We start from the raw sequence: 114,673 nt of genomic DNA, 5'->3' as shown, positions 1-114,673 counted from the left end.
CTCAGCCGCCGCACCGAAATTGAAACCCTCACTCAAGAAGTGAGCGCCCTGACTGCCAAGATCGGGGAATTGGAGAAGAAGCTTCTCGCCGCCCAGGGGGAGATCGGCCGGGACCAGGCGGAATTGACCGCTCTGGAATCCCGGAAAAAGACCCTTTCCGAGGATGCCATCCGGCTGGAAAGCCGGTTGCAGCGCCTCACCCAGCGGCGGCAGGAACTGCGGGAGGCGAGGGACTTCGCCCAAGGGGAAACCCAGCGCCTCAGCGCCCGGGCCAAGGAGTTGGAGGGCCAGAACCAAGCTGCCCACCGGCTGTTGGAAGAGCTGACCGCCCGCCTTTCTGAGGTGGAAATCCAGTTGGAAACCGCCCTCCTGCGCAAGGAGAAGCACCAGGGCCTTCTGGGGGAACTCCAGGATCGCCTCTCCCAAAACAGCCTCTCCGCCCTGGCGGCAGAGAAGGATGTGGAGCGGCTTTCTGGCCGGCGGGACCAGTTGCGGCAGCAGCGGGAAAACCAGGCGAACCGGGGCCAGGAACTGATTGCCCGGGCCGAAGCCCTCGTCGGGGAAAACGCGGCCATAGGGAAGAAGATCGAGGATCTGCAAGCTCAGCGGGCCCAAAGCCAGCGACAAGCCGAGGAGCTTCGGGGGAAAATCCTGGAGCTCATGGCCCAGCGGGAGACTTGGGAAGGGGAGACCACCCAGCTGAGAGGGCGGGAAAAAGAGCTCTCCGCCAAGCGGGAAGACAGCGCCCGCAGCCTAGCCCGTTTGGAGGAGCGCAGGCTGAACCTCCAGGGGAGCTATGACGGCGTCATCCAGCGGCTGTGGGATGAGTATGAGATGACCCGCACCGAAGCGGAGGCCCTGGCCCAGCCGGTGAAGGACCTGCCCGCCGCCCAGCGCCGTTTGCAGGAGCTGAAAGGGAAGATCAAGGCCCTCGGCAATGTCAATTTGGGGGCTCTGGAGGAGTATGAAGAGGTCTCTGGCCGGTATGAGGCGCTGAAGGGGCAGGTGGAGGATGTCACCCAATCGGAGGAGGAGCTCTCTCGCCAGATCGGCGGCCTCACCCGGGAGATGCGGGAAATCTTCGCGGAAAGTTTCCAAAAAATTGCCCGCCAGTTTTCTAAAATCTTCGCCGAGCTGTTTGGCGGCGGACGCGCTAGCCTCTCCCTCACTGGGGAGGATGTGCTGGAATGCGGCATTGAAATCGCCGTTCAGCCCCCCGGCAAGGTGATTAAAAACCTTTCTGCCCTTTCCGGCGGGGAACAGGCCTTTGTGGCCATCGCCATATACTTCGCCATTTTGACCGTCAACCCCGCGCCTTTCTGCCTCCTAGACGAGATCGAAGCGGCGCTGGATGACGTGAATGTGGATAAATTTGCCCGGTACTTGCGCCGCCTGTGCGGAAAAACCCAGTTTATCGCCATCACCCACCGCCGCGGCACCATGGAGGAAGCCGACGTCCTGTATGGGGTCACCATGCAGGAAGAAGGGGTCTCCAAACTGTTGGAATTGAAGGTGAGCGAGCTGGAAAGCAAGCTGGGCATGAAATAACTATCGTGAGGTGATCCTGTGGGATTTTTTAGCAAAATCAGCGAGGGGCTCAAAAAAACAAGGGACTCCTTCGCAAAAAAGGTGGAGGCCATCACCAATTCCTTCACCACCATCGACGACGACCTGATGGATGAGCTGGAGGAGACTCTCATCCTCTCTGACGTGGGTGTGACCACTTCCCAGCACATTGTGGAGGCGCTGCGCCGCCGCATCAAGGAGCGGGGGGTCACCGATGCCCGGGAGGTCAAGGGGCTGCTCAAGGAGATCATCGCCGAGATGCTGGAGGGCGGCCAGGAGCTGAACCTCTCCACCAAGCCGGCGGTTATCCTGGTCATTGGGGTCAACGGGGTGGGCAAGACCACCACCATCGGCAAGCTGGCCCACCAGCTCAAAGAGGAGGGCAAGACCGTCCTGTTGGCGGCGGCAGATACCTTCCGGGCCGCGGCCATCGACCAGCTGGAGATCTGGGCTGACCGGGCCGGGGTGGACCTCATCAAGCACCAGGAGGGGTCAGACCCCGCCGCGGTGGTGTTTGACGCGGTAAATGCCGGCCGGGCCCGGGGGGTGGACGTCATCATCTGCGACACCGCCGGGCGGCTCCACAACAAGAAAAACCTGATGGATGAACTGGCCAAAATCAGCCGGGTCATTGCCCGGGAACTGCCGGACAGCGCGCTGGAGACCCTGCTGGTGCTGGATGGCACCACCGGCCAGAACGCCCTCAACCAGGCAAAGCTGTTTGGGGAGGCCGCCGGCCTCACCGGCATCGTGCTGACCAAGCTGGATGGCACCGCCCGGGGCGGCGTGGTCATCGGTATCAAGGAAGAATTGAAAATCCCGGTGAAATACATCGGCGTGGGCGAGGGCATCGACGACCTGCGGCCCTTTGACCCGGTGGACTTTGCCGACGCGCTGTTCGGGGAGGAGTCCTCTAAGGAGATTCCACAAGAGGAAGCCCCCATCCCCCAGGAGGAGGAATAATCATGGAAATCATTGTAGCAACCCGCAACCAAGGCAAGATGCGGGAATTCGCCCGCATCTTGGAAGAATTCGGCTGCACCGTCATCGGCATGGAAGAGGCCGGGGTGGACATGGAGATTGAGGAGGACGGCTCCACCTTTGGGGAGAATGCCACCATCAAGGCCATGACCATCCACAAGGTGACCGGCAAGCCGGCCATCTCCGACGACTCCGGCTTGTGTGTCGATTACCTGGACGGCCGCCCCGGGGTATACTCCGCCCGGTACCAAGGGGAGGACACCCCCTATCCCGAAAAGATCGCCGCCTTGCTGGCGGAGCTGAAGGACGCCGCCCCCGAGGAGCGCACTGCCCGGTTCACCAGCGCCATCTGCTTTGTGGGAGAGGATTCCACTCCTCATCTCTTTGAGGCCAGCTGCGAAGGGACCATCGGCTATGAGTGCCGTGGGGAGAATGGCTTCGGATACGACCCCATCTTCTACGTGGGGGAGAGGAGCTTTGCCCAACTCTCCGGCGAGGAAAAGGACGCCATGAGCCACCGGGGCAAAGCCCTGCGACTCTTTGCAGAAGAGCTGCCTCAATTATTAAAATAAACAACTAGGAGAATGCAAGTGATCACATCAAAACAACGCGCAAAACTCAAATCCCTGGCCAACCCGATGGAGACCATCTTCCAAATTGGGAAATCCGGCATTTCGGAAGCTACGGTGAAGCAGGTGAACGACGCCCTCACTGCCCGGGAGCTGATCAAGCTGCGGGTGCTGGAAACCGCCCCCGCCTTCGCCCAGGAGACGGCACAGGAGCTGGCCGCCCTGACCGGCTCTGAGGTGGTGCAGGTCATCGGCACCCGGATCGTCCTGTACCGCCGCAATGACAAAGACCCCAAAATCGAGCTGTAACTAAGGGAGGCGCAGCCTATGAAAATCGGCGTTTTCGGCGGCACCTTTAACCCCATCCATCAAGGACATCTGTCGCTGGCCACCCAATTTGCAGACCGGCTGGGGTTGGACAGGGTATTGCTCATCCCCACGGCCATCCCGCCCCACAAGTCGGCACAGGACCTTGCCCCAGCGGAGCACCGGCTGAACCTCTGCCGTCTGGCCGCCAAAACCGATCCCCGGTTTGTCCCCTGCGATTTGGAGCTGCGGAGGGAGGGCCCCAGCTATACGGTGATGACCCTGCGGGAACTGCGGAACGCTTATCCCAAGGAGGATGAATTCTTCCTCCTGATGGGGTCGGATATGTTTTTGACCTTTGAAAGCTGGTATATGGCCGGGGAGATCGCCCTTCTATGCACCCTTTGCGGCGGCGCCCGGGACGGGGGAGAGCTGGAAGCCCTCCAGGCTAAGGAGAAAGAGTACCGCGCCCGCGGCTGGAGCTGCCGGGTACTGGACATCCAGGTAAAGCCCCTCTCTTCCACCCAGGTGCGGAAGAAGATCCGTCAAGGGGAGCCGGTGGAAGGGTTTCTGCCGCCCCAGGGGGAGGAATACATCCGCCAAAACGGCCTCTATGGATTGGACCCGGGCAAGTATGTGTACGACATCGGGGGGTATGTGGCGCAGATGAAAACCCTGTTAAAGGACAGCCGCCGCATCCACTCCCTGTATGTGGCAAAGCAGGCGGTCCGCCTGGCCAAGCGCTGGGGGGAGAATGAAACCTATGCCTTAGTGGCGGGCCTTCTCCACGATATTCAGAAGAACGTCCCCGGCGACGAGCAGTTGCAAAGGATTGTAAATTCTGATATAATTTTTGAGAAAACTTTGCCGCAGCAGCCCAAACTTTGGCACGCGGCGGCGGGGGCCATCTACCTGCGGGATGCATTAAACATCCACAACCTTCAAATACTAAATGCAGTGCGGTATCACACCACTGGCCGGGCAAATATGACCCGGCTGGAGCAGATTGTCTACCTGGCCGATTTGACCTCCAAAGACAGAACATACGGCGGGGTGGAAAAGATGCGCGATTTGGCGGATACTTCCTTGGATGACGCAATGCGGGAGGCGATGGAGTTTATCATGGGCGACCTTTTGCAGAAAAAGGCGCTGATCAACTCCGATACGCTGGGCGCTTACAATTGTTATGTTGTGCGCTGAATAAGGGAGGCGCGGCATTTGGCCGGTGGGTTCAACAAGTTTCGGTGGCTTCTCATCCCTGTACTGTTGGGGGTGACGGTGTTTTTTCTGCGCTGGCCTGGGGCCGCGGTTCCGGATGGGCCGGACTCCCCTGGGGAGAGGGAAATGGAGTTTGAACCCCTCTCAGCGAAAGCGGTGACGGTGTTGGGCTGCGGCATCGACGAGACCGGTATGCTCACCGACGTGATCATCCTGGGCCGCTTTGACCTGGAAACCGACCGTATCAGCCTTTTGCAAATCCCCCGGGATACCTATATCGGGGACGGGTATGTCACCGGCAAGATCAACGCGGTCTACGGCCATCCCAAGGGGGACAGCGGCATCCAGGAGCTGAAAACACTGGTGGAAAAGCAGCTCCAGCTCCCCATCGACTACACAGCGACTATCACCCTTTCTGGCCTGCGAAGCATGGTGGACGCCATGGGCGGGGTGGAGGTGGAGGTCCCCTTCCAGATGGAGTACCTGCCCGGCATGGTGCTGGAGGAGGGGAAACAGCGGCTGAATGGAGAGCAGGCGGAGTGGTTTATCCGGTACCGCAAAGGCTATGCCACTGGCGATATCGGCCGCCTGGGCGCTCAGAAGGAGTTCCTTCACGGGGTATTAGATGCGGTGCGGCGGGAAGGGCGGCTCAAGTCCATCCAAATCCTTTTGGACCACGCCGGCGAGGTGAAAACCGACCTGCCCCTCGGGCAGATGGCCAGCCTTGCCAACCGGGCTTACCAGGTTCCGGACAGCGGGGTGGAGTTCTATCTGCTCCCAGGCCGGGGGACTTATCACAACGGCTACTCGGTCTATGAAGCGGATCGGGAAGCCCTGGCGGATCTTTTGAATGAAGCGTTCCGCCCGGTGGGGGAGGAAGTTCCCCCATCCCAGCTGGAGGTGGCCGCAGTGCCGCTCCCGCCGCCTGAGCCGGAAGAACCGGCCAGTGAGGAAGAACAACCCATAGAAGAATCGGCCGGTGAGGGGAACTTACCGGGCGATTTGATAGAGAATCCCAGCGCTTTTCCCACAGATTAGGCGTATGGGACGGTAAAGGAGGGGAAAAGATGACAGCATTGGAACTGGCAAAAAAGGTTGCCGCCCTGCTGGATGCCAAAAAAGCCAAGGATGTAGAAGCCATTGATATCAATGGCCTGACCACCATCGGCGATTATTTTGTGGTGGCTTCGGGCAGCAGCACCTCCCAGACCAAAGCGCTGGCCGACGAGGTGGAGGAAAAACTCTCCCAGCTGGGCGTTGAGCCCAAACGGGTGGAGGGGTATAATTCCGCCGCCTGGATTTTGCTCGATTACAGCGATGTGATCGTCCATGTGTTTCTGGAGGAGGCCCGGGAGTTTTATTCGCTGGACCGACTATGGGCGGACGCGCCTCGCGTCGATCTGTCGGATGTGCTGACCCAGGACTGATTCCTGCCCGCTGTGACACAAAATCCATGCCGAACGGCATTTGGGAGGTACCTACATTGAAATATGAGTTTGCGGCCATTGAACAAAAATGGCAAAAAATTTGGGCGGACAAGCATGTCTTTGCCGCCACCAACGATTACACCAAGCCGAAATATTACGCCTTGGTGGAGTTCCCCTACCCCTCGGGGCAGGGCTTACACGTGGGCCATCCCCGCTCCTATACCGCCCTGGACATCGTGGCGCGCAAACGCCGCCTGGAGGGGTACAACGTGCTGTATCCCATGGGGTGGGACGCCTTTGGCCTGCCCACTGAGAACTTCGCCATTAAGAACCACATCCACCCGGAGATTGTCACCCGGCAGAATGTGGCCCGCTTCAAATCCCAGCTCCAGTCTCTCGGTCTCTCCTTTGACTGGGACCGGGAAATCAACACCACCGACCCCAGTTACTACAAATGGACCCAGTGGATTTTCCTCCAGCTGTTTAAACACGGCCTGGCCTATAAAAAGGAGATGAACGTCAACTGGTGCACTTCCTGTAAAGTGGTTCTGGCCAACGAGGAGGTCGTGGGCGGCGTCTGCGAGCGCTGCGGCGGCCAGGTCATCCACAAGGTAAAAAGCCAGTGGATGCTGAAAATCACCGAATATGCCCAGCGGCTGATCGACGACCTTGATATGGAGGGTCTGGATTACATAGACCGGGTCAAGACTTCCCAGAAGAACTGGATCGGCCGCTCCACCGGCGCAGAGGTGACCTTTGCCACCACCGCCGGCGATGACCTGCTTATCTACACCACCCGCCCAGATACCCTGTACGGCGCCACCTACATGGTCATGTCGCCGGAGCACCCCTTCCTGGAGAAGTGGGCGGACAAGATCGCCAACCTGGAGGAGATCAAGGCCTACCAGCAGCAGGCGGCCCAAAAGTCCGACTTTGAACGCTCAGAAGTGAACAAGGACAAGACTGGCATCCGCATCGACGGGGTGCGGGGCATCAACCCCGTCAACGGCAAGGAGATCCCCATCTTCGTCTCCGATTATGTGCTGATGACCTACGGCACCGGCGCCATCATGGCGGTCCCCGGTCACGACACCCGGGACTGGGAGTTCGCCAAAAAGTTCGGCCTGCCCATCGTTGAGGTGGTCAAAGGCGGCGATGTGGAGAAGGAAGCCTTCACCGACTGCGAGACCGGCATTATGGTCAACTCCGGCATGCTGGACGGCCTGACAGTGGAAGAGGCCAAGAAGAAGATCATCGCCTGGCTGGAAAAAGAAGGAAAAGGACAGCCCAAGGTCAACTACAAACTGCGTGACTGGGTGTTCTCCCGCCAGCGTTACTGGGGCGAACCCATCCCCATTGTCTATTGCGAGAAGTGCGGCTATGTTCCCCTGCCGGAGAGTGAGTTGCCCTTGACCCTGCCTGAGGTGGAAAGCTATGAGCCCACCGAAAATGGCGAATCCCCCTTGGCGAAGATGGACGCCTGGGTCAACACCACCTGTCCCTGCTGCGGCGGCCCCGCCAAACGGGAGACCGACACCATGCCCCAGTGGGCAGGCTCCTCCTGGTACTTTATGCGCTACTGCGACCCCACCTGCGACACTGCTTTGGCTGCTAAAGAGGCCCTGGACTACTGGCTGCCGGTGGACTGGTACAACGGCGGCATGGAGCACACCACTCTGCACCTGCTCTACTCCCGGTTCTGGCACAAATTCCTCTATGACATCGGTGTAGTCAGCTGTCCCGAACCCTATGCCAAACGGACAAGCCACGGTATGATCCTGGGCGAAAACGGGGAGAAGATGAGCAAATCCCGGGGCAATGTGGTCAACCCCGATGACATTGTCAAGGAATACGGCGCCGATACCATGCGCCTCTATGAGATGTTCATTGGCGATTTTGAGAAGAGCGCCCCTTGGAACACCTCCTCCATTAAGGGCTGCAAACGGTTCCTGGAGCGTATCTGGGGCCTGCAGGATGTCCTCACCGATGGGGAGGGATACTCTAAGGAGCTGGAAACCTCTTTCCACAAGACCATCAAGAAGGTCAGTGAGGATATCGAGGAGATGAAGTTCAACACCGCTATCGCGGCGATGATGAGCCTGCTCAACGAAATCACCGACAAGGGGAGCATCACCCGTGGGGAGTTTAAAACTTTCCTCCTGTTGCTCAATCCCTTTGCCCCCCATATTGCGGAAGAACTCTGGGAGGTCTGCGGCTTCGGCGGCATGATCACCGACCAGAAATGGCCCTCCTATGATGAGGCAAAGTGCAAGGATGCCAGCGTGGAGATCGCAGTGCAGGTGAACGGCAAGGTAAAGGCCCGTGTGGTCATTCCCGCCGATTGCAGCAACCAGGATGCCATTGCCGCCGCCAAGGCCAATGAGTCCATCGCAGCGGCCATAGCAGGCAAAACAGTGGTCAAGGAGATCTGTGTCCCCGGCAAATTGGTCAACATCGTGGTAAAATGATCGCAAAGCGATCATTGGGGAAGAAATCCCTGTCAGGGTGCGGCCCTTCCTGCGGCAAAGCCGCATCGGGATTTTTCCAGTTTATGTAGACTTTATATTTAAAATAATCAGTTCCGCTGGGTCTTGCTGCCCCTCTGGATGAAAGGGTTCTCTTCAAAAAAGAATTTGGAAGAAACTTGTATTCAATGGGGGCAAAGGTATTGACATCCTAGTGCATGATATTGTATAATATTCGATGTTATCCACTTGGGATAAAAACTCCTGCCGGTTGGGCGTAAGGAGGGATATTGTAAATGGCAGAAATTCGTATTAAAGATAACGAGTCTTTGGATAGCGCTCTTAGAAGATTTAAGAGACAGTGCGCTAGAGCTGGCGTTCTGGCTGAGGTTCGCAAAAGAGAGCACTACGAAAAACCTTCCGTCAAACGGAAAAAGAAGTCTGAAGCTGCTCGGAAACGCAAATTCAAATAGGGTTTGTGTCCTCTAAGGAAGAGAAAAGCGAACGGGGTTATTCCCGTTCGCTTTTTTTCGTATGATAAAAAACAAATCCCCTAAAGAGAAGGGGGAAATGTCTTCCTCCACCTAGGCGGGGAAGGGGTAGGATATACAAGAACGCCCCGTGGAACGTTTGCGTCCCGCGGGGCGTTTTGCTTTTTTAGTGGCTCCGGTCGGTATAATGGGTGTGGAGCAGTTCATGGGCCAGATGGCCGTTGGGCTCGCCCAGGAATTCATCGTACAGGGCGAGAATTTCCGGGTTTTTGTGGGACTGGCGGATTTTGCTGTCCTTATCCACCTTGTAGAGGCCGGTCATCCGGTTGGAGCGGATAGCCGCAGTGGTGCGGAAGGGCTGCCCGCCGCCGCCTACACAGCCGCCTGGGCAGCACATGATCTCAATGAATTGGTAGTCGGCCTCACCGGCGCGAACTTTATCCATCAAGATTTTGGCGTTGGAGAGGCCATTGGCAACTGCAACTTTCACGGTGGTGCCATCCAAATCCAAAGAGGCTTCTTTGATGCCCTCATGACCCCGCAGTTCGTTAAAATCAAGACTCTGGGGCTCTTTGCCGGTGACAATCTCATAGACGGTGCGGACTGCGGCCTCCATGACCCCTCCAGAGGTGCCGAAGATGGCTCCCGCACCGGAGGCAAGGCCCAACGGACTGTCAAACTCTTCTTCCGGCAGGGCGCCAAATTGGATGCCGGCCAGGCGGATCATCTTAGCCAATTCCCGGGTGGTAAGGACCACATCTACATCCTGGTAGCCGCTGGAGTTCATCTCCGGCCGCTGAGCCTCGTATTTCTTAGCCACGCAGGGCATAATGGAGACCACGAACATCTTCTCCCGGGGGATTTCCATTTTGTCGGCGTAATAGGTCTTAGCCACTGCGCCAAACATCTGCTGGGGGGATTTGCAGCTGGAGACAAGATCCAGCAGGTCAGGATATTTCTTCTCCACATAGTTGATCCATCCGGGGCTGCAGGAGGTGATCATCGGCAGATTTTTGCCGCTCTTGAGGCGGGAGAGAAGCTCGTTACCCTCCTCCACAATGGTCAGGTCGGCGGAGAAGTTGGTGTCAAACACCTTGTCAAAGCCCAGGCGGCGCAGGGCGGCCACCATCTTGCCGGTGGCAATAGCCCCTTTCTCCATGCCGAACTCCTCGCCGATGGCCACACGGACCGCAGGTGCGGTCTGGACCACCACGTGGAGGTCTTTGTTGGAGAGGGCGTCCCACACCTTTTGGGTGTCGTCTTTCTCATAGAGGGCGCCCACCGGGCAGGCGGCAATGCACTGGCCGCAGTAGACACAGGGGGATTCGCTCAAAGGCTTTTCAAAAGCGGTGGTGATTTTAAAGCCGGTAGAGCGGCCGGAATAGCCGATGGCATTGACCTCCTGAACCGCCTGGCAGGCGTCCACACAGCGGCCGCAGCGGATGCATTTGCTCATATCCCGGACCATGGCGGGATTGCTCAAATCTTTGGGGACAGGGCGGTAGACCGGGTCAAAGGCGTTTTTGCGGATGCCGAACTCCTCCGCCAGGGTTTGGAGCTCGCACTTGCGATTGCGCTCGCAATGGAGGCAGTCCTGGGGATGGTTGGCCAGCAGCAGCTCCAAAATCGTGCGGCGGGCCCGGCGGACCCCTTCGGTGTTGGTAAAGATGTCGCCGCACTCGTCCACAATGTTATTGCAGGCGGTTTTCAAGCGGCGGCTCCAGGTGTCTTCCACCACACAGATGCGGCAGAAAGCCCGGACGGTCAAGTCGGGGTGATGGCACAGGGAGGGGATTTTAATGCCGATTTTTTTAGCGGCCTCCATAATAGTTGTGCCGGAGGGCACAGTGACCGGGATGCCGTCGATTTTGACAGTAACCATTTTGTTGGGATCAATATGCATAGGTATCACCATTCTTTCTGCTGTTGAAGCACACAGGGCAGACGCCATTGATGTGGGCGATAAATTCTTCCCGGGCGTGGATGAGGCAGGAATCCAGGGCGGTGGTAGCAGACTGGCCAAGGCCGCAGGAGGAAGCCATCGCCATGGTGAGGGAGAGCCGCTCCAGCCGTTCAAAGTCCTGCATGGTGGCCACACCGTCGGAGAATTTTTGGAGGATCAGGCGGATCTGGCGGTTGCCTTCCCGGCAGGGGACGCATTTGCCGCAGCTTTCATGGATGAAGAAGTCGGCCACCTTTTTCAGGTAATCGATGATGCAGACCGATTCATCCAGCACCACCACTGCGCCGGAACCTACCGAAAGTCCCACCTTTTTCAGGGCATCGTGGGAGTAGACGGTGTCCAGCTGATGGGGGAAACCGATGGGGCCGGATTGGCCGCCCAGGTGGTAGAATTTCAATTCCTTGCCGCCGGGGATGCCCCCGCCCAGCTCGGGATCATAGATGATGTCCCGCAGGGTAACCCCGTGCATGGGGATTTCATAGGTGCCCCGATTGTTGACATTGCCGGAGAGGCAGATGAGCTTGGTACCGCCGCTGTTCTCCGAACCCAGTTCCAGGAACTGTTTGCCGCCCATGGAAAGGATGACCGGGATGCCCGCAAAGGACTCCACGTTGTTCACCAAGGTGGGCATGGAGAAGAGGCCAACCTCCGCTAGATGGGGCGGTTTGACCCGGGGCCGTCCGGTTTTGGCTTCAATGGAGTTGAGTAGGCCGGAGTTCTCGCCGCAGATATAAGCGCCGGCGCCGGACACGATGTGAACTCGGAAGGAGAAATCCGTCCCGCAGATGTTGTCCCCTAAGAATCCAGCAGACTCCGCATTGGCGATAGCGGCCTGGAAGATCCGCTGGATTTCTCGGTATTCGCCGCGGATGTAGATGTAACCGTCGTGGGAATCAAAGACATAGCCGGCGATCAGCATGCCCTCGATGACCAAGAGAGGGTCTTTTTCCAGCAAGACTTTGTCCTTAAAGGTGCCGGGCTCGCCCTCATCGGCATTGCAGACGATGTATTTGGGGAAGGTGGGGATCTCATAGAGTTGCTTCCATTTTTTACCCGCTGGGTAAGAAGCGCCGCCGCGGCCTAGAAGCTTGGCGTCCATCACCTCGTTGATGATCTCCATAGGCTCCATAGCCAGCGCCTTGCGGAAGGCTTCAAAGCCGCCGGTGGCCACATACTCCTTGACCGAGTCCGGCCGGATTCTGCCGCAGCGCGCTGTCAGAACAGACATGGTTTTTGGCATGTGAAAAACATCCTTTCCTTCGATTTGGGGTCTAGCCCTCCAGGTTGTTGGTCAGGTCGGAGAGGATCTTGCGGATCTTCTCCTCGGTCAGGTTGCCATAGACCCGGTCACCGATTTTGATTACCGGGCCGATGTCACAGGCGCCGACACAGGGCATGTATTGAAGGGTAAACAAGCCGTCCGCTGTGGTCTGGCCGAAGTTGATCCCCAGCTCCTGGCGAAGGAACTGGGCAATCCGGTCGGATTTGGAGACGTAGCAGGGGGCATTGTTGCAGACCTCAATGAGGAAGCGGCCCCGGGGCTTTGTCTCCAACATGGCATAGAAGGTCAGGATGTCGTACAGCTTCACCAGGGGGATGCCCATTTCCCGGGAAACAATCTCTGCGGCCTCCTCACTGATGTAGTTTTTGCCTGAGGCCTTTTGGATGTCCAGGAGAATGGACAGCAACTTTTGTTGGTCGCGGCCCTGTTCGTCCAGAATTTTGGTGATTTGCATTTCGAACTGGTTGGCCATGGTGCTTCCTCCTTGTGGATTTTTTTGAATGTTAAGAAGAAATTTCTTGCAAAATACAGCTGCGGTACAAGACTAGCAAAGGTATCAAATTTCGATTTTTTCTATCTTAATTTGCTTCCCATTGATGATACCTATTATAAGAGGAGAGGCTAAAGCAGTCAATAGATACAACATAAAAATAAAAGTTCCCAATCCATTGTTTGTCAAGTGTTGAACAATATGGGGGAAAATGCATATTCTTCAAGAGAAATGCATGCATCCTGCATTTTTCAGCGCAGGAGCCGACCCGGGGAAGGTCTGGCATCCCTCCCCAGCGGCAAATACAGATAAAAAACTGCTGGGGAGAAAAGGAGCTAACTCCATTATCGCACAACTCATATTTGGGTGCAATTGATGAAAAATAGAAATAAAACTGAACTTTTGTAGATATTTTGATAAACAAAGGGAAAGGAGACCATTTGGATGGAATCCAACGTCAAAAGGCAGGTTTTGCCCGATCCCAATGGCTTTCCTAGGAAGGGGGCTATTCCAGATATTTCTGGAACCAGTCTGTCATCTCCTTCAAGCGGCGGATGCGGTGCCTCGGAGTGCCGCTGCGGCTCAGCTCATGGTTTTCCCCGTGAAACAGGCAAAGGCGCGTCTGTACCCCGTGGAGCTTGAGGGCGGTGAACATCTGGAGCCCTTCGGCCATCCAGCAGCGGAAATCCTGGTCAGAATGGAGAAAAAGGGTAGGGGTTTTTACCTGGCTGGCGTATTTGAGGGGGGAACAGTCCCACAGTGGAGTGGGGTCCGGCCAGGGCATCCCCCCAACTTGGTCGGCGTTGTAGTAGTAGCCGATGTCGGTGGTGAGGATTTTGGTGATCCAGTTGGAAATACTCCGCTGGGAGACGGCACAGGCGAACCGGTGGGTGTGGCCGATGATCCAGTTGGTCATATACCCCCCGTAGCTGCCCCCGGTCACCCCCAGCCGCTCCCGGTCGATTTGGGGATACGCCTCCAAGACCTGGTCGGTAAAGTCCATAAAATCCTCATAATCTACCCGGCCGAACTGGTTCCGGATGTCTGAGAAGGCGTCGCCCCGGCCATCGCTGCCCCGGGGATTGACATAAAAGACAAAATACCCCTTGGCAGCCAGAACCTGCATCTCGTGGAGGAAGGCAGCGCCATAGGCGGTTTTTGGCCCGCCGTGGATGCTGAGTATGCCCGGATAAACTCTGCACTCATCAAAGTCCGCCGGAGGGATTACCCAGCCATCCAGACGCAGGCCCTTTTTTTCAATGGGGAAATAAACGGGTTCACAAACCGTATGGCTGTTCCGGTATTCCTCGTTGCAGGCGGTCAACTGGGTCTCCACCCCATCCCGGAGGCAATACAGCTCCTGTAGGCGGGTGCCCCGGGTGCCGATGAAGTAATACTCCCCCTCTTTGCCCCGGGCGAAGCACTCGATGGAGCCATTGTCCCGGCCCAGAAGGGAGATCCGGCCATCTTGGGAGAGGGTGGCGATGTAGTCACTGCCGCCCCGGGTTGTGATGTAGGAAAAAGTATCCCCTTCCAGGGAGAAACCGCTGCCGCCGCCCAGCTTGCAGTCCAAGGTCATGGAGCTGTGGATGCTGAAGTCGTTCTCTGCAAGTAAAACGAGGCGCCCCTCCCGCACCCAATAAAAATTGGGGGACTCATTCATGGCATAGCGCTTCATGTCGGTGGCGGCCAGGAAGATTTCCTCCCCCCAGAAGCCGGCATACTCCATTTTATAGACCCCGTCCTCCACCAGAACCTGGTGGGAGCCGCGCTGGATGTGGTAGCGGGTAAGGGCGCTGGTCAGGTTGTATTTCTCCCGGTAGGTGCTGGAGATGTAGAGGACTTCCTCCCCCTGGACTTGGTAGAAGCTGACGTTTTCCAGCTCCCCAGTGATGGGCCGCAGTTCCCCAGAGGAACGGTCGTAGAAATAAAGCCGCTGCCGCCACTTGCTGGTATACCCCCTGCCGTTGGAGCAGTAGGGAATTTCATCCAGGACGGTGTAGTCCTTCCCTTCCCGGAGGCAGGCGGCCTGTTCTTCTTGGGACAAGGCGTGGAAATCGGGCAGGGTGCTGTTGGTGCGGGCCAGCAGCACAAAGCGCCGGCTGTCCAGCGGCTTAGCGGAAATGACTTCCAGCGGGATGCGCATATGCTCACAGGCTTCACCGCCCCGGATGTCGATGGCGTAGAAAGCTGTCCAAGGCTCACCTTGGGCTTTTTTCTTCCGCAGTTCTGGGTCCCGCAGGCCGGGGAAAAGGATGGTGGAGCCATCCAGCCAGAAGAAGCTCTTTTCCCTCCCGCCGGAAGTGAGCATCCGGGTGGTTTGGCTCACGGTGTCGTAGAGATAGAGGCTGCCGATATAGCTGTTTTGATCGCTGGCAGCCTGCTGCACCACAAAAGCGATGTGCCGGTTGTCGGGGGACAGGGCGAGACCGGAGAGATACCGGTACTCCAACAGGTCTTGTATTTCAATAGGTTTCATAAGAAATCTCCTTGGGGCGGCGGGCCGCCGTTGTATTGATAAAATCGATTACACAGGCAAATTGGATTTGATTTTATTATCGCATGGCATTCGATTTGGCACAATAGACGGGAAAGAGAAATAGCAGAGGGATGTTTGTATATATTTTTTTGCTTTGGGGAAAACACGGCCAATTGAGGAAAGATGCCCCTAGTATTGGGGAAGTCTAAAACGCAAAAACGGGATGGCGCGGCTTTTGCCGCGCCATCCCGCTTGGAAACAGGAACGCTATTTCAGGAATTTTTCAAACCAATTGGTGATCTCGTCCAGGCGGCGGATGCGGTGGTTGGGCTTGCCGCCGCGGCTCAGCTCGTGGTTCTCGCCGTGGAACATGCACAGGCGGCTTTCCACCCCGTGGAGCTTGAGTGCGGTGAACATCTGGAGCCCTTCCACCAGCCAGCAGCGGTAGTCCTCATCTGAGTGGATAAATAAGGTGGGGGTTTTCACCTGGTCGGCGTATTTAAGGGGGGAATGCCACCACATTTTTTCCACATTGTCCCAGGTGTTGGCCGCCATCTGGTCGTCGCCAAACCGGTAGCCGATGTCAGTGGTGTTGGAAAAAGACACCCAGTTGGAGATGCTCCGCTGGGAGGCTGCACAGGCGAACCGGTCGGTGTGGCCGATGATCCAGTTGGTCATAAAGCCGCCGTAGCTGCCGCCGGTAACTCCCATGCGGGCGGTGTCGATGGCAGGGTATTTGGCGATGACCGCATCGGTGAACTTCATCAGGTCGTCGTAGTCATAGGTGCCATAGGCGCCTCGCAGTTCAGCGAAGGCGTCGCCCCGGCCGTCGCTTCCCCGGGGATTCATAAAGAAGACAAAGTATCCCATGCCGGCCCAAGCCTGCATCTCATGGAAGAAGACGGTGCCAAAGGCAGTCTTGGGACCGCCGTGGATGTCGATAACCGCCGGGTACTTCTTACTGGGATCATAACCGTAGGGAGGGATGACCCAGCCCTCCAGGGTGATGCCATCGTTCTCAAAGAAGCAGGGCTCAGGGGTGGCGATGGCGTGGGCTGTGAAGTACTCCTCGTTGAAGGAGGTCATCCGCTTTTCCTCTTTGCCGCACAAGCTGTACAGCTCGGGGAGGCGCATGCCCCGCTGGCCGATAAAGTAGAAGCAGTCATCGCCCAGGTCAAAATCATCGATGGAGCCGATGGGTTCGCCGATGAGCTCCACCTTGTCACAACCCAAAGTCACTTTGCCAATGTGGTTGGCATGGCCCCGGGTGGTGATGAAGAAGAGGCTATCGCCACTGGTGTGGTAACCGCCGTATTTGCCCAGCTTCACGTCGGAGCCCAAGGTGCTGGCGATGCTGTAATCGTTCTCCGCAATCAGTTCCAAGCCCTTTTCGCCAACCACATAGAAGTTGTAGGCGGTGTTCATGCCATGGGCTTTGCGGTCGGTGGCCGCCACGATGATCTTATCCCGCAGGAAGTCGGCATAGCCCAGTTTCAAATCCTCATCCTGGCAGACGAGGGTTTTCTTTTCGCCGGAGGCGATGTCATACAGGTAAAGGCCGCTGGCCTGGTCCAGGATGTCGTCGTAGCTGGTGGAGATGTAGAGGAGTTTGCCGTCTTTGGTTTTGAGGAGGCCCACCGTCTCATTCTCCGCGGTGACAGGGGTCAGCTTCCCGGTGGACTTGTCAAAAAGGTAGAGGCGGTTGCGGTCCTTGTTGACAAACCCCGCGCCGTTGCTCCAGTAGGGGAGCTCGTCTAGGACCTCATAATCCTTCTCCGCTTTCCGGTCGGCGATGGCTTTTTCTTTTTCTTCGCCGCAAAGGCTGTGGAGGTCGGGGGCGTATTTGTTGTATTTGGCGGTGAGGGCAAACAGGTCGCCGCCCAGGGGTTTGACTGCGGTCACCGAGAGGGGGACCCGCATAAACTCGACTGCTTCGCCGCCGGTGACGTCGATGGAATAGTAGACCGTCCAGGGCTCGCCTTTTTTGGAGGCTTCCGTCAGAGCTTTATTCCGCTTGGCCGAGGGGAAGATCAGGGTGGTGTCATCCAGCCAAGTGTAGGACTTGCCATCCCCCTGGGAGGTGAGGCGGCGGACAGCGCCGCTGGCGATCTCATAGAGGTAGATATCCCCATCGTAATCGTTGTCCTTGCCGTTTGCTTTCTGTACAACCAGAGCAGCGCGGGTCTTGTCGGGGGACAGGGTCAGGGAAGACAGAAAATGGAACGAGAAAAGATCTTGGATTTTTACATTTTCCACGGAAAAGACCTCCTTCTGTCGATGTGAACGGATTTTGTAATTTCATTATCGCACATTATAAGGATAGTTTGCAATAGAACAACCTTAGAATCGACGCTGGAAATCTTGTGTATATTGCTTTTGTAGATGGGGGAGAAAGCAATCAGGTTTGGAACTATTGACGATGTGATGTGCACGGTGAGAGGACGGTGTGATTCCCACAGCAGCATGAGGGAGAAGGCTCCGTTTAAAGACGGCCTGGCTTCATGGCGGGACGGATATTTGCGGAGGGTCAAAACCGAAAGATGGTGGCTATGGGAAGGGTTTTGTGCTACAATAATCGCAAAGAGATTATTGGGGAAGAAATTTCTATCGGGCGGAGCGCCCTCCTGGGGCAAAGCCCCACCGAAATTTTTCCTGTTTGTGCAGACTTTATGCTACAATAATCGCAAAGAGATTATTGGGGAAGAAATTTCTGTATTTCTTGGGGAAGATAAAGGGGAGAAGGGGCCGGCGCCTTTTTGAAGCTCCCAATCCAACTAGACAAACAAAAAATGGCGGAGGACAATATGCCCATCTTTTACCCGACAATTGATGTAAGAGGGGTCTGCGATATCACCCTAGAACTGCTGGGCCGTCTGGGGGTCCGGGCCTTGATTTTAGATGTGGACAACACCTTGACCACCCATGACAACCCCGTCCCCTCCCAAGGGGTGCGGGAGTGGCTGGCGAAGATGCGGCAGGCGGGAATCCCTATGATGATCGTATCCAACAACCACTATGAACGGGTCAAGCCCTTTGCCCAATTGCTGGGCCTCCCCTTTGTAGAGGACGGCAGGAAGCCCTTATCCAGTGGGATGAGCCGTGCGGCCCAGTCTATGGGGGTCTCCCCGCGGGAGATCGCTGTGGTGGGGGATCAAATCTTTACCGATATCCTGGGGGGGAACCTGTTTGGGGCAAAGACCATCCTCGTTCAGCCCATCGAGCTGGAGGACAAGCCCTTTTTCAAATGCAAACGGTTTTTGGAAAAAGGGGTGCTCCGCCGCTATCAAAGGAGGAAGACAAGATGATTCGTTTTGGGCCTGCGGGCAATTCCGACAGCTTTAAGGCTATGGGGTATAAAAAGACCATCCAGGTGCCGGAATATGTGGAAAAAATGGGGCTCAACGCCTATGAGTACCAGTGTGGCCGGGGGGTGCGCATCAGCGAGGAAGCCGCCCGGGAGCTGGGGGAGGAGGCAGCCCGCCGGGGCATCGCCCTTTCGCTGCATGCGCCCTATTACATCTCCCTCTCCAGTTTGGAGGAGGAGAAGCGGGAAGGCAGCGTGGATTACATCCTCCAATCGGCCAAAGCGGCCAGCGCCATGGGGGCCACGCGGGTGGTGGTGCACTCCGGGTCCTGTGCCAAAATCTCCCGGCAGCAGGCGCTGGAGTTAGCGGGGGACACACTGCGAAAGGCCCTGCGCGCCCTGGATGAAAACGGCCTTTCCCATATCCGGCTCTGCCCGGAGACTATGGGCAAGGTCAACCAGCTGGGCACTTTGGAGGAGGTGGTGGAACTCTGCCGCATCGACGAGCGGATGCTCCCCTGCATTGACTTTGGCCACCTCAACGCCCGGACCTTCGGGGGGCTCAAGGAATTTTCCGATTACAAGCGCGTCTTTGACCACATTGAGGACCGGTTGGGAGTCAGCCGCCTGCGGGAGTTCCACTCCCACTTCTCTAAGATCGCGTATACCGAAAACGGAGGGGAAAAGATGCACCTCACTTTTGCGGACACCGTCTACGGCCCGGATTTTGACCCGGTGGCAGAGCTCTTGGTGCAGAAAAACTGCGCCCCCACCATCATCTGCGAATCCGCCGGCACCCAGGCGGAGGATGCTGCCCAAATGTTCGCCGTTTACCGGGAAAAGGCGGCCAAACAGTCCTAATCGTTGGTTAAGCAGGCAAATTTGCATGCAAAAGCCCCATTTTAGGGGAAAAACAGCAAAAATATTTCGCTTTTTGCTTGCAAAACGAACCGAGATAGGATAGAATTAGTACGTTAAACATCTTACAGGAAAAGTTAATTTTTGGAGGTTTCATACATGATTTCTGCAGGTGAGTTTCGAAACGGCGTTACTTTCGATATGGACGGCAACGTTTTTCAGATTATCGAGTTTCAGCATGTAAAACCCGGTAAAGGCGCCGCCTTTGTGCGCACCAAAATCCGCAATGTAATTTCCGGTTCGGTGGTTGAAAAAACTTTTAACCCCACCGATAAATTCCCCACTGCATTCATTGAGCGCAAGGATATGCAGTACCTGTACCAGGACGGCGACCTGTACTACTTTATGGACAACGAGACCTATGAGAATATCCCGATCAACGCCGACAAGCTGGGTGACAACTTCAAGTTCGTCAAAGAGAACACCGATGTCAAGGTTCTTTCTTACAAAGGTGTGGTCTTCGGCGTGGAGCCCCCCTTCTTTGTAGAGCTGGAGGTCACCAAGACCGATCCCGGCTTCAAAGGCGACACCGCCACCAACGCCACCAAGCCCGCCACTGTGGAGACCGGCGCGGAGATCAAAGTCCCCCTGTTTATCGAAGAGGGCGACCGCATCCGCATCGACACCCGCACCGGCGAGTACATGGAACGCGCATAACAAGCATGTGGATTGAAGTGAACACCCAGGTGTTCACTTCAATTTCTATCAACACATGGGTATCCCAAAGTAAATTTTGGAATATCAATGCTAATTAGACCAATCCTATTATCGCAAAGGAGGAAGAACAAATGACTATCACGGAAAAAGTATCTTATCTGAAGGGCCTGGCCGAGGGTTTGAGCATTGATGACACCACCAAAGAGGGCAAGATTATCAAAGCAATCATTGACGTTCTGGATGACGTTGCATTTTCTGTAGCCGATCTGGAGGATGGTCTCGCTGAGGTTTGCGATCAGGTTGATCTGATTGACGAGGACCTGGAAGCTCTGGAAGAGGAGTTCTACGGCGACGAGGACGAGTGCGACTGCGATGGGTGCAGCGACGAGGATTTTGACGGCGACCTGTACGAGGTGCAGTGCCCCGCCTGCGGCGACACCATCTGCATTGATGAAGAAACTCTGGAGCAGGGTGAGATTGAATGCCCCAACTGCGGTGAGCTTCTGGAATTTGATCTGGAAGAGGAGTGCGAGGACGAGGGCTGCGATTGCGGCTGCTGTGGCCACGATCACGACGCAGAATAACGAATTTTCCCCAAATGGCGAAAGAAGGGCCTGGCCTTTCTTTCGCCATTTTTTTGTCATTGAGGGGCAGGAGTACTTATCTATTTATCCAAAAACCCCTTTTGTATTTTGGCAAAAGAGTTGAATTGGTAGATACTTCGACTAAGAATATGAATATTTTATTGACATTTGCATGAATAATCTTTAAACTTAGATGTTGGTGTATTGGGGTTTATGGCGAATTTTGCTGGAGATCCCACTGCGCTACAGAAGCATTTTCCATCCCCTTTTTCTTCGGGAAATGTTGTGTTTTTTGACGAAAAACAGTATACTTATCCTGTACAAAATGAGAGGGGGAACGCCGATGCAACCAAAGAAAAAAGCCGCTGCACTGCTGCTGGCATTTGTTTGTTTTCTGGGCGCCTGTACCCCGCAGCCTAGGCAGGAAATCCCTGTGAAATCGGGGATGACCTTCGCCTTTGATACGGTGATTGAACAGACCTGGTATGGGGAAGCGGGGGAAACTGCCTACCTGGACATCGCCAAAAAGCTGGGCGCCATGGAATCAAAATTGTCCCTTTACCGCCAGGGAAGCGAGATCGACCGCCTCAACCAAGCGGCGGGCAAGGAATACGTCCCCCTTTCAGAGGACACCTTCCAAATTCTCAAACAGGCCAAGGAATGGTCCATTGCCTCCGGTGGGGTGTTTGACGTAACCATCGCGCCGGTCACCACCCTGTGGGGCATCACCGGGGAAGACCCTAAAGTCCCGGGGGAGGAGGAACTGCAAAGCGCCCTCTCTCTGGTGGGGGCAGAGGGCATCCTCCTAGACGAAGCCACCCATTCAGCTATGTTGGCCCGGGAAGGGATGGCGGTGGACCTGGGCGGGGTTGCCAAAGGGATGCTTCTGGATCAAATCCGGGGCATTGCCCAAGAAGATGGGGTGGATTCCGGCTTTGTCTCCCTGGGGGGAAACATTCTGGCTATCGGCCAAAAACCCGATGGGAAGGACTTTGTCTTTGGCCTGCGGGACCCTAGGGGGGATGGTGGAGAATACCTGGGAACCTTGAGCATCCCTGGCCTCACCATGGCCACCACCGGGGACTATGAGCGTTTTTTTGAGCAGGATGGCGTCCGATACCACCATGTGATCGACCCCCGCACCGGCTATCCCGCCAAGACCGACCTCATCTCCCTGACGGTTATCTCCGCGGATGGGGGCCTGGCAGACTACCTCTCCACTACCTTTTTTATCTATGGAAAAGAGGTGGCTCTCCAATACCTGGATGAGGAGGAGTTTTCTCTGATTGCGGTGGATGAGGAGAAAAACGTCTACCTTTCTCCAGCGCTGGTGTCGAAGTTTACCCCCAATGAGCAAAAGACCGAGTATACCTTCCATCTGGAAGGGTAGGGAAAGGATCTGTGCCCATGCCAAAACCGCAGCCGGGTGGCAGAATCCCCACCATAAAAATTGCCCTGATGGGCCTGCTGTTTGCCCTTGCTATGGCCTTGAGCTATGTGGAAGGGCTGTTGCCCGTTCTGCCGGCTCTGCCCCCTGGGGTAAAGCTAGGGCTTTCCAACATCGTCACCATGTATTGCCTTTTCTGCCTGGGCGGCAAGGAAGCCCTCACCCTGGCAGTGCTCAAATCTTTGTTTGTGCTGTTGACCCGGGGCGGGGTGGCCATGGCCATGAGCTTGGCTGGGGGCCTCTGTTCCCTGGGGATTATGGCGGCACTTTGCGCCTTCAAGCGCTTTGCGCCCAGCGCTTTTTTGATCAGCGTAGCTGGCGCAGTATTCCACAATTTGGGCCAATTGGGGATGGCAAGTTTCATCCTGCGCTCCCAGTTTGCCCTTGCTTACCTGCCTATAATGGTGTTCTCCGGAATCTGTATGGGAGCCTTGACCGGCACCCTGCTCCGGGTACTGACACCTTATATGAATACACTCCATGTTTGTCAAACAAAAAATACATAGCACGGGAGGATACAGATTGTGTCAAAGTTAAAATCTTTGCATGGCGTCAAAGTGAAGCACTTCAAAAATACCGAAGACTGCTCCACTGAGATTCTGCCCATTCCGGACAGAGTTGTGATCTCCATGTCACAGCACATCGGCAAGCCCTGTGACCCGACGGTGAAAATCACCGATTTGGTCAAGGTTGGCCAGGTCATCGGGACCAGCGATGCCTTCATCAGCGCCCCGATTCATTCCAGCGTGTCCGGCAAGGTGGTGGCAGTGGACGAAATTTTGATGTCCAACGGCCAGAAGACCAAGGCGGTCACCATCGAGACCGACAAACTCCAGGAGGTGGACGAATCGGTTGTGCCGCCGTCCGTCAACAGCTTTGAGGAGTTCATCCAGGCGGTGAAAGCCTCCGGCCTGGTGGGCTTGGGCGGCGCCGGTTTCCCGACCTATGTAAAACTCAGCCCCAAAAACCTCAGTGAAGTGGATACCCTGTGCATCAACGCCGCTGAGTGCGAACCTTACATCACCTCCGATTACCGCACCATCATGGAGGATGCCGAGGATGTTCTGAACGGCGCCCGCCAGGTGCAGAAATACCTGGACCTGAAAAAGGTCATCATCGGGGTGGAGGACAACAAGCCCAAAGCCATTGCCCTCCTCAAGGAGATGACCGCAGGGGATGCTTCCATCGAAGTGGCTTCCCTGCCGGCCAAATACCCCCAGGGCGCTGAAAAGGTGCTGATTTACCACACCACCGGCCGTGTTGTGCCGGAGGGGAAACTCCCTGCGGATGTGGGGGTCATCGTGATGAACGTGGCTTCGGTCGCCTTCCTGTCCAAATACTTAAAGACCGGTATGCCCTTGACCACCAAACGGGTCACTGTGGATGGCAGCGCCATCGCAGAGCCTAAGAACTTGCTGGTCCCCATCGGCACACCCATCCAAAATTTGATCGACTTCTGCGGCGGTTTCAAGATCGAGCCCGGCAAGGTGCTGATGGGCGGCCCCATGATGGGCATTGCCGTCAACCGTCTGGATTACCCGGTGTTGAAAAACAACAACGCCATCTTGGCCTTTGATGAGAAGGACAGCCGGGAGCCGGAGGAGACCCCCTGCATCCGCTGCGGCCGCTGTGTGAACGCCTGCCCGTTCAACCTGATGCCTGCCTCCATTGAGAAAGCCTTTAAGGCCGGCAATGTGGATGCCCTACGGGAGCTGAAGGTCAATCTCTGCATGGAGTGCGGTTGCTGCGCCTTTGCCTGCCCGGCCAAACGCCGGCTGGTGATGACCAACCGCCTGGCCAAAAAAATGCTGACACAAAAGAAATAATATGGGGTGAACACTTTGAGCAATAAACTGATTGTAACTCCCTCGCCGCATGTAAAGGATTCGGTCACCACCCAGTCGATTATGGGCAACGTTGTGTTGGCCCTCGCCCCGGCCATGGTGGCTTCAGTCCTGATCTTCGGCGTCCGGGCTCTTCTAATTTTAATTACCTGCGTGGTCTCCTGCGTCGCGGCGGAGTACCTGTTTGAGATGGTCTGCAAAAAACCCAATACCACCAAAGATTTGAGTGCGGTGGTCACCGGTGTCATCCTGGCCATGAACCTGCCTTCCTCCCTCCCCCTGTGGATGGCTGCGGTGGGTTCCATTGTGGCCATTGTGGTGGTCAAGCAGCTGTTTGGCGGCATCGGCCAGAACTTTGCCAACCCCGCCATCACCGCCCGTGTGGTGCTGCTGATCTCCTTTACCCAGCCCATGACCAAATGGGTTTCCCCCAATTTTGGCACAGCGGCTTTTGACGCCATGGGCGGCGCAACCCCTTTGGCGGTGATGAAAAACGCAGGGGAGACCCTGCCCTCCCTCACCGAGATGCTGCTGGGCTTCCACGGCGGTTCCCTGGGTGAGACCTGTTCCATCGCCCTGTTGATCGGCGGCCTGTACCTCATCGCCAAAAAGATCATCAGCCCCATCATCCCGGCCAGCTTCATCGCCACCGTGTTTGTGCTGACTGCGGTGCTGGGACAGAACCCCATCTACCACATCCTGGGCGGCGGCCTGTTCCTGGGCGCCTTCTTTATGGCTACCGACTATGTCACCTCCCCGGTGACCGATAAAGGCAAGTTGATCTTCGGCATCGGCTGCGGTGTGATCACCGTTCTGATCCGCCTCTTTGCCAACTACCCGGAGGGCGTCTCCTTCGCCATTTTGCTGATGAATATCATCACCCCTCACATTGACAACCTGACCCGGAACAAAGCGTTTGGAGGTGCGTACTAGATGAGCGTCTTCCAAGATTTTATCAAGCCCACCCTGGTGCTGGCGGTAATCTGCCTGGTGATCTCCTTCGCCTTGGCCAAGACCTACAGCATCACCCAGCCCATTATTGACCGGCTGGCCATTGAGACTGCCAACGCAGCCCGTGCGGAGGTTCTGCCCGGCGCGTCTGACTTTGAACAGCTCACCGTTGCCAATATGCCGGAAGGAGGCTTGGATGCCTACCGCGCCACCGACGGTTCGGGCTATGTGATCACCACGGCCTGGAAAGGTTACGGCGGCACCATCAAGGTGATGTTCGGCATGGATGCAAACGGTGTCATCACAGGGGCCAAAGTGCTGGAAAACTCCGAGACTGCGGGCCTTGGTACCAAAGCTTGCGACCCCAAACACATGGTTCAGTACACCGGCAAAACGGTGGATACCCTGGGCGAGGTCAATGCTGTTGGCGGTGCCACCGTCTCCTCCACAGCCATTATGAACGCGGCCAAAGCTGCTTACCGCGTCTACAACGAAGTGGGCGGAGAGGGGGCAGCAGCTCCCCAGCGCGCACCGGCCAAGGAAGAAACTCTGCGGGCCATTTACCCTGACGCCCAGGAGTTTATCCCTTTGGATATGGAGGTAGAGGCTTACCGCGTGGATGGCAAAGAGCACATCGTTGTCATCAGTGAGCCCAGTTTCCACGATGATATCGTGGCGGCAGTCGGTTTCGCGGAGGATGGCACCATCACCGGCGTGGCCCTGGACTATATCAATGAAAACCCGGATTATGGCATGAAGGTTGCCCGCCCGGAGTACCTGGAACAATTCATCGGCAAGACCAGCGCGGACGAGGTCGCCAGCATTTCCGGTGCCACTTCTTCCAGCGACGTGCTGAAAAAGGCGATCAACAAAGCCGTTGCCGCCCATCCTGCTGCGCAGCAGGCCCCCGAGCTGCAGAAAGGAGCAGAGTAACATGGGAAAGAGATTGAAGATTTTAACCAACGGCATCATTAAGGAGAACCCAGTATTGGTGCTGCTTTTGGGCACCTGTCCCACCCTGGCGACCACCTCCATGGCCATCAACGGCCTGGGCATGGGTGTAGCTGCCACTGTGGTGCTCATGTGCTCCAACCTGGCCATTTCCCTTTTGAAGAAGATTATCCCGGATAAGGTCCGCATCCCTTGCTACATTGTAGTAATCGCCGGCTTTGTCACCGTGGTTCAGTTCCTGGTAAAAGCCTTTGCCCAGGATCTGGACAAAGCCCTTGGTATCTTCCTGCCGCTGATCGTCGTCAACTGCATCATTCTGGGCCGGGCGGAAATGTTCGCCAGCAAAAACGGCCCGGTGGATTCGGTCTTGGATGGCCTGGGCATGGGCCTTGGCTTCACCTTGGCGCTGACCTTGATCGGCTCGGTGCGTGAGATCCTCGGCGCCGGCACCTGGATGAGCGGCACCCCTTTTATGGTGGACCTGACCGGCATTCTCTCCACCCCCATGAGCATCTTCACCCTGGCGCCCGGTGGCTTCTTCGTATTCGGTTGTATGATCGCTTTGATCAACAAGCTGACCAAGGGCAAAGCCATTAAGAAGAAGGAATTCGGCTGCGCCAATTGCCCCAACGCTTCCAGTTGCGGCGCTGCGAAAGGAGGCTGCTAACCCATGAAAGAAATGATGATCATCCTGTTTAGCGCCATCCTCACCGAAAACTTTATCCTGGCCAAGTTTATGGGCATCTGCCCCTTCTTGGGCGTTTCCAAAAAGCTGGATTCTGCCGTGGGAATGAGCGTGGCCGTAACCTTTGTTATGGCCATGGCCACTGCAGTTACCTGGCCCATCTACACTTACCTGCTGGTTCCCAATGGGCTGGATTACCTCCAGACGGTGGTGTTCATCCTGGTCATTGCGGCCCTGGTACAGCTGGTGGAGATCATCCTGAAAAAGTATGTCCCCGCCCTGCATAAATCCCTGGGTATCTATTTGCCTTTGATCACCACCAACTGCGCCGTGCTGGGCGTCACCATGCTCAACATCAGCAAGGAGTTGAACTTTGCTGAGTCGATGGTGAACGCGGTGGGCGCTGGCCTGGGCTTCCTGCTGGCCATGGTGCTGTTCTGCGGCGTGCGGCAGCGGCTGGAGGACATCGACACCCCCGAGTGCTTCAAAGGAATCCCCATCACATTGATCGCGGCTTCTATCGTATCGGTATCCTTTATGGGATTCGGCGGCCTGGTCGAAGGCCTGTTTAAATAACAAAACTAGAAGATAGGAGTCTGATACTATGAATGATTTTATGGTTCCTGTTTTGATTGTGACAGGCATCGGTATTTTGGCCGGCGTCATCCTGTCCGCCGCCGCTAAATTTATGGCAGTCAAGGTGGATGAGCGGTTTGAAAAGATCCGCGCTGAGCTTCCAGGCGCCAACTGCGGCGCTTGCGGCTATGCCGGTTGTGACCAATATGCCCAGGCTCTGGTGGAGAATCCAGATCTGGCTACCAATCTTTGTGTGCCTGGCGGCGCTGGTGCAGCCAAGGCTTTGAGCGAGATCATGGGCGTCTCTTTTGAGGCGACTGTGCCCAATTATGCGGTGGTCCACTGCAACGGCACCTGCAACAATACCCAGTATGCGGTGGATTATGAAGGCCCTGCCACCTGCGCTGCCTGCAGCACCTTGTTCGGCGGCCGCGGCACCTGCCCCAATGCCTGCCTCGGTTTTGGCGACTGCGTCAAGGTCTGCCCTTATGGGGCCATCGACCTGGTGGACGGGGTGGCTGTAGTGGATAAAAACCTCTGCGTAGGCTGCGGCCTCTGCGCCAAGACCTGCCCCAAAGCGCTGATCAGCCTGATCCCGGTGACAAGCAACGTCTATGTGCGCTGCTCCAGCCAGGAGAAGGGCGCCGCCACCCGCAAAGCCTGCAAAACCGGCTGCATCGCCTGCCGTAAATGCGAGAAAGCTTGCCCCTCCCAGGCGATCACCATTGTGAACAACCACGCGGTGATTGACCCAGCCAAATGCACAAACTGTGGCACTTGTGTAGCTCAGTGCCCCACCGGGGCCATCCACGAGTACAAATGCCCAGTAGAGTTGGCCGCCCAGGCGAAAGCGGAAGCCGCTGGAGAAGAGAAAGCGGCGGAATAACCCCGCGGATATAACCAATCAAAAACAGCACAGCCAACTTGGGCTGTGCTGTTTTTTCAAATGGGGATGGGGAGGAGCGCCCGTCTGATCCTCTTCTTAGGGCAGTGGCGCTCCCATTGGGCTGCCGTCCAGGAGAGCTGGGAATTTCTTATCAGGGGTTGGCTTCGCGTGATAAAGCCTGCGCTTTCCTTCCAAATTTGTGCCGGCGCGAAGCGACAGATTCCTTGCGCTACCTGCGCAGTGACTGCCCTGTGGATTTAAAGGAAGGGGAGTTGGAACAGTTCCGGCAGTGGCGGGTTACCACCGTCATCGACCTGCGCAGCGCAGAGGAGATTGCCCGCAAACCCTGCGCTTTTGCGGGGAGAGAAGGGTTTTACTACCATTCCCTCCCACTGGCAGGAGGCGGCCTGCCGGATACGGAGGACGATGTGGCAGTATTCTACTTTGACATGGTGGAGCCGGGGGAACGGATGAAACAGGTGATGAAAACCATTGCCGCCGCCCCTGGGGGGGCCTCTTCCACTGCACGGCGGGAAAGGACCGCACCGGCGTCACCGCGGCTCTGCTCCTCTCCTTGGCGGGAGTGGCGAAGGCGGATATTGTGGCGGATTATCAGGTATCCTACACCTATATCCAGCCGCTGATAGAAGCCATGCGGGGGGATCACCCCGATCTCCCCGCCTTCATCGGCCGTTCCAACCTGGAATACATGGAGGCTTTCTTGGACCGCTTCCAGAAGACCTTCGGCACGGTGGAGGAGTACCTGCGGGGTATCGGCCTCACCGGGGAGGAGATCGAAGCCCTGCGGGCAAAGCTCCTTCGCCCATGAATCCAAACAGGCGGCCGTACCCCCGCCGCAGGAGGATACCATAAGAAAGAACAGAGAAAGACCCCTTCCACCAAAACCTAGGTGGAAGGGGTTTGCTATTGGAGAAATTTGTTCATCAGGAGGATGTCCTGGTACTGGCCATCTACAAAAAAGGCCCGGCGGCGGACCCCTTCCTGCTCAAAGCCGAAACGTTCATACAGCCGAATCGCCCGGCCGTTGCCAGACAGCACTTCCAGCTCCACCTGTTCAAACCGGCCCTGGGCCTGGTTGAGGGCAGCCTTTAGAAGGCGGCCCCCGAGTCCGTGATTCCGGTAGGCGGGCAGCAGGCCGATCCCCAGCCGTCCCACGTGGCAACAGCAGTCCCCTGGCAGGGCGATGATGTCACACCAGCCCACCAGCCGATCCTGGTCGTCTACTGCCACTAGAATAGGGCAGTTGTCGTCAAAAGCGGAGCGGAAAAACGCCTTGGTGGAGGCCAGGGAGAAGCCGGTGGTGCGGGAAAGATACCGCCGTTCCCGGGCGACAATGTCCACAGCGGCGCAGTAGGCCTTGGCGTAGCGCATAGTGGCGGGAATAATTCGGATGTTTACCATGCCGCTTTCACCGGCTCTCCAATCAAATCCTGGACTGCGTCAAAGATGGCGGCGGCACAGTCCACAGTCCGGTCGGAACCGGCCATCTCCGCCGGGCAGTAGCCATACAGGCAGCCGATGAAGGGGATGGAATTGCCCCGGGCCGCCTCCATGTCGAAGATCCGGTCGCCCACCATCACCGCCGCCTCCGGCTCCTCCCGCTGGAGCAAAAGGCCCAGGGTGTCCACCTTGGTCAGGCCGGGGAGAAGGGGCTGGATGGCGTCGATCTTGTCCAGCAGATGCAGGGCGGTCAGCACCGGCACAATGTAGTCCCGGGCGGAGTTGGAGCAGACAGCAGTGCGGTACCCAGCTTGGTGCAGCCGGTCCAGTAATTCCGGGATGCCCTCAAAGCTGCCGCAGCTTTTTTCCATAATCACCTTTTCCCAATACAGCTCCCGCTCCAGGTAGCGCAGATGATCCTCATGGGTAAGATGGGGCAGGAAGCGTTTGGCGTAGTCGATGGGCCGCCCGCCGAGGCATCCCTTAAGATCCGCCTCCGGGATGCCGGTGACCCCGAATTCCTCTAGGGCCTTCTGTTGGGCCGCCACCGAATAGAGGTCAGTGCGGTTGAGAGTCCCATCCAAATCAAAGATGACCAGTTTGTCGCGGCTCATAAAAAATCCTCCTATGCTGCCGATGAAATCTTCTTTATTATACCAAGCAGGGTGGGAAAATCAATGGAGATCGGGTAAATTTGGGGAAAAGTCCTGGAAATATATGCAAAAAAACAGCATTTGTATTTTGGCGAATTCCTTGTTATAATGGGACAATGAGGAAAAAAACCGGGCTGGAATCATCCAGCCTGCGACCAATAGGGAGTAAAAACGCATGGAAGAACAAATTTTGTTTAAAACAACCGCCTTGGGCGGCTTTGAAAAGAAGGCAGTTCTCGCCTACATTGACGAGCTGACCGCCAAACACCACGCTGAACTTGCACAGAAGGAAGAGAGAATCAACAGCTTATTCGCCGAAAAGCAGGAGGCGTCCCACCGGGCATCGGAATCCCAGTCACTGGTCAATTCCCTGACTGGGCAGCTTCAGGAGGCGCAGAAGAAGCTGGAGGAACTGGAGCAAAAGCTGGCCAACCAGGAAAGGGAGACCAACATCCAAAAGACAGTGGTCAAAGAAAAGGACCAAGAGATCCGCGCCCAGGCGGAAAAATGCCGCCAGCTTCAGTTCCAGGTGGAGACCTTGGACCGGAAGAGCAAAAAGTTTGACGAAGCCGCCGCCCAAGTCGGCGCCGTGCTGGTGGATGCCCGCAGTACAGCCCAATCCATCATCGCGGAGGCAAAAGCCGAAGCGGATGCCCTGCGGGAAGAAACCGCCAGATCCGCCAAGGGGATGGAAGAGGAGATCCTGCGGTTCCAAAAGGAGCTGGGCGGGCTGCGCACTGCCTTGGGGGAGTTGACCCAGCAGGCGGTATCCCGCTTGAATGATGTGGATTCCCTGGCGGATACAGTGCTTTCCCACTGCGCCCAGCTAATCGGGGAAGAGGAGGCGGAGCTCTCCGCCCAGGAGGAGTGCGTCCGGTTATAAGCGTAAAGTAAAATACCACAGGGAGGCCCCAAAAAACTTGGGGCCTCCCTGTTTTTGCGAGGGGAAGGACGCCGCAGTGGATTTTAACAATCCAACAGGCGGCAGTCCTTGGCAATGAGGCAGCCGCGTCGGAATACCATCCGCTCCACTGGGGGTTGGGCTACGCACTGGGCGGGGCAAGAACCCTTGACCAGCAGGAAATCCGCGGGGCCGCCTGGCAAGGGCTCCCAGGATTCCAGTCCCAGAAGCTGGGCTCCAGACCGGGTGCAGAGGTCCAGGACCAAATCCAGCTCGCTGTCGTTGCGGCAGAGGTTTTTCATGGCGATGAGGGAAGCCCTCTGGAGCATGTCTGGGGTGCCGAAGTGGCTCCACAGGTCCTGGATATTGTCGTTTCCGCAGGCGGTTTTTACCCCGGCGGCGGCCAATTCCTGGATGTGGGGGAAGGTGGCCAATTGAGGCTGGCCGCAGGTGATGATGGTGATATCTGCCCGGGCCAGCTTTTCCAGCAGAGGGGGAACCAGGCCGGGGATGGGGGCGCCCAGACAGAAGGCGTGGCTGATAGCTACCTTGCCCTGCATGCCCAAAGCCTCGGTCCGCTGAATGATTTCCTCCATATCATAGGCGCCTAGCTCTGCGGGTTCGTGAAGATGGATGTCCACTGGCTTGCCGTGCTTCTGGGCCAGTGCAAAGATGGCATCCAGGCAGCCTTTGGAGTCCCGGTCCAAGGCGGAGGGATCCACGCCGCCCACCAAGTCGGCTCCCATCGCAAGAGCTTGGTCCATCAGCTCATAGGTGCCGGGGCGGCTCACAAGCCCACTCTGGGGAAAAGCCACCAGCTGGAGGTGGAACAGATCCTTGTACTCTTCCCGGGCGGCTAGGGCCCCCTCTAGGAGGGAGAGGCCGTGTTGGGTATCCACGTCGATGTGGCTGCGCATTGCCAGCACCCCGTACCCGAGAGAGCTGCGGATGTGGCGCACTGCCTGGCGGTAGGGGTCCAGCCCCCAGGCGATCCGGTGTTCCCTCTCATTGGCGATGAGGTTGACAAGGCCGGGCTTAACCTCGTTTTTGATCCAGTCAAGGCCCAGGGTGGTTTTGTCCAGATGGGCATGGCAGTCACAGAGGGGGGGAAGGAGAAGATACCCGTCCCCATCGATAGAGGACTCGGTGCCGGCAGCTAGGGAACCCGCTGGGCCTACCTGCTGGATCCGTCCATCCTCTAAGAAGAGGTCGGCACAGGAGCCGTCGGGATGTCGGACATTTTGAATGGTCATACTCACGCTGCATCCTCCTTTTTATTGTGGAATAGCACTGTTATTTTGATTATACCACAACGGGAAAGGGGTGAGAATAGGGGAGCGGTGCGAATAGCGTATAGAAAAACAAGGCCCCCAACCGGTGGGAAGCCCTGTTAAAAGTCTGCACAACAGTGTCGCTTACAGCACCTTGGAGAGAAAGTCGATGGTGCGGAGGTTCTGGGGGTTGTTGAATACAGCTTCGGGGGTGCCCTCTTCTAGGATCCGGCCTTCATCCATAAATAGGATGCGGTCACCAACCTCCCGGGCAAAGCCCATCTCATGGGTGACCACCACCATGGTCATACCGTTTTTGGCAAGATCCTGCATCACCGCCAGCACCTCGCCCACCATCTCCGGGTCAAGGGCGCTGGTGGGTTCATCGAAGAGCATCACCTCCGGCTCCATAGCCAAGGCGCGGGCGATGGCGATCCGCTGTTTCTGTCCGCCGGATAGGGAAGAGGGATAGGCGTCCGCCTTGTCGGAGAGCCCAACCATCTGCAGCAGCTCGTCGGCCTTGCGCCGGGCGTCGGTTTTGGACATCTTCTTGACATGGATGGGGGATACGATGATGTTTTCCCGCACCGTCATGTGGGGAAAGAGGTTGAACTGCTGGAACACCATACCCATCCGGGTACGGATGGCGTTGACATCGGTCTTGGGGGCGGTGATCTCCTGCCCGTCAAAGAGGATGGAGCCGCTGTCCGGGGTTTCCAGCAGGTTGAGGCAGCGCAGGAAGGTGGATTTCCCCGAGCCGGAAGGCCCGATGACCACCACTACTTCCCCTTTGGCCACTTGGGTGGAGATGTCCCGGAGCACATGGTTTTTGGCAAAGCTCTTGTTTAAGTTGGCGACTTTAATCACAGATCTTCATCCTCCGTTCTGCAAAGCTGACCATCCGCCCCAAGGTGAAGGTGAGCACCAGATAGAAGAGGGCGGACACCATCAGCGGCTCCAGGGAGAGGTAGGTGGCACCTTGCACTACTTTGGCGGAGTAGGTTAGTTCACCCACACCCAGCACATAGGCCATGGAGGAACCTTTGATGATGGATACAAACTCATTGCCCAAGGCGGGCAGGATGTTTTTGATGGCTTGGGGCATGATGACCAGCCGCATGCTCTGCATCCGGGTCATACCCAGGCAGCGGGCAGCTTCCTCTTGTCCAGGGTCCACTGCCTGGATACCAGCGCGGATGATCTCGGAGACATAGACGCTGGAGTTAAGGGTGATGGCCAGAACCACAGCGTTGGCGGCGGATAGATCCCACCCAAACATCATTTTAAAGCCAGAGAAGGCGATGAGGATTTGCAGCAGCACCGGGGTGCCGCGCATCACTTCGATGAAGATTGTAGAGACCACCCAAAGGGGACGCACCTTTAAGATGGAAAAACGGGATGTGCGCATCCAGTAAACCAGGATGCCGATGAGCGTTGCGCCGATCACCGCCCAGACAGAGAGGACGATAGTCAGCTTTAAGCCGCTGATAAACTTGGGCAGATAATCTGCCACAAAGCTAAAGTTGAGTTTCATGGAATGTAGCCCTCCTGCGAGATTTCAGGGCAGCACTCTGCCCAAGAAAGGGTGCAGGATAACCCGCCTAAGTGGATTATCCTGCAAAAGGGGTATTTTGTTATGCTTCTTCCGCGCTGACATTGTTGGCTGCAATTTCGCAGGCGCGGTTCATAAATTCGTCGATCTTGCCCTCGTCTTTCAGGCGGATGATGGTGGAATCCAGTTGGGCTTTCAGAGCATCAGAGCCTTTGCGGATGCCCACCGCTGCACCGGGGGAGTTGAGGAAATCAAGGTCAAACTCAGAGCCTTCGGCGACGGTGAATTCCGGGTTGGCCGCCATGGCCTGTTTGCAGACGATGTCAGCGGTGACCAGCGCATCGATCTGATCGGCCTTGAGGGCCAGCATCAAGGTGTTCATGCTCTCGATGAGCATGTATTCGTCGTCGGGTTTGTCAGGGAAGGCGTTGTTAACCGCCTGCTGCTGTAGGCTGGAGAGCTGGACCCCCAATTTTTTGTCCTTCAGGTCATCTAGGGTCTTGTATTGGCCGGCGTTTTTCTTGTTGATCATCGCCACAGTTTTGCTCTTGTAGTAGGGTTCGGAAAAATCGATCTGCTCCCGCCGTTTTTCGGTGGCGGACAGGCCAGAGATCAGGATGTCCACCTGCCCGGCGTTGAGGGCGGTGATCAGCGCGTCGAAGGCCAGCTCTTTGATTTCCAGCTCCACCCCCATGTCGTCGGCGATGGCTTGGGCAATTTCGATGTCCATGCCCACCAGCTTATCCTCACCGTTTTCCATGATGTGGAACTCATAGGGGGCGAATTCGGCGTTCATGCCGACGATCAGTTTTCCCCGCTTCTGAATATCGGAGAGGGAGGTGTCCTCCCCTTCACTGGATTCTCCGGAACTGGAGGAAGAGTCTCCGCCGCAAGCGGTGAGGGAGAGTGCCAGGGTGGCAGCCAAAAAGCCAGCTGCAAAGCGTTTCCATACAGTTTTCATGGTCATATTCTCCTTCTATCATTGGGAAGGGGACCGCGGGGGAGTTACCGGTTTAAGAAATCAACCGCTCCCTGGGCGAGCAGCGCGGTGCCCTCGTATAAAATCGAATCGTCAAGGACAAAACGGGCGTTGTGGCCGGGGTAGATTTCCCCATCCACAAAGGGGGCGGGGTTGTATAGCCGGAAGAAGCAGCCGGGCACCTTCTGGTAGAAGAAGCCAGCGTCCTCACCACCCATGGCCTGTTCGGTATACAGCTTCACCTTGTCATCGCCAAGCAGGTTCTTTGCGGTGGCGATCATGCCGTCGGTCATGGACTGCTCATTGAACACCGGGGGATAGCCGTAGTCAAATTTCAGTTCATAATCAGCGCGCATAGCCATGCAGGTGCCTTTGAGGATCTCGTCGATCCGCTGGAAGACAAACGCCCGGGTCTCCATGTCGCTGTTGCGGACGGTGCCGCGGATGTACACCTCGTCGGGGATGATGTTCTCGGCCCCCCGGCCGGCCTGCACGGTGGCCAGTGTGATGACCGCCGCCTTTCCGGGCTTGACCTCCCGGCTGATGATGTATTGCAGGTTGTTGATCACCAAGGCTGCCACCGCCACGGGGTCGACACAGAGGTGGGGCTGGGCTCCATGGCCGCCTTTTCCGAAGATGCGGATGTCAATCTGATCATCCGCCGCGGTGATATTGCCGTATTTGACTAACATATCCCCGTTCTGATAGCCCATACCCGGGGTGCGGTCGCAGTGGAGGGCCAGGATGGCGTCCACCTTGGGGTTTTCCAGCACGCCGTCTTCAATCATGGGGGCGGCGCCGCCGGGGCCCTCTTCTGCAGGCTGGAACAGCAGTTTAACCTGGCCGTTCAGCTCGTCCTCATGGGCTTTGAGAATTTTGGCTACGCCCAGCAACATGGCAGTGTGGGCATCATGGCCACAAGCGTGCATATATTCATTTTCCGATTTGAAATCGCTCTCCACAAGTTCCTTTATGGGCAATGCGTCCATGTCGGCCCGCAGGGCGATGGTTTTGCCGGTGGGTTTGCCTAAGAGGACCACGATGCCGGAATGTCGCTCAAACAGCTGGTAGGAAATGCCCATCTCGTCCAAACGGGCGGTGACGTATGCCGCAGTTTTGGGGAGGTTCAGGCCGATCTCCGGGATGCGGTGCAGGTCTCTGCGCCAGCCGGTGATCTCATCTGCAATTTCTTTTGCCAGTGTCAGCGCGTTCATAATGGTACCTCTCTTTCTCACAGATGCTTTAGTCTGCTAACATGGTAAAATAATAGCATATAAAAGCAGGTTTGTCAATTCCACGGCCTTGGTTTCTAAATTTTTCGGAAATATGAGAAGAGAATCCTAGTTTTCCACTGCGATATCGGTCGAATTATCTAAAATTCTTCGAGATCATTCATGAAAGAATCCCCCAAGGCATATTGTTTTTTCAAAGGGAAAGGGGGAGGTTCTATGCGGATTTGGGTGATCGGCCGCCGGGAAAGTGCCCGGATGCTCGCCTTGATTGGGGTGATATTGGCGGTGCTGTTTTTAGGAGGAAACTTTTTCCGGGGCGTACAGGCAACGGCCGCATCCAAACGGCAGCTGCCTATCTACTCGGTGGAGCGGGAGGGAAAGACCATCTCTCTGGGGATCAACTGTGCTTGGGACAACGCCGACATCCCTCAGCTGCTGGATATTCTGGATAAGGCTGGTGTAAAGGCCACTTTTTTTGTGGTGGGGCAGTGGTGTGACAAATACCCCGAATCGGTCAAAGCCATTGGGGATGCGGGCCACGAGATTGGCAACCACTCTGACCGGCATAAGGATATGACCAAACTGGACCGGGCGGGAATTGTGGAAGAGATTGAGAATGCATCGGATAAGGTGGAGAAGATCACCGGGACCCGGCCCAAGCTGTTCCGAGCCCCTTCTGGCGCCTACAACGACTTGTTGGTGGAGACCGCCCGGGGCCTTGGTTATGAGGTGATTCAATGGGACTGCGATTCCATTGACTGGAAGGGATACACCGCCGACGAAATCTGCAACAAGGTGGAGAAAAAGGCGGGGCCGGGGTCGATTACCCTCTTCCACTCGGGGGCAAAGCATACGGCAGAAGCCTTGCCGCGAGTCATAGAATACCTGAAAGGGGAGGGGTATACCATCCTGCCGGTGTCAGAAATGATCTATTGGGACAACTACGAAATGGATGTCCAGGGAAGGCAGCACCCCCTCCCAAAGGCGCCGGATTCGGGGGAAACCCCCTCCTTCCAACCGGAAAAGGGGAGAAATTAGTTGAATCAGATTAAATTTTGAGGAATTTTATAAAAAATGAGACAAATATCGGAATAGGTGTCGAAATTTCAATTCGTCGATTAATGTCAATAAGAACATTTCTCGTTTCGTTCATCGTATAATCTCTTTAGAAAAAAGGGGAGAGTGCGGATGAACGAAATCAAAGAAGTCCTCAATTACTTTCGGATGCTTCCAAAATACAAAGGTTATTCCTATCTAGAGGATGCTATACAGCTTTGCCGGGAGCACTCGGAGTACTTAACCCAGATCACCAAAGTGGTATACCCTGAGCTGGCAAAGAAATACCACGTCACTCCATGGAGTGTAGAGCGGAACATTCGCACGATCATCGATAAATCCTGGCAGATGGACCGCCGTTTGTGCGAAGGCCAGGAAAGCCGGTACAACAAATTTTTTGAATACAATGTTATTATACGGCCGAGCAATGCGGCGTTTATCTCTATGGTCGTCGTCCGTTTGGAGGAAAATCAAGGGGTGCTGCAGGGTAAGGGCTAATTGGGGATGTAGACCTGATTCCAGATCCGGGCAAAAGGCTGGCAATTTGGGTTTGCCCACTTCCTGAATGGCAACAATCTGTTAAGGGAAACTTCCGCTGTAGAGAAAACGGCTGCCAACGCCGCACAACCAAAGCAGTTGTGCGGCGTTTTTGCAGGTGGGGATGTTAGATTAGGGGAGTTCTAAATGCCGGGAAGAAATTGGCGCAGCTTTTTAGTCTATAGCCGGTTTTCTATATAACAAAAAAACGACACAGCAAACGCTGCGCCGTCTTTTTAAAACAATATTGTGCCCTCTATGGGATTTCCCATAAGGGGCCCTGCAAGTTGTGTAGAATTAGCCTTTGATCATCTTTAAGATCTCATCCGGAGTTTTGCCAGAAGCTTTAATTGCTTTCATCAGTTCTTTATAGGTCTCTTTGGAGCTGGGCTTTAACAATTCATCTTTTTTCTTCTTCAATGTGGCAATACACTTGGTGTGATAGGCAATTTTCTCATCAAGCGCAGCAACCCGCTCCTCTTTGGTGCGAACGTTGCGGGTTCTCTTTTTGGTTTCTTCCATGGCGCTACACTCCTTTATCATTATAATTCTATTATACATAAGAATGTTAAAAAGTAAATATCCCAAATTGAAAAGATGACAAAAAAGAAGATAAAAGGGAAAGTGCCGCAAAAATCAGTGTAATTCCATACCAAACCGTTTTAACATCTGATCCAACTGAGAAACCATCTTTTCTTTATCTTGAGGGAGGGTGCCCGCCACAAGAAAACGATTGGTGGCGTGATCGGTGGCAAATGGGGTTGGAGTGTTTAAATCCAGGTTTTCCAGCAAAGTGCGCAGCTCTAAAAGGAGCTCTGCAAAGTTGGCTTCTTCGAATTCCCCGGAATGAACCCGGCGTTCCAGCTCGGTGGAGGGCATAATGGTCAGGCACATGGGGACAATGGCTACCGATTCCACCTGATTCAGCACGTTTGCAGTGGCCAGGGCGTTCTGGATGCCGCGGCCCCGCCCGCCGATGCCGTACATGATGATGGAGTGGAAGGGGATGCCCGCTTGATTGAGCCGCTTCAGCTGGCGGGCAGCTTCCTCCCCTGTGTGCCCCTTGTGCATCTCCTCTAAAATCTCATCGCAGCCGCTCTCCACCCCGATGTAGAGTTTGCCCAGACCCAAAGCTTTAAGTTCCGCCAGGTCTGCATCGGTTTTATCCGCCACGCTGCGGATGGAGGCGTACATGGATACCGCCTCGCAGAGGGGGAGCCTTTCCCGGATATACCGCAGGATCTCCTTGAGCTTGTCCGCTTTCAGGCAGAAGGACTGCCCTCCCAGCAGAAAGACCCGTTCGGAGCAGGGGCGGTATTCCGACACCTCCCGGATGGACTGCTTGATGTCCAGCAAAGAGACCTCCCGGTATGGGGTATCCTTGTACATGCTGCAGAAGGCGCACTGGTTGTGGGGGCAGCCGTAACTGGCGGGAATGAGGATGGAACGGTTTTCATAGGGGGGATAGTAGATGGGGGCGTCGTAATCAAATGGCATAGAATGGGCCTCTTTTCCAAAAAAGTGAAGAAAAGGAAGAAGGCAGAGAACGCCCTCTGCCTTCTGGAAGGATAATTCGATTACGCTTTGCCGGCGGAGCCGAGGACGTCGCTGATTTTGTGGGCGACCATGGATTTGACGGCGGCGCGGGCAGGGGTCAGGTATTGGCGGGGGTCAAAGTGGCTGGGGTTCTCCAACATGTGCTTGCGGATAGCGGCAGTCATGGCGACCCGGATATCCGAATCAATGTTGATTTTGCAGACAGCCATACCAGCCGCCTGACGGAGCATCTCCTCGGGGATGCCGATGGCGTTGGGCATTGCGCCGCCGCACTCGTTGATCACCTTGACCAGGTCCTGGGGAACGGAGGAAGCGCCGTGGAGCACAATGGGGAAGCCAGGCAGGCGGCGGCTGACCTCTTCCAGGATGTCAAACCGCAGCTGGGGCTTCTGGCCGGGTTTAAATTTGTAAGCGCCGTGGCTGGTGCCGATGGCGATGGCCAGAGAATCCACGCCGGTGCGGGTGACAAACTCTTCCACTTCAGCAGGGTTGGTGTAAGAGGCGTCTTCCGCTTTGACATTGACCGCATCCTCGATGCCAGCTAACTTGCCCAGCTCACCTTCCACCACAACACCGTGGGCGTGGGCGTATTCCACCACCTGTTTGGTCAGGGCGATGTTTTCCTCAAAGCTCTTGGAGGAACCGTCGATCATGACCGAGGAGAATCCGCCGTCGATGCAAGCTTTGCAGATTTCAAAATCCCCGCCGTGGTCCAGGTGCAGGGCAATGGGGATGCCGGCGGTGTCGGCGATAGCGGCCTCCACCAGTTTCATCAGATAGACGTGTTTGGCGTATTTCCGCGCGCCGGCGGAGACCTGCAGAATCACAGGGGAATTGAGCTCGGAAGCCGCTTCGGTAATGCCTTGGACAATCTCCATGTTGTTGACGTTGAACGCGCCGATGGCATACCCGCCATCGTAAGCCTTTTTGAACATTTCGGTTGTGGTGACCAGTGGCATGACAACAACTCCTTTTTATAATTCAGTGTAGGGGCAATCATTATCTCCATTATATCCAGTTTTAGGCAGTTTTTCAATAGAAACCGCCCAACTTCCGCCTGGGAAGGGGAAACCTAAGCAAACTAACCAAAAAGAGAAGGATTTTTTCCAGTATGGGGACAAGGTTCCCGTCGAGATTGGGGGCGGGTTGTCAATCCCTCGAGGTTGACATTCAGCAAGGCCGCCTTTACAATAAGGGGGAGGTGAAACTATGAAATTGATGTTTGTATCGGATATCCACGGCTCCCTCTATTACTGCCGCCTCATGCAGGAGATTTGGCAGGCAGAACAGCCGGACCGTTTGATTTTGTTGGGGGACCTTTTGTACCACGGCCCCCGCAACGACCTGCCCCGGGATTACAATCCAAAAGGGGTCATCGCCATTTTAAATGAGATGAAGGATGAAATCCTCTGCGTGCGGGGCAACTGCGACGCAGAGGTGGATCAGATGGTGCTCCAGTTCCCCATCTTGGCGGATTATTTGATGCTGATGCTGAAAAAGCGGACCTGCATTGTCACCCACGGCCACATCTACAACAAGGACAAGCTCCCTCCGATGAAAAAAGGGGACATCCTTCTCCACGGCCACACCCACCTTCAGGCATTGGAGGACATGGGGGACTACCTCTATATCAACCCCGGCTCCATCTCGCTGCCCAAGGGGGACGATGTCAACAGCTATATGATCTATGAGGACGGCATCTTCACCATTCGGGATTTGGAGGGGCGGCCCATCAAATCTATGACCATTTTCCATTAGCTTATTGGAGGAATCCCCGGAACCACGGGGATTTTTTCAATGGAAAGGGGGAATGCCGGTGACACTGCAGGAATCGCTGGAACTGGCCCAGAAAGAGTCCGCCGGAGGCATTGGCACCTTGGGGGAGCGGACGCTCCACGCCGCGCTGAAATACTACCTCCAGCCGGACCCTGCATTCCACGAGATCAAAGTGGGGCGGTGGGTGGCGGACATCCAGGACAGCTGGGGCATCACCGAGATTCAAACCCGGCAGTTTGGCCGCCTCCAAGCCAAGCTGGAGGCGTTTCTTGCCCTGGGTCCGGTGACGGTGGTGTATCCAGTGGCTGCCCAAAAGCGCCTTTGCTGGATGGACCCGGAGACTGGGGAGACCTCCCCTTGGCACAGGTCCCCTAAGAAAAAGGGGCCGGCTGATGTCCTCTATGAGCTCTATGCCATCCGGGATTTGCTTGGGAACCCCAATCTTTCCATTCGGATTCTCCTGCTGGAAATGGAGGAAATCCGCTATCTCAACGGTTGGAGCCATGACCGGAAACGGGGTTCCACCCGCATGGATCGGGCGCCGGTCTCCCTCTTGGGGGAGGTCACGGTGGGGGCCAAAGTGGGCTATGAGGCTCTCCTTCCAGCTGGGCTGCCGGAGGAGTTCACCTCGAAGGAGTTTGCCAAGGGGGCGGCCCTCAGCCTCCCCTCAGCCCAGCGGGGGCTTCTTCTTCTCCACCAACTGGGGGTGGTGGACCGCCTGGGAAAACAGGGGAGATCCTACCTCTACCGGGCTGTTGAACAACCAAAAACGCCAAGGGAGGAAATAGTTGAATGAAACGGGTGCTGTTGTTCGCCGGAGCCACCGAGGGGCGGGAGCTGGCGGAGTTTTTGACGGGATTCCCAGTGGGGCTGACTGTTTCCACCGCCACTGAATATGGGGCTTCCCTGCTGCCCCGTGGGGAGCGGGTTACCTGCCTGTCCGGCCGGCTGGACCAGGGGGAGATGGAGGGGGTTATCCGCCAGGGAGGCTACCGCTGGGTAGTGGATGCCACCCACCCCTATGCCACCCAGGCAGGGGAGAACATCCGCCGGGCTTGTGAGGCGGTTGGGGTCCCTCTCCTGCGCCTCTCCCGGCAGCTGGATCGGCCTATGGAGGGGGCCATTGCCGTCCCAGATGCGCAAGCCGCAGCCCAGCTTTTAAATCAGATGGAGGGAAAGGCCCTTCTCACCACGGGGAGCAAGGAACTCCCTATCTTTACACAGGTGGAGGATTTTGCCCAGCGGCTGTATCCGCGGGTGCTGCCTTTGCCTGCGGTAGTGGAGGAATGCCTGCGTTTGGGGTATCTGCCCGCCCATATCATCGCCATGCAGGGGCCTTTTTCCCAAGAGTTTAACGCGGCTCTTCTGCGTCAGACTGGGTGCAGCATTCTGGTGACTAAGAACACCGGCGGCCCTGGAGGGTTTGCTGAAAAGCTGTCGGCCGCCCAGGAAGTGGGGGCCCAGGTGATGGTCATCTCTCCTCCTGTGGGGCGGGAGGGGATGACTTTGGAGGAAGCCAAGGCGTTTTTCCAAAGGAAGCTGTAAAGGGAAACAGGGTGGGGAATGTGGACTAAATCTTCCGGGAAAAAGGGGTAACCTATTGAAAAGGGGCAGGCCAATTGGCCTGCCCCAAAAATATTTTGTGTGTTTGTTACTCTTTTAAAGAAAGAACTGGACTTGACACTCGTTTTGCCAAGTCCAGTTCTCTGTTTTTTGGTGGAGACGATCGGGATCGAACCGACTACCTCTTGAATGCCATTCAAGCGCTCTCCCAAGTGAGCTACGCCCCCAAAGCTCTATTATAATACCACAGGTTTTTCCATTTGTCAATCATTACTTTATTGGGTTTTGGGGTTGGCAAATGGAATATTATTATCAGAAAAGCACAAAAACCTATTGACTTAGAGTTGGCTCCAAGTTTTATAATATAGGTAAACGAAGAGGGCGCGGATCCTGCACGGGCAGTTGTGGGGGCGGCGGCTCTTCCTGTAAGGTTGCGCACAGAGAAAAACATCCATATATCATATAGGAAAAGGAGCAATGAATGATGGAAAAAGCAAAAGTCTACTTCACCAAGGAGCTCACTCCTGAGGCAATGGTTAAGATGTATGAGACGCTGGGGGTCAAGCTGCCGGGCAAAGTGGCGGTAAAGCTTCACTCCGGCGAAGTGGGGAACCAGAACTTTATCCGCCCGGCCTTTTTAAAGCCGGTGATCGACCACGTGAACGGCACCATTGTGGAGTGCAACACCGCTTATGAAGGCAAACGCAACACCACAAAAGATCATTGGGAGACCATGAAGCTCCATGGCTGGACCGACATCTGCACTGTGGACATCATGGATGAAGGCGGGGACATGGAGCTGCCCATCCCCAACGGCAAATGGCTCAAAACCAACTATGTGGGCGGCCATTTAAAAAATTACGACTCCATGCTGGTGCTCTCCCACTTTAAAGGCCATCCCATGGGCGGATTTGGCGGCGCGCTGAAAAACATCTCCATCGGCATTGCTTCCGCATACGGCAAAGCGTATATCCATGGAGCCGGCAAGGCTGAAGAGATTTGGACGGCAGACCACGATTCCTTCCTGGAATCGATGGCGGACGCGGACAAATCCATTGTGGATTATTTCGGCGACAAGATTGTCTACATCAATGTGATGTGCAACATGTCGGTGGATTGCGACTGCTGCGCCGTAGCGGAGGACCCCAAGATCAAAGACATCGGTATTCTCTCCTCTACCGACCCGGTGGCATTGGATCAGGCTTGCCTGGATCTGGTGTACCGTTCCGATGATCCCGGCAAGGCGGATCTGATTGAACGCATTGAGTCGAGACACGGCATCCTCACAGTGGAGGCTGCGGCGGCTCTGGGCGTCGGCACCCGGGAGTATGAGCTGATTGAGCTGTAGAAACTGTGTATCTGAATTCACTTTAAAAGCGCGGGAGGCTGTAAAACAGCCTCCCGCGCTTTTGTTCTCCTGAATTTTTAGAATTCTAAAGGAATAGCACAACCGTAGCGGGCCTTGATAAGGTTTTGATCTGTCAAGGCAAATGGGGAAGGCCCCGGAATCCATCCGGGGCCTTTGGTATGTTTATTTCCCTGTTTCTGGTTGCGATCCTTCGGGGAGTTTTTCTGCCTCTAGCTGATGGGTAAGCCGTTTGAGCTGAGGGAACATACAGGCCACAAGGATAAGTGACAGAAGATCAGCGATGGGCTGGGCGGCCAGCACGCCGTTGAATCCGAAGAACCGAGGCAGGATTGTCACCAGGGGAATATACAGAAGGCCCTGGCGCGAGATGGCGATAATAATTCCCTGGACGCCTTTGCCCAGTGCCTGGAAGGCGACCATTATCAAAAAGGACATGGCAAACATGGCGCAGAAGATGGTCTGGGAACGAAGCAGAAGCTCGCCCGCTTGGGTGACCGAGGGGTCAGGAGAGAAGAGGGACATAATCCATTTCCCGCTGAAGAAGCAAGCGGCGCTGATGGACAATGCCACCAGTACTAACATTTTAGCAGAGTAGGCCAGCCCTTCCCGGAACCGCTTGCCATTTTTGGCGCCGGCGCTGAAGGCCAGGATAGGCTGCAGACCCTGGATGAGTCCCAAAAAGATGAAGGTTACAATAATTACCAGTTTTTGGATAACGCTATAAGCGGTGATGTAGATGTCACCGTCAGGCAAACCAGCCATGGCGCTGTTGGTGAAGGCGGAAGCACCGCTGATCAGCGATTGAAACACTGCCATGGGCAGCCCGATGGAGACGAGGTTCCGGTACATAGCCTTGTGATGGTGCACAGCAGAGAAGCGGATTTTTACCAAAGATTTGCCCCGGATGTAGTAGGAAGCCACGCACAAGAGGCTGACTGCCTGAGAAATGGTGGTGGCAATAGATGCGCCAGCAACCCCCAGTCCTAAGCCAAAATCAAAGATGAAGATGGGGTCCAGGATTACATTGAGCAAAGTGCCAATGAGTATGGAATTGGAGGCTACCTTTACAGCGGATTCGCCGCGGGCCGCGTTGTTGAGGCAGGCGGCAGGCATGGTAAACAGGATGCTGACAAACACCCAAACGCCGTATTGCCGCGCATAAGGAAGGACTTCCGCCGAAGCGCCGAAGAGCTTCAGCAGCGGGTCCATACAGAGGAAGGAAACACAGCAGAAAAAGATGCCAAACCCAATCGAGGTGGCCAGGGTAGTGGAGACGATCGAATCCGCCTCTTCTTTTTTGCCTTCGCCCAGTTTGCGGCCAACTAGCACACAGATACCCTGGGAGAGGACCGTCTCAAAGGATTGAAGGAGTACCAGAAGCGGGCTGACAATGCCCACAGCGGCCAAAGCGGCGTTGTTACCCAAAAAACCGATGTACATGGTGTCCACGGCGCTATACACCGACTTGGCGATCATAGTCAAGATTGCGGGGAGGGCCAATGTCCAAAAAGCTTTGGAGATTTTCATCTCCCCCAATATGTAAGATTCCCGATTTTCCATAGTCATAACCTGCGGGCGCCGCAGGAGGAAGTATCCCGTGCCGCGCCCATATCCTTTCTTTCTAGAATGAGTGGATGTAATTGCGTTGAACATTTGTTGAACAAAAAGGCGTAAAAAAATAGCTGAAACAGCTTTTTTGAACCCGCGTACAGGCACACTGTCCCCATGGGATGAGGTCTTAAGCCCACAAAAATACAAGGCGCGCCATGCAGGTGTTCTATGGTGCGCATCCTATTTTGTCTGTATATGCCCAGTTGATAGGGCATTGGCCAGCACTTCAGAGGCCGCTGCATATTGCCTTGCTGTAAAAAACCCCCGGCCTCAAGGGCGAGGGATTTTCCATAAGCTGACCTGATACCGAATCAGCCGCGCCCGCTTTTGGGGATCGCTCAAATGGGGGGGGACGATACCCACCAATTTGGCCATCAAGTGATTTATCATCAAGGCGATGATGGTGTCGGCGGCGCTTTCGTAATCCATTTCCCGGATTTCACCCGCTTCCGCCCGCTGTTTCAGCAGTTCAGGCAGCCAGCGGTACCGGTTTTTGAGGATGGAGTCGATCTCATCCCACGAGATAAATTCCCGGACTTCACCTTCCCGGAAGAAGATTTTGAAGATGTCCAGATTGTCTCGGAGGATTTCGGCGAAGTTGCGGTAGACCTGTTCCAATACAGTTTCCAGAGGGATGCCGTCAAAATTGTCCTCCAGACTGCGCTGGTGGATTTCCTCTAGTATCCGGCGGAAGCTCTCCTCCACAATCACCTGAAAAATCTCCTTTTTGCCGCCGGGGAAGTAGTGGTACAGAAGGCCGTCGGCAAGGCCCACACTGCGGTTGATGCTCCGCACTGGAGTGCCGGAAAAGCCCCTTTCGGCAAAGAGTTTCCGGGCGGAATCCAGCAGCTTTTGTTTGGTTTCTGCGGCCTGTTCCTGCCGCATAGTGGCTTTTTCAGCCCGTGCCAAGGGATCATCTCACTTTCATTATACGTTTGTTCAATGAATAGGATAGCACCGTTTTATCCCAGCGTCAAGGGGAAAGTTGCAAATTTTTCATCAGTGTTTTGTGCTTTCTTCCAAAAATTCCGTGAATATCCCGAAAATTTTCTGGAAAAGATGGGCTAGAATGGCGGGTTTCTTTTAAAATAGGATGTGGTTTCCGCTTGCAGCAGGATTATGGCCATTTGGAAAACTGTGCGGATACTCGACCTCACCCTGATTTCTATGGTACAATGATCGCAAAGCGATTATTGGGGAAGATTGGAAACCGTTGAACAAACAGGAGGGCATGCCATGGAGCAGTTTGACATAGTAGTAGTGGGCGGCGGCCCAGCAGGGGCGACCTTTGCCCGCATTGCCGGGGAAAACCGAAAAATCCTTCTGCTGGATCAAAACGGCCGTCCCAAGCCTTGCGGCGGCCTGCTCTCCCCAGACGCCCAAAAGGCATTGGCCCGGTTTGAAATCACATTGCCCAAGGAAATCCTGGTGGACCCGCAAATCTTCGCCGTCAAAACCATCGACCTGGCCACCTGGAAGGAGCGCCATTACCAGCGGATGTACATCAATCTGGATCGGGAGAAATTTGACCTCTGGCTTCGGTCCATTCTGCCCCCAGGGGTGGAACAGGTCTGCGGCCGGTGTTGTTCCATCCGGCGGCAGGGAGGGGGCTTCCTAGTGGGCTATTCTGCCGGGGGAAGCCTCCACACCGTGTTTGCCAAGCAGTTGGTGGGGGCAGACGGCGCGGGTTCCGTAGTGCGAAGCCAGTGCTTCGGGCCGCTGAAAACCCGGCGGTATGTGGCCATCCAGCAGTGGTTTTTGGCCAAGGATGTGGCAACCCGTCCTTTTTATTCCTGTATCTTTGACCCGGAAACTACCGACTGCTGCGCCTGGACCATCCACAAGGATGAGTACCTGATCTACGGCGGTGCCTTTGCCCCCAAAAGCTGTCGCGCTCAATTTGAACGGCAGAAAGAGAAACTGCGGCAGTATGGCTTCCCCTTTGGGGAGCCAGTCAAGACCGAAGCCTGCCTGGTGCTCCGTCCCAAAAGCCCCAAGAGCTTCTGTTGCGGCGGGGATGGGGTGTTCCTCATTGGGGAGGCAGCCGGATTTATCAGCCCCAGTTCGCTGGAAGGGATCAGCTCCGCCATCAACAGCGCCGTGGCCCTTTGTGAAAGCTTAGGGGAACCTGACCCCCATCGGGCCTACTTCCAAAAAACCCGAAGCCTGCGGTGGAAGCTGCTCCTCAAAAACATCAAGTGCCTGGGGATGTACCAGCCTTTTTTTCGCAGTCTGGTGATGGCCTCCGGGATCACCAGCATCCGGCTTTTTGGAGAGGGAAAAGCCCGCTGACCAGTTGGCGCATGAGCGGGCACCCAGAATACCGCCGTGTGCAGACCGTGGGGACTCGCTCCAAATCGAAAAGCGCCTCCCCATCTCATCGGGATGGGGAGGCGCTTCTGCTTTAAAAGAGGGTCAGCTGTTCCATATTAGCCGAGCGTTTGGGGCCGGCGTGCTCCCGATCCAACTCCCTCAGACCGTTCAGGAAAGGGGAGGGCTCCGGGGAAGTGGTGAGGATCAATTCCTCCCGCGCCCGGGTGATCCCCACAAAGAAGAGCCGCCGTTCCTCCTCTGGGTCCGTGGGATGCTGGGGGGATTCCAGGGGGAGTATCCCGGCTTTTACCCCGCAGAGGAACACCACCGGGAATTCCAATCCTTTGGCGCCGTGGAGGGTCATAAGCCGCACTGCACCGGGGGCATAAGCCTTGCCGGAAGCCCGGCAGAGGTCGCCTTCCCTTCCCAGCAGGAGGGCATCCAACAGGGAGGGCATGGTGGAGTGGAAGGCGGCGGCGTGCAGCAGCTTCTCTACTGGACGGGAGGGTTTTTCCCCACCCAGCAGCCGTTCGAACAGCTTGCGGGGCTTTTCCCGGCAAAAATGGGGGAGGGTGTCCTCCACTGCACGCAGCCACAATTCCAGGTGGCCAAAGCCGGAAAATGCTTCTTTTAGGCTGTCAAGGTCAATTGCTTTACAGCTATTAAAAACCCCTTGAACGCGGGAGATTAAGTCCGCTGGGCAATCCCAGAGTTTGGAGAGGGCCTGTTCCAGCATGGCGGTGTCGCCGGGGTCCTTCATCCAGCGAAAGAAGCTGAGTAGCCCCCGCACTTGGGGGTCACAAAGGTAATCCTCCCGGCCGTAGATGAGGCAGGGGATGCTGTCGTGGCGCAGGCATTTTTCCAGTAAGTCCAGCTGGTGGTGGGTCCGGCAGAGCACCGCAATCTCCGAAAAGGGGTGGTACTCGCTGCGGGCCGCCGCCTGGTCGGACTCCACCATATCCACGCCGCCAGCCATCCGGCTGATCTCCTTGGCGAGGAAGATCCCTTCGGCCATTTCGCTGTCCGCCTCCACCAGCCGCACCCTGGGACCGCCTTCCCGGTTGGGATGGAGCACCCGCCCCTCCCCTGGATTGGGGGCGATGGCGGAAAGGGCACAGGACAGGATTTCCGGGGTGGAGCGGTAGTTTTCAGTCAGGCGGATGGTCCTCAGCTGGGGCAGATCCTCCCGCAGGCGGTCGAAGCACCGGCCTTGGGCGCCCCGGAACCCGTAGATGGACTGGTCTGGATCGCCGATGACAAAGAGGCTTTTTCCCCCTTGGCTCCACTGGCGCACCAGCTGGTATTGTAGGTCGTTGCAGTCCTGGAACTCGTCCACCAGCAGGTGGTGGAAAGCGGGATTCCCACCAAAGTCCTCTTCCAGCGCCCGCCGGAGAAGGTCGTCAAAGTCCAGGAGGCCGGTGGCCTGCTGGCGGCGGCAGTATTCGTCAAAAACATCTTTTTCCAGATCGGAGGGGCAGCCGTTTTTAAGCTGGGAGACCTGGCGGACCAGCTTTTGCGGGGAGCCCTTGCGCCCCAGGTCGGCGAGAAGCTGCTCCCCAAGGGCCAGCGAATCCTCCTCGGTCAGCAGGCGAACTTCCCCCAAAAGCCCCCGGCAGATGGCGTGGAAGGTGCCGATGGTCAGCCCTTTGACCGCTCGTTTGCCGCCCAGTTCCTGTTCCAGCCTCTGGCGCATCTCAGCGGCTGCCTGGTTGGTGAAGGTGACGGCGGTGATCTCTTGGGGTTTGACCCCCTCTTCCCGGATGAGGTGGACCACCCGGGCCACCAAGGTCTTGGTTTTGCCGGTGCCGGGGCCGGCCACCACCGCGACGGCCGGATCGAGACTTTCCACCGCCTCCTGCTGCTGGGGGTTGAGCCCTTGGGCCAGCGGCCGGGGCGCTTCCTGGGCAGGGGGGAGGACTTTGGGGTATTTCACCTGGGATGCCGGTTTCTTTTTGCGGATGAGAGCGGCTTCTGGCGCGCCGAAGAGGGAGACCTGGCCGCTGATGCACTCAATTTCCTCGGGGGAAAGGAGGGAGATGGAACCGTATTCCCCATCGTACCCGGCGGACCGCTCCACCTGACCGAGCCGCATCCGGCGGATGCCTTCGGCCACGCAGGGGCCTGCCGCCTGCTCGATGTCAGAGATGGGGATTTCCCGCAGGATGGCGAATTCGGGGCCCAGTTCCTCCACCAACCGGTCGCAGAGCCGCTGGGTTTTCACCCCCAGGGAGGCCCCAGTGGAGGCGGCGATCACCTCGTCCACGGGGGCGAGGCTTTCAAAGGGCTTGCGGCCCTGGGGCAGAAAACCCGCCGGCCGGTCGGCCAGTTCCTCCACCCGGTGTTCCACCCCGATGGTAATTTTCTTGCCGCAGACCGGGCATTTGCCGCCGTAAGCGATGGTCTCCTGGGGGGTGAGGCAGAGGCCGCAGCTGCGGTGGCCGTCCAGGTGGTATTTGCCTTCCTCGGGGAAGAATTCCAAGGTGCCGGCAAAGCCCTCCCCGGTCTCAATGGCCTTGGAAAGGGCTGGGTAGGTGAGGGGGCAGGTGAGAAGGTTCCCCTCCCGTCCCAGCTTTTGAGGGGAGTGGGCGTCGGAGTTGGAGAGCAGGGTGAACCGGTCCAAGGCGGAGAGACGCCAGTTCATGGGCGGGTCGGAGGAAAGGCCGGTCTCCACCCCGTGGATGTAGGGGGTCAGATCGCCGTAGCACTCCTCCACCGTGTCAAAACCGGAGAAGGCCCCGAACATGGAGAAGTGGGGGGTCCAGATGTGGGCGGGGATGAAGATGGCTTCTGGGCAGGCTTCCAGGGTGATCTCCAGGAGGTCCCGGCTGTCCAGCCCCAGGATGGGCCGCCCATCGGAGTGGATGTTGCCGATGGCCTCCAGCCGCCGGGAGAGGGTGTCCGCCGCCTCCAGGCTGGGAAGGAGGATCAGGTTGTGCACCTTGCGGGTGCGGCCGTTTTTCTTGTAGATGTTGCTGATCTCCCCGGTGACGACAAACCGGGGCGGGGGTGTTTCCCCAGCTATGGAGAGAGGCAGGCGGAATTCCTCTTTTAAGGTGTAGTAGCCATCCTCTGCCGGCGCCAGGCGCTCCTCCAGCTCCTGGCGCCAAGCGGGGTGGGTGAAGTCGCCGGTCCCCACCAGTGCAATGCCCTTGCGCCGGGCCCAGTAGTCCAGGTGGGGGAGGTCGCCGTCCCGGCTGGTAGCCCGGGAGTATTTGGAGTGGATGTGCAGGTCTGCTATGTACATAACAATCCCCCTAACAATGTCAATATGTGTCAACAAAGCCTATGATAGCATCTTTTACGGCCCCCCGCAATGTGAAGAAAGGCTTTTTCAAAGGGGAAATCCCCTTTTTCACGGCAGGGGCTGTCGACTTTTCTGCCCTCTTGTAGTACAATGTTTCCAAATGGGGGCGCTTGACGGCGTCCCCCTAGAGGAGGGCGAAGGATGAGGAACTGTTCCACCGTGGAAAACACCCCGGCGTTGGAGACAGACCGGCTGATACTGCGGCGGTTTGCCCCAGGGGACGAGGATGCCCTGTTTGCCCTTATGAGCGACCGGGAGGTCAACACCTTCCTCCCTTGGTTCCCACTTGTGGAGAGGGCGGAGGCAGAGCGGCTTTTGGGGGAGTATCTGGAATTTTACCACAAGCCTTGGGGATACCGTTACGCCGTCTGCCGAAAAGGGCACGAACAGCCCGTCGGGTATGTCCATCTGGGGGAGGGGGAGCCCTATGATCTCGGCTATGCTATCGCCCGGGAGCATTGGGGAAACGGCATGATCGCCGAGGCCTGCCAGGCGGTGGTGGAACACCTGCGGCAGAGGGGGTCGGTCCCCTACCTAACCGCCACCCACGACCGGGAGAACCCCGCCAGCGGCAGGGTGATGCAAAAACTGGGCATGGCCTACTGCTACTCCTATCAGGAGCAGTGGCAGCCCAAGGGCTTTCCGGTGGTGTTCCGGCTGTATCAGCTCAACCTGGATGGGCGGAGTGACCGGGTCTACCGGGGCTATTGGGAACGCCATCCTATGCATTTTAAAGAGGAGCTGTGAAGGAGCTCTCCAGCGCGAGGAGGAAATATGACAAAAACTTTATTCTCCATCGGGGAGATGGCCAAGCTGTTTGCGATCAGCGTCCCCACGCTGCGGTATTACGATCAAATCGGCCTGCTGCCGCCGGAATACACCGACCCCGCCACCGGCTACCGGTACTACTCCACCCGGCAGTTTGAACGGCTCAACACCATCAAATACCTGAGGGGCCTTTCGGTTCCCATTGGCAAAATCAAATGCGTCTGTGAAAACCGGGAACTACCTGGCCTTGTCGGCCTTTTGCGGGAACAGCAAGGGGAGATTGCCCGGCACCGTCAGGAGTTGGAATTGGCGGAACAGAAGCTGCAAAACCGCCTTGCCCAGCTGGAGGAAGCCCAGACGGGGCAAAGGGAGGTCATCGAGGAGCGCTGGTTCGGCCCCCGCCCTGTAGCGTACCTGCGCCGGGAGATCCCGTTGGATGAGGATTTGGAACTCCCCATCCGGGAGCTGGAGCGGCAGAACCGACTGGAGGCGGCCATGTTTTTGGGGAAGGTGGGGGTGGCAGTCAGCCGGGAGGATCTCCTCACCCGCCGGATGGACCGGTTTTGCGGCATCTTTGTGTTCTTGGAAGGGCGGGAGCAGGCGGAGGCGCAAACCTGCCTTGCGGCATCGGAGTATTTGGTTCTTCGGTTTGGCGGGGTTCATCAGGATGCGGCGTCCTATTACCGGCAGATGCTGGCCTATCTATCGGAGCGGGGGTACCGGTTAGCGGGGGATTCGGTGGAGATTGCCCTTATCGACGGGGGCATCACCGGGGATGAAGCCCAGTTTGTCACCGAACTACAAATCCCTTTTTCCCGGTAAGAGGTTTCCCCGGGAAATTTTTTTGCCTCTCTTGACTCTCTAGCCACTTGAGGGTTTACTCTGTTCCTATACATCAGAAAAAGGAGCGTACCGCTATGATTGGAACCATTGTCAACACCGCCACCATCCTGACCGGGAGCCTCATCGGCAGCGTAGTGAAAAAAGGCATCCGGGAGGAGTATCAGGAGGGGCTTTTTCATGCCATGGGCCTTGCCGCCGTGGGCCTGGGGATCAATTCGGTGGTGCAGAACATGCCCAAAAGCCAGTATCCGGTGCTGTTTATTGTCAGCCTGGCGGTGGGCAGCCTGGTGGGGACTATCCTCAATGTGGATGGCCGGTTCCAAAAGCTGACTGGCAAATTCGCCTCCGGCAACCTGGGGCAGGGGCTCTCCACCGCCATCCTCCTTTTCTGTATGGGGACCTTGTCCATCCTGGGACCGATGGAGAGTGCCCTCCATGGGGACAACACCTTCTTGTTCACCAACGCCACCTTGGATTTTGTCACCTCTATGGTGCTGGCCTCCACCTATGGGGTCGGCATCGCTTTGGCGGCGGTGTTCCTCTTCTGCTGGCAGGGGAGCATCTACCTGGGGGCGGGGATGCTCTCCGGGTTTCTCACTCCGGAACTGCTGACCGAAATTTCAGTGGTAGGCGGGTTCCTCATCGCCAGTTCCGGCCTATCCATCCTGAAAATCAAGGACTGCAAAACCCTCAACTTGCTGCCTGCCCTGTTGGTACCGCCCATCTTCTTCCTGGGGAAGGGGTTGCTGGGTCTATAATCGAATGACAAAAACAGCCGCACAAGCGGCTGTTTTTTATTTTTTGGCAGTTTTAAAGAGATGCGTTGCCACAGTCGCCATTCAGGTGGAATCCGCGGGTGGAAACGGCCCCTAAAAAGCTCCCCGCCAGGAGACGCGCGAAGCCCCAGGAACCCACCGGTGCAAACCTGTTGGCGCGCCGGAGAAAAGCGGCGAAGGGAGGAAAACCGCCCCGAAAGAAGGGGGATTCCACCTTTGGTTTGCCCAAAATAGAGGGTGCAGCCGGTCAAAAAAGCGGGGAATCCGCTGGGGAGGGAAAGGGGCGGCCTTGAGTTTTTTGACAGGATTTTCCCACCGGTTCCGACAGCCTCTGCCCCAGGTCCCGCCCTATAATAGGAGACAGGATTAGAAACACCAAGGAGGCCGCTATGACACAGGTCGTTTATGTGGATGTGCTGCTGGCCATCAATTTTGTGGTCAACTACTTTCTTCTTTTGGGGACTTTCCACCTGGCCCGGCAGCCGGTGGTGCGGCTCCGCCTCTTTTGGGGGGCTCTGCTGGGGGCGGGGTTTTCCCTGGGGATATTCCTCCCCCAGGAAAGCGTGCTGGGCATGGGCCTTTTCCGTTTCGTTGCAGCGGCGGCCATGGTCTTTGTGGCTTTCCCCTTTGGGGGGTGGCGAAAATTCTGCAAGGAGCTGCTGATCTTCTTTTGCAGCTCTTTTTTGTTTGCCGGGGCGATGTTGGGCCTGTGGATGGCCTTCTCCCCCCGGGGGATGATCTACAACAGCGGCGTGGTGTACTTCGACATCCGCCCGGTGACCCTCATCCTCTTTACCGGGGCCGCTTATCTGCTGCTGACGGTATTCCAGCGGATATTCCACCGGGAGCAGGCCGCAGGGGAACGGCTAGCTGCCACCCTGCGCCGGGGGGAGAATCGTTTGGTTCTGCCCGCACTCTTTGACACCGGCAACCACCTGCGGGAGCCTTTTTCCGGGCTGCCTGTGGCACTGTGCAGCCTTTCGGATGTCCTCTCCCTCCTCACGGTGGAGGAGATGGAAGCCATCCAAAAGGGGGAGGGCTATCCACCCAGCCTGCGGCTGATCCCTTACCGGGATGCCACAGGGCCAGGCCTGTTGCCGGCGGTCCGGCTGGATGGCATGGAACTGCTGCGGGAGGGGAGGCATATCCCGGCGGGGGAATGCTTCCTCGCCATTTCCAATGCCCCGGTGGGGGGAGAGGGGTACCGGTTGGTGCTGCCGCTGGAGGTCTCTCACGTGCTGCAATGATCCTTTGGGCCGAAAAGGCTACATTATAGAAGGCAGGTGCTTGCTGGTATGGCAATGGAAACAAAAACAAAGGGCCGCCGGATGCTGGGCTGGCTGCGGGGGATTGTCCTGCGGTTTTTGGCCCATCCGGTCTACTACATCAACGGGCCGGAGACCCTCCCGCCGCCGTTGACCCAGGCAGAAGAGGCGGTGATCTTTGTCAAGCTGGAGAACAACGACGAATCCGCCAAGCAGGAGCTCATTGTCCACAACCTGCGGCTGGTGGTCTACATCGCCCGGAAGTTTGAATCCACCGGCATCGGGGTGGAGGACTTGATCTCCATCGGAACCATCGGCCTGATCAAGGCAGTGAACACCTTCTGCCCCAAGCGAAATATCAAGCTGGCCACCTACGCTTCCCGCTGCATTGAGAATGAAATCCTCATGCACCTGCGCAAATGCCAGTCCCAGAAGAATGAAATTTCCATCGACGAGCCCCTCAACGTGGATTGGGACGGCAACGAGCTGCTTCTATCCGATGTGCTGGGCACCGATTCCGACAGCATCAACCGCCCCATTGAACAGGATGTGGAGCGGGGCATCCTCATGGACGCCATCAACCGGCTGGGGGATCGGGAGCGGACCATCATGCAGCTGCGGTTTGGCATCTTAGACGGCCGGGAGCGGACCCAAAAGGAGGTGGCAGACGTCATCGGCATCTCCCAATCCTACATATCCCGGCTGGAAAAGCGGATCATCAAACGGCTGAAAAAGGATTTGGAAAAATTGGTGTAAGCTGCTCAAAAATTGGAAAACACCGCCCTGCATTTCTCCCCGAGGGACTGCCCATACTGAATTCTGTAGCAATCAGAAAAGGGGATGGGCCGGTGTACATCAACAAAGTGGAAATCTGTGGGGTCAACACATCAAAATTGACGGTGTTGAAAGAAGCGGAGAAGGTAGAGCTTTTGAAGCGGGCCAAAGCGGGGGATGAAGCCGCCCGGGAAGAATTGATCCAAGGCAATCTGCGCCTGGTGCTCAGCGTGGTGCAGAAATTTACCAACCGGGGGGAGAACATGGACGATCTCTTCCAGGTGGGATGCATCGGTCTCATCAAGGCCATCGACAACTTCAACCCGGATTTGATGGTCAAGTTTTCCACCTATGGGGTGCCGATGATCATTGGGGAGATCCGCCGCTACCTGCGGGACAACAACGCCATCCGGGTCAGCCGCTCCATGCGGGACACCGCTTACCGGGCCATGCAGGTCAAAGAGGCGCTGATCGCCGAGAACAACCGGGAGCCCACTGTGGAGGAGATCGCCAAGCGGATGGACGTCCCCAAGGAGGACGTGGTCCTGGCCTTGGAGGCCATTGTGGAGCCAGTTTCCCTGTACGAGCCGGTCTATTCCGACGGCGGGGACACCATCTATGTGGTGGACCAGGTGGGGGACCCTTCCCGGGACACCGACTGGCTGGATGAACTGAGCTTCAAAGACGCCATCACCAACCTGAGCGACCGGGAAAAGCGGATCCTCTCCCTGCGGTTTCTCACCGGAAAGACCCAAGTGGAGGTAGCCAAAGAGGTGGGGATCTCCCAAGCCCAGGTCAGCCGGTTGGAAAAAGGGGCCTTGGATCGGATCAAAAAGCAGATGTGACACGGCTTGAAGCTGTGGGGCGTGGTTCCACATGGGGATATCCTAGCAGATTCCCGCCCGATCTCCCCTTTGACAACCCCCTCTTTGAATAGGATAATAACTGGGTAGACCAGTTGTTGTCCTATTTTTGCTTTTAGGAGGGGTTTTGCGATGGGACGGATTCCCGGGCTAAGGGGGAGGAGTGGGGAAACCCTTTCCCGCCTAGCATTGGAATCGGAGGCCTATTGGGTCTATAGCGGGAATATTTGACGGTGTTTGTGGAGCAATATGGGGTAACCCAGGCGCTCCTGGAAAAGTACCCTGCTTTTGTTCTGGAGCGGGAGGGGGAACTCCTGGGATTTTACGCCTTCTCGCCCAAAGAAGGGGAGCTGGAGTTTTTCTATGCCTAATGGGTCAGGGAGTTGGAAGAAAGCTCTTCGACCACTGTCTGTCCCAGTGCCGGGCGCGGGGGATTTCAAATTTCTCCTTTGTCACCAGCCCCCAAGCGGTGGGGATTTATGGGAAAGTGGGCGCCCAGGTGGTGGGGGAAGTCCCCTCCTCCATCGACGGCCGGCCCATCCCCCGGATGGACGAGTAGATAAGGGGAGGGCAGCGTCTTTGTTTGGTGATACTTTTGGGGAAAATAGGCAACAAGCACAAAAAATATAACAAATTATAGCCAAGATACAGGATGACATTCCACTGGATTTAATTTATAATAAAAATAATTTAATTATTAATTAAAACCGTGAAAGGAGTCTGTGTCATGCGCGTATTTCTCAGTGCAGATATTGAAGGCACCGCAGGGATTGCCCGTTGGGAGGAGGCACGTGCCCAAGAGTCCTGCCATCAGTATTTTAAGGAACAGATGTCCCGAGAAGTGGCGGCCGCTTGCCGTGGGGCGCTGGCTGCGGGAGCAGATGAGGTGGTTATCAAAGACGCCCACGGCCCGGCCAGCACCATCATCCCTTCCTATCTTCCCAAGAACGTCCGGATCATCCGGGGCTGGTTTGGGAGCCCTCAGCTGATGATGGATGGACTGGACAGAACTTTTGACATGGTGGTCTGCACCGGCTATCACTCCGCTGCCAGCTGGGATGGCAACCCCCTTGCGCACACCATCAACGTCTCCAAGGTAGACAGGGTGGCCATCAACGGCGAGACCTGCAGCGAGTTTATGCTCAATGCCTACACCGCTGCTTACCACAACGTTCCCGTGGTGTTCGTCAGCGGGGACAAAAACCTGTGCCAACGCTCCAGTGAGTTCATTCCCGGCCTGACCACTGTCTCCACACTGGAAGGTATTGGAAACGCCAGCCTTTCCATCCACCCCGAAACTGCGGTGGAACAGATTGAAACTGGCGTCAAGGAGGCCGTTTTAGCCCACCGGACTGAAGTGGTAAAGCTTCCCAAGCATTTCTCAGTTGATCTGCGCTTTAAGGAACAGCATTTGGCTTACCGGGCCGCCCAGTTCCCGGGAGCTTCCCTGGCGGAGGCAAAAACTGCCCACTTTGAGTCGGGGGACTACATGGAGGTTCTGCGTTTCCTCTACTTTACCATATAAGCATAACCGGCGTCATTTTCTCATATAGTACAGGGGGAGGTGGCGCTCTTGTATTGCCGAGTGACCGATTTGCGGTACAAAGATGTGGTGAATATGCGGGACGGGATGCGCCTTGGCTGCGTTTGCGATGTGGAGGTGGACACCGCCACCGCCCGGATTGTCAGCCTGGTGATCTTTGGGCGGTACCGGTGGTTTGGGCTTCTGGGCCGAGAGGATGACATCGTCATCAACTGGTGTGACATCCAGCTGATCGGGGAGGACACCATCCTGGTCAACTTTAACTGCCCATCGCCGGGGCCGCGGCCGGGGTTCCGAATGTTCGGCCGGGGAAACCGATAGCCGGCTTCCCGTGCAATGGCTTTTCGTGGCCGGCGCACAACCGGAATAGGGACAACCCATATTCCAGAACACCCCTTAGGCAATCTGGGCCGAGAAGAGGGGAAAAGTTAAAAAAGTGCTTGTCAAGTGCATTTTGTTGTGCTATAATAATCCGGAAAAACGCATGCGGCATAATTGCCCTGGTTTGTGGTGTCCAAAAACGGATTGCCAGGCAAGGCGCATGCCGCAGAGGTCACAACCATAAGGAGGATTTATCAATGAGCGTAGTATCCATGAAACAACTTCTCGAAGCAGGCGTGCACTTCGGTCACCAGACCAGAAGATGGAACCCCAAGATGGCCCAGTACATCTTCACCGAGCGCAACGGCATCTACATCATCGACCTGCAGAAAACCGTCAAAAAGCTGGAAGAGGCTTACATGTTCGTCCGTGACGTTGCTGCCAACGGCGACACTGTGCTGTTTGTCGGAACCAAGAAACAGGCTGGCGATTCCGTTCGTGAAGAGGCTGAGCGCGCTGGCGTCCACTATGTCAACGCCAGATGGCTGGGCGGCATGATGACCAACTTCAAAACCATCCGCCGCCGGATTGAGCGCCTGAACCAGCTCCAGAAAATGGAGGAGGACGGCACCTTTGACCGCCTGCCCAAGAAGGAAGTCATCAAGCTCAGACTGGAAATCGAGAAACTGGAAAAATTCATGGGCGGTATCCGGACCATGAACAAACTGCCTGGCGCACTGTTCGTTGTCGACCCCAGAAAAGAGAAGATCGCTGTTTCTGAGGCGAAGAAACTGGGCATCCCGGTTGTCGCCATTGTGGACACCAACTGCGACCCCGATGAAGTCGACTATGTCATCCCTGGCAACGACGATGCCATCCGCGCTGTGAAGCTGATTGCTCAGACCATGGCCGATGCGATCATCGAGGGCAGACAGGGCGTGCAGGAAGCAGCCGAGGATGCAGCAGAAGAAGCTGTCGCCGACGCTGAATAATCCCACTTCGCAAGAAGGATGCCCGGGCAGTTTTGTTCGGGCATCTTTGCAATATTCCTGTAAAATTACCTGAATTTTAAATATTATTGGAGGAATCAACATGGCTTTTACAGCGAAAGACGTACAGACCCTGCGCGAGAGAACCGGCTGCGGCATGATGGACTGCAAAAAGGCGCTGACCGAAACCGACGGCGATATGGAGAAAGCAATTGAGGTTCTGCGTGAGAAAGGCCTGGCTGCCGCTGCGAAAAAAGCGGGCCGCATCGCTGCTGAGGGCGTAGTTTACGCCTATGTGGACGAGGCCAAGAAAATCGGCGTTGTCATCGAGGTCAACTCCGAGACCGACTTCGTCGCCAAAAACGACAGCTTCATCGCTTTTGTGGACACCTGCGCCAAAACCATTGCCGAGCAGAACCCCGCTACTGTTGAGGCCCTGCTGGACTGCAAAGCGGCTGGCTCTAACGAGACCGTTGCCGACATGCTGCGGGAGAAGATCCTCACCATCGGTGAAAATATGAAGATCCGCCGGTTTGCCCGCTACGAAGGCGAGGTCGTCACCTATATCCACGGCGGCGGCAGAATCGGCGTCATGGTTGGCTTCGAGACCGACTTGGCCGACAAAGCGGAGTTCAAGGATTACGCCAAAGACATCGCCATGCAGGTTGCCGCTTCCGCTCCCACTTACCTGGACAAAGCTTCTGTCCCCTCTGAGACCATTGAGAAGGAGAAGGAGATCCTCACCGTCCAGGCCATCAACGAGGGCAAACCCGCCAACATCGCTGAGAAGATGGTCATGGGCCGTATCAGCAAGTACTACAAAGAGGTCTGCCTGCTGGAGCAGCCCTTCATCAAAGACGGGGATCTGTCTGTGACCCAGTACACCGAGAAGGTGGCCAAAGAGCTGGGCGGCAGCATCAAAGTCACCGGCTTTGTCCGTTATGAGAAGGGCGAGGGCTTGGAGAAAAAAGAGGATAACTTCGCGGATGAAGTTGCCAGCATGATCAAATAAGTTCTCCACAGAAATAAAAGATGGGGAAGCACCGGAATCTGTCATAGAATCCGGTGCTTTTTCTCTTCTGCTGGAAAAACGGCTGCGGGAAGATCCATTCGGTTTTTCTACTGCATTCACAGAACCTGCCTCTCTTACAGATACCTCCTGTGACGGGCGTTGACTGTTTTTGCCGGGATAGGGAATTCTATCAAAGGCGGGCCTATAGCCGGAAAGTGGCAGCGGCCCTTATATTTTAGCAGGGGGTATTGGCATGAACGAGAAAAAATACCAATTTACAGCGGTGATTCAAAAGGTGCCGGAAATTGATGGGGCCTATATCGAATTTCCCTATGATGTGAGAGCGGAATTCGGCAAAGGTCGGGTCAAAGTCCAGGTGGTCTTTGATGGCACAACCCTTTATGATGGCAGCCTTGTGCGGATGAAAACCCCAGGGCATATTCTGGGGGTGCGCAAAGACATCCGGGCCAAATTGGGCAAACAGCCGGGGGATTTGGTGGATGTCCTCCTGTGGGAGCGGCCTTGAGGGCTAAGCCCTGTAAAAAGATATCAAATCCCATAAAATACCATCTAGCGGTTTGGTCATTCTATGGGTGGCAATCCGGCGGAAAATAATGTACACTAAATAAGTAGAAAAATGTGCTGCCCAGCTGATTGGGGAAAAGGCCGGCCGGTTTCTATCGCAACCCCCTTAAGGAGGAATGGTTTATGAATTGGACAGAAAATATATCGGTGCTTACGGTGTTCCTTCAAGGGCTGCTCAGCTTTTTTTCCCCTTGCGTGCTGCCCCTTTTGCCGCTGTACATCGGCTATCTTTCCGGCGGTGCGCAGACGGTAGGGGAGGACGGCACAGTCGGATATCAGCGGGGAAAGGTGCTGACCAATACCTTTTTCTTTGTCCTGGGCATCAGCGGGACCTTTTTTCTGCTGGGACTAGGTGCCACTGCTATGGGCGAGTTTTTCAGCGCCCACCGGGTGGCGCTCACCCGGCTTGGCGGCGCTATTGTCTTGGTGTTCGGGCTGTTCCAGCTGGGGGTATTCCGCTCCTTCACCCTGAGCCGGGAGCGGAGGCTGCCCTTCCGGTTGGATCAACTGGCTATGAATCCCCTCACCGCCCTGGCCATGGGGTTCACTTTCAGCTTTTCTTGGACACCTTGTGTAAGGCCGGCATTGACAAGTGTTTTGCTGATGGTGTCTTCCGCTGCCTCCCGCGGGGAGGGAATCCTTCTCATCGGGGTGTATACCCTTGGTTTTGTCCTGCCCTTTTTGGCTGTGGGGTGGTTTACTTCTGCCCTCCTATCCTTTTTTAAAAAACACCAGAGGGTGGTCCGCTTCACCGCCAAAGCGGGCGGCATACTGCTGATCATCGTGGGTGTGATGATGCTGACGGGAATATACGGGGCAGGGGGGAACCTTGGCGGTGCCACTTCAGGAAATTCCCAGGGGGAGGAAAAAGCCAAAACGGAGGCCCCGGATTTCACCTTGGTGGACCAGTATGGGAATACCCACACCTTGTCCGAGTACCGGGGCAAGACGGTGATCCTCAATTTTTGGGCGACCTGGTGCCCCTACTGCGTCCAAGAGATGCCGGACTTGAAGGAAATTTATCGCGCTTATGGTTCCAATGAAGAGGATTTGGTAGTCTTGGGGGTCGCAAATCCCAAGACCGATGAATACGCCTTCGCCAACGACCAATCCCTGGAGTTCGTTGAAAACTTTCTGGAGAAGGGCGGATATGAATACCCAGTGGTAATGGATGTATCCGGTGAGGTCTTTGCCGCCTACGGTGTCACCAGCCTTCCCACTTCCATTTTTATCGACGACCAGGGGAATATCCATCGGGCGGTGCGGGGAGCGGTGTCCCGCTCCAGTCTATACACTCTGACAGAAGATGCATTGAAGGCCTCGACGCCCAAGCTCCCGGAGGGGGAGAGCCACCGGGACTAGGACACTGCATGAGATTGTGAGGAAAAGCCGAGATGAAAAACTACCGAAGGTCTGACCCGCGGCTTGTGCCCCATTCATCACATGGAGGACGGTTGCCCAGGCTGCGGAGGAGGGGAGGGCCATCAGCCTTGCGCCGTCATCCGGTGCAGCCAGCAGCACAGTGGGGTGGAATACTGCTTTTTGTGTGAGGAATACCCCTGCCAGCGCCTGCGGGACAGTTTGGAATTCGATTCGTTCCTGACCCATCAGCACATGCTTCGGGATTTGGACCGGGCCCAAAAAATGGGGATGGAAACCTATCTCGAAGAGCTGGGGGAGAAGACCGCCATTTTAGAAAAACTCCTTGCGGGGTACAACGACGGACGGCGCAAATCCTTCTTCTGCTTGGCGGTCAACCTGTTGGAGCTTTCCGACTGCCAGGAGGTTTGGGAGGAGATTTCCAGCCAGACCACTGGCGCCCAATCCCCCAAGGAACGGGCCGCTTTGGCGGTGAGGCTGTTTCGGGAGCGGGCTGATGAGCGGGGCGTGGAGTTGAAGCTGCACAAGAAGCCCAAGAAGTAAAGCGGATATTCTTTTAAATTAGATACATAAAAAGCTGCCCATCCCTCTATGGGATGGGCAGCTTTTTGGTTACTGTTTTCCTTCCTCATCCAGCTCCTTGCGGCACTGGGGACAGAGGATGTTGATCTTCAAATCATAGGATAAGACCGAGGTGCCGGTGTCCTCCTCCAGCTTTTGGAGAAGCCCCTGTAGCTGGACGTCCAGCAGCTTACCGCAGCGCTGGCAGAGCATGTGGTCATGGGGAAGAAGGGCACGGTCAAACCGGTCCGGTTCCCCAGCCAGCTGCACCCGGCGGATCTCCTCGTCCTTCACCATTAGATTGAGGTTGCGATACACGGTGCCGATGGCGATGGAAGGCATTTCCTGTTTGGCCAAAAAGTAGATTTGATCGGCGGTTAGATGGTCGTCGGATTCCTGAATAATTCGATGGATGAGTTGGCGGTGTTTGGTCATGGAATTGCCCTCCTTTCAGCACAGCTTTGGGGGATGTGTCAGCTGATTTGTTTAAAATTCTCCCTGCCCACGCCGCAGACTGGGCAGGTGAAGCCGGCGGGGAGCTCCTCCCCTTCATAGACGTAGCCGCAGACCTGGCACATAAATTTCGAGAGGGGTTTGCGGGGTTTGAAATTCTCCCTGCTCACGCCGCAGACCGGGCAGGTGAAGCCGGTGGGGAGATCTTCCCCCTCGTAGACGTACCCGCACACCTGACAGACAAAACCGCCGGAGGATGCCTTGGGTTTGGATTCCTCTTCTGGGGGTTGGTAGGTGGGGGCATTTTTGGGGCTCTTGCCTTTGAGCACGGCATGGTAATAGGCATAAGTCATAGCAGGGGCAGTCCGCTCGTAGACCTCGGCGGCGATGACCTCCCCCAGAAAAACGGTGTGAGTAGAGGTCTCCATTGTGCTGATCACCTTGCAGACCATATAGCCCATGCTGGCTTTCACCACCGGGATGCCTTCCGCCAATTCATAATCTACCCCGGCAAATTTATCCTTGTCCTTGCCGGACTGAAAGCCGAAAGCGCCGATCAAGACGGGATCGGTGTTTTCCGGCAGGATGGAGACGGCGAACTTGCCGGTTTTGGCGATGCAGCCATTGGTGAAATTGTCATGGTTGACGCTGACCGCCAAGGTAGCGGGGGAAGAGGTGATCTGCATCACACTGTTGGTGATACAACCAGTGGGGCGCTGGCCATCCAAGGTGGTGGTGATATACACGCCATAGGATAGATCTCGAAAAATTTTCGTATCCATGGTCAAATCTCCCTTTCCATTAGCTGATGGTAGCCCCATCTACCGACAGTACCGCGCCGGTGATGTAGCTGGCCATATCACTTGCCAAAAACAGGAATGCATTGGCAATATCCTCAGGTTCGCCCATCCGGCCCAAAGGGATGGTAGAGGCAATGCGCTGGACCATTTCCTCCGGGAGCGCGGCGACCATATCGGTGCGGATGACGCCGGGGGCTACTGCGTTGACCCGGATGTTGTCTTTGCCCAGCTCCCGAGCAAGGGATTTGGTCAATCCGTTGACGGCAAATTTGGAAGCGGGATAGCCGCAGCCAGCGGGTTGGCCATAAAGGCTGACCATAGAGCTGGTGTTGAGGATTACCCCACCGCCTTGTTCCTTCATAATTTTCGCGGCAGATTGGGTGCAGCGGAACACGGCGTTGACATTTAGGTTTATAATCTTCTCAAAATCGGCGGGATCGTAGTTGTAGAGGGAATCCCGCTGAGAGATTCCCGCGTTGTTGACCAAAATATCCAGGTGGCCAAAAGCTTCTTTTACCTGTTGGAAAGCGGCTTCCACAGCGGCGGTATCCGACAGGTCCGGGGCAATGCCCATAATCTGGGCGTCTGGGTAGCGTTCCCGCAGCTGGGCAACTGCTTTATTGGCGGTTTCCTGCCGGGAGCCGGCCAGAGCCACAGCAGCGTGATTCTCCAAAAATTTTTCCACGGTGGCAAGACCAATGCCACGGGTTCCTCCTGTTACAATGGCTACCTTACCTTTTAACATATGCATTCCTCCTGCTTTTTATATTTCTTAGTTTGACAGGAAAAGACCGCTTTATGAAAACCCTTTCCAGTTTGCAAGACAAATCTACGAGAATCATTCTTAATTTTATTAAACCACAGCGGCAAGGGAATGTCAACCTTTTTTGTATATTTTATTTTCCATTTTATCCGTTGAGGGACAAAGGCGTCCGGCAAAAAGGGTATGGCAGACAAAAAAGCCGCATAAAATGGAAGGAAATCGAAAAATTGGTCTCACCACAAGCGTGTGGAAACAAAGGAGGTTCAGCTGTGGAACAAAGCGGTTGGTTTAAATTGGAAAACAACGGGCAGGCCAAAGCCCCAGCCCCCAAGGCACAGTCCGCCGAGGTGCGCAAAGAGCCGGCGCCCAAAACCATTATGGAGGAAAAATATTATCCCATGCAGGGAAAGGGGCTTGCCACAAAAATCCCCCAGCCGGCGGCGCCTCTGCCCTCTATTGTGCAGAGCCGGGGCCGGGAATCCCAGACCGATCCCTATGGGGATGCGCCCCAGGAACTCCACTCCCAGACGGTTGGCCCCACCGGCCCGGTGTTGCTGCAAGACACGGTACTTCATGAAACACTGGAACAGTTCGTACACAGCCGCCCCCGGGACCGGGTGGTCCACACCAAGGGTTATGGGGCGACTGGGTATTTCCGCCCCTACCGGTCGATGGCGGAATACACCAAGCTGTGCTTTTTACAGAACCCGGAGGAAAAAACCCCGGTTGCCACCCGTTTTTCCCTGGCGGTGAGCAACAAAGGCACCCCGGATACCTCCCGGAATGTGCGGGGGTTTTCCACCAAGTTCTATACCAGCTGCGGGGTGTTTGACCTGCTCTGCAACCACATCCCTGTGTTTCTGGTGCGGGATGCCATTCGGTTCCCCGAGGCGATCCGTGCCCTTTCCGCCTCGCCGGTCAACGGCCTCATCGACCCCAACCGGTTTTGGGAGTTTGTGGCCCGAACCCCGGAATCCACCCATTTCATCACCTGGTTGTACTCCGATATGGGTACGGTAAAGAGCCTGCGGCATATCCGTGGCAGCAGCGTCAACACCTATGTGTGGTGCAATGAGGCGGGGGAGCGGCGGTTTGTCAAATACCACTGGATTCCCATGGCTGGGGAGGAATTCATCAACCAGGAAGAAGCGATGAAACTGGCTGGGGAGAATCCGGATATCGCAGGGCAGGACCTGTATGATGCCATTGCCAAGGGGCAGCCGGTGGAATATGAACTTCGGGTACAGCTCCTTCTGCCGGAAGAGGCGGAGTCCCTGTCCTTCGATCCGCTGGATGACACCAAGATCTGGCCAGAGGACAAAATCCCCCTGGTGCCGGTGGGGCGGCTCACCCTGGACCGCAATCCAGAGAATTTCCTCCATCAGGTGGAGGAACTGGCCTTTGCACCCACCAATCTGCTGGAAGGGGCGGAACTCTCGGCGGATAAGATGCTCCAGGGCCGCTCCTTTATCTACAAAGATGCCCAGCGGTTCCGCTTGGGGCCGGACTTTGGGGAGATCCCAGTCAACCGCTCCCGGGGAACTGGGCGGCCTCAGCCCACCTTGTCCAGTGGGAAGGGGATACGCCTCTCCGGGGACATTGTGCGGGAGGAAATCCCCAGGGCAGACGACTTTACCCAGGCAGGAGAGCGATACCGCAGCCTTACCCCTGAGGGGAGGGAGCACCTGGTGGAAAACATCGCTGCCCAGTTGGTTTCCGTCCAGGAACGGATCCGGGACATGGTATTGGGGTATTTCTCCAAAGCGGATTCCGACTTTGCCAAAGCGGTGGCAAAGGAGATGGAAGAGGGAGGGAAAAGACAGAATTAATAGGCGGTGGAGCCAGGGCAGTTGCCTCCGGCTCCATTTCTTTTTGTAATACGGACGGTGTTATCGGCTTGACAAACGCTGCGTGTCAGGGTACGATTATTCCATATCGTCCCTCTTGTTTGGGCTGCTGGCTGGTTGAGTCCGGGCATTCTGCCACAGGGGGGTGCAAGTCCACTGGGAGAGGAGGAAGATCCATGCCAAACACCCCAAAGGAAACCATAAAGGGTTTTTTTGAGGCTTATTTGGGACAGAGGGATCTAGCCAAAACACTGTCCTACCTGCTGCCGGAAGTGCAGTGGGTGGGTACGGGTAAACATGAAATTGTCCGTACTATCGGGGAGGCCGAAGAGGCGCTGAAGGCAGAATTTGCTGCTGAACCCCTGGGTTATACCCTTCGCTTTTGGGGGGAGAAAGAGACCTGCTTAGGCGGTGGATTTGCCATGTATTTCACCCATCTGGCCGTCTCCCGTGGGGAGGATGAGGGCAAGCCGGTCACCTTGGAAATCCGGGTGACCGCCGTCTGCCGGGAGGGGAAGATTGCCTCCATCCATGCCTCGGTGCCCACCTTTCTCCAGGAGGAAGAGGAGTACTTCCCCATGCGGTTTGGGGAGCGCACCTATTCGGAGCTGACCAAGGCGGTTCGCGCCAATGCGGCACAACTGCTGTATCGATGTATCCCCGGTGGGATTGTAGGCGGCTACATGGAAGAGGGACGCCCCCTGTATTACATCAATGAGGAGATGCTCTCCTACCTGGGGTTCACCTGCGATGAATTTTTACAGGCAACTGGCGGCTTACTAGTCAACTGTATCCACCCGCAGGATCGGGAAAAGGTGAAGGAACGGATCACCGCAATGCTTGATTCCGGTGATTTTTATGAGGTGGATTACCGGATGCTCTGCAAAGGCGGCCAGTATATTTGGATCCATGACATTGGGAAAAGGGTCCAGGCGGAGGATGGCCGGCCGGTGGCCCTCAGCGTCTGCTATGACATTAGTGACCAAGTCCGGCTGCATCAGGAGATGGAGCAGGCCGCCGTAGAACTACAGGGGAAAAACAGGGAGCTAAAGGAATTGGCCAACAACATCCCCGGCGGTGTGGTGAAATGCATTTTCGGCGGGGATCTGCGGACCATTTACCTATCCGAAGGGTTTTGCCGGATGCTGGGCTACTCCGCCCAGGAGATCGCCTTGGGCGGGAGTTTCTATGATTTTCTGTGGGAGGAGGACCGCACCCGGGTTCAGTCAGAGCTGGAGCGTGCGGCGGAAGACATCTGCGCCAAAGGGAGCAGCCTTTCTTTGGAGTACCGTCTCCGCACCAAAGGGGGCTCCCACATCTGGGTGCAGGAGACCAAGCGGGCCATTTTGGAGGACGGAGTACTGTATGGGTACAGTGTGCTGATGGATATCACCGCCCGCCATGAAATGGAACAAAAGCTGAAGGTCAGCGAAAAACGGCTGAGCATCGCGCTGGATCAGACCACCAACCTGGTATTTGATTACCACATCCCCACCAAGCAGATCTCCTTTACCGAAGGGCGGTACCAGATGGATTACAGCACTCTGGAAAACGTCCCGGACAGTGTGATCCAGGAAGGGTGGATCGCCCCGGAATCCCTAAAGGATTGCCGGGAGATGTTTGAGGACATCCAGCGGGGGGAAAAGGCCGCTTCCAGCGAAGTGCTGATGCGCTATACAGGCGAAGGGCCGTTTGTCTGGGTCAGAATTTCTTTGACTACCATCCATTGGGAGGATGGCCGGCCGGTGACCGCTGTTGGGGTGATGGAGGATATCACTGCCCGCAAAGAGGCGGAGCGTTCCTTCCTCAAAGAAGAACAGTACCGGCAGGCGATGCTCTCCTCCATGGACGCCTATGGGGAGATCAACCTGACTAAGAACCGGTTTGAAAAAATCTCCGGCTTGTGGGAGACCTACCTCGCCGTGAAAGGAACTTCCACCTACCAGGAGATTGCGGAGGCAAACAGCCGGCGGTTTGTCCATTTTGAGGACTGGGACAATTATGTCTCTGTGGTCTGCCGGGAGAATTTGCTCCGGTCCTACGCCGCTGGGAATCGGGAAATCCATTGCCAGCACCGCCGTCTCAATAGGGACAACCAGATGGTCTGGATGTTGCTGACCATCCACCTGCTGGCCGACCCGGATTCAGGAGACGTCAAGGCCCTGGCCTACTTGAAGGACATCAACCGGGAAAAACAGCGGGAACTGGAACTCCAATACCAGGCCAAAAAAGACCCCCTTACCCAGCTGTATAACAAAGGCACCGCTGAGGCGTTAATCCGCAACATCCTCCAAGAGCAGAAGGGGAGTCACACCTTCTTCATCCTGGATCTGGATCATTTTAAAGAGATCAACGACACCTATGGCCATATGTTTGGGGATATTGTGCTTTCCCAAGCGGGCAAAGTGCTGTCACAGCTGTTCCGTTCCAGCGACATAGTGGGCCGTCTGGGCGGGGATGAATTCCTGGTGTTTATGCGCAATGTTCCCTCTCAGGAGCTGGTTTTGCGCAAAGCAAAGGAGATGTGCAACGCCGTCTCCAAGCTGTTTGAACAGGATAAGGGGGTCTTTTGTAGCGTGGGCGTGTCCTGCTGCCCGGAGGACGGCAGAAGCTATGAGGAGCTATACCGCCGGGTGGACAAAGCTCTTTACGCCGCCAAAAACAATGGCCGCAACCAGTTTGTCCTTTACCGGGAGGTAGAGCACGGTTCCCAGGAGGGTTCTTTCCAGCTCACCAACATCGATCAAGAGGAGCCGGGGAACGCCTCCGGCCTGTCGGCAGTGCTGGAGCGCCGGTATCTGTCGGAACAGCTTCTCGACCAGCTGGACGCCATTGTCTACGTCAGTGACCCGGAGACCTATGAGCTCTACTATGTCAACCGGGCGATGTACTCCAGTTCTGGCTACGCCGAAGGGGAATGCGTGGGCCGCAAGTGCTATGAGGCCGTTATGGGCCGTTCGGAGCCCTGCCCCTTCTGCACCAACGACTGGCTGGGATTTGACAAATTCTACATTTGGCGGCATTACAATGAAGTCCTCCGCCGGGAGTATATCCTCAAGGACAAATTCATCCTCTGGAATGGCAAAAAGGCCCGGATGGAGATCGCCATAGACCCCAATACGTTGGCGGAATAAACAACATCCCCGGAGCGAAGGGAAAGGTCCCTTTCTCCGGGGATTTGTTCCGCTGGGGAGCCCGCCATTGCGCCTGCCATGCGGAAGGTATATAATGAGGGTATGTTGACTTTTATGTCTGCTGGCGCAATCTATTTTTATGCGCTGACGCAGGAACGACAACAACAGGAGGAAAAATCCATATGTATGATGTTTTGATTCAAAACGGCACCCTAGTGGACGGAACGGGGGCGCCCTGCCGCAAAGGGGACATCGCGATAAAAGATGGAAAGATCGCCGCCGTAGGGGAGAACCTCCCTGGGGAGGCTGCCCGGGTGATTGACGCCGCAGGCAAGGTGGTGTCCCCGGGGTTTATTGATTTCCACAACCATTCGGACGCGGGGATTCTCCTGGGCCTGGATGCCCATAACTACTTGGAACAGGGGGTGACCACCCAGGTCACCGGCCTCTGCGGCACCGGCGCAGCTCCCTGTTACCCCGGCATGGTGGATGAAAACAAGGTGGGACTCTCCCAAGAGGAGTGCCAGAAATGGGATGCCATCTGCGACAGCATCCCTTCCTTTTTGGATCATGTCTCCCAGATGGAGCTGGGGGCCAACATGGCCTTTTTCATTCCCCAGGGCAACATCCGGGGCCGGGTGATGGGGTTTGACCCCTCCGTCCCCACAGAGGAGCAGCTGGAGGAGATGAAAGCCTTAGTCCGGGAGGCGATGGAGGCAGGGTGCATCGGCTTCACCACCGGCCTGGTGTATGCCCCCTCGGTCTACGCCGGGGAGGAGGAGCTGGTGGAACTGGCCAAGGTAGTGGGGGAATACGGCGGCTGCTACGATTCCCACATCCGCGGCGAGGGGGCCAACGTGGTCGAAGCGGTAGAGGAGGCCATTCGGGTCGGGGAAAAGGCCGGCATCCCAGTGGTGATCTCCCATGTCAAGGTGATCGGAGCGGAAAATGAGGGGCTTTCCCAAGAGATCATCCGGGTGATGGAGGAAGCCAATGCCCGCGGGGTGAAGGTCCGGGCGGACCAGTACCCCTACTTGGCGGGGAGTGCCCCCTTTATCAGCTGCATCCCCCCAAAGTTCCATGTGGACGGGGACGATAAGCTGACAGAGTCCCTCAAAGATCCAAAAGTCCGCCAGGCGATCACCCATTCGGTTCTCCACGAAAGGGAGGAGTTTGAAAGCCATTGGGTCTCCGCCGGGTTTGAAGGCTGTTTGATGGTGGGCTGTGCAAAAACTCCCCAATATATTGGGAAAACCATCGCCCAGATCGCAAAGGAGGAGGGGAAAGACCCCTTTGACGCCTCCTATGACCTGCTGATCGCCAACGACGGTGTGGCCCAGGGCATCTACTTCTGCCAGAACGAATCGGATATGCTCCGTCTGTTGGCTCATCCATATGTCATGGGCGGCAGCGATTGGTCCAACTTCACCTCCCGCCACGACCCGGAGCAGGTGGGCGGCGCCCATCCCAGGGGGTACTCCACTTTTATCAACCGCCTTGCCCTGATCCGCGACCACCGGCTGATGACCTTGGAGGAATCCATCCACCGGATCACCGGCTTGCCTGCTGAGATGAGCGGCATCCAAGGAATTGGCGTTCTGCGAGAGGGCGCCCGGGGCGACGTCTGCATCTTTGACTACGATGAGCTTCGCGCCCAGAGCGACTATGTCCACCCCTTCCGGCCCAACCTGGGGCTGGATTATGTGTTGGTGGGCGGCAAGCCCGCGGTGGAGCAGGGCCGGTACACTGGAGTGAAAAACGGCCGGGTGCTGCGCCGCGGCCGCTAATGGGGAGGCCGATTTATGTACCATCAGCCCTTCCGCCATGTGTGGAGGCCCGGCCCTGCGACATCTTACTGTGTGGAAAAGGGATTCTCCACCACCTTTGGGGAACAGTGTGACGGGTACGCCCGTGCGGAAAACGGGCTGCGCACCCTGTTGGGCGGGCCTTGGCCCCAGCCCTTCCCCGACCGCAAGCGGTATAACCTTTTAAAAGCCATCACCTTTGAAGTGGAAGAAAACCTTCTGCAAATCTTGGAGGACAGCGGCCTTCCCAAACCCACTAAAGTGGATCGAAGCCAGTTGAAAAGGCTGGAACCGGCCTACCGCCTCACCGGATACCGGACCGTCTATACCATGACGGGGGAGGAGTTCCGCCCTTTTGCAGGGCTCTTAGATGGGGAGCTCCCCTGGTTTTTGGAGGGGGCGAAGGTCTTTGCCTCCAACTCTGCACATCGGGAGCGGGCCACCCAGGAGAATTTGATCCTGGCGGTGGCGGGTTTGCGTTGCCTCCTGTACGCCCAGTATGGGCCGGAGGTGGACTTGGCGATTGCCCCCAGGGACAAGGAGAAGCAGGGGATGGGCTACTTCAAGGCCCAAAGCCTGTTCCAGGTTATCCCGCCGGAGTGGGAGGAGGCAGAACAGTATGCCTTCGACCCCAGGGGAGAGCTCACCTTTGAAAACTACCCTTTTTAAAACGGAAAACCCCCTCGCTTCCAACGAAGCGAGGGGGTTTAAAAATATTACAGCTTCAAAATCCGCTTGGCATTTTCAGACAGCAGCTGTTCCAGCACATCTTCCCGGAAGGGGAGGGCCCGGAACTGCTCCATGCTCTGGATCATGGAGCGGATGGGGTAACCAGTGGCAAACAACATCCGGTACTTGAGGAAGTAGTTGGCCGCCTTCACATACTCATCCGCAAAGGGCATGTTGGGGATGTAGCAGTAAAAATCGGGGAACAGGTAGACATTGGGGCAGATCAACGCCATGCCCAGCGCCTCCTGGACAAAAGGCCAGCAGCCGTGGTCCACAGTGAAGATCACATCAGGGTAACGGTTGGCGATCCGCTGGATGTGAACCGGGTGGGCATAGCTCATATCCGGCCCCACAAAGATGCTGTCGGTCAGCGAGACGATCAGGCCCAGCTCCTGGCACTTGTCATAGATGGGGGTGAGGCACTCATCGTCGGTGTAGAGGCCAAAGTACCCCGGCTCAATGGAAACGCCTTTGAAGCCGAACTCCTTGGCGGTGCGCTCAATCTCCCGGACGGCAGCGGGGATATCGGAAAGGTCGATGCCGGCAAAGCCCAGCAGCTTATTGGGGTATTTTGCGACCAGTTCAGCGATCTCATCGTTGGGGACATACCCTTCGGTGGGGGTCTGGCGGCCGTGGATTACCGCCAGGTCGATGCCAGCTTTCTCCATCTCCTGGAAGTAGAGATCCATATCGCAGGTGCGGGCCGATTCCATCTCGCCGCTGTTCATGTTGAGGGCGGGAACCAACTCGGGGCTCTCAAAATCCTCATCCACCTTGCGGGGGAAGAGGGCAGTGTTGGTGGCAAAGCTCTTGTACGGGGGACGAGAGCGAAAATCAATGACCACAGGTTAACCCTCCTTGACAGTGTTGGATTGGCGCATCTTTTGGATGCGCTTTTTCTCCGCCTCCTGACGGCGGATGGAGTAGAGCACCAGGCCCACGATGGTGGCCAGGTAGGGAATCATCAGCAGCAGTTCCGAAGGGATGCTAAAGGATTGCAGCACATTGGCCAGAGCATCTGCTACGCCGAAGATCGCCGCCGCAAAGGCCGCGCCAAAAGGATGGCCGCCTCCCATGGATTCCGCTGCGATGCCAATGAAGCCGCGGCCCGCCATCATATCCCGCACAAAGCGGCTGGCATAGGACATGGACATGAACATTCCGCCAAAGGAGGCGAACATGCCGGAGAGGGCCAGGGCGATCAGCTTGATCCGGTTGGAATTTTCCCCTACGGATTCCGCCGCCATAGAGTATTCGCCCACCGCCCGAATCCGAAGGCCCAGAGGGGTCTTATACAGGAGCACATACATGACGATGACGCTGACAATGGCCAGGTAGGTAAAAAAGCTGTGGCCAGAGAGGATCTCCCCCAGAATGGGGATGTCTTTTATGATGGGGATGTTGATGTTGGGCACCGTAAGGCTGGCCAGGCTGGCGGTGGAGCCCTTGTCGCCGGTGATGGCGAACATGGCGAAGACGGTGCCGCCGTTGGCGATCAAGTTGATGGCGATACCGGTCAGCCAGATGTCGGTGTCCATGATGATGTGGAAGTACCCCAGAAAGAGGCCGATGCCCACCCCGGCCAGCATCCCGATGAGGACGGCCAGCCAGACGTTTTTCAGGTAAGCGCTGGCCACGACGCCCGCCAGGGCGGAAACCAGCATGGTGCCTTCAATGGTGATGTTGCGCACCCCCGCCTTCTTGGCGATGAGGCAGGCCATAGAGGCGAAGATGATGGGTGTGGTGACCCGGATGATGGTGGCTACAAACCCAGCTGAGAAAATGACGCTCCAGAAACCGTTCATCTCTTATGCCTCGCTTTCTGCCGGCTGCGCTGCGGCGGCTTTGATGTTTTTCACGATCAGTTTCTGCTGGGTGCCAGCCAGGAAGCCTTTGGCTGCGATGAGCAGGATCATAAATGCCTGGATGACCACCACCAGCTCGCTGGCCACATCGCTGGTGCGGTTCATGATGTCGGCGCCGGTTTTGATGTAGGCGATGAACAGCGCCGCAATGGGCACAAACTTGGGTTTAAACCCGGCGATGGTGGCAATCAGGATGCCGTCCCATCCAAAGCCGGGGAGAGCCATCCACTGGAAGCGGTTGTGCCGCCCCAGGATCTCCGCCGCACCTCCCACGCCGCTGAGGAAGCCACCCAAAAAGGAGCTGAGCATGCACATGGCGAAGATGTTGACCCCGGAGTATTTGGCAAACTTCATGTTGGATCCGATGAGCCGCATTTTGTAGCCGATGTGGGTCTTGTCCATCAGGACATAAACCAAAACCATGGCCACAATGGCTAAGATCAGGGCGCTTGTCACTTTGGTGCCCTTAAAGAGGGTCCCCAGTACCGCCCCGGAGGGGATGGCATAGGAGGCGGTCATGCCTACATCGGGGTCGCGGATGACATAGTTTAAGATGTACAGCCCCAAGTAGAGGAGCACGTAGTTTAGCATTAAAGAGCCTACAAACAGGTCGGCGTCAAACTTCAGCTTTAAATACATGGGGATCATGGCGACAACGCCGCAGACCGCGCCTGCCATCAGGAAGGAGGAGAGCTTTGCAGGCATCCCGGTAAAGCCGGAGGAGATGGCCACCCAGGCCGCCAACAAGCCGCCGAAGAAGACCGATCCCTCACCGATGACGCTGCTCATGCCCACCGAGAACATGACGCATACCCCCAATGCGGTAAAGCAGACCGGGATGAAGTATTCGATCAGGTTGCCGAACCGGCGCACCGTGCTGAAGGGGCCGGTCAGGAAGGATTTGATGGCGGCCAGAGGCTCCTTGCTCACCATCATGATAAACAGGAAGGCCAAAACCATGGCGATGAGGATGGCCAGCATGGTTTTGATCACCCCGAAGAATTGCAGCAGCTTTTTATTGCTCATAACAAACCTCCCGGATCTCGTCTTCGGTCTGGCGCTGAACGCCCAGCATGTATTGGCCCAACTCCGCCTCAGTGAGGGTGGAGGCATCCTCGAAGTAGGCGACGATCTCGCCGTCGTACATCACGATCATAGAATCGGAAAGCTCCATGATCTCATTGAGGTCGGCGGAGACCAGCAGCACAGCCACGCCGCTGTCCCGCAGCTCCACCAGCTTTTCGTGAATGGCCTTGGCGGTGCCCACATCGATGCCCCGGGTGGGCTGGTCGGCAATGACCAGAGAGAGGTCGCCAGTCAGTTCCCGGGCCACGACCACCTTCTGCATATTGCCGCCGGAGAGCATCCTGACCAACACATTCTCGTCAGCGCATTTGATCTCAAAATCCCGGATGAGCCGGGTGCAGTAGTCCTTGATCTTTTTGGCGCTCAAAAAGGGGCCGTTGCTGACAGTGGGGCTGTCGCTCTTGTCGGAGATCAGGTTTTCCGCGATGGTGGAATCCCCGGCCGCGCCGTAGGTCAGCCGGTCCTGAGGGATATGGCCCACCTTGGCGTCCCGGATCTGCCGCACGGTAAAATGGCTGGAGTCCTTGCCGCCAATTTTGATGGTCCCGTCCTCGATTGGGCGAAGGCCGGTAATAATCTCAATCAATTCCCGCTGGCCGTTTCCTTCTACCCCGGCAATGCCCAGAATCTCCCCGCCCCGGGCAGAGAAGTTGACGTTTTTCAGCATCATTTTCTCTTGTGCGTATCCGTAGGAGAGGTTTTTTACCTCCAGCACAGGGGCTCCAGGGTGCTTGGGTGCTTTGTCGATTTTGGAGACCACGTCCCGCCCAACCATCAGCCGGGAGATGTCCTCCACCGAGACTTCGTCTACATTATAGACGCCCATGGACCGGCCGCTGCGCAGAATGGTGATCCGGTCGCACAGCTCTTTAATCTCCCGGATTTTATGGGAGATAAAGATCACCGTGTGCCCCTGTTCCCGCAGCAGTTTGAGCTGTTTGAACAGCTCGCTGGTCTCCTGGGGGGTGAGGACGGCAGTGGGCTCGTCCAGGATGAGAATGTTCGCCCCACGGTATAGGGCTTTGAGGATTTCCACACGCTGCTTCATCCCCACTGCCAGGTCGGAGACCCGGGCGCGGGCGTCGATGGGCAGGTTGTATTTTTGGGAAATGGCTTCGGTCTCGGCCACCGCCTTTTCCATGTCCAGAAACATGCCTTTTCGGGGCTCGCTGCGCAGGACCATATTCTCCGCCACCGAGAGGGATGGGACCAGCATAAAGTGCTGGTGCACCATGCCGATGCCCAGTTTGAGGGCATCGGTGGGGGAATTGATCTCCACCTTTTGGCCGCGGCAGTAGATTTCCCCTTCATCGGGGTGTTCAATGCCGAAGATCATCTTCATCAGGGTGGATTTGCCCGCGCCGTTTTCCCCCATCAGCGCGTGGATCTCGCCGGCATTCACCGAGAAATCCACCTTGTCGTTGGCCAATATGCCGTTGCCGTAGATTTTTGTGATGCCCTTCATGGACAGTACAGGTTCGCTCACAGAAATGACCCATCCTTTCCTAGGTGGTTGAATTCGATGGAATAGAAACCGAAAAACGGTTTTCAGCAGCCTTTGCCTAGCTGCATGAAAACCGTTTGTGCCTTGGTGCAGGGGAAAGAATTAGGCATTTTTGAATGCATTGAGCTCATCCTGGCTCATACCATAGGCGGATTTGACCACGATTTTGCCGGAGACGATATCGGCTTTGATCTCATCCAGTTTGGTGCGAACCTCTTCGGGGACGAGTTTCTCATAGTATTCATTCTCGGCCAGACCGACGCAGTTTTCCGCAATGCCGACGGTCTCATGTTTGCCGAAGATGTTCTCTCCCTCCATGATGCGCAGGAAAGCTCCCTCAATGGAGTTGCCGACGAATTTCAGCACAGAAGTGGGCATGTATTCGCAGATTTCGGGGTTGGTTTCCTTATAGGAGATGCTGCGGTCCACGTCGCAACCCAAGTACATTTTCTGGGCGGCCAAACCGGCTTCAAAGGCGCCGGGATAAGCCTGGCCAGCGGCGGGGAACACCAGGGAAGCACCCTGCTGGTACTGGGTGTTGGCGATCTCTTTGCACTTGGCAACGTCGTTCCAGCTGCCTACAAAAGCGGAGTAGACTTCGATGTCAGGGTTGATATAGCGGGCGCCGTCGATGTAGCCAACCAGGAAGTCGTTGATAGCGGGGATCTCCATGCCGCCGATGAAGCCGATTTTACCGGTATCGCTCATCTGGGCGGCCATAGCGCCGGCCAGGAAGGAAGCCTCGTTCTGTTTGAACAGGCAGGAGTACACGTTGGGGTACTGGTCCTCGCTCTCCCGGACGATTTCAGCGTCGTAGACGATGAATTTCTGATCGGGGAACTCGTTGCTGGCCTCCATGACAGGTTCGACCATCTGGGCGGTGCCACAGACGATATAATCCCAACCTTCTTCGCAGGCGTCCAGGGTAGTGGGCAGGTATTTGGGAACGTCGGCAGCGGAGTTGCCCATCTCGACGATCTTGATTTCTGCGCCGTACTCATCGCGCATTTTTTCAACGGCAGCAGCTGCGGCGTCGTGGTTGCCGCCGTCGCCTCGGGTATTACTGATCAAATGCAGGATTTTTACACCGGCGAAGGATTTTTCACCGTCGGCCTCAGAGGAAGTGGAAGAGCCGGATTCGGGAGCGCTCCCAGAACTGCTGGTCCCACCGCCGCCGCAGGCGGTCAGGGAGAAGGCCAGGCTAAGGGAAAGAACTAATGCCAAAAGTTTCTTCATATTAGATCCTCCTAAAAGATAATGCTCACCGGCGCGTGGCAAATCCGCGCAGATGAACAGTTTGAACACAGCTAGGTCAGCCTGCTATGTTCTGGCGTTTTTATAGTAGCATTTTGTGTCGGCAAAGTAAAGATTTTGCAAAACTTATTGGAAAAATCCAGTGATTTTTCAGGATGTGTCGAAAAAAATACAGGGCTTTTCCCACAATTGTTGGTGATAATCCCTATTTCATCCGGGCAGGCGGATAGGATTTTGTCAAACTTTTGATGAACATTTCATCAAACGGGTTTTTTTCTGGTATAGTGATAAGAAGGGAATTTTGATACAAACCTGTAACAAAGTGGACCATTCTGCGACTCATTGGATGAAAGGAGGGGGAGGCCATGGTGGAGGAACTGTACCGCACCTATAAACAAGATGTCTACGGCTATCTACTCAGTTTGACCCGGGATCCCTCCTTGGCGGAGGATTTGCTATCGGAGACCTTCTTAAAGGCGATTCAAAGCCTCCCAAAGTTCCGAGGGGACTCCACCTCAAAGACCTGGCTACTGGGCATTGCCCGGAACGTGTGGCTCCAGGAGCTGCGCCGCCGCCGTAAGACGGTGGAGTACAGCGACCTTTTGGAGGTGTATGTAGGGGAGGGGATGATCGATCATTTCCTCACCCGGGAAGCAGTGGCCCGCGTGGGGGAACTGCTCCGGGAAAAGGAAGAGCGAGCCCGACGGGTGGTGGCCCTGCGGGTGGACGGCACCCCTTACCAGGAGATCGCCAGGGAGCTGGGCATCACCGAAAACTCGGCGCGGGTCATCGATTTCCGCACCAAAAAATGGCTGAAACAAACCTTGGAAAAGGAGGGGCTGCTATGAAAAAACAAGACGTTCCCTGCGGGGTGTGCCTCGACTTGATCCCCTTGGTGCGGGATGGAGTGGCCAGCGAGGAGAGCATACAGCTGGTGTTGGATCACACCGCCGTCTGCCCCAGCTGCCGGGAAGCCCTGGGGGAGGAATTCCGCCAGGAGGTGGACGACAGCAAGGTTTTGGCTTCCATCCGCCGAAAGCTGGCCCACATGGGGATGATGCTCCTGGCGGCTGGGGTCATTCTGGGGGTGGTGATCACCGAGTCATCGGCCATGTTCCACAACTTTCTGCTGATGCCTGCCGCGGGGGCGATGGGGTATCTCCTTCTGAAAAAAAGATGGCGCCTGGTGCCGGCGGGGGTGGGCCTCTTGACCTATCTGTGGCAGGTGGGGAGCGCCCTGGGACAGGGTGCTGGATGGGGGGCAAACCTCCTGGTGCCGCCCCTGTTTTTCGCCGTTATCTATATGGCGCTGACCGCCTTGGGCGCGCTGATCGCCGCCCTTTTCACCTTTGCCTTTCAAAGGGGGGAATCATAAATGAAGCCGCAAAAGCTCAGGAGAATCCTCGCCGGGGGGCTGGGGCTTCTGCTTGTCGTCCTGCTGCTTTTCCTGTGGAATGGCACGGCGGGGAACCCCATTTCCGCGTTGATCGCCACCCGAAACATCACAGCTTATGTAAAGGAGACCTACCCTGGCGCGAATTTTTCCGTGGAAAACGCCCATTACAATTTTAAAACGGGGGGATACAGCTGCTTTGTCACCTCGCCCATCAGCGAGGACACCGCTTTTTCCATCGACTACGGTGGGGGGAAAATCTGGGACCGCTATGAATCGGAGGTGGGGAACCGGTTTTCCACCTACCGCCGCCTGGATGGGGAGCTGGACGGCCTAGTGGAGAAGATCGTCCAGGAACAGTTCCCCCATAAGGTCAACCTGGTCATCGGCACCTTGGAAGCAGGGGAGGATATGTCCAATGACCTTACCTTGGATATGCCTTTTGACCGGTACCATCTGCCGTTGCCGGTGGAGGTCACCCTTTGGGTGGACACCGAGGATATCTCCTATGACCAGGCCGCCCGCCTGCTTTTGGAACTGGACGGCATCTTTCAAAGGGAGAAGCTGGCGGTGGCTCGGTATTCCATCCGCCTGTCGGATGTGGTGGAATATGATAAAAACGGCAATCCGGTCTATGACCACCAGCGGGAGGAAGTCAACATTTATGACTTCCCAGCTGCCCGCCTTGCTGCGGAGAACCTTCCCCAGGTGCTGGAAGAGCACCGGATCCAGTGGGAGAAGGAGGCCGATGCCTGGAAGGAAGAGTCCCCTGAGAATCGGGAATGAGACATGAAAAAAGCCCCGGGCCCTTTGGCAGGGCCTGGGGCTTTTGGGTTGCATCCCAAGGGCCTTTGTGATACAGTGAAATTATAGATTTCTAGAAAAAACGACAACACTACGACCCAATAAGGAAGAACAATGAGTAACAGCGCAAAAAAATTGGAAAAACTGGTCCGCATCGCCCAGCTGTATTACCAAGAGGAAAAAACGCAAAGCGAAATTGCCAAGATCTACGGGGTCTCCCGACCCTTGGTGAGCCGGATGCTCCGGGAGGCCAAGGAGCTGGGAATTGTAGAAATCCGCATCCGCCCCCCGCGGGAGCGAGACAGCCAAGTCCTCAGCCGGGCCAAAGCCGCCTTTGGAATTCAGGGCGGGGCATTGGTAGGGGATTCGGCCAATGACAACATGGTGAACCGGGAGCTGGCCGAAGCCGCCATCCACTACCTTTGTGAGCTGGAGGGGGCCAACTTCGGCATTGGCTGGGGGACGGTGATAGGGGAGTTCATCACCGCGCTGGAGGAAAAATCCCCCCGGCAGTCCACTTTGAAAACGGTCTGTCCCTTGGTGGGAAACAGCGGCATTTCCAACCGGAATTACCACCCCAATGAGAATGTGCGTATCTTTGCCCAGCAGACCTTTGCAGAGCCTTATTACCTGCACACCCCCGCCTTTGCCGAGTCCCAGCAGGACATGGAATTGATCCATCAGATGGAGCACTACAAGGCGGTATACCATCAATGGGAGCAGCTGGATGTGGCCTTGGTCAACATCGGCAACTACTCATCGGTGCCGGACTTTGCCGCCGCCGCCCGCTATGGTGAGATGCTGAGCACCCGCCGTCCCGCCGGCCGGCTGCTGGCCTATTTCTACGACGACGAGGGAAAAATCCTCCGGTCGGACACCGATTATGCCATCCAGATTCCCACCGGCGTGTTGGCCCGGTGTCCCAACGTCATTGGCATCTGCTCGGCCAACGTCACCCCCCGCACCCTGTTGGGGGCGCTGCGCACCGGGCTTATCACTCATCTCATCGCCCGGGAATGGCTGGTACAGGAGGCGCTGGAGCGATGCGGAGGTCCCATTTAACTTTGTTACATATGTAACACCGAGTTCCCCTTTGTGGGGAACTCGGTGTTTTTGTTGTCTTTCTCTCTAAAAACAAACGATACAGTTGCAAATTTTTATAGAAAATCCAGCTTTTGATTGACATCAGTGCTTGAAAACGATATCATCAAGTTACAGAGGTTACAACAGATGTTTGGAGGTGTTCCAATGGTTTTGGATAAACAAAGTTTGAAAGCTATGTTTCTAGGCGCGGCCAGGGTTTGGCAGGAGAACGCCGCACACCTCAGTGAGATTGACTCCCGGTTCGGGGACGGCGACCACGGTGTGACCATCGGCAAAATCGCCGCCCTGCTGGAGCAGGAGGCCGCCGGCTGGGGGGATGCCAGCATCCACGATTTCATTGAAGATCTAGGCATGGGCATCATGGGGGTCAATGGCGGCAGCGCCGGCCCCTTGTACGGCACCCTGATCGGCGGCTTGGCCGAGCCCTTGGGGGAGGAGGCGCAGATTGACGGCGCCCTTCTCAAAAAGATGCTGGCGGGCAGCCTCTCTAGTATGGAGGATATCACCACCGCCAAGGTAGGGGACAAAACCATGATGGATGCCCTCATCCCAGCAGTGGAGGCCGCTTTGGCCGCCCCTGACGAGGTGAAGGCAGTCCTGGATGCCGCTGCCTTAGCAGCGGCCGACGGGGCCAAGGCCAGCGAGGGGTTTGTCTCTAAATTTGGGAGGGCCCGCAGCTACAAGGAGCAGACCATCGGCACCCCCGATGCGGGCGCGGTGAGCACCGCCCTGTTTTTTGCCGGGATGGCGTCCGCCATTCGGTAAATCTACGGCAATCCTGCGGAGGAATCCGCTTTTCATCGAAATAGGACAACAGAAGTGGAGGAACAATGCCATGAAAATGAAAAAGTTTATCAACGACCCAGCTGATTTGACCAAGGAACTGCTGGAGGGTTTTGCCGCTGCCAACCGGGATCTGGTCACCCTTGCGCCCCAGAATACTGTGATCAACAACAAGTTGGAGAGCGCCGACCGGGTCACCATCGTCACCCAAGGGGGATCCGGCCATGAACCCGCCATCAGCGGCTTTGTCGGCGAGGGCATGGTGGATATCTCGGTGGTAGGCGACGTCTTTGCTGCGCCCGGCCCCAAGGCCTGCGTGGACGCCATTAAGATGGCGGACAAGGGCAAAGGCGTTTTGTACATCGTCCTCAACCACGCCGGGGATATGCTCACCGGCAACCTGACCATGAAACAGTGCAAAAAAGAGGGCCTCAACGTGATCAAGGTGGTCACCCAGGAGGATGTGGCCAACGCCCCTCGGGAGAACAGCGATGACCGCCGCGGTCTGGTGGGCTGCATCCCCACCTATAAAATCGCCGGGGCCGCTGCCGCCGAGGGCAAGAGCCTGGAAGAGGTGGCGGCTGTGACCCAGCGCTTTGCCGACAATATGGCCACCCTGGCTGTGGCTGTCCGCGGGGCGACCCATCCCTCCACCGGCAGCATGCTGGCCGACTTGGGCGAGGATGAGATGGAGATCGGCATGGGCCAGCACGGCGAGGGAGGCGGCGGCCGCCAGGCAATGAAATCCGCCGATGAGACAGCGGTCATCATGGTGGATGCCCTGCTCAAAGACCTCTCCATCCAAGAGGGGGAGAAGGTCATGCTGATCCTCAACGGCACTGGGGCCACCACTTTGATGGAGCTGTTCATCCTCTACCGCAAATGCGAATCCTATCTGAAGGAAAAGAACATCGAGATTGTCGCCAACTACGTGGGCGAGCTGCTGACCGTCCAGGAGCAGGCCGGTTTCCAGATGTTCATGGCCCGGATGGACGATGAACTCCTCCATTACTGGAACGCCCCCTGCAACACCCCTTATCTGAAAAAGTAATCCCGTTTGATAAAAGGAGAACCAACATGGCTGACAACCAGGGCAACAAAGTTGCCAAAGATTATCACCTGGATGTAAAACCCGCCCAGGAGGGCTTTTACCTCAAGGGCCTCAACCACTGTGATTGGGGGATGAAAAACCGGCTTTCCCGCATCTTCAACCCCAAGTCGGGCAACACGGTGATGCTGGCCTTTGACCACGGCTACATCATGGGTTCCACCGCCGGGCTGGAGCGGCTGGACGTCACCATCCCCCCGTTGATGGACGATGTGGATGTGCTGATGGCCACCCGCGGCGCGCTGCGCAGCTGTATCCCTCCCACTACCGACAAGGCCCTCTGCCTGCGGGTCACCTACGACTCCTCGGTAGTCAAAGAGGAGATGAGCGCCGGTGGAGGCTTTTCCTGCGACATTGAAAACGCCATCCGCATGAACGCTGCCTGCATGGCGGTACAGACCTTCATCGGCGCCCCGGGGGAGAGCAACTCCCTGGAGCTCCTCTCCCGCACGGTGGACGCCGGAACCAAGTACGGCATCCCCACCCTGGGGGTGGTAGCGGTGGGCAAGCAGATGGCCCGGGATACCCGGTTCTTCCTCCTGGCCACCCGCATCCTGGCCGAGACCGGCGCCAGCTTCGTCAAAACCTATTACTGTGAGGATTTTGAAAAGGTGGCTGCCGCCTGCCCGGTGCCCCTTGTCATCGCCGGAGGTAAGAAGATCCCCGAGGACGAGGCCCTGACCATGGCTTACCGCGCTATCAGCGAAGGGGCCCACGGGGTGGACATGGGCCGGAACATCTTCCAGTCGGAAGACCCGCTGGCCATGACCAAAGCCATCGCCAAGGTGGTCCACGAAGGCTATACCGATAAACTGGCCTACGAATACTTCCTCGACCTGAAGAACAGCAAGTAATCTTGTGAAAGGAGCGATCCCCATGTCCGCAACCTACATGCACATCGGCATCCCGGTGACCAACAAAAAACCTGGCATGACCTACAACGAGGCCATGAAATTCTGGGCCAGCAACGTGGATGATTACGATTACAAAATCGAGTACCTGAAATTTGAGGAGGGAACCCCTTTCCCGGAGATCATGCACAAAAATCCCCATGTGGCTTATAAGGTGGACGACATGAAGCCCTATTTGGACGCCGCCGACCGGATCATCTTCGGGCCGCAGGAAATCGGCCCTGGGGTGCGCATCGCCTTTGTGATTCAGGACGACGCCATCATCGAGCTGTACGAGGAGAAATAGCGGGATTCTTTCCCCTGTAAAAGTACCTGCCCAGCGCCGGATGTGCCTGCATCCGGCGCTTTTTTATAGGGACATTCCCTGGGAGAGCGGAACCGTCAGACCCCTCAGATTCCCAGGGGGGCTTTTGCCATCCGCTGGGGGAAGTTTTGTTGCGCTGGATTGGGAAACCGTGTATAATGAAAGACAAATATGGCTGAATCTGACAGGCCCAGGAAGCTGCCTGTTGTTTGGAACGACCAACTTTGTCCCACAGGGGACGGGGATATTAAAGGAGGAGACCACATGCCCAACGAGAAGAACCCCATCGAATTAGAGCTGGGGGAAGCCGCCCCCGTGCTGACCTTGGAACCCTATGAGGAGAGTTCCCTGGCGCTGAAGCCTGCGGCGGAGGAAGCCTTGGCCACCGCCCCGGAGGAGAACCCGGACTATCTCAGCGAAAGTTCCCTTTCCCCGGAGGAGAGGCAGATGGTCAGCGATTTTGCCGAGAAGATCGACGTGAATAACTCTACCATCGTCCTGCAATACGGAGCAGCCTGCCAGAAGAAGATCGCCGCCTTCTCAGAAAGCGCCCTTCAGAGTGTGCGGACCAAAGACCTGGGCGAGGTGGGGGATGCGATCACCGATCTGGTGGTGGAGCTCAAGGGCTTCTCCCTGGAAGAAGAGGAGAAAGGCGGGTTCTTTGGCCTCTTTAAAAAAGCCACCAATCAGGTGGAGAAGATGAAAGCCCGCTATGACAAAGCGGAACTCAATGTGGAGAAAATCGCCGGGGTGCTGGACGGCCATCAGGTGCAGCTGATGAAGGACATTGCTATGCTGGATAAGCTGTATGCCCTCAATTTGACCTATTTTAAAGAGCTGACCATGTACATCCTCGCCGGCAAAAAGCGGCTGGCCGATGTCCGCTCCACCACTTTGGAGGAGCTGAAAGCCAAAGCCCAGCGATCCGGCTTGGCGGAGGACGCCCAGGCGGCCAATGACTTTGCCGCCATGTGCGACCGGTTTGAGAAGAAACTCCACGACCTGGAGCTGACCCGGATGGTATCCATCCAGATGGCGCCCCAGATCCGCATGGTGCAGAACAACGACGCCTTGATGGCGGAGAAGATCCAGTCCACATTGGTCAACACCATCCCCTTGTGGAAAAACCAGATGGTGCTGGCTTTGGGCATCGCCCACTCCCGGGAGGCGATGGAGGCCCAACGGGCAGTCACCGATATGACCAATGAACTCCTCAAGAAGAATGCGGACACCCTTAAAATGGGCACAGTGGAAGCGGCCAAGGAGAGCGAGCGGGGCATCGTGGACCTGGAGACTCTCAAATACACCAACCAACAGCTGATCTCCACCCTGGACGAGGTAGTCAAAATCCAGGAGGACGGCCGTGCCAAACGCCGCGCTGCCGAAGCGGAGCTGGGCCGCATCGAAGGCGAGCTGAAGCAGAAGCTGCTGGATATCCGGGGGTAGAAGGGGAGAATTGCTGTGCGGGGAAATCCCGCACCCAAGGGCTTCCTCTGGTAGGAGGAACCTGGTTTGCCATCCTCCCTGCGCTTCCACATATCATATCCACTTGAAACGATAGGAGTTTCCTGTATGAATCTAAACCGTTACCTCCTCCCCGGCGTGTTGGGCATCCTGTCCGGCGCAGTGGTGTGGCTGTTTGCAGAAAATTGGCTCTTGGGCCTCCTGGCTGGAGCAGCCGTGTTTGTGCTGATGTGGGTGGTGTTCCGCCCCCGCAAAACCGAGATGGAGGCCCCTGCTTCTAAGGGGCGGGCCGCCATGCTCCAGCAGGTCCTCGCCGAGGGCAACCAATACCTGGACGCTATTTGGAAGGTGGAACTGCGCATCCACGACCCTGGCATCAAGGACGAGGCGGTGGCCATTTGTAAAACGGCTAAAAAAATCCTGGACGCCCTGGGGGAGCAGCCAGAAAACATCCCCGGGGTACAGCGGTTTTTCCACTACTATCTGCCCACCTTCCAGGCAATTCTGGAAAAATATGAGCGGATTGAGCGCAGCGGCACTATGACTGACCAGCGGGACAAGGTGGAAAAGCATCTCAAAGAGATCAAATCCGCCATGGAAAAACAGCATGCCAACCTCTATGAGGACGATATGCTGGATCTCTCGGTGGAGATGGAGGTCATGACCAGTTCCTGCAAGCAGGACGGCCTATTGACCGATGCGGATTTTGTCATCCAAAACGGGGAGAATAAAATCAATCTCACCCTGTGAGGGGGAAAACCGGGCGGGAGACCGTCCGGTTTTTGTTGCGTATGCCTAGAAAAACCGATATACTGGAATTACAATTAGACAATCAAAGGGGGATATTTGTATGAAACTCGCCGCTTATTCCTGCCGCCCATATGAAACAGCGGCATTTGACCGGTATGAAAAGGAGCTGGGCTGCACCGTCATCCGCTGCACCGAAACCCTGTCTCTGGAAAATGCAGAGCTTTCCAAAGGGTGCGAAGGGGTTTCCATCTCCGGCTCTGGCAGACTGGACCGGGAGCTGATGGAAGCCCTTGCCGGCAACGGGGTGAAGTTTATCGCCTGCCGCAGCATCGGCTACAACCACATTGACCTGAACGCCGCCAAGGAGCTGGGCATCCGGGTTAGTAAAGGGGCCTATGCCCCCAACGGGGTGGCCGACTTTGCAGTGCTGCTCATGCTTATGTGCCTGCGCCATGCCAAACAGGCCATCGCCCGGGAAGGGGTCAACGACTACACCATCGACGGGCTCCAGGGGCGGGAGCTGCGCTGCTTGACAGTGGGTATTGTGGGCACTGGGCACATCGGACGGACGGTGGCGAAAAATCTCACCGGGTTTGGGTGCAAGATCCTGGCTTATGACCCCTATCCAAGCGAGGAGCTGGAGGGGATTGCCCAGTATGTCTCTTTGGAGGAGATTTTTGCAGAAAGCGACATTCTCTCCTTCCACGTGCCTCTCAATGAGGAGAGCCGCCATATGGTGAACCGGGAGAGCCTCAAAAAAATGAAGGACGGGGTGGTCCTCATCAACACCGCCCGCGGGGAACTGATGGACACCCAGGCCCTGATCGAAGGGGTGGAATCGGGGAAAATCGGCGCTTTGGGACTGGATGTCATCGAAGGGGAAGGGGGAATCTACTTCCAGGACCACCGGTGCAGCATCTTGCAAAACCAGGCTATGGCCTATCTGCGCCAGTTCCCCAATGTGACCATGACCCATCACATCGCCTTTTACACCGACCAGGCAGGGGATGACATGGTGCGCAACGCCCTCACTAGCCTCAAACAGTTCGAGGAGGGGGGCGTCTGCCCGTTGGAAGTCACCGCCGAGTAGATCTTTTTTGGAAATGAAATTCCAACTGTTTCCACTTGCAGAAAGAGGGTTTGGTAGAAAAATACAAAAAATTCCTTTAAAATCCTTTTCCATCTATGGAACCCACTGAACCTGCGGCAAACTATTCAAAAAAGATTGATTTCTTGCCCCATATCCACTAAAATAAACCCTGTGATCCAAGCGGGCGTTTGGATCGGCTTTTTGGGAGATACAGCAAGAAGGAGGTTGTGCTTTATGCAAAAGTGCTGCAAATATGCGCTGCGCAAAATCGCATGGACCCCGTATACCCCAAAAGCAGATTTCTAAAAAACAAGGCCGAGGTGCAACTGCACCTCGGCCCTTTTCATTTTGAACAGGGGGTACTTTGCAATGGAAAAACGGGAGCAGCTCTACGAGGGCAAAGCCAAAAAAGTGTTCAAAACCGATGATGAGAATCTCTATCTGGTGCAGTACAAAGACGATGCCACCGCCTTCAACGGCCTGAAAAAAGGGACGATCCAAGGCAAAGGGGTCATCAACAACAAGGTGACCAACTTCTTGATGCAGATGCTGGAGGCCAAGGGCATTCCGACCCACTATGTGCAGCAGCTCTCCGACCGGGAGACCTTGGTGAAAAAAGTGGAGATCATCCCGGTGGAGGTGGTAGTGCGCAATATCGCCGCCGGTGGCCTGGCCAAGCGGATGGGCCTTCCCGAAGGGACCCCTATGGCTTCCACCGTGCTGGAGTACAGTTATAAAAACGACCAACTGGGCGACCCTATGATCAACGAGACCCATGTCTATGCCATGGGATTGGCTACCCCGGAGGAGATGAAGGCAATCCAATCCTATGCCCTTCAGATCAATGACATCCTGCGGGGGTATTTGAAGGAAGCGGATATCGACCTCATCGATTTTAAGCTGGAATTTGGCCGCACTCCCGATGGAGCCGTGATCCTGGCCGATGAGATCAGCCCCGACACCTGCCGCTTTTGGGACAGCACAACAGGGGAAAAACTGGATAAAGACCGGTTCCGCCGGGATTTGGGCAATGCGGAAGGCGCATACCAAGAGGTTATGAAGCGCCTGATGGGGGAATAATGATGGAGTGGCAGTCGGAACTCCATGAGGAGTGCGGAGTATTCGGGATCTACAGCCCTGACGGGGTGGATGTGGTCTCGGCCAGTTACCACGGCCTCTATGCCTTGCAGCACCGGGGCCAGGAGAGCTGCGGAATCGCGGTCAACGACCGGGGGGTGATCTCCTGTTACAAGAATTTGGGCCTGGTTGGTGAGGTGTTCCAACCATCCCTGCTGAAGTCGATGAAGCGGGGGCAGATTGCCATTGGTCATTGCCGTTATGCCACCACAGGCAGTCAGGTGCTGGAAAATGCCCAGCCGCTGCTCATCCGCCATCGCAAGGGGAATATGGCTCTGGCCCACAACGGCAACCTGACCAACGCCACCGAGCTGCGGGAGGAGTTTGAGCTTCAAGGGGACATTTTCTACGGCACCTCAGACACAGAGGTCATCGCCCACGCCATCACCCGGGCCCGGCTGACCGCGCCCAGCATCGAAGCGGCGGTGGAGGCCGCCATGCACCGGCTGTCTGGGGCCTATTCTCTGGTGATCACCAGCCCCCGCAAGCTGATTGCCGCCCGGGATCCTATGGGGTTCCGCCCCCTCTGCATGGGCCGGCTGGGGGAGAGCGTCATCTTCGCCAGCGAGAGCTGTGCCCTGGACGCGGTGGGGGCTGTCTTTGTCCGGGACATTGAACCCGGCGAGATCGTAGCTGTCAGCCAGGAGGGGATTACCAGCCACAAATCCCACTGCGGCAGACGGGGTTCCCAGTGTATTTTTGAATACATCTATTTCGCCCGGCCGGATTCGGTCATCGACGGGTGCAGTGTCCATGAGGCCCGTTTAAGGGCGGGGGTGTTGCTGGCCCGGCGGCACCCTGTCCGCGCTGATGTGGTGGTGGGCGTCCCCGATTCCGGGCTGGACGCCGCATTGGGGTATTCCCAGGAGAGCGGCATCCCCTATGGGGTCGGGTTTGTGAAAAACCGGTATATCGGCCGCACCTTTATCGCTCCAGGGCAGAAGCAGCGGGAAAATGCAGTCCGCATCAAGCTCAATCCTCTGGCCAGCACCGTCCAAGGGAAGCGAGTGGTGCTTATCGACGACTCCATTGTCCGGGGGACCACCAGCCGGCAGATCGTCAAATTGCTGCGGGATGCCGGGGCCAAGGAGATCCACCTGCGCCTTTCTTCACCGCCCTTCCTCTATCCCTGCTATTTTGGAGTGGATGTGGACTCCAGAGAAAACCTCATCGCCTGCCGCCATTCGGTGAAGGAAATCGCCTGGATCATCGGGGTGGACAGCTTGGGATATTTGGGGGTGGAGGATCTGCCCAACCTGGTTCCCCGCTGCACCCACGGCATCTGCGATGCCTGTTTTACCGGCAACTATCCAGTGCCGCCGCCTGCGGTGGGGGACAAATGCCAGTTTGAAGCTTAACAACAAGGAAAGGACGTAGGTTTATGGAACGACACGACCGGTACATCAGCCCTTTTGAGACCCGGTACGCCAGCCGGGAGATGCAGTATATCTTTTCGGAGGACAATAAATTCAAAACTTGGCGCCGGCTGTGGATTGCCCTCGCCAAGGCGGAGAAGGCCCAGGGCCTGCCCATCACTGAGGAGCAGATCGCCCAGCTGGAGGCCCACAAGGACGACATCAACTATGAAGTTGCCATCGCCCGGGAAAAAGAAACCCGCCATGATGTGATGAGCCATGTCCACGCCTATGGGGTCCAATGCCCTGAGGCAAAAGGGATCATCCACCTGGGGGCCACCAGCTGCTATGTGGGGGACAACACCGATATTCTGATCATGCGGGAGGGCCTCCAGCTAGTGCGGCGCAAGCTTTTAAGCGTCATCGCCCTGCTGGCGGCTTTTGCCAGGAAATACAAGGATATGCCTGCCTTAGCATATACCCACCTTCAGCCTGCCCAGCTGACCACGGTGGGCAAGCGGGCCACCCTGTGGGTGAACGAGCTTTATATGGACTACCAGGAGGTGGAGCACCGCCTAGACAACCTGGCCCTGCGGGGCATCAAGGGGACCACCGGCACCCAGGCCAGCTTTGTGGAACTGTTTGACGGGGATTCGGTCAAAATCAAGGCCATGGAGCAGGCCATCGCCGCGGAACTGGGCTTTGACAAGGTGATCCCCGTCTGTGGGCAGACCTACAGCCGCAAGGTGGATTCCATGGTTTTAAACACCCTCTCCGGCATCGCCCAAAGCGCCATGAAATTTTCTGGTGACATGCGGATCCTGCAAAACTTCAAAGAGATGGAGGAGCCCTTTGAAGCCCACCAGATCGGTTCCTCCGCCATGCCCTACAAGCGCAATCCCATGCGGTGCGAACGGATTACCGCCCTGGCCCGCTATGTGATGATAGACGCCCTCAACCCCGCTTTTACCGCAGGCACCCAGTGGTTTGAGCGCACTTTGGACGACAGCGCCAACAAGCGCATCGCAGTGGCGGAAGCGTTCCTGGCCACCGACGCCATCCTGGGGATTCTCCTGAACGTCTGCGACGGCCTTGTGGTGTACGACAAGGTGATCCGCGCCCGAGTGATGAGCGAACTGCCTTTTATGGCCACCGAAAACATCATGATGAGCGCAGTCAAAAAAGGTGGAGACCGGCAGGAACTCCACGAAAAGCTGCGGCAGCATTCCATTGAGGCAGCCCGGGTGGTCAAGGAGGATGGAGGGAAAAACGACCTGATCGAACGGATCTGCGCCGACCCCAGCTTCGGCCTTCACCGGGAGGAAGTCGAAGGGATTCTCGACCCTCAAAACTTCATTGGCAGGGCTGGGGAGCAGGTGGAGGAGTTCCTCACCGGATGTATTGACCCCCTGCTGGAAGAGCACAAAGACTTGCTTGGCGAACGGGTTCAACTGACCGTTTAACATCGAGATTTGAAAAGGAGGCGTTCTTATGCCTGGATATGTTGTCGTCGGAACCCAGTGGGGGGACGAGGGAAAAGGAAAGATTGTCGATGTCCTCAGCCAGCGGGCGGACTGTATCGTTCGCTTCCAAGGGGGGAATAACGCTGGCCACACCGTGGTGGCGGGCGGACAGAAAAATGTGCTCCACCTGCTGCCCTCCGGGGTGCTCAACCCCAATGCCAAATGCATCATCGGCCCCGGGGTGGTGGTGGATCCCTTTGTCCTGTTGGAGGAGATGGATGTCCTTGCCTCCAAGGGAATTTGTACCGACCACATTTTTATCAGCGACCGGGCCCACCTGCTGCTGCCCTACCATGTGCGGCTGGACTGTTTGCAGGAAGCCCGGGATGACACCCGGAAAATTGGCACCACCAAACGGGGCATCGGCCCCTGTTATGCGGATAAATACACCCGCACCGGCCTGCGGGTCTGCGATTTGGAGGACTGGGAAGCATTCTCCCAAAAACTGAAACATGTGGTCGAGCTGAAAAATGAGATGATCACCAAGGTTTACGGCGGCGAGCCCTTCGACGCTGGGGAGCTGCTGGAAAAGCTGAAGCCAGCCCGGGAGCGGATTCTGCCCAGGATCATCGAATCGGTGACCGAAGTGAATGAGGCGCTGGACCAGGATAAAACGGTGATCTTTGAAGGTGCTCAGGCGGCGATGCTGGACATCAACTACGGCACATACCCCTATGTGACCTCCTCTTCGCCTACAGCGGCGGGGGTATGTACCGGCGCTGGGGTCGCCCCCCAGAAATTAGACCACATCATCGGGGTGGTGAAAGCTTATTCCACTCGGGTGGGGGAGGGTCCCTTTGTCACCGAGCTTCTGGATGAAACCGGTTCCCTCATCCGGGAGCGGGGTGGGGAGTACGGCGCCACCACCGGTAGGCCCCGCCGCTGCGGTTGGCTGGATATGAACGTGGTCCACCATGCGGCGGTGATCAACGGCCTCACCGATTTGGTGGTCACCAAGCTGGATATCCTCTCCGGCCTGCCGGAGGTGAAAATCTGCACAGGGTATGAGGTGGATGGAACGGTGGTGCGCCACATCCCTGCGGCGGTTGAGAAGGTCGCCCGAGCGAAACCTGTTTATGAGGTGCTCCCCGGCTGGAAGGAGGACATCTCCCGCATCAGCCGGTTTGAGGACTTGCCCGCCAACTGCCAGTCGTATTTGAAACGGATGGAGGAGTTGGCCGGGGTGCGGATTTCTATGGTGTCGGTGGGCCCGGATCGGGAGAACAACATCCCTCTATACGACATCATGGAAGAATAAGAATCTCTTTCGGGGTTGGATGAACGCCATCCGGCCCCTTTTTCTACCCTTCTATAGTTTTTACACCGGACAGGATCCAATTCTTTTTCAAAAATTCATCTATTTGGGTGGGTTTTGTGTTACAATGATCGCAAAGCGATCATTGGGGAAGAAATCCTTGTCGGGCCGAAGGCCCTCCTGCGGCGAAGCCGCACCAGGATTTTTCCGGTCTGTGCAGACTTTGTGGTAGAATAATCGCAAAGCGATCATTGGGGAAGAGCCCCTCGTGAAACGCCGCGGGCAAATCCTTTGGCGGAGGATGCTTCTCAAATCCAAAGCAGTATCGCCGGAAGGGCCAGTGTGCCCAGAAACAATCCGAAAGGGATGATTGGATGAAACAGCCAACTATTGCAGTTCTGCCACTGGGAGGAAAACTTTACCAACGTTATATGGAGCATATGTACCTTTCCTCGTTGCGCCGGTCGGGTGCTCAGGTGGTGGTTCTGCCCCCAGTGGTGAGCCAGGGGGAACTGGAGTGGATCGCCCGGGCCTACGACGGGTTTTTGTTCACCGGCGGGGCGGATGTGGAACCAGCCCTTTATGGAGAGGAGCGGATCCTTCAATGCGGCCCCATCGATTCGGTGCGGGACGCTATGGAACTCCCACTCTTTCGGTTGGCACTTCGGGAAGAGAAGCCTATTTTAGCCATCTGCCGGGGATTTCAGGTGATGAATGTGGTCTTCGGCGGGAGCCTTTTCCAGGATATCCCTACCCAGCGGCCCGGTTCCCTGGATCACTCACAAGTGGAGAAACTTCACGGCCTCGCCCACAGTGTCCGGGTGGAGTCCGGCACCCGGTTGCACCGGGCAGTGCGGGCAAATGCGCTGCGGGTCAACACCTTGCATCACCAGGGGATTGACCGCCTTGGCGGAGGGCTAGTGGTCTCCGCCCGCAGTGAAGACGGCCTGATTGAGGGGATTGAATCGTTGGATCACCGCTATGTAGTTGGGGTGCAGTGGCACCCGGAACTGCTCTCCGGCCTGCGTCCACAGCACCAGCGCATCTTCGATGAGTTTGCGGCCCACTGCCAGTAAGCTCTGGCATCCAGCTTGGGCAAATAAAAGAAAGCGGACGCCTCCTCTGCCGCAGCGCAAAGGGTAATCCCATGCGCGGGAGGGGAGGCGTCCGCTTTCTTGCTGGAAATAGGGAAGTTAAGCCTGTAAAGTTGCTTGGACATAGGTGCGGGCGCCCAGCTCCTGATCCAGGGAGTAGAGGCCCTTGGGGTCCCGGCCGAATAGTTCAAACCGCTGGATCAGATCTTCAACGGTTTTTTCTTCTTCGCCCTGTTCTTTCACAAACCAGTCCAAGAACTGCATGGTGCGGAAATCCTTGGCCTGGTAGGCGGCAGCGTAAATTTCATGGATGGAGCGGGTTACATACTGCTCGTGTTCCAGGGAAGCCTTCAAAGGGTCTAGGAAGTCTTTAAAATCCCCTTCAGGGTTTTTGATGGCGCCCATCTTCATCTTGGCGTTGTTATCCAGCAGGTAGGTGCGGATCAGCATGGCGTGATCCCGTTCCTCCTGGGCCTGGACAAAAAACCAATTGGCAAAGCCGTTTAGGCTGGCCTCCTCGTAATAGTTTGCCATGGAGAGATAAAGGTAAGCGGAGAACAGCTCCTTGCCGAACTGGTCGTCTAATAGGGTGACAATGGTTGGATCCAACATAAATTGCAGCCTCCTTTTTCTGGTGGAATGTCCGGCGGGGACATCCCATAAATGGGGTAAATGGTTCCATCCCTACTGTTCCCCAACTGGAAAAAAGTATGCGGATTCCAAATAGGGAAAGGGGACCCACCGTTCAAAAATAGCGGCTTTTTGTTGCCTATTCCACCACATCCAGTAGGCGGTACAGCAACACCTCTTGAAGCTTAAATACGGTCTCAGGGTCGCCGGTGAAGGAGACGGAGCGGGGATTGAGCCTCTTGACACCAGGGATGAGCACAGCAGCGTCAGCGGAATTGGAATCCTTATAATCCACTTCCATAGTCAGCTCTTCCATGTTGTCCAGGCGCAGGGGCTTAATCTCATCCCGGCGGGCCAGAGCAGCCATGACGCCGTCATAGATTTTCTTGCGGGCAACGGTGGGGTGAATCGACACGGCAGAGTAGCGGGTGATGCCCTCTTTCACCACAACAGTCTCCATGTTGGGAACAAAGGCTTTGCATTCCTCAGCCAGAGCAACGTCGCCGATGCAGCAGACCAGAGGCACCCCATAGAAACCGGCCACCAGAGCGTCAGCAACGGTCTCGGTGTTCATGGTTACTCCGTTGAAGCGCAGGTTGTAAATTTTAAAGCCGTTGAAGCAGTGGTCATACACGCCGCCCACATGTTGTCCGGCGCCGGCATGGCCGAAGGAGATGTAAGCATCAAAGGTGCTGTCAATGCCTTCCATCTGTAAAGAGTTGCGCATGGAGCCGGAAATGAGCTTGCAGCGGGGGTCCATGTCTTCTAAAATTAGGTTTTCCATGTCGCCATGGCCATCACAGACATAGACTTCATCGTAACCCGAGTCAAAGCAGGCGCGAATAGCGGCGTTGACATCCTCAGCTAAGCGTTTGCGGGCAATGGTGTAGTCAGGCTTAGATCTCCAGGACTGCAGCCGAGAGACGTTGCCCTCCATCCCTTCAATATCAGCAGAGATAAATGCTTTTTTCATGTTACAACCTCCTGTTTTTTGGCAAAAGCCCCCTTGCATTACTATTTATAGTATAACATCTAATATATTCCTTTTCAATTGGCAGAAAGAGATCCCGTCCAGAAAATAAGTTCAGACATTTGTGGAATTTTAAGCGGGTGCGCTTAAAATTGCCTGGTTGGGTAAGGCGGAATTGTTATTTTTGAAGATGAAGTTACACAATGCCCAGGTGCTCCATCAAGATTTTGCCCCCCATCAGCACCAGGATCACCCCGCCGAACAGTTCGGCCCGGGTGCTGTACTTGGCTCCGAACAGGTTGCCGATCTTCACCCCAGCGGCGGAGAATAAGAAGGTGGTGATGCCGATCAAGGTCACCGAGGGAAGGATATCTACCTCCAAAAAGGCGAGTGTCACTCCAATGGCCAAGGCGTCGATGGAGGTGGCGATGGCCATGGGCAGCATCGCCCGCCAGCCAAAGGAGGAATCCATCCGTTCGCATTCCTCGCACCCGCTGGAGGCTTCTTTGATCATGTTGCCGCCGATGAGCCCTAACAGGATAAAGGCGATCCAATGATCCACACTGGTGATCATTTGAGAAAAATGGGTGGCAAGGGAATAACCGGCCAGCGGCATCATCGCCTGGAATCCGCCGAAATACAAACCGGTGATGGCGCTCTCCCGCGCACCTGCTTTGCGCACCGAAAGCCCCTTGCAGATGGAGACGGCGAAGGCGTCCATGGAGAGGCCCACCGCCAGCAGAATCAATTCCCAAAAACTCATATGTTTTCCCCTTTCCTGGTTGAATGCGCGTCCTGAAACACAAAAAAAGAGACCTGCCCCGCTGTTTAGCGGGGACAAGTCTCGTTGTTTCAAACACAGCCAGGCCCAAAGCAGGGCCAGTTTGTTGACTGGGTTACGCAATTTTGCGCCAACTACTCCCTTATCTTAGCCCATTCTAACATTAATTTTCCAATTATGCAAGGGTTCGAGGCAGTAAAATTGGGGGAAACATAGGGCCGATGACACAAATATGGGCAAAAAAGGCAGGGCTAAACCCGCTTTTCATAACAATTGAAAAGATGTGGGTTCTCAAAAAGGGAAATCTGCCCAACCAGCTCATAGCCCAATTTGCAGAACAAGGCGTTCATCTTGGCGTTAACGGAGTTGGTGTCGGTGCGCACGGCGACGGCACCGGCATCCCGCGCCGTCTGCTCGGCAAAGGCGAGAAGCTTGGTCCCGATCCCCTTGCGCCGGTATAGTGGGTTGACCGCCATCCGATGGGCGACCAAGACAGGGCCTTGGTACTTCCAGGGCATGGGGGAGTACTCTTGGGGTTCTACGCTATTGATGCAGACAAACCCAGCCAGGGAGCCGTCTTCCGCCACATCCACATAGAGGTCGCCGTTTTCCACATCCTTTTCAAAATCGCAGGCCAGGGGGTAACGGTCGTTCCACTGGGTGTTGCCGTAGCTTTTCATCTCTTCAATGGTGGCGCGGATGATCTCCATAATGGGTTCCACGTCTTGTTTTACTGCTTTTCGGATCATAGGGGATGCCTCCTTAAGGGTGTTTCAGCCTCTGCCATTCTTCGTCGCTGTTCTCCCGCATCCGGCGTATCAAGTCCAGCACAAGGGATTCTTCCTCCGGGGAGAACCCGGCAAAGCAGGTTTCAATATTGTGGTTTTCCAGGTCGAGGATCGTCTGGTATAGCCGGGGAGCCTCCCCTGTGGGGAACAGGCGGAACCCCCGCTTGTCCCGGGGATCGGGCTCTTTGGCGACAAGGTCGATCTCGACCAGCTTTTGCACCGCCTTGGTTGTGGTGGTTTTGTCCATCCGCAGCACGGCGGCTAGTTGGGTGGGGGTGATACCGGGGGATTCACAGATCCGGGTGAGGAAGGGGAATTGCCCCCGCTGCAATCCGTAGGTGCGAAGCGCGGCATCGTTGATGCTGTGGATGGAGCGGGAAAGGGCGCCAATTTCCCGCAGGATCTCGCTTTTGAGCATGGATATCAGCCTCCAATTAGTTGAAATTTCAACTAATTTTAGTATACCAGAGCTTTGCCAAAAGTCAAGGGAATACGGATCGAATTTTACAAAAAAATAGCAAGCAGCCGCGGGCAAAACAAAATCCCCCGCTCCGAATGGACAGGAGCGGGGGCGTCGGTTTATCGGGCGGGGACGGTCTGTTCTCTTTCCATCTGGAGAAGGCGGACCACTTCCCCGGCGGTGGAACAGGAGAGGGCTTGGCGGGCGATCCTGCGGCAGGCGCCGGTATCCAGCCTGGAGATCCCCTCTTTTAAGGCGGGGATGGCTGCGGGAGTCACCACAAAGTTGGTCAGGCCCATCCCCAGGAGGAGAGGGGTAGCCAGGGGATCTTTTGCCATCTCCCCGCAGAGGGAGCAGGGAATCCCCTCTTCAGCGGCGCGGTCCAGCACCATCTGAATCACCCGCAGAACCGCGGGGTGGAGGTAGCTCCCCAGCTGGGGAAGGCATTCCCCATTGCGGTCGGCGGCCAGCAGGTATTGGGCCAAATCGTTGCTGCCGATGCTGAAAAAATCGCAGTGGGGAGCCAGTAGGTCGCACAGGAGGGCGGCGGATGGGACCTCCACCATAATGCCCTCCCGGATGGCAGGATCAAAGGGGAGCCCCTCCTGGGCCAGCTGTTTTTTAGCGGTGTCCATCCATTGCTTGGCGGCCTGAAGCTCTTCCAAAGAGGTGATCATAGGGTACATGACCTGGATGTCCGCCTGGGCGCTGGCCCGAAGGATGGCCCGCAGCTGGCACAAGAGGATTTCAGGTTGGCGCAGGGTGAGCCGGATGCCCCGCGTCCCAAGAAATGGGTTCTCCTCTTTGGGGATGGGAATGCAGGGGGAGGGCTTATCCCCGCCGATGTCCAGGGTGCGGATGGTGAATCTCTGTCCCCCTAGCTGCCGGGCGATCTCTAGGTAATATTGAAGCTGTTCCTCCTCGCCGGGAAGGGATTCCCGGTTGTGGAAGAGGAATTCGGTGCGCAATAGGCCCACCGCGTCAGCGGCGTACTCCACCGATTTTTGTGCGGTTCGGCTGTCGGAGATGCTGCTCTCCACCCGGATGGGAAGCCCATCCGCTGTAACGGAGGGGAGGAGGGCCTGCTGGGCCAGCTGGCAGACGCGTTCCCCTTCCTCTTTGACTAGGCGGGCCAGTTCGGTTTTCCGCCGATGGGTGAGTCCGCATTCCACCTTGCCAGATGCTCCATCCAAAAAGAGGGGCTCCCCGGATTTGGCCGCCTCCACAGCGTGGGGGCAGCCCACCACAGCGGGAATTCCCAAGCTGCAGGCCAGAATGGCGATGTGGGAGGTCAGGGTTCCCCCGGCGAGGACAATCCCTTTGATGCAGGCGAGGTCGGCAGTTGCCAGGTCAGCGGGGGAAAGCTGGTGGGCGACCAGAACCACCTCCCGCTCCAGACCAGCCAGGGAGGGGAGCTCCTCCTGGCACAGGAGGGAGATCAGCCGGCTGCACACATCTTTTAGATCCTCCGCCCGCTGGCGGATGTAGTCGGAATTTACCTGGGCCAGCATCTGGCATAGGATGTGGCAGGCTTTTTCCACTGCGGCGGGGTCCAATCCCTGGATCAGCCCCTGGTTGACCCGTTCTTCCAGCAGGACGTCTGATACCATCTCCCGGTGGCAGAGGAGAACCTCCGCCTCAGCCCGGCGGCCAGCACCGGTCAGGGCGGCAATGGATTGGTCATACTGCCGTTTTAGCTGCTCACGGGCCTCCTCAAAACTGCGGGAGGAAGCCCTTCCCACAGGCCCCTGTTTGGGTGTCAGGCAGAAAGCCGGGGCCAAAGCCAGGCCAGAGGATGCGCCAATTCCGGTAAATACCACAAGAATCCCCCCTTTCATTTCTTATATTATAATACATATGACCAAGAAATGGTAGGGGCAAGGCCGCCTTTTCCCAAATTATCCATTGGAAAATGAAATGGGAAGGGGAACTTCCAGGCGAAATCCCCTCCCTTGCAAAATAGGTGGGAATGCACTACAATTTGTAGGAAGAGAAAAGGAGGGAGACAGCTTGCAGAATCCTTTTGCTTACAGCGACGACAACAAGCGCTACCACACGCTGCATTACCACCTCCGCCACCGGTACGGCGGGCGGGTGTTTAAAGTACCCCTCAACGCCGGGTTCACCTGCCCCAACATGGATGGGACCAAAGGGGTGGGGGGCTGCACCTACTGCTCCAGCCAAGGGAGCGGGGATTTTGCCGGTGACCCCTCCCACAGCCTGGCACGGCAATTTGAGGAGCAGAAGGCCATTCTCCATCAAAAGTGGCCGAAAGCCCAGTACATCCCCTATTTTCAGGCCCGGACAAACACCTATGCCCCGGTGGAGATTCTGCGGGAGCGGTTTGAGCCGGTGCTGAAGTTCCCAGGGGTGGTGGGCCTTGCCATCGCGACCCGGGCGGACTGCCTCCCCGATGAGGTCTGCGGCTATCTGGAAGACCTCTCCCGCCGCACCGATCTGACGGTGGAGCTGGGCCTCCAATCCTTTTCAGACGAGACGGGGGAACGGATCAACCGGGGCCACACCACGGCGGAGTTTTTGGAGGGGTTTTGGAAGCTGTACCAAAGGGGCATCCCGGTCTGTGTCCACATCATCAACGGCCTCCCCGGCGAGAGCTTGGACGAGATGCGAAAGACGGCGGAACAGCTGGCCCGCCTGCCCATCCAGGGAATCAAGATCCACCTGCTCCATGTGCTGGAAGGCACCGTTCTCGCAGATCAATACCGGGCGGGGGAATTCCCGCTGCTCACCCGGGAGGAATATGTCTCGGTGGTCTGCGACCAGCTGGAGCTTCTGCCGCCCCAGGTGGTAATCCAGCGGCTCACCGGCGACGGGGACCGGGAAAAGCTGATCGGCCCCTTGTGGAGCGTCCGCAAGCGGGAGGTGCTCAACGAGATTGACAAGGAACTTGCCCGGCGGGACAGCTGGCAGGGGAAAAAATACCGGGAGGAAGAACATGGATTATAGCATGACTTCAATATTAGATGTGGCCAAGCAGTTCATCACCCAATTGGTCCCGCGGGACGGGGTGGCGGTGGACTTCACCATGGGCAACGGCCACGATACCTTTTTCCTCTCCCAATGGCTGGAAGAGGGGCATGTTTACGCCTTTGACATCCAAGAGGAGGCGGTAAAGAGCACCCGAAAACATCTAAAAGAGTGGGGTGCCCGGGAGAATTACACCCTCATCCACGCCTGCCACAGCCGGGTGAAGGAATTTGTGACGGGCCCCATCGATGGGGGGATGTTCAACCTGGGGTACCTGCCCCACAGCGACAAGGCGGTGACCACCCGCCATGAGACCAGCCTTTCCGCCATCCAGACAGCGACTGAGATGCTCAAACCGGGCGGCGTCCTGGTGGTGGCAGTTTACCCCGGCCATGGGGAGGGCGCCTTGGAGGGGGAGCTGGTTCAGAGGCTTGCCGCGGGCCTGGACAGCAGGCGGTTTGACAGCTTTTTCTACCGGCTGCTCAACCAGCCCTCCGCCCCGTTTTTGGTGGCCATACAGCGCAAGAAATAAGGGGGATGATCTCGGTGAAAGAATGGAAATCCGGGCGGGAAGCTCTCGCCCAAGCAGCGAAGGGCCAGGTGTGTTTTGTTTTTGGGGAGAGGCGTCAGGAGACTGCCTCCCTTTTGGATTTGCTTGAGGAACCCGGTTGCTCCCGCCCTGAGGAGGCCATTGACCGGGCCTTTGGCACATCTATCGCCGGAGCGAGGGCTCTCTGCGTTTTGTCGGCGTCCTCCGCCGGCGTTTTGAGCCGGATCAGCGATCTGGGCTGTGGTGGAGGGATCCTCTTTCTTTTGGTGGGGCAAGAGGATGCGCCGCCCGCAGACCTGCGTCCTTTGGCGCAGCAGCTGGAGCTCCCCTTGTTGACCCCCGCTGTGCCCCAGGACTGCGCCAGTCTCCTGGGGGAAGGCTTTGCCCTCTCCGGGAAGATCGCCGCGCCGGTGCTGGCCGAAGTGGGCCCATGGCTGCTGGATGCCGCCAGCATGGTGGAGTTTCCACAAGGGCAGAGCGCCTCTCTCCTGGATTACCAGCGGGAGAGCGGCCGGTTTGTCCGGCTTCCCGGGGCGGAAAAACAGAAAATACAGTTGGCAGAACGGCGGAAGGCGCTGCTCTCCTGGCTGGAAGTTTCCCCTTGTGTCACTAGAAAAGGGGAGGGGGAGACCGGCCTGATCGTCACCGGCGGAATGGCCCACAGCGTCCCTCAGATGGAGCGTCTCGCAGTCCTCCAGCTGGGGATGGGCTGGCCGGTAAACCTGGAGGAGATCCGCCGGTTCTCCCAATCGGTGGAGCATCTTTACCTCCTGGAAAAAGGCCGGTACCTCGCCCCCATCCTGGCCGAGGCGGGAATCCCAGTGGAACCCGGCCTCCCCTGGGCGCCCGAAGAGACCATTTCCCCGGATCTGCCCGCCCGGCCGCCCCAGCTCTGCCCGGGATGCCCCTGGCGCGGGGTGCTTTACACCTTAAAAAAGGAAAAAGCCTCTGTGTTTGTGGAAAGCGGCTGCCTCAGCTTGGGGGCTGGCCTGCTGATGAAAGGGGTGGACGGCTGCGGCGCCGGTTCGCCCCTTGCCCTGGCCATGGGGTTTGCCGCCTCCCGGCCGGGGAAGGCGGGAAAAACTGCGGCTCTTCTCACCGCACAAGGGTGGGAGGGGTGCAGCTTTGCCCAGCTTGGGGATTTTTCCTCCAGCCGGATTTTTGCGGTGGTATTGGAAGATGCTGCCCAGCCCGCCCAGCTCACCCCCCAACAGGTGGCAAGGGCGATGGATATCCCCATTGTGGAGGCAGACTCCCACAGTTTATCCCAGATCCGGGATGGGGTGCGCAGCTGTATGGCCCGGCCGGGGTCGGTGCTCATCCTTCACGGAAGCTGTGCTGCCAAGGAGGAAAGCCTTCCGGCCCATCGGGTGGACCGGGAGCTCTGTACCGGCTGCCGCCAATGCCTGCGGATGGGGTGCCCGGCCATCTCTTTCCCAGAGCACAAGTCCGCCATTGATCCAAACTGCTGTGCCGGATGCGGCCTCTGCGGGGAAATCTGCCCGGTAAAAGCTATCCAAAAGGGGGAAAAAGCATGAAACATTGGGTGATCGTCCTCTGTGGAGTACAGCCCATAGACATTTGGGCAAAGGGCCTAGCCCTGCTGCTGGAGAAATGCGGGTATGCGGCCACCCTCCAACGGGAGGGCCCGTCCCACATTGGCGGCGGGTGCCGCTGGATTCTCCGGGCAGGGGAGAAGCCTTGTTTTGCTCCAATCCGGTTGGGGGAAGCCGATTGCCTCATCGCCTTGGAGCAGTTGGAAGGGGTGCGAAACCTCCCTTTCCTCAAGGAGGGAGGAACCTTTTTCTTGGGAGAAAATCGGGAAAACCCTGCGGCTGTCAGCGCCGGGCGGGTGAATTACCCTGTGTTGGAAGAGCTTCCAGTGAAGGCCCAGCCGCTGCCTGCTTCGCCCCAAGAGACATGGGAACAGATGCTGTCAGCCTGTGAAAGGATGGGGGATTGACGGTACCGGTAAAATTTGCTATACTCAAAATAGAAGAATATATATTTATCTATATTATTTCTATTTGCCGAAAGCAGGGAGGAATTATCATGGGGAAAAATGTATTGATTTTGCTGGGCAGCCCCCGCAAGGAAGGCAACAGCCATCTGTTGGCTAAGGCGTTTGCCGAAGGCGCGGAGTCGGCTGGCCACACCGTCACATACTTTGACGCGGGCAAAGGCGGCATCGCCGGGTGCATGGCCTGCGGCGGGTGCTGGAAGACCGGCGCGGCCTGCGTTCAGAAGGACCGGATGCAGGAAGCTTACCCTCTATTGGAACAGGCGGACGTTTTGGTCATCACTTCGCCCCTCTATTTTTTCGACCTCAATGCCCAGGTGCGTGCGGTGCTGGACCGCTTCTACCCCTATGGCCGGCAGGAGCGCACCAGCAGCCTGCACATTCAGGAGAGCGTCCTGCTGATGACTGCCGCCGGGGTGCCCTACAAATTTGACGGCGCCCGGGCCACTTATGAGCTGATGGTGGAGTACATGAAATGGACCGACCGGGGCATGATCCTGGCGGACGGTGTCTGGGACAAGGGGGATATCAAAACCACAGGGTTCCTCGATCAGGCGAAGGCGCTGGGCGCGGCCTTGTAGCGATTCGATTCTAGTTTGGAAAGAAGGAGAACACTTTGAAGAAAAAGAGATTGTTTTTGGCGGCGCTGCTGCTGTCATTCTGCCTGCTGGCTGCCTGCCAGAACGGGGAAATCCCATCCAGCAGTGAGAATGTCTCTGTCCCGGTATCTGGTTCAGAACCAGCCCAGGGAGAAAATCCCCCTGATCCGGCTGAGCCCACCCCAAACCCATCGACCCCCTGGGAACCATCCATGCAAGATCCCGCCGTTCAGCCGGAGACTTATTCTGAAGGGCAGCTGGAGAAAATCATGGAGGAGATTCAGGAGAGTGAGATCGCCCCCTGTATCACCGGGGTGGAGATCAGCACCGATGGCCAAGTTTTGATCACTGCGGCCGGGGCGGAAAACATCGGGAAAATTGAGGATTTTTTAAAGACCTACCCGCAAAGGGATGCGGTGTCAATTTTAGAGCTGGCCCCCACCCCTCCCGGCGAAAATCCCACTGTATAGAGAGTAAAAAAGCGCCCCCGGCCCAGGCCGAAGGCGCTTTTTGTTTATCCAAGTACCTGCCGGGCGAACTGCACCGACTGCTGGGCATCCGCCGCATAGAAGTCTGCGCCGATGGATTTGGCGTATTCGGCGGTGAGCACCGCGCCGCCCACCATCACTTTGCACTGGGGGAGCTCCTGCCGCAGCAGGCGGATGGTCTTCTCCATGCTGGGGACGGTTGTGGTCATCAGAGCGGAGAGGCCCACCAACCGGATGTCCCGCTCCTTAGCAGCCTGCACCACTGCGGCGGGGGGGACATCTTTTCCTAGGTCAAGGATGGTGTAGCCGTAGTTTTCCAACACTACCTTGACGATGTTCTTGCCGATGTCGTGGATGTCCCCCTCCACTGTGGCCAGAAGGATGGCGCCCTTGGAATGGGTTTGAGGCCCCTTTTTGGCCAGGGTTTCTTTGAGGAGTTCAAAGGCGGATTTGGCCGCCTCTGCCGACTGGATCAGCTGGGGGAGGAAGATGCGCCCCTCCTCATAATCTCTGCCCACCTGGTCCAGAACGGGGATTAAATGGCGGTTGACGATCTCCATAGGGGGCAGGGAAGAGAGTAGGCGAAGGCAGGCTTCCCTGGCCTGTGCTCTAAGCCCTCGGGCGATGGCGTGACCGATCTCCATGTCCTGGCCCGAGGGGAGGGGCTTCGTTTCCGACTCCCCGGCAAATCGGGAGAGGAATGCGGCACAGGATGTATCCTGCCCGGTGAGGGTGGCAGAAGCGAAAAAGGCGTCCATCATCCCCTTGTTGTTGGGGTTGAGGATGGCAATATCCAGCCCGCGGCCCAGCGCCATGGAGAGAAAGGCCTGGTTGAGGGCTTCCCGTGCCGGAAGGCCAAAGGAGATGTTGGAGACGCCCAGGATGGTTTTCAGCCCCAGCTCCCGTTTGACCAGGGCGGCCGCTTCCAAGGTTTCGGTGGCATTGTGCTGCCCGGAGCTGACGGTGAGGGTCAGGCAGTCGATGAGCAGCCGCTCTTCCGGGATGCCGTAGGACAGGGCGCGGTCCCGGATTTTTTTGGCCACGGCAAGGCGTTCCCGGGCCGAGGATGGAATCCCGTTTTCATCCAAAGTGAGGCCGATGACCATGGCGCCGTATTTGCGGGCCAGAGGGAAAACCTGCGCCATTGACTCCTCTTTTCCGCTGACCGAATTGATTACAGCGCGGCCGCAGTACACCCGCAGGGCGGCCTCCAGAGCGGCGGGAGAGGAGGAGTCGAGCACCAAGGGCAGGTCCAGCACCTCTTGGAGGGCCTTGACCGCCTGTTTCATCGCCGCTGCTTCGTCGAGGCCCGGGAGCCCTACATTGACGTCCAAAAGGTGGGCGCCGGCCTCTGCCTGCTGGATACCCTGGCGGGCCAGGTAGCTGGAATCCCCATCCAACAGGGCCTGTTTCATTGCCGGTTTGCCGGTGGGATTGATCCGCTCCCCGACAATCCGGGCGCGGTCCAGCTCCACCACCTGGGAGGGGGAGCAGACCGCAGAGCGGATCACTTTTTGGCGGGAAGCGGGGCTCCTGCCTGCGACTGCTTCCCTCAGGGCGGCGATATATCGGGGATCGGTGCCGCAGCAGCCCCCCAGAATGGAGGCACCCAGATCCAGGAACCGGGCCATCCCCCGAGCGTATTCCTCCGGCCCGATTTTATAGACCGTCTCGCCGTTTTCCACCGCTGGGAGGCCGGCGTTGGCTTTGATCAGCAAGGGAAGGTTGGTCCACTGGGCCAGCTCCTGGGCGATGGGGTAGATTTCAAAGGGCCCCAGGGAGCAGTTGATGCCGATGGCATCTGCGCCCATCCCCTCCAAGGTGAGGGCCATGGCCCGGACATCGCAGCCGGTGAAGGTGCGCCCCCCCTCGTCAAAGGACATGGAGCAGAACACAGGCAGGGGGGAGTTCTCCTTGGCGGCCAGCAGGGCCGCCCGCATCTCCTGGAGGTCGGTCATCGTCTCAATGACGATGAGATCCGCCCCGGATGCGCCGGCCAATATCTGTTCCCGAAACTGCCCATAGGCTGCCTCAAAGGGGAGGGTCCCCATGGGCTCCAGCAGTTCCCCCAGGGGGCCGATGTCCAGCGCCACCAGACCGCCAAAGTCTGCGGCCGCTTTGCGGGCGATGGCCACTGCCGCTGGGATAACTTGATCTGGGGTATGGCCACTCCCTTGGAGTTTTAAGCCGCTGGCCCCAAAGGTGTTGGTGTACACCACCTGGGCTCCAGCAGCGAAGTAATCCCGGTGGATCTGCTCGATGGCATCGGGGGCGGTGAGGCAGAGAAGCTCTGGTCGTTCTCCCGTCTTCAGCCCGTGTTTGAGGAGCATAGTTCCCATGGCCCCGTCCAGCAGTAGGGGCTGGCTAAACAGTTGTTTTGTCCGGTTCACAAAAAGTCCCCCCCTTTTCGGTATGGACAGCTTTCCCAGTTTGGGCAGGAGGTACAGCTCCGGCCTGCGGCGGCGATAGGTTCTGACGATAACCCCAGGATGGCGGTCACTGATTTGCGGGGCAGGAGGATTCCCGAGCCGTTGACGGTGAGGCCGATGGTTTTGGGGGTGTCCAGCGCCCGGGTAAATTCCCGCTGTAAGCGGATGGGAAGGTCTCCATAGCCAGGGCTGAACCGCCCGGTGGCGAATAGACCGTGACATTTAGCCTCCTGGTGGACAGTGACCTCCACCCAATCGCACAGCTCCTCCACCGCAGCGGTTGCGGCAGCATCCGCCATAGCGCCAAGGGTCATATCGGTCAATTCTAGGTATTTAATCTCCTTGTCCACCTGAACCCCCAAGGTGGCGGCCATCAGCGCCACCTGGTTACATCCGGCCAGGTGGTTTGCGATGTCTTCACCTGAAAGGAGGAGGCTTGTCCCTTGGGGAACAAGCCCGGTTTCGGTGCGGCTGAGGGGAAATATCCGATAGGTGTAGAGAGGGCGGCTCACCCTGCGGATTCTCTCCCGGGCCAGGTTCAGTTTTTCCAGAAGGGAGTCCTCCAGAGGCTGGCCCTGGTACCCCAGGTAGCGCAGGGTCTCCTCCCGCCGGATGGGGAAGGGAAAAGGCTCCATGGTGACCTCCTTGTGCAGATTGTCCTGTTTATGATCAAAACATAGTTTAATTTAGTCTATTGTGAGCGGGTAATGATCTGTAAAGGGGTATATCTTTACAGATCAATTGGCTGAATTCAGATGGCTGATTCTACACAATAATGGGAAAAAGTGGTTAGCAGTAGGGGCTTGTCCGTTTTCTGGCAAGAAGTTTCGAAAATCTTCATACATTTTCCTGCTATTCATGGTAGAATAATATTATTCATTGTAGTATACTTTGTGGGAAATGTAAAGTTTTCCCATTGGGATCATCCTGTGAAACCGGAGGAATGCATGTGTACGGTTATCGTTATTATAGCTCATCGGGGGCGGCGGCTCTCCTGGGATTTCTTGCCGCGGTGGTTTCTCTGATTTTCTTGGTGCTTATGGTCTACTGGATTATCAGCTATATTTTCAGCTCCATCGCCTATTACAAGATTTCCAAGCGGCGAGGGTACCAGCGTCCCTGGCTGGCCTGGATTCCTTTTGCCCGGAATTATCTGTATGGAGCTATTGCTGATGACATCAACATCAAACGCGGCAAAAAGACCTACTTCGGCTGGATTTTGCTGGTGCTGAACCTGTGCTCCACCGGTGCGTTGGCCTTTCTGTTGGGTGACCTGCGGGCAGGCGGGCACATCGGCATGGGGGGCTATATAATCGGCAGCCCGTGGAGCAGCTTAATCGGCCTTGCTACCACCGTTTTGTATTATATTGCCTTGTCGGTGATTTACCGGGACTATATGCGCGGCCAGATCACCTTGATGCTGGTTCTTTCCATCGTGTTTCCATTCATCTCCCCCTTTGTTCTGTTTTCCATCCGCAATAAGCCGTCGGTCTCCTGTGGGGAGGCCGCCTATGGCGGTTTCGATGGCTTCGGCGGTTATGGAGGTTATCAGAATTACGGCGGGTACCAAGGGGGATACCGCCCCGGCGGCTATCCAGGGAATCATGAGACCAGAGGTCCCAAAGAATAATGGATAAAACGAAAAGCAGCTTTGGATATTCCAAAGCTGCTTTTTTCAGATTTAATCCACGTTCTCGGTGACGATCAACGTTTTATTGACAATGGCGCGCTGAGCCAGAATGGCATCCAGGATATCGCTGACCAAGTTGAACAAATTGATCAAGGTTTCCAGTTCCTGCTGGGTTTTTCCCTGGCTGGTGGCAAGGGCGATGGTGACCGCAGCAGTAACCAGCTGTTCCGGCGTCAGCACCGAGGAGGGGTGTTCCTTCTGTTTATCCTTACCCTTACATTGTGCCACAGTGCATCACATCCATATTCCCATATATAAGCGGGAGCCGGGTCGGATATGCCGTTATCGGGCAAGCCTTTTGGCCAAGGGGAGGAGCTTTTCCCGGGTGTTGAGGGAATCCTGTGCCCAGACCTGTTCCAGAAGCTGGGGAAGTATCCGCTTTGCATCCTCGGGGGAGAGCCCTTCGGCGGTTAAATCCTCTTGGCCAACCGCCAATTCCCGCAAGGTGCAGCACTGGTTGTTGCGAAGGATGTCGCCTAGCAAGAGGTTGGAGCGGTGCAGGGAGAGAATGCTGTCCACCTTGCTCCCTTGCCCCGAGTAGATGAGGGCCTTTTTGAAAAGGATCAGCCGCTGGAACAGAGGCTTGCCATATTGGGCAATCATCTTTTTCATCTTGGTGGGGGAGGTGGGGATAAAGGTGTCATAAGCCCCACAGAGCTGTTCGATGTATCCCGCCGTCAGGGAATCCAGGGCAAAATCCAACGCTGCCTGTTTGGCCAAAGCACCGGTGACAGCCCCCTTTTGCCGCTCAATGGGGAGAAGGAGCAGGGCAAGGCGGACGGTGAGATCCGGCGGGCAGTGTTCCAGTGACCGGGCCACTAAGGCGGGAAGGTTAGCTTCCCGCTCCAAAGGGGCGGCGAGGCTGGGGATTAGGGCCGACGCCACATCAAAGTAGTTGCGGATGGTACCCGCTGCATTGCTGCACATGAGGATGCGGCAGAAATCTACCGAAGCCCTCTCGGCGGGGATACCGGACAGCATAGGGGCCAGCCGGTGGATAGACGAGGCCACTGACCGGTCCATCCGACAGGAGGACAAGGCGGAAAAGCGCAGCGTCTGAAGCATGTTGAATGGGTTGCGGCGGAAGTAGATATCCGGGTCGCCGATGCCGCGGATCAGCTTGCCCTCCAGATCCTCCAGGCCGTGAAACTCGTTGACCAACCCTTTGACTGGGTGATAGGCGATGGCGTTGACCGTCAGCCCCCGGTCGGAGAGGTCCGGTTTGGGGTTGGAGCTGGAGGATTCCTGCCGGAAGGTGGCGGTCGTCACCCGCAGGGAAACGCCATCCACCACCAGCATCAGGGAATTTGGCTCTTGTTTGGGTTCTATGTGCAGTTCATTTTGAATACAGGAAGCGGCCTGTGCAAGGCTGGCGTCGGTGCAGACTTCCCACTCCGCAGGGATAAGGTCTACCAGCCGGTCCCGGACACAGCATCCCACGGCATAGGCTTCATGCCCGCTGCCGGACAATAGATCTATCAGATGATTTACCTGCAAAGGCAAACGCAAAGTCAACACAGATTCCTCCTCCCAGGCGGTGTCAAAAATGCCTGGCGATCAATTCTCATACAAACAAAAAAACCACTGTTAAAAAATTAGTATAGCACGTTTTTGGAGGGAATGCAATTGTCGCAAAGCACACAAAAAAAGCCCCCGATTTATGGCATATCCACAGGAAAAACAGGGATTTGAGCACACTTTTTGATGGGGCATTGGAAGCGGGAGAGAAGGTTGGCAACCTGCCATATTTGCTAGATGAAGATTGGTTCCTTTTGCGAATTGTTTCACAAAAGGAACCATCGGGGAAGCCGACCTCCCCGTTGCTGTGCCGCCTTGTCAATTTCGGCCCCGAAGCCAGCAGGTGTATCTGCTTCCAAAGCCTGCGGGATAGGCAATTTCCTGGAAAAAGGATAATGGATTTATTCATTCTACCCAAATGCAAGAAATCATGCATTGTTTCCCCAAAGAATGGAAAATAACCCACAAGAAGAGGGCGGTATTTTTGTTTCAAGGGGTGATTGACTTGCTTTGGGCGGAGTGCTATAGTGTAGATGCAAGATTTCTTTCATCAATAGAGATGCAGAGAAAAGCCGGTCCCAATCTTATGGGACGTACGGATTGAAAAGGGAGGAAATAACCAATGACCTATGGTGAAAAAGCGTTGATCGCCCATGAAAAAAGCAAGGGCAAAATCGAAATGAAAAGCAAACTCCCCGTGACCAATGCAGAGGAGCTGAGCATCGCCTACACCCCTGGCGTGGCCCAGCCCTGTCTGGAAATCAGCAAAAACAAAGAGGACGCCTACCGCTATACCGCTAAGGGCAACCTGGTGGCAGTAGTCACCGACGGCACCGCTGTCCTCGGCCTGGGCAACATCGGTCCCGAAGCTGCCATGCCGGTGATGGAGGGCAAATCCATCCTCTTTAAGGCATTTGCCAATGTGGATGCTTTCCCCATCTGCCTGGACACCACCGACACAGAGGAGATCATCAAGACCGTCAAATACCTGGCTCCTACCTTTGGCGGTATCAACCTGGAGGACATCGGCGCCCCCCGCTGCTTCGAGATTGAGAAGCGCTTGCAGGAAGAGCTGGATATCCCGGTGTTCCACGACGACCAGCACGGCACCGCCATCATCGTCTCCGCGGCGGTGATCAACGCCTTGAAGATTGTAGGAAAACCCATTGAAACCGCCAAATTCGTAGTCAACGGCTGCGGCGCTGCCGGCAGCGCTACCATCAAAATGCTGATGAACCTGGGCGCTACTGACATCCTTGCTGTGGATCTGCCCGGCATCCTCAACACCGATATGAAAGGCAAAATCGACGACGCCAAGTATCACCTGGCTGAAATCACCAACAAAGACCACAGATCCGGCGGCCTGAAGGAAGCCCTGGTGGGTGCGGATGTGTTTATCGGCGTTTCTGCCCCCAACATTGTCACCGCTGACATGGTCCGCTCGATGAACAAAGACGCCGTCGTCTTTGCCATGGCCAACCCCGTCCCTGAGATCATGCCCGACGTGGCAAAAGAGGGTGGAGCCCGGGTGGTCGGCACCGGCCGTTCCGACTTCCCCAACCAGATTAACAACGTGGCGGTATTCCCCGGTATTTTCCGCGGCGCGCTGGATGCCAGAGCCCACAAGATCACTGAGGAAATGAAGGTCGCCGCCGCCTACGCTATTGCGAATGTCGTCACTCCTGAGGAGCTGAATGAGGACTATATCCTGCCCGGCCCCTTTGACAAACGGGTTCCTCTGGCTGTGGCGGAAGCGGTCAAATCCACCTGGGAAAAGAGCGGCAAATAAGTTGTTTTCACAAAGGAGAGTGCAGTCGGCACTCTCCTTTTTTATGTAGGCAGGGAGGATTGGCTCTACGTCTGGGAGGATTTTGTGCTATAATAAGGAAAATGGCCGCCGCGAGCAGGTTGGGCCATCTAGAAACACATGGCAATAGGGCACAAGGCAGCCCATCATTTATAAGGAGGGACCTATGAATTATCAAGAGCGCTTTGAGGAAATTTACACCGCCCACATCACCCGGGAAGGTTCCAAAGAACTGCTGGACTGGCTGCGGAAAACCGATTTTTTCACCGCCCCGGCCAGCACCAAATACCACTGCGCCTGTGAGGGGGGATTGGTGCAGCACAGCGTCAACGTCTATGAGGTGTTGCGGGAGAAACACTTTGAAGAAGGGGACAGTGAGGAGAGCTTTGCCATCTGTGGGCTGCTCCATGACCTGTGCAAGGCCCAGTTCTACAAAGTGAGCACCCGCAACGTAAAGAATGAAGCCACCGGCCAGTGGGAAAAACAGCCCTTTTATATGGTGGAGGACAGCTTCCCCTACGGCCATGGGGAAAAATCGGTGTTCTTGATTGAGCGCTTTCTACGGCTCAAAACCAGCGAGGCCATGGCCATCCGCTGGCATATGGGCGGGTTTGATGAGACGGCCAAGGCCGGCGGGTTCTCCATCAGTGTGGCTTTTGAGAAATACCCCATTGCAGTAAAGCTTCACTTGGCGGACTTGGAGGCCACTTATCTGCGGGAGAAAAACACCTCCGCCGTCAACAGGAAATAGCCCGATGAGGTGCAGCCAAGGGCGAGACATATGGATGGAAGAGCGGCTGACACACTTGCCATCGATAGGGCAGGGGAGATTGTGAGGTTTTTTGTTGCATCCTGGGGCATATGGTGCTAAACTAATACAATATGCCCTTCCAATCAATCTTACAAAGAAATGGAATGATGATTTCGTGGAACTCTCCCTCCTCCTGGGCAAACAAGTGTTGTCCATGCTGGTGATGATGCTGGTGGGCATCTTCGCCGCTAAGACCCACCTGGTGGATTCTTCCGCCAACAAGTCCCTATCAACTTTGGTTTTGTACATCTTCTCGCCCTGCGCATTGCTGGCTGCCTTCCAGATGGATTTTGACGCCCAAAAGCTGGTTTCTCTGGGGGTGGTCACCTTTTTTGCGGTGATTGCCCACCTGTTCTTTATCCTGATGGCCCAGTTTGTCTTTTTCCGAAAAAAGACTGCCTTTTCCAATGCCAACCGGGCGGCGCTCATCTATACCAACTGCGGCAACCTGACCATCCCTTTGATCAGTGCGACTCTGGGGCAGGAAGCGGTCTTTTACTCCTGCGGTTACATGCTGGTTTCCAGCATCCTCTTGTGGACCCACGGCCGGGTGGTGATGAGCGAAGACATCCGCAGCATTTCGGTGAAGAACATCGTTTTTAACTCCAATATTATCGCCATCGTGGTGGGGCTGGGTATGTTTTTGACCGGACTGCGGTTTCCTTCTGTCCTGGATAGTGCGGTCAATTCCTATTCTGGGGCGATGGGCGCGGTTTCCATGCTTGCCTTGGGCCTGATGCTGGGCGGAAACAACCTCAAGGAGATTTTTGCGGACAAGCGGGTCTATTGGGTCTGCTTCTTGAGGCTCATCGCCCTGCCACTCCTGCTGATTCTCTTTTTCAAGTTCACCGGTTTGGCATACATTGTCTCCAACGGCAAGGAGCTGCTGACGGTGGTTCTCATCGCCGCATTTGCGCCGGTGGCCGCGGCGGTTGCCATGTTCGCCCAGCTGTTTGAGAAAAATCCGGATTACGCTTCCCGTTTGACCGGCGTTTCCACCATGCTAAGCATCGCGTCGATGCCTTTGATGGTCGCAGCCAGCCAAATTCTGCTGTAACACGTTCGGAAAGTCCGCACAGGGGGATGATTCTCCCTGTGCGTTTTTGTATGGGGATCTTCTACAAGGGATAGTGCTGCATCTTCGTATGATTTTTTTGTAAGAAAAACCCAATATATACCAAATTTGTAAAGTTTTTGGGGTGGATGTTCTCTCTTTTAACACGGATTCTGTTTAACCATTCTGTGAAAAACATCCAAAATAGTGACAGAAGATTTACAGACAATGGACATGATGCAAAAAATATGCTAAAATGAAGCAAATCGGTGCAACAAAAGTGCGCCAGTTTTAATCGTATGGATACGAGCTAAAGGAGGATACCCCAATGAAAAAATTTCTGGCGCTGACCCTTGCCGGTGCAATGGTTTTGACCTTTGCCGCTTGCGGTCAGACAAAGAAGACCGCTGAAGAGGTGTATGCGGAAGCGGTTGCCAAGAATGCGGCTCTGACTTCAACCCAAGCCAACATGACAATGGACCTCGACATGGACATGGGCGGTATGTCCCTCGGCATGAAGATGGACATGGTCATGAAGATGAAGAAAGCTGATGACAAGTTTGAAATGGCGATGACTGGCGGCACCACTGTCATGGGCCAGAGCATCGACATGGCTGTCTACTACAAAGATGGCTACAACTACACCAACGCCATGGGCACTAAGGTCAAACAAGCCATGGATTTGGAGGCAATTGCCAAACAGGCCGAGAGCATGACCATGGATTCTGCCCCCGTGGAATACTTGGAGAACCTGACCATGACCGAGGCCGACGGCGTCACCACCCTGACCTACACCATTAGCCAGGACAAGATGAAAGAGTATTTTGACCAGGCTATGAGCACCGCTGGTGAGAACGCCATCCCCGAGGGCACGGAGATGAACTTTGAGTCGATGAACGGCACTGCCACCGTGAACAAAG

At 56.5% G+C, this 114,673-nt stretch carries 113 protein-coding genes and 1 tRNA gene (1 of these 114 cut by a window edge); 77 read left to right on the top strand and 37 right to left on the bottom strand.

Going from position 1 to position 114,673, the window contains the following annotated elements; all coding sequences use genetic code 11:
- The 9 genes from smc to rpsU all read left to right on the top strand — a co-directional run.
- Positions 1-1,548, top strand: partial view of a chromosome segregation protein SMC gene (gene smc, locus RDQ42_RS03325; protein ID WP_308588281.1) — the final stretch only. 2,013 nt of this gene lie to the left of the window's left edge; only the last 1,548 of its 3,561 coding nucleotides appear in the window; its start codon lies off the left edge, out of view; the stop codon is at positions 1,546-1,548.
- Positions 1,549-1,566: 18 nt separating this feature from the next.
- Complete coding sequence (gene ftsY, locus RDQ42_RS03320) at positions 1,567-2,529, top strand: signal recognition particle-docking protein FtsY (RefSeq protein ID WP_231358479.1); 963 nt, start codon at positions 1,567-1,569, stop codon at positions 2,527-2,529.
- 2 nt (positions 2,530-2,531) lie between these two features.
- On the top strand, positions 2,532-3,119 hold the full coding sequence (rdgB, locus tag RDQ42_RS03315; RefSeq protein ID WP_231358478.1) for an RdgB/HAM1 family non-canonical purine NTP pyrophosphatase: 588 nt from the start codon (positions 2,532-2,534) through the stop codon (positions 3,117-3,119).
- Between the two features lie 18 nt (positions 3,120-3,137).
- Entirely contained in the window at positions 3,138-3,425 is a 288-nt protein-coding gene (locus RDQ42_RS03310) for a YhbY family RNA-binding protein (RefSeq protein ID WP_054331032.1), read from the top strand.
- An 18-nt stretch (positions 3,426-3,443) separates the two neighbouring features.
- Entirely contained in the window at positions 3,444-4,622 is a 1,179-nt protein-coding gene (gene nadD, locus RDQ42_RS03305) for a nicotinate (nicotinamide) nucleotide adenylyltransferase (RefSeq protein WP_071427173.1), read from the top strand.
- 144 nt (positions 4,623-4,766) lie between these two features.
- Positions 4,767-5,678: an LCP family protein gene (locus RDQ42_RS03300; RefSeq protein WP_054331033.1), complete on the top strand. Its 912-nt coding sequence runs from the start codon at positions 4,767-4,769 to the stop codon at positions 5,676-5,678.
- A 29-nt stretch (positions 5,679-5,707) separates the two neighbouring features.
- A complete protein-coding gene (gene rsfS, locus RDQ42_RS03295) occupies positions 5,708-6,067 on the top strand; it encodes a ribosome silencing factor (protein WP_231358477.1) in 360 nt (119 codons plus the stop codon).
- 56 nt (positions 6,068-6,123) lie between these two features.
- Positions 6,124-8,535, top strand: coding sequence for a leucine--tRNA ligase (gene leuS / locus RDQ42_RS03290; protein WP_269215273.1), 2,412 nt, complete (start codon positions 6,124-6,126; stop codon positions 8,533-8,535).
- 293 nt (positions 8,536-8,828) lie between these two features.
- Complete coding sequence (gene rpsU / locus RDQ42_RS03285) at positions 8,829-9,005, top strand: 30S ribosomal protein S21 (protein WP_054331035.1); 177 nt, start codon at positions 8,829-8,831, stop codon at positions 9,003-9,005.
- A 184-nt stretch (positions 9,006-9,189) separates the two neighbouring features.
- Here rpsU and RDQ42_RS03280 read toward each other — a convergent pair whose 3' ends face one another.
- The 5 genes from RDQ42_RS03280 to RDQ42_RS03260 all read right to left on the bottom strand — a co-directional run bounded on the left by RDQ42_RS03280 (position 9,190) and on the right by RDQ42_RS03260 (position 17,493).
- Positions 9,190-10,926, bottom strand: a complete 1,737-nt coding sequence (locus RDQ42_RS03280; RefSeq protein ID WP_308588277.1) for an NADH-dependent [FeFe] hydrogenase, group A6 — start codon at positions 10,924-10,926, stop codon at positions 9,190-9,192.
- Positions 10,916-12,226: an NADH-quinone oxidoreductase subunit F gene (locus RDQ42_RS03275; RefSeq protein ID WP_231358475.1), complete on the bottom strand. Its 1,311-nt coding sequence runs from the start codon at positions 12,224-12,226 to the stop codon at positions 10,916-10,918. The genes RDQ42_RS03280 and RDQ42_RS03275 overlap by 11 nt, the downstream gene beginning before the upstream one ends.
- A gap of 31 nt (positions 12,227-12,257) precedes the next feature.
- Positions 12,258-12,740 carry an NAD(P)H-dependent oxidoreductase subunit E gene (locus tag RDQ42_RS03270; protein WP_143117127.1) on the bottom strand — a complete coding sequence of 161 codons (483 nt, stop codon included), beginning with the start codon at positions 12,738-12,740 and terminating at the stop codon, positions 12,258-12,260.
- Between the two features lie 523 nt (positions 12,741-13,263).
- Positions 13,264-15,237: a S9 family peptidase gene (locus tag RDQ42_RS03265; RefSeq protein ID WP_308588275.1), complete on the bottom strand. Its 1,974-nt coding sequence runs from the start codon at positions 15,235-15,237 to the stop codon at positions 13,264-13,266.
- 267 nt (positions 15,238-15,504) lie between these two features.
- Positions 15,505-17,493, bottom strand: a complete 1,989-nt coding sequence (locus RDQ42_RS03260) for a S9 family peptidase (protein ID WP_308588273.1) — start codon at positions 17,491-17,493, stop codon at positions 15,505-15,507.
- A 548-nt stretch (positions 17,494-18,041) separates the two neighbouring features.
- Here RDQ42_RS03260 and RDQ42_RS03255 point away from each other — a divergent pair.
- The 14 genes from RDQ42_RS03255 to RDQ42_RS03190 all read left to right on the top strand — a co-directional run bounded on the left by RDQ42_RS03255 (position 18,042) and on the right by RDQ42_RS03190 (position 28,869).
- Positions 18,042-18,542: a YqeG family HAD IIIA-type phosphatase gene (locus RDQ42_RS03255; RefSeq protein WP_054331252.1), complete on the top strand. Its 501-nt coding sequence runs from the start codon at positions 18,042-18,044 to the stop codon at positions 18,540-18,542.
- Positions 18,539-19,402, top strand: coding sequence for a TIM barrel protein (locus RDQ42_RS03250; RefSeq protein WP_071427165.1), 864 nt, complete (start codon positions 18,539-18,541; stop codon positions 19,400-19,402). Before RDQ42_RS03255 ends, RDQ42_RS03250 begins: the two co-directional genes overlap by 4 nt.
- Positions 19,403-19,558: 156 nt before the next feature.
- A complete protein-coding gene (efp, locus tag RDQ42_RS03245) occupies positions 19,559-20,116 on the top strand; it encodes an elongation factor P (protein WP_054331039.1) in 558 nt (185 codons plus the stop codon).
- Between the two features lie 131 nt (positions 20,117-20,247).
- Positions 20,248-20,700: a CD1247 N-terminal domain-containing protein gene (locus RDQ42_RS03240; RefSeq protein WP_054331040.1), complete on the top strand. Its 453-nt coding sequence runs from the start codon at positions 20,248-20,250 to the stop codon at positions 20,698-20,700.
- A gap of 343 nt (positions 20,701-21,043) precedes the next feature.
- Positions 21,044-22,090: an FAD:protein FMN transferase gene (locus RDQ42_RS03235; protein ID WP_308588271.1), complete on the top strand. Its 1,047-nt coding sequence runs from the start codon at positions 21,044-21,046 to the stop codon at positions 22,088-22,090.
- 17 nt (positions 22,091-22,107) lie between these two features.
- Positions 22,108-22,653 (top strand): Gx transporter family protein, encoded by a 546-nt coding sequence (locus tag RDQ42_RS03230; protein ID WP_231358468.1) that lies wholly within the window; start codon positions 22,108-22,110, stop codon positions 22,651-22,653.
- 15 nt (positions 22,654-22,668) lie between these two features.
- Positions 22,669-23,973 carry an electron transport complex subunit RsxC gene (rsxC, locus tag RDQ42_RS03225; protein ID WP_374044665.1) on the top strand — a complete coding sequence of 435 codons (1,305 nt, stop codon included), beginning with the start codon at positions 22,669-22,671 and terminating at the stop codon, positions 23,971-23,973.
- Between the two features lie 15 nt (positions 23,974-23,988).
- Positions 23,989-24,924 carry an RnfABCDGE type electron transport complex subunit D gene (locus RDQ42_RS03220; protein WP_071427162.1) on the top strand — a complete coding sequence of 312 codons (936 nt, stop codon included), beginning with the start codon at positions 23,989-23,991 and terminating at the stop codon, positions 24,922-24,924.
- The gene (locus RDQ42_RS03215) at positions 24,925-25,875 is read left to right on the top strand and encodes an FMN-binding protein (protein ID WP_054331043.1); all 951 of its coding nucleotides are present in this window, start codon (positions 24,925-24,927) and stop codon (positions 25,873-25,875) included. It begins immediately after the preceding gene.
- A gap of 1 nt (position 25,876) precedes the next feature.
- Positions 25,877-26,560, top strand: a complete 684-nt coding sequence (rsxE, locus tag RDQ42_RS03210; protein WP_054331044.1) for an electron transport complex subunit RsxE — start codon at positions 25,877-25,879, stop codon at positions 26,558-26,560.
- Between the two features lie 3 nt (positions 26,561-26,563).
- Positions 26,564-27,154: an electron transport complex subunit RsxA gene (rsxA, locus tag RDQ42_RS03205; RefSeq protein WP_071427161.1), complete on the top strand. Its 591-nt coding sequence runs from the start codon at positions 26,564-26,566 to the stop codon at positions 27,152-27,154.
- A gap of 28 nt (positions 27,155-27,182) precedes the next feature.
- The gene (locus RDQ42_RS03200; RefSeq protein WP_054331045.1) at positions 27,183-28,040 is read left to right on the top strand and encodes an RnfABCDGE type electron transport complex subunit B; all 858 of its coding nucleotides are present in this window, start codon (positions 27,183-27,185) and stop codon (positions 28,038-28,040) included.
- A gap of 224 nt (positions 28,041-28,264) precedes the next feature.
- Positions 28,265-28,684, top strand: coding sequence for a tyrosine-protein phosphatase (locus RDQ42_RS03195; RefSeq protein WP_074026293.1), 420 nt, complete (start codon positions 28,265-28,267; stop codon positions 28,682-28,684).
- Complete coding sequence (locus RDQ42_RS03190; protein ID WP_267888291.1) at positions 28,603-28,869, top strand: tyrosine-protein phosphatase; 267 nt, start codon at positions 28,603-28,605, stop codon at positions 28,867-28,869. Before RDQ42_RS03195 ends, RDQ42_RS03190 begins: the two co-directional genes overlap by 82 nt.
- A gap of 95 nt (positions 28,870-28,964) precedes the next feature.
- Here RDQ42_RS03190 and RDQ42_RS03185 read toward each other — a convergent pair whose 3' ends face one another.
- A complete protein-coding gene (locus RDQ42_RS03185) occupies positions 28,965-29,462 on the bottom strand; it encodes a GNAT family N-acetyltransferase (RefSeq protein WP_054331047.1) in 498 nt (165 codons plus the stop codon).
- A complete protein-coding gene (locus RDQ42_RS03180) occupies positions 29,456-30,115 on the bottom strand; it encodes an HAD family hydrolase (protein WP_054331048.1) in 660 nt (219 codons plus the stop codon). Before RDQ42_RS03180 ends, RDQ42_RS03185 begins: the two co-directional genes overlap by 7 nt.
- Positions 30,116-30,329: 214 nt before the next feature.
- Between RDQ42_RS03180 and RDQ42_RS03175 the strand changes: the two genes are divergently transcribed.
- Positions 30,330-31,037 (top strand): hypothetical protein, encoded by a 708-nt coding sequence (locus tag RDQ42_RS03175; protein ID WP_054331049.1) that lies wholly within the window; start codon positions 30,330-30,332, stop codon positions 31,035-31,037.
- Between the two features lie 83 nt (positions 31,038-31,120).
- On the opposite strand, the gene RDQ42_RS03170 is transcribed toward RDQ42_RS03175, so the two are convergent.
- The 5 genes from RDQ42_RS03170 to RDQ42_RS03150 form a co-directional block, all read right to left on the bottom strand.
- The gene (locus RDQ42_RS03170; protein WP_054331050.1) at positions 31,121-32,308 is read right to left on the bottom strand and encodes an amidohydrolase; all 1,188 of its coding nucleotides are present in this window, start codon (positions 32,306-32,308) and stop codon (positions 31,121-31,123) included.
- 162 nt (positions 32,309-32,470) lie between these two features.
- On the bottom strand, positions 32,471-33,193 hold the full coding sequence (locus tag RDQ42_RS03165) for an amino acid ABC transporter ATP-binding protein (protein WP_231358467.1): 723 nt from the start codon (positions 33,191-33,193) through the stop codon (positions 32,471-32,473).
- Complete coding sequence (locus RDQ42_RS03160; protein ID WP_231358466.1) at positions 33,186-33,860, bottom strand: amino acid ABC transporter permease; 675 nt, start codon at positions 33,858-33,860, stop codon at positions 33,186-33,188. The genes RDQ42_RS03165 and RDQ42_RS03160 overlap by 8 nt, the downstream gene beginning before the upstream one ends.
- Positions 33,861-33,960: 100 nt before the next feature.
- Positions 33,961-34,839, bottom strand: coding sequence for a transporter substrate-binding domain-containing protein (locus RDQ42_RS03155; protein ID WP_231358465.1), 879 nt, complete (start codon positions 34,837-34,839; stop codon positions 33,961-33,963).
- A 44-nt stretch (positions 34,840-34,883) separates the two neighbouring features.
- A complete protein-coding gene (locus tag RDQ42_RS03150; RefSeq protein ID WP_071427158.1) occupies positions 34,884-36,071 on the bottom strand; it encodes a M20 family metallopeptidase in 1,188 nt (395 codons plus the stop codon).
- A gap of 234 nt (positions 36,072-36,305) precedes the next feature.
- Between RDQ42_RS03150 and RDQ42_RS03145 the strand changes: the two genes are divergently transcribed.
- The gene (locus RDQ42_RS03145; RefSeq protein ID WP_071427157.1) at positions 36,306-37,127 is read left to right on the top strand and encodes a polysaccharide deacetylase family protein; all 822 of its coding nucleotides are present in this window, start codon (positions 36,306-36,308) and stop codon (positions 37,125-37,127) included.
- Positions 37,128-37,277: 150 nt separating this feature from the next.
- Positions 37,278-37,643 (top strand): sporulation initiation factor Spo0A C-terminal domain-containing protein, encoded by a 366-nt coding sequence (locus tag RDQ42_RS03140; RefSeq protein ID WP_054331056.1) that lies wholly within the window; start codon positions 37,278-37,280, stop codon positions 37,641-37,643.
- 336 nt (positions 37,644-37,979) lie between these two features.
- On the opposite strand, the gene RDQ42_RS03135 is transcribed toward RDQ42_RS03140, so the two are convergent.
- The 3 genes from RDQ42_RS03135 to fba all read right to left on the bottom strand — a co-directional run bounded on the left by RDQ42_RS03135 (position 37,980) and on the right by fba (position 40,198).
- Positions 37,980-38,204 (bottom strand): hypothetical protein, encoded by a 225-nt coding sequence (locus tag RDQ42_RS03135; protein ID WP_054331057.1) that lies wholly within the window; start codon positions 38,202-38,204, stop codon positions 37,980-37,982.
- A 114-nt stretch (positions 38,205-38,318) separates the two neighbouring features.
- A complete protein-coding gene (locus RDQ42_RS03130; RefSeq protein ID WP_071427156.1) occupies positions 38,319-39,179 on the bottom strand; it encodes a radical SAM protein in 861 nt (286 codons plus the stop codon).
- Positions 39,180-39,259: 80 nt separating this feature from the next.
- Positions 39,260-40,198, bottom strand: a complete 939-nt coding sequence (gene fba, locus RDQ42_RS03125; protein WP_054331059.1) for a class II fructose-1,6-bisphosphate aldolase — start codon at positions 40,196-40,198, stop codon at positions 39,260-39,262.
- A gap of 250 nt (positions 40,199-40,448) precedes the next feature.
- On the opposite strand from fba, the gene yfcE reads away from it, so the two are divergent.
- Genes yfcE through cobK form a run of 3 tightly spaced genes read left to right on the top strand, consistent with a single transcriptional unit; the run spans position 40,449 to position 42,560 of the window.
- Positions 40,449-40,997, top strand: a complete 549-nt coding sequence (yfcE, locus tag RDQ42_RS03120) for a phosphodiesterase (RefSeq protein WP_195254340.1) — start codon at positions 40,449-40,451, stop codon at positions 40,995-40,997.
- Between the two features lie 58 nt (positions 40,998-41,055).
- Positions 41,056-41,811, top strand: coding sequence for a hypothetical protein (locus RDQ42_RS03115; protein ID WP_308588264.1), 756 nt, complete (start codon positions 41,056-41,058; stop codon positions 41,809-41,811).
- Positions 41,808-42,560, top strand: coding sequence for a precorrin-6A reductase (gene cobK / locus RDQ42_RS03110; protein WP_071427154.1), 753 nt, complete (start codon positions 41,808-41,810; stop codon positions 42,558-42,560). Before RDQ42_RS03115 ends, cobK begins: the two co-directional genes overlap by 4 nt.
- Before the next feature lie 169 nt (positions 42,561-42,729).
- Here the strand turns inward: cobK and RDQ42_RS03105 are convergent.
- Positions 42,730-42,805: transfer RNA gene (locus tag RDQ42_RS03105), tRNA-Ala, on the bottom strand.
- A 257-nt stretch (positions 42,806-43,062) separates the two neighbouring features.
- Here RDQ42_RS03105 and RDQ42_RS03100 point away from each other — a divergent pair.
- Positions 43,063-43,926: a DUF362 domain-containing protein gene (locus RDQ42_RS03100; RefSeq protein WP_231358459.1), complete on the top strand. Its 864-nt coding sequence runs from the start codon at positions 43,063-43,065 to the stop codon at positions 43,924-43,926.
- 183 nt (positions 43,927-44,109) lie between these two features.
- Here RDQ42_RS03100 and RDQ42_RS03095 read toward each other — a convergent pair whose 3' ends face one another.
- Complete coding sequence (locus RDQ42_RS03095) at positions 44,110-45,507, bottom strand: MATE family efflux transporter (RefSeq protein ID WP_162273096.1); 1,398 nt, start codon at positions 45,505-45,507, stop codon at positions 44,110-44,112.
- A gap of 321 nt (positions 45,508-45,828) precedes the next feature.
- Positions 45,829-46,467 carry a TetR/AcrR family transcriptional regulator gene (locus tag RDQ42_RS03090; RefSeq protein ID WP_054331065.1) on the bottom strand — a complete coding sequence of 213 codons (639 nt, stop codon included), beginning with the start codon at positions 46,465-46,467 and terminating at the stop codon, positions 45,829-45,831.
- 327 nt (positions 46,468-46,794) lie between these two features.
- Between RDQ42_RS03090 and RDQ42_RS03085 the strand changes: the two genes are divergently transcribed.
- Entirely contained in the window at positions 46,795-47,850 is a 1,056-nt protein-coding gene (locus RDQ42_RS03085) for an FAD-binding protein (protein WP_071427152.1), read from the top strand.
- A 112-nt stretch (positions 47,851-47,962) separates the two neighbouring features.
- Here RDQ42_RS03085 and RDQ42_RS03080 read toward each other — a convergent pair whose 3' ends face one another.
- Positions 47,963-51,115, bottom strand: coding sequence for a UvrD-helicase domain-containing protein (locus RDQ42_RS03080; RefSeq protein ID WP_231358458.1), 3,153 nt, complete (start codon positions 51,113-51,115; stop codon positions 47,963-47,965).
- A gap of 201 nt (positions 51,116-51,316) precedes the next feature.
- On the opposite strand from RDQ42_RS03080, the gene RDQ42_RS03075 reads away from it, so the two are divergent.
- The 15 genes from RDQ42_RS03075 (at position 51,317) to RDQ42_RS03005 (ending at position 62,837) form a co-directional block, all read left to right on the top strand.
- Positions 51,317-51,922 (top strand): GNAT family N-acetyltransferase, encoded by a 606-nt coding sequence (locus tag RDQ42_RS03075; RefSeq protein WP_231358457.1) that lies wholly within the window; start codon positions 51,317-51,319, stop codon positions 51,920-51,922.
- 27 nt (positions 51,923-51,949) lie between these two features.
- Positions 51,950-52,765 (top strand): MerR family transcriptional regulator, encoded by an 816-nt coding sequence (locus tag RDQ42_RS03070; RefSeq protein ID WP_308588260.1) that lies wholly within the window; start codon positions 51,950-51,952, stop codon positions 52,763-52,765.
- 95 nt (positions 52,766-52,860) lie between these two features.
- Entirely contained in the window at positions 52,861-53,544 is a 684-nt protein-coding gene (locus RDQ42_RS03065; protein WP_054331068.1) for a DUF554 domain-containing protein, read from the top strand.
- A gap of 407 nt (positions 53,545-53,951) precedes the next feature.
- Positions 53,952-54,809, top strand: a complete 858-nt coding sequence (locus RDQ42_RS03060) for a sigma-E processing peptidase SpoIIGA (RefSeq protein ID WP_054331069.1) — start codon at positions 53,952-53,954, stop codon at positions 54,807-54,809.
- An 81-nt stretch (positions 54,810-54,890) separates the two neighbouring features.
- Entirely contained in the window at positions 54,891-55,583 is a 693-nt protein-coding gene (gene sigE / locus RDQ42_RS03055) for an RNA polymerase sporulation sigma factor SigE (protein WP_054331253.1), read from the top strand.
- Positions 55,584-55,675: 92 nt separating this feature from the next.
- Positions 55,676-56,446 (top strand): RNA polymerase sporulation sigma factor SigG, encoded by a 771-nt coding sequence (sigG, locus tag RDQ42_RS03050; protein ID WP_054331070.1) that lies wholly within the window; start codon positions 55,676-55,678, stop codon positions 56,444-56,446.
- Positions 56,447-56,697: 251 nt separating this feature from the next.
- Complete coding sequence (locus RDQ42_RS03045; protein WP_162273095.1) at positions 56,698-56,835, top strand: hypothetical protein; 138 nt, start codon at positions 56,698-56,700, stop codon at positions 56,833-56,835.
- Positions 56,835-57,023 (top strand): GNAT family N-acetyltransferase, encoded by a 189-nt coding sequence (locus RDQ42_RS03040; RefSeq protein ID WP_054331071.1) that lies wholly within the window; start codon positions 56,835-56,837, stop codon positions 57,021-57,023. Before RDQ42_RS03045 ends, RDQ42_RS03040 begins: the two co-directional genes overlap by 1 nt.
- Before the next feature lie 168 nt (positions 57,024-57,191).
- Complete coding sequence (locus RDQ42_RS03035; RefSeq protein ID WP_054331072.1) at positions 57,192-57,989, top strand: M55 family metallopeptidase; 798 nt, start codon at positions 57,192-57,194, stop codon at positions 57,987-57,989.
- Between the two features lie 48 nt (positions 57,990-58,037).
- Entirely contained in the window at positions 58,038-58,328 is a 291-nt protein-coding gene (locus RDQ42_RS03030; RefSeq protein WP_071427147.1) for a YlmC/YmxH family sporulation protein, read from the top strand.
- A 257-nt stretch (positions 58,329-58,585) separates the two neighbouring features.
- Positions 58,586-59,320, top strand: a complete 735-nt coding sequence (rpsB, locus tag RDQ42_RS03025; RefSeq protein ID WP_054331073.1) for a 30S ribosomal protein S2 — start codon at positions 58,586-58,588, stop codon at positions 59,318-59,320.
- 100 nt (positions 59,321-59,420) lie between these two features.
- Positions 59,421-60,329 (top strand): translation elongation factor Ts, encoded by a 909-nt coding sequence (tsf, locus tag RDQ42_RS03020; RefSeq protein WP_071427146.1) that lies wholly within the window; start codon positions 59,421-59,423, stop codon positions 60,327-60,329.
- 253 nt (positions 60,330-60,582) lie between these two features.
- Positions 60,583-60,855, top strand: coding sequence for a DUF1905 domain-containing protein (locus tag RDQ42_RS03015; protein ID WP_231358451.1), 273 nt, complete (start codon positions 60,583-60,585; stop codon positions 60,853-60,855).
- A 182-nt stretch (positions 60,856-61,037) separates the two neighbouring features.
- Positions 61,038-62,276, top strand: coding sequence for a cytochrome c biogenesis protein CcdA (locus RDQ42_RS03010; protein ID WP_308588257.1), 1,239 nt, complete (start codon positions 61,038-61,040; stop codon positions 62,274-62,276).
- Positions 62,277-62,357: 81 nt separating this feature from the next.
- Complete coding sequence (locus tag RDQ42_RS03005) at positions 62,358-62,837, top strand: DUF3795 domain-containing protein (RefSeq protein ID WP_231358449.1); 480 nt, start codon at positions 62,358-62,360, stop codon at positions 62,835-62,837.
- 69 nt (positions 62,838-62,906) lie between these two features.
- On the opposite strand, the gene RDQ42_RS03000 is transcribed toward RDQ42_RS03005, so the two are convergent.
- The 3 genes from RDQ42_RS03000 to RDQ42_RS02990 are packed head-to-tail and all read right to left on the bottom strand — an operon-like array spanning position 62,907 to position 64,853.
- On the bottom strand, positions 62,907-63,290 hold the full coding sequence (locus RDQ42_RS03000) for a Fur family transcriptional regulator (protein WP_231358448.1): 384 nt from the start codon (positions 63,288-63,290) through the stop codon (positions 62,907-62,909).
- A gap of 38 nt (positions 63,291-63,328) precedes the next feature.
- Positions 63,329-64,090 carry a flavin reductase gene (locus RDQ42_RS02995; protein ID WP_071427143.1) on the bottom strand — a complete coding sequence of 254 codons (762 nt, stop codon included), beginning with the start codon at positions 64,088-64,090 and terminating at the stop codon, positions 63,329-63,331.
- A gap of 19 nt (positions 64,091-64,109) precedes the next feature.
- Complete coding sequence (locus tag RDQ42_RS02990) at positions 64,110-64,853, bottom strand: 3-oxoacyl-ACP reductase family protein (protein WP_369948975.1); 744 nt, start codon at positions 64,851-64,853, stop codon at positions 64,110-64,112.
- A 287-nt stretch (positions 64,854-65,140) separates the two neighbouring features.
- On the opposite strand from RDQ42_RS02990, the gene RDQ42_RS02985 reads away from it, so the two are divergent.
- From RDQ42_RS02985 to RDQ42_RS02970, 4 genes are all read left to right on the top strand, one after another.
- Entirely contained in the window at positions 65,141-66,700 is a 1,560-nt protein-coding gene (locus RDQ42_RS02985; RefSeq protein ID WP_231358446.1) for a catalase, read from the top strand.
- Positions 66,701-66,894: 194 nt separating this feature from the next.
- Positions 66,895-69,852 carry a PAS domain-containing protein gene (locus RDQ42_RS02980; RefSeq protein WP_308588254.1) on the top strand — a complete coding sequence of 986 codons (2,958 nt, stop codon included), beginning with the start codon at positions 66,895-66,897 and terminating at the stop codon, positions 69,850-69,852.
- Between the two features lie 182 nt (positions 69,853-70,034).
- Positions 70,035-71,639, top strand: a complete 1,605-nt coding sequence (locus RDQ42_RS02975; RefSeq protein WP_054331081.1) for an amidohydrolase family protein — start codon at positions 70,035-70,037, stop codon at positions 71,637-71,639.
- A gap of 15 nt (positions 71,640-71,654) precedes the next feature.
- On the top strand, positions 71,655-72,326 hold the full coding sequence (locus RDQ42_RS02970; RefSeq protein WP_231358444.1) for a hypothetical protein: 672 nt from the start codon (positions 71,655-71,657) through the stop codon (positions 72,324-72,326).
- A 47-nt stretch (positions 72,327-72,373) separates the two neighbouring features.
- Here RDQ42_RS02970 and RDQ42_RS02965 read toward each other — a convergent pair whose 3' ends face one another.
- The 5 genes from RDQ42_RS02965 to RDQ42_RS02945 form a co-directional block, all read right to left on the bottom strand.
- Positions 72,374-73,231 carry an amidohydrolase family protein gene (locus tag RDQ42_RS02965; protein WP_054331083.1) on the bottom strand — a complete coding sequence of 286 codons (858 nt, stop codon included), beginning with the start codon at positions 73,229-73,231 and terminating at the stop codon, positions 72,374-72,376.
- Between the two features lie 3 nt (positions 73,232-73,234).
- The gene (locus RDQ42_RS02960) at positions 73,235-74,191 is read right to left on the bottom strand and encodes an ABC transporter permease (RefSeq protein ID WP_054331084.1); all 957 of its coding nucleotides are present in this window, start codon (positions 74,189-74,191) and stop codon (positions 73,235-73,237) included.
- Positions 74,192-74,194: 3 nt separating this feature from the next.
- On the bottom strand, positions 74,195-75,277 hold the full coding sequence (locus RDQ42_RS02955; RefSeq protein WP_054331085.1) for an ABC transporter permease: 1,083 nt from the start codon (positions 75,275-75,277) through the stop codon (positions 74,195-74,197).
- Positions 75,267-76,823 carry an ABC transporter ATP-binding protein gene (locus RDQ42_RS02950; RefSeq protein WP_071427140.1) on the bottom strand — a complete coding sequence of 519 codons (1,557 nt, stop codon included), beginning with the start codon at positions 76,821-76,823 and terminating at the stop codon, positions 75,267-75,269. The genes RDQ42_RS02955 and RDQ42_RS02950 overlap by 11 nt, the downstream gene beginning before the upstream one ends.
- Positions 76,824-76,943: 120 nt before the next feature.
- On the bottom strand, positions 76,944-78,077 hold the full coding sequence (locus tag RDQ42_RS02945; RefSeq protein WP_071427139.1) for a BMP family protein: 1,134 nt from the start codon (positions 78,075-78,077) through the stop codon (positions 76,944-76,946).
- Between the two features lie 383 nt (positions 78,078-78,460).
- On the opposite strand from RDQ42_RS02945, the gene RDQ42_RS02940 reads away from it, so the two are divergent.
- The 16 genes from RDQ42_RS02940 (at position 78,461) to RDQ42_RS02865 (ending at position 94,152) form a co-directional block, all read left to right on the top strand.
- Positions 78,461-78,943 carry an RNA polymerase sigma factor gene (locus RDQ42_RS02940; RefSeq protein ID WP_054331087.1) on the top strand — a complete coding sequence of 161 codons (483 nt, stop codon included), beginning with the start codon at positions 78,461-78,463 and terminating at the stop codon, positions 78,941-78,943.
- Positions 78,940-79,470, top strand: coding sequence for a zf-HC2 domain-containing protein (locus tag RDQ42_RS02935; protein ID WP_071427138.1), 531 nt, complete (start codon positions 78,940-78,942; stop codon positions 79,468-79,470). Before RDQ42_RS02940 ends, RDQ42_RS02935 begins: the two co-directional genes overlap by 4 nt.
- Complete coding sequence (locus RDQ42_RS02930) at positions 79,471-80,274, top strand: hypothetical protein (protein WP_054331089.1); 804 nt, start codon at positions 79,471-79,473, stop codon at positions 80,272-80,274.
- A 132-nt stretch (positions 80,275-80,406) separates the two neighbouring features.
- Positions 80,407-81,354: a sugar-binding domain-containing protein gene (locus tag RDQ42_RS02925; protein WP_308588250.1), complete on the top strand. Its 948-nt coding sequence runs from the start codon at positions 80,407-80,409 to the stop codon at positions 81,352-81,354.
- Between the two features lie 186 nt (positions 81,355-81,540).
- Complete coding sequence (locus RDQ42_RS02920; RefSeq protein ID WP_071427136.1) at positions 81,541-82,161, top strand: DAK2 domain-containing protein; 621 nt, start codon at positions 81,541-81,543, stop codon at positions 82,159-82,161.
- A gap of 70 nt (positions 82,162-82,231) precedes the next feature.
- Positions 82,232-83,230, top strand: coding sequence for a dihydroxyacetone kinase subunit DhaK (locus RDQ42_RS02915; RefSeq protein ID WP_071427135.1), 999 nt, complete (start codon positions 82,232-82,234; stop codon positions 83,228-83,230).
- A 26-nt stretch (positions 83,231-83,256) separates the two neighbouring features.
- Positions 83,257-84,141 carry a 3-hydroxy-5-phosphonooxypentane-2,4-dione thiolase gene (gene lsrF, locus RDQ42_RS02910; protein ID WP_231358442.1) on the top strand — a complete coding sequence of 295 codons (885 nt, stop codon included), beginning with the start codon at positions 83,257-83,259 and terminating at the stop codon, positions 84,139-84,141.
- A 22-nt stretch (positions 84,142-84,163) separates the two neighbouring features.
- Complete coding sequence (locus tag RDQ42_RS02905) at positions 84,164-84,484, top strand: hypothetical protein (RefSeq protein WP_231358441.1); 321 nt, start codon at positions 84,164-84,166, stop codon at positions 84,482-84,484.
- Between the two features lie 282 nt (positions 84,485-84,766).
- Entirely contained in the window at positions 84,767-85,948 is a 1,182-nt protein-coding gene (locus tag RDQ42_RS02900; RefSeq protein WP_231358440.1) for a toxic anion resistance protein, read from the top strand.
- A gap of 126 nt (positions 85,949-86,074) precedes the next feature.
- Positions 86,075-86,716 (top strand): 5-bromo-4-chloroindolyl phosphate hydrolysis family protein, encoded by a 642-nt coding sequence (locus RDQ42_RS02895; RefSeq protein WP_054331094.1) that lies wholly within the window; start codon positions 86,075-86,077, stop codon positions 86,714-86,716.
- Positions 86,717-86,816: 100 nt separating this feature from the next.
- Positions 86,817-87,806 (top strand): D-isomer specific 2-hydroxyacid dehydrogenase family protein, encoded by a 990-nt coding sequence (locus RDQ42_RS02890; protein WP_231358439.1) that lies wholly within the window; start codon positions 86,817-86,819, stop codon positions 87,804-87,806.
- A 369-nt stretch (positions 87,807-88,175) separates the two neighbouring features.
- A complete protein-coding gene (gene purC / locus RDQ42_RS02885; RefSeq protein ID WP_054331095.1) occupies positions 88,176-88,886 on the top strand; it encodes a phosphoribosylaminoimidazolesuccinocarboxamide synthase in 711 nt (236 codons plus the stop codon).
- Entirely contained in the window at positions 88,886-90,301 is a 1,416-nt protein-coding gene (gene purF, locus RDQ42_RS02880; RefSeq protein WP_353533107.1) for an amidophosphoribosyltransferase, read from the top strand. The genes purC and purF overlap by 1 nt, the downstream gene beginning before the upstream one ends.
- A 23-nt stretch (positions 90,302-90,324) precedes the next feature.
- Complete coding sequence (gene purB / locus RDQ42_RS02875) at positions 90,325-91,761, top strand: adenylosuccinate lyase (RefSeq protein WP_308588246.1); 1,437 nt, start codon at positions 90,325-90,327, stop codon at positions 91,759-91,761.
- 28 nt (positions 91,762-91,789) lie between these two features.
- Complete coding sequence (locus RDQ42_RS02870; protein WP_071427129.1) at positions 91,790-93,079, top strand: adenylosuccinate synthase; 1,290 nt, start codon at positions 91,790-91,792, stop codon at positions 93,077-93,079.
- 371 nt (positions 93,080-93,450) lie between these two features.
- A complete protein-coding gene (locus tag RDQ42_RS02865) occupies positions 93,451-94,152 on the top strand; it encodes a gamma-glutamyl-gamma-aminobutyrate hydrolase family protein (protein WP_308588244.1) in 702 nt (233 codons plus the stop codon).
- A 117-nt stretch (positions 94,153-94,269) separates the two neighbouring features.
- Here the strand turns inward: RDQ42_RS02865 and RDQ42_RS02860 are convergent, their stop codons facing one another.
- From RDQ42_RS02860 to ptsP, 6 genes are all read right to left on the bottom strand, one after another.
- Complete coding sequence (locus RDQ42_RS02860) at positions 94,270-94,782, bottom strand: ferritin (protein ID WP_071427127.1); 513 nt, start codon at positions 94,780-94,782, stop codon at positions 94,270-94,272.
- Between the two features lie 157 nt (positions 94,783-94,939).
- The gene (locus tag RDQ42_RS02855; protein WP_071427126.1) at positions 94,940-95,773 is read right to left on the bottom strand and encodes a M55 family metallopeptidase; all 834 of its coding nucleotides are present in this window, start codon (positions 95,771-95,773) and stop codon (positions 94,940-94,942) included.
- A gap of 193 nt (positions 95,774-95,966) precedes the next feature.
- Positions 95,967-96,533 carry a manganese efflux pump MntP family protein gene (locus tag RDQ42_RS02850; RefSeq protein ID WP_231358434.1) on the bottom strand — a complete coding sequence of 189 codons (567 nt, stop codon included), beginning with the start codon at positions 96,531-96,533 and terminating at the stop codon, positions 95,967-95,969.
- 269 nt (positions 96,534-96,802) lie between these two features.
- Positions 96,803-97,300, bottom strand: coding sequence for a GNAT family N-acetyltransferase (locus tag RDQ42_RS02845; protein ID WP_054331099.1), 498 nt, complete (start codon positions 97,298-97,300; stop codon positions 96,803-96,805).
- Positions 97,301-97,313: 13 nt separating this feature from the next.
- Positions 97,314-97,757, bottom strand: coding sequence for a MarR family winged helix-turn-helix transcriptional regulator (locus tag RDQ42_RS02840; RefSeq protein WP_054331100.1), 444 nt, complete (start codon positions 97,755-97,757; stop codon positions 97,314-97,316).
- Between the two features lie 161 nt (positions 97,758-97,918).
- Positions 97,919-99,619, bottom strand: a complete 1,701-nt coding sequence (gene ptsP, locus RDQ42_RS02835) for a phosphoenolpyruvate--protein phosphotransferase (RefSeq protein ID WP_308588242.1) — start codon at positions 99,617-99,619, stop codon at positions 97,919-97,921.
- Positions 99,620-99,809: 190 nt separating this feature from the next.
- Between ptsP and RDQ42_RS02830 the strand changes: the two genes are divergently transcribed.
- The 6 genes from RDQ42_RS02830 (at position 99,810) to RDQ42_RS02805 (ending at position 104,426) form a co-directional block, all read left to right on the top strand.
- On the top strand, positions 99,810-100,766 hold the full coding sequence (locus tag RDQ42_RS02830) for a TIGR01212 family radical SAM protein (protein ID WP_231358432.1): 957 nt from the start codon (positions 99,810-99,812) through the stop codon (positions 100,764-100,766).
- On the top strand, positions 100,756-101,319 hold the full coding sequence (locus RDQ42_RS02825) for a class I SAM-dependent methyltransferase (protein ID WP_083386308.1): 564 nt from the start codon (positions 100,756-100,758) through the stop codon (positions 101,317-101,319). The genes RDQ42_RS02830 and RDQ42_RS02825 overlap by 11 nt, the downstream gene beginning before the upstream one ends.
- 14 nt (positions 101,320-101,333) lie before the next feature.
- Positions 101,334-102,875: a hypothetical protein gene (locus RDQ42_RS02820; protein WP_143117120.1), complete on the top strand. Its 1,542-nt coding sequence runs from the start codon at positions 101,334-101,336 to the stop codon at positions 102,873-102,875.
- Positions 102,872-103,300, top strand: coding sequence for a 2-oxoacid:acceptor oxidoreductase family protein (locus tag RDQ42_RS02815; protein WP_054331106.1), 429 nt, complete (start codon positions 102,872-102,874; stop codon positions 103,298-103,300). The genes RDQ42_RS02820 and RDQ42_RS02815 overlap by 4 nt, the downstream gene beginning before the upstream one ends.
- A gap of 89 nt (positions 103,301-103,389) precedes the next feature.
- Entirely contained in the window at positions 103,390-103,938 is a 549-nt protein-coding gene (locus tag RDQ42_RS02810; protein WP_308588240.1) for a flavodoxin family protein, read from the top strand.
- Between the two features lie 35 nt (positions 103,939-103,973).
- The gene (locus RDQ42_RS02805; RefSeq protein ID WP_071427122.1) at positions 103,974-104,426 is read left to right on the top strand and encodes a hypothetical protein; all 453 of its coding nucleotides are present in this window, start codon (positions 103,974-103,976) and stop codon (positions 104,424-104,426) included.
- Between the two features lie 44 nt (positions 104,427-104,470).
- Here RDQ42_RS02805 and RDQ42_RS02800 read toward each other — a convergent pair whose 3' ends face one another.
- A complete protein-coding gene (locus tag RDQ42_RS02800) occupies positions 104,471-106,834 on the bottom strand; it encodes a homocysteine S-methyltransferase family protein (protein WP_308588238.1) in 2,364 nt (787 codons plus the stop codon).
- The gene (locus RDQ42_RS02795) at positions 106,831-107,508 is read right to left on the bottom strand and encodes a methionine synthase (protein WP_231358429.1); all 678 of its coding nucleotides are present in this window, start codon (positions 107,506-107,508) and stop codon (positions 106,831-106,833) included. Before RDQ42_RS02795 ends, RDQ42_RS02800 begins: the two co-directional genes overlap by 4 nt.
- A gap of 314 nt (positions 107,509-107,822) precedes the next feature.
- On the opposite strand from RDQ42_RS02795, the gene RDQ42_RS02790 reads away from it, so the two are divergent.
- On the top strand, positions 107,823-108,503 hold the full coding sequence (locus RDQ42_RS02790; RefSeq protein ID WP_054331110.1) for a hypothetical protein: 681 nt from the start codon (positions 107,823-107,825) through the stop codon (positions 108,501-108,503).
- Between the two features lie 51 nt (positions 108,504-108,554).
- Here RDQ42_RS02790 and RDQ42_RS02785 read toward each other — a convergent pair whose 3' ends face one another.
- Both RDQ42_RS02785 and RDQ42_RS02780 read right to left on the bottom strand, forming a co-directional pair.
- Entirely contained in the window at positions 108,555-108,791 is a 237-nt protein-coding gene (locus RDQ42_RS02785) for a hypothetical protein (protein ID WP_054331111.1), read from the bottom strand.
- A 54-nt stretch (positions 108,792-108,845) separates the two neighbouring features.
- Positions 108,846-110,078: a hypothetical protein gene (locus RDQ42_RS02780; protein ID WP_231358428.1), complete on the bottom strand. Its 1,233-nt coding sequence runs from the start codon at positions 110,076-110,078 to the stop codon at positions 108,846-108,848.
- Between the two features lie 625 nt (positions 110,079-110,703).
- On the opposite strand from RDQ42_RS02780, the gene RDQ42_RS02775 reads away from it, so the two are divergent.
- From RDQ42_RS02775 to RDQ42_RS02760, 4 genes are all read left to right on the top strand, one after another.
- Positions 110,704-111,870, top strand: a complete 1,167-nt coding sequence (locus tag RDQ42_RS02775; RefSeq protein WP_308588236.1) for a malic enzyme-like NAD(P)-binding protein — start codon at positions 110,704-110,706, stop codon at positions 111,868-111,870.
- Positions 111,871-112,054: 184 nt separating this feature from the next.
- Positions 112,055-112,639: an HD domain-containing protein gene (locus tag RDQ42_RS02770; RefSeq protein ID WP_071427120.1), complete on the top strand. Its 585-nt coding sequence runs from the start codon at positions 112,055-112,057 to the stop codon at positions 112,637-112,639.
- Between the two features lie 175 nt (positions 112,640-112,814).
- Positions 112,815-113,756, top strand: a complete 942-nt coding sequence (locus RDQ42_RS02765; RefSeq protein ID WP_231358426.1) for an AEC family transporter — start codon at positions 112,815-112,817, stop codon at positions 113,754-113,756.
- Positions 113,757-114,081: 325 nt separating this feature from the next.
- On the top strand, positions 114,082-114,673 hold a 592-nt coding region (locus tag RDQ42_RS02760), incomplete at its 3' end, for a DUF6612 family protein (RefSeq protein WP_308588234.1).

The sequence above is a fragment of the uncultured Merdimmobilis sp. genome (assembly GCF_902471145.1).
Taxonomy (GTDB): domain Bacteria; phylum Bacillota; class Clostridia; order Oscillospirales; family Ruminococcaceae; genus Merdimmobilis; species Merdimmobilis hominis.
Note: the sequence above shows the minus strand (reverse complement) of the source record. Positions and strands in the feature narration are given on the sequence as shown.

Excerpts from the sequence above, each read along its gene's own strand:
- rdgB (WP_231358478.1), top strand. The coding sequence starts at position 2,532 with ATGGAAATCATTGTAGCAACCCGCAACCAAGGCAAGATGCGGGAATTC.
- nadD (WP_071427173.1), top strand. The coding sequence starts at position 3,444 with ATGAAAATCGGCGTTTTCGGCGGCACCTTTAACCCCATCCATCAAGGA.
- RDQ42_RS03300 (WP_054331033.1), top strand. The coding sequence starts at position 4,767 with ATGGAGTTTGAACCCCTCTCAGCGAAAGCGGTGACGGTGTTGGGCTGC.
- rsfS (WP_231358477.1), top strand. The coding sequence starts at position 5,708 with ATGACAGCATTGGAACTGGCAAAAAAGGTTGCCGCCCTGCTGGATGCC.
- rpsU (WP_054331035.1), top strand. The coding sequence starts at position 8,829 with ATGGCAGAAATTCGTATTAAAGATAACGAGTCTTTGGATAGCGCTCTT.
- RDQ42_RS03280 (WP_308588277.1), bottom strand. The coding sequence starts at position 10,926 with ATGCATATTGATCCCAACAAAATGGTTACTGTCAAAATCGACGGCATC.
- RDQ42_RS03275 (WP_231358475.1), bottom strand. The coding sequence starts at position 12,226 with ATGCCAAAAACCATGTCTGTTCTGACAGCGCGCTGCGGCAGAATCCGG.
- RDQ42_RS03270 (WP_143117127.1), bottom strand. The coding sequence starts at position 12,740 with ATGGCCAACCAGTTCGAAATGCAAATCACCAAAATTCTGGACGAACAG.
- RDQ42_RS03265 (WP_308588275.1), bottom strand. The coding sequence starts at position 15,237 with ATGAAACCTATTGAAATACAAGACCTGTTGGAGTACCGGTATCTCTCC.
- RDQ42_RS03255 (WP_054331252.1), top strand. The coding sequence starts at position 18,042 with ATGCCCATCTTTTACCCGACAATTGATGTAAGAGGGGTCTGCGATATC.
- RDQ42_RS03250 (WP_071427165.1), top strand. The coding sequence starts at position 18,539 with ATGATTCGTTTTGGGCCTGCGGGCAATTCCGACAGCTTTAAGGCTATG.
- efp (WP_054331039.1), top strand. The coding sequence starts at position 19,559 with ATGATTTCTGCAGGTGAGTTTCGAAACGGCGTTACTTTCGATATGGAC.
- RDQ42_RS03240 (WP_054331040.1), top strand. The coding sequence starts at position 20,248 with ATGACTATCACGGAAAAAGTATCTTATCTGAAGGGCCTGGCCGAGGGT.
- RDQ42_RS03235 (WP_308588271.1), top strand. The coding sequence starts at position 21,044 with ATGCAACCAAAGAAAAAAGCCGCTGCACTGCTGCTGGCATTTGTTTGT.
- RDQ42_RS03230 (WP_231358468.1), top strand. The coding sequence starts at position 22,108 with ATGCCAAAACCGCAGCCGGGTGGCAGAATCCCCACCATAAAAATTGCC.
- RDQ42_RS03215 (WP_054331043.1), top strand. The coding sequence starts at position 24,925 with ATGAGCGTCTTCCAAGATTTTATCAAGCCCACCCTGGTGCTGGCGGTA.
- rsxE (WP_054331044.1), top strand. The coding sequence starts at position 25,877 with ATGGGAAAGAGATTGAAGATTTTAACCAACGGCATCATTAAGGAGAAC.
- rsxA (WP_071427161.1), top strand. The coding sequence starts at position 26,564 with ATGAAAGAAATGATGATCATCCTGTTTAGCGCCATCCTCACCGAAAAC.
- RDQ42_RS03200 (WP_054331045.1), top strand. The coding sequence starts at position 27,183 with ATGAATGATTTTATGGTTCCTGTTTTGATTGTGACAGGCATCGGTATT.
- RDQ42_RS03185 (WP_054331047.1), bottom strand. The coding sequence starts at position 29,462 with ATGGTAAACATCCGAATTATTCCCGCCACTATGCGCTACGCCAAGGCC.
- RDQ42_RS03180 (WP_054331048.1), bottom strand. The coding sequence starts at position 30,115 with ATGAGCCGCGACAAACTGGTCATCTTTGATTTGGATGGGACTCTCAAC.
- RDQ42_RS03175 (WP_054331049.1), top strand. The coding sequence starts at position 30,330 with ATGGAAGAACAAATTTTGTTTAAAACAACCGCCTTGGGCGGCTTTGAA.
- RDQ42_RS03170 (WP_054331050.1), bottom strand. The coding sequence starts at position 32,308 with ATGACCATTCAAAATGTCCGACATCCCGACGGCTCCTGTGCCGACCTC.
- RDQ42_RS03160 (WP_231358466.1), bottom strand. The coding sequence starts at position 33,860 with ATGAAACTCAACTTTAGCTTTGTGGCAGATTATCTGCCCAAGTTTATC.
- RDQ42_RS03155 (WP_231358465.1), bottom strand. The coding sequence starts at position 34,839 with ATGAAAACTGTATGGAAACGCTTTGCAGCTGGCTTTTTGGCTGCCACC.
- RDQ42_RS03150 (WP_071427158.1), bottom strand. The coding sequence starts at position 36,071 with ATGAACGCGCTGACACTGGCAAAAGAAATTGCAGATGAGATCACCGGC.
- RDQ42_RS03145 (WP_071427157.1), top strand. The coding sequence starts at position 36,306 with ATGCGGATTTGGGTGATCGGCCGCCGGGAAAGTGCCCGGATGCTCGCC.
- RDQ42_RS03140 (WP_054331056.1), top strand. The coding sequence starts at position 37,278 with ATGAACGAAATCAAAGAAGTCCTCAATTACTTTCGGATGCTTCCAAAA.
- RDQ42_RS03135 (WP_054331057.1), bottom strand. The coding sequence starts at position 38,204 with ATGGAAGAAACCAAAAAGAGAACCCGCAACGTTCGCACCAAAGAGGAG.
- RDQ42_RS03130 (WP_071427156.1), bottom strand. The coding sequence starts at position 39,179 with ATGCCATTTGATTACGACGCCCCCATCTACTATCCCCCCTATGAAAAC.
- fba (WP_054331059.1), bottom strand. The coding sequence starts at position 40,198 with ATGCCACTGGTCACCACAACCGAAATGTTCAAAAAGGCTTACGATGGC.
- yfcE (WP_195254340.1), top strand. The coding sequence starts at position 40,449 with ATGAAATTGATGTTTGTATCGGATATCCACGGCTCCCTCTATTACTGC.
- cobK (WP_071427154.1), top strand. The coding sequence starts at position 41,808 with ATGAAACGGGTGCTGTTGTTCGCCGGAGCCACCGAGGGGCGGGAGCTG.
- RDQ42_RS03100 (WP_231358459.1), top strand. The coding sequence starts at position 43,063 with ATGGAAAAAGCAAAAGTCTACTTCACCAAGGAGCTCACTCCTGAGGCA.
- RDQ42_RS03095 (WP_162273096.1), bottom strand. The coding sequence starts at position 45,507 with ATGGAAAATCGGGAATCTTACATATTGGGGGAGATGAAAATCTCCAAA.
- RDQ42_RS03085 (WP_071427152.1), top strand. The coding sequence starts at position 46,795 with ATGGAGCAGTTTGACATAGTAGTAGTGGGCGGCGGCCCAGCAGGGGCG.
- RDQ42_RS03080 (WP_231358458.1), bottom strand. The coding sequence starts at position 51,115 with ATGTACATAGCAGACCTGCACATCCACTCCAAATACTCCCGGGCTACC.
- RDQ42_RS03075 (WP_231358457.1), top strand. The coding sequence starts at position 51,317 with ATGAGGAACTGTTCCACCGTGGAAAACACCCCGGCGTTGGAGACAGAC.
- RDQ42_RS03070 (WP_308588260.1), top strand. The coding sequence starts at position 51,950 with ATGACAAAAACTTTATTCTCCATCGGGGAGATGGCCAAGCTGTTTGCG.
- RDQ42_RS03065 (WP_054331068.1), top strand. The coding sequence starts at position 52,861 with ATGATTGGAACCATTGTCAACACCGCCACCATCCTGACCGGGAGCCTC.
- RDQ42_RS03060 (WP_054331069.1), top strand. The coding sequence starts at position 53,952 with ATGACACAGGTCGTTTATGTGGATGTGCTGCTGGCCATCAATTTTGTG.
- sigE (WP_054331253.1), top strand. The coding sequence starts at position 54,891 with ATGCTGGGCTGGCTGCGGGGGATTGTCCTGCGGTTTTTGGCCCATCCG.
- RDQ42_RS03040 (WP_054331071.1), top strand. The coding sequence starts at position 56,835 with ATGGGTCAGGGAGTTGGAAGAAAGCTCTTCGACCACTGTCTGTCCCAG.
- RDQ42_RS03035 (WP_054331072.1), top strand. The coding sequence starts at position 57,192 with ATGCGCGTATTTCTCAGTGCAGATATTGAAGGCACCGCAGGGATTGCC.
- rpsB (WP_054331073.1), top strand. The coding sequence starts at position 58,586 with ATGAGCGTAGTATCCATGAAACAACTTCTCGAAGCAGGCGTGCACTTC.
- tsf (WP_071427146.1), top strand. The coding sequence starts at position 59,421 with ATGGCTTTTACAGCGAAAGACGTACAGACCCTGCGCGAGAGAACCGGC.
- RDQ42_RS03015 (WP_231358451.1), top strand. The coding sequence starts at position 60,583 with ATGAACGAGAAAAAATACCAATTTACAGCGGTGATTCAAAAGGTGCCG.
- RDQ42_RS03010 (WP_308588257.1), top strand. The coding sequence starts at position 61,038 with ATGAATTGGACAGAAAATATATCGGTGCTTACGGTGTTCCTTCAAGGG.
- RDQ42_RS03005 (WP_231358449.1), top strand. The coding sequence starts at position 62,358 with ATGGAGGACGGTTGCCCAGGCTGCGGAGGAGGGGAGGGCCATCAGCCT.
- RDQ42_RS03000 (WP_231358448.1), bottom strand. The coding sequence starts at position 63,290 with ATGACCAAACACCGCCAACTCATCCATCGAATTATTCAGGAATCCGAC.
- RDQ42_RS02995 (WP_071427143.1), bottom strand. The coding sequence starts at position 64,090 with ATGGATACGAAAATTTTTCGAGATCTATCCTATGGCGTGTATATCACC.
- RDQ42_RS02990 (WP_369948975.1), bottom strand. The coding sequence starts at position 64,853 with ATGTTAAAAGGTAAGGTAGCCATTGTAACAGGAGGAACCCGTGGCATT.
- RDQ42_RS02980 (WP_308588254.1), top strand. The coding sequence starts at position 66,895 with ATGCCAAACACCCCAAAGGAAACCATAAAGGGTTTTTTTGAGGCTTAT.
- RDQ42_RS02975 (WP_054331081.1), top strand. The coding sequence starts at position 70,035 with ATGTATGATGTTTTGATTCAAAACGGCACCCTAGTGGACGGAACGGGG.
- RDQ42_RS02970 (WP_231358444.1), top strand. The coding sequence starts at position 71,655 with ATGTACCATCAGCCCTTCCGCCATGTGTGGAGGCCCGGCCCTGCGACA.
- RDQ42_RS02960 (WP_054331084.1), bottom strand. The coding sequence starts at position 74,191 with ATGAACGGTTTCTGGAGCGTCATTTTCTCAGCTGGGTTTGTAGCCACC.
- RDQ42_RS02955 (WP_054331085.1), bottom strand. The coding sequence starts at position 75,277 with ATGAGCAATAAAAAGCTGCTGCAATTCTTCGGGGTGATCAAAACCATG.
- RDQ42_RS02945 (WP_071427139.1), bottom strand. The coding sequence starts at position 78,077 with ATGAAGAAACTTTTGGCATTAGTTCTTTCCCTTAGCCTGGCCTTCTCC.
- RDQ42_RS02940 (WP_054331087.1), top strand. The coding sequence starts at position 78,461 with ATGGTGGAGGAACTGTACCGCACCTATAAACAAGATGTCTACGGCTAT.
- RDQ42_RS02935 (WP_071427138.1), top strand. The coding sequence starts at position 78,940 with ATGAAAAAACAAGACGTTCCCTGCGGGGTGTGCCTCGACTTGATCCCC.
- RDQ42_RS02930 (WP_054331089.1), top strand. The coding sequence starts at position 79,471 with ATGAAGCCGCAAAAGCTCAGGAGAATCCTCGCCGGGGGGCTGGGGCTT.
- RDQ42_RS02925 (WP_308588250.1), top strand. The coding sequence starts at position 80,407 with ATGAGTAACAGCGCAAAAAAATTGGAAAAACTGGTCCGCATCGCCCAG.
- RDQ42_RS02920 (WP_071427136.1), top strand. The coding sequence starts at position 81,541 with ATGGTTTTGGATAAACAAAGTTTGAAAGCTATGTTTCTAGGCGCGGCC.
- RDQ42_RS02915 (WP_071427135.1), top strand. The coding sequence starts at position 82,232 with ATGAAAATGAAAAAGTTTATCAACGACCCAGCTGATTTGACCAAGGAA.
- lsrF (WP_231358442.1), top strand. The coding sequence starts at position 83,257 with ATGGCTGACAACCAGGGCAACAAAGTTGCCAAAGATTATCACCTGGAT.
- RDQ42_RS02905 (WP_231358441.1), top strand. The coding sequence starts at position 84,164 with ATGTCCGCAACCTACATGCACATCGGCATCCCGGTGACCAACAAAAAA.
- RDQ42_RS02900 (WP_231358440.1), top strand. The coding sequence starts at position 84,767 with ATGCCCAACGAGAAGAACCCCATCGAATTAGAGCTGGGGGAAGCCGCC.
- RDQ42_RS02895 (WP_054331094.1), top strand. The coding sequence starts at position 86,075 with ATGAATCTAAACCGTTACCTCCTCCCCGGCGTGTTGGGCATCCTGTCC.
- RDQ42_RS02890 (WP_231358439.1), top strand. The coding sequence starts at position 86,817 with ATGAAACTCGCCGCTTATTCCTGCCGCCCATATGAAACAGCGGCATTT.
- purC (WP_054331095.1), top strand. The coding sequence starts at position 88,176 with ATGGAAAAACGGGAGCAGCTCTACGAGGGCAAAGCCAAAAAAGTGTTC.
- purF (WP_353533107.1), top strand. The coding sequence starts at position 88,886 with ATGATGGAGTGGCAGTCGGAACTCCATGAGGAGTGCGGAGTATTCGGG.
- purB (WP_308588246.1), top strand. The coding sequence starts at position 90,325 with ATGGAACGACACGACCGGTACATCAGCCCTTTTGAGACCCGGTACGCC.
- RDQ42_RS02870 (WP_071427129.1), top strand. The coding sequence starts at position 91,790 with ATGCCTGGATATGTTGTCGTCGGAACCCAGTGGGGGGACGAGGGAAAA.
- RDQ42_RS02865 (WP_308588244.1), top strand. The coding sequence starts at position 93,451 with ATGAAACAGCCAACTATTGCAGTTCTGCCACTGGGAGGAAAACTTTAC.
- RDQ42_RS02860 (WP_071427127.1), bottom strand. The coding sequence starts at position 94,782 with ATGTTGGATCCAACCATTGTCACCCTATTAGACGACCAGTTCGGCAAG.
- RDQ42_RS02855 (WP_071427126.1), bottom strand. The coding sequence starts at position 95,773 with ATGAAAAAAGCATTTATCTCTGCTGATATTGAAGGGATGGAGGGCAAC.
- RDQ42_RS02850 (WP_231358434.1), bottom strand. The coding sequence starts at position 96,533 with ATGAGTTTTTGGGAATTGATTCTGCTGGCGGTGGGCCTCTCCATGGAC.
- RDQ42_RS02845 (WP_054331099.1), bottom strand. The coding sequence starts at position 97,300 with ATGATCCGAAAAGCAGTAAAACAAGACGTGGAACCCATTATGGAGATC.
- RDQ42_RS02840 (WP_054331100.1), bottom strand. The coding sequence starts at position 97,757 with ATGCTCAAAAGCGAGATCCTGCGGGAAATTGGCGCCCTTTCCCGCTCC.
- RDQ42_RS02825 (WP_083386308.1), top strand. The coding sequence starts at position 100,756 with ATGGATTATAGCATGACTTCAATATTAGATGTGGCCAAGCAGTTCATC.
- RDQ42_RS02815 (WP_054331106.1), top strand. The coding sequence starts at position 102,872 with ATGAAACATTGGGTGATCGTCCTCTGTGGAGTACAGCCCATAGACATT.
- RDQ42_RS02810 (WP_308588240.1), top strand. The coding sequence starts at position 103,390 with ATGGGGAAAAATGTATTGATTTTGCTGGGCAGCCCCCGCAAGGAAGGC.
- RDQ42_RS02795 (WP_231358429.1), bottom strand. The coding sequence starts at position 107,508 with ATGGAGCCTTTTCCCTTCCCCATCCGGCGGGAGGAGACCCTGCGCTAC.
- RDQ42_RS02775 (WP_308588236.1), top strand. The coding sequence starts at position 110,704 with ATGACCTATGGTGAAAAAGCGTTGATCGCCCATGAAAAAAGCAAGGGC.
- RDQ42_RS02770 (WP_071427120.1), top strand. The coding sequence starts at position 112,055 with ATGAATTATCAAGAGCGCTTTGAGGAAATTTACACCGCCCACATCACC.